Annotated in this window: 117 protein-coding genes and 2 pseudogenes (1 of these 119 only partly in view); 42 read left to right on the top strand and 77 right to left on the bottom strand. The window is 69.1% G+C overall.

Going from position 1 to position 111,381, the window contains the following annotated elements; all coding sequences use genetic code 11:
- Nucleotides 1–224, bottom strand: partial view of a 1-deoxy-D-xylulose-5-phosphate synthase gene (gene dxs / locus JF781_RS11185; RefSeq protein ID WP_225327699.1) — the beginning only. Its footprint begins 1,702 nt before the window's first position; 224 of the gene's 1,926 nt are visible here — the first part of the coding sequence; it begins with the start codon at nt 222–224; the stop codon falls past the left edge of the window.
- Between the two features lie 142 nt (nt 225–366).
- Between dxs and JF781_RS11180 the strand changes: the two genes are divergently transcribed.
- Together JF781_RS11180 and JF781_RS11175 are read left to right on the top strand one after the other, a co-directional pair.
- Nucleotides 367–810: a CBS domain-containing protein gene (locus JF781_RS11180; RefSeq protein WP_225327698.1), complete on the top strand. Its 444-nt coding sequence runs from the start codon at nt 367–369 to the stop codon at nt 808–810.
- A 16-nt stretch (nt 811–826) separates the two neighbouring features.
- Entirely contained in the window at nt 827–2,116 is a 1,290-nt protein-coding gene (locus JF781_RS11175) for an SLC13 family permease (protein WP_225327697.1), read from the top strand.
- Nucleotides 2,117–2,121: 5 nt separating this feature from the next.
- On the opposite strand, the gene JF781_RS11170 is transcribed toward JF781_RS11175, so the two are convergent.
- From JF781_RS11170 to JF781_RS11160, 3 genes are read right to left on the bottom strand one after another with little or no spacing between them, the layout of a single operon-like run.
- Entirely contained in the window at nt 2,122–2,874 is a 753-nt protein-coding gene (locus JF781_RS11170; protein WP_374109692.1) for an ABC transporter permease, read from the bottom strand.
- Complete coding sequence (locus JF781_RS11165; RefSeq protein ID WP_225327696.1) at nt 2,874–3,587, bottom strand: ABC transporter permease; 714 nt, start codon at nt 3,585–3,587, stop codon at nt 2,874–2,876. The genes JF781_RS11170 and JF781_RS11165 overlap by 1 nt, the downstream gene beginning before the upstream one ends.
- A complete protein-coding gene (locus JF781_RS11160) occupies nt 3,584–4,489 on the bottom strand; it encodes an ABC transporter ATP-binding protein (RefSeq protein ID WP_225327695.1) in 906 nt (301 codons plus the stop codon). Before JF781_RS11160 ends, JF781_RS11165 begins: the two co-directional genes overlap by 4 nt.
- 160 nt (nt 4,490–4,649) lie before the next feature.
- On the opposite strand from JF781_RS11160, the gene JF781_RS11155 reads away from it, so the two are divergent.
- Nucleotides 4,650–5,105, top strand: coding sequence for a MarR family transcriptional regulator (locus tag JF781_RS11155; protein ID WP_308011545.1), 456 nt, complete (start codon nt 4,650–4,652; stop codon nt 5,103–5,105).
- On the opposite strand, the gene JF781_RS11150 is transcribed toward JF781_RS11155, so the two are convergent.
- Complete coding sequence (locus tag JF781_RS11150; RefSeq protein ID WP_225327710.1) at nt 5,102–6,298, bottom strand: class I SAM-dependent RNA methyltransferase; 1,197 nt, start codon at nt 6,296–6,298, stop codon at nt 5,102–5,104. The two genes, JF781_RS11155 and JF781_RS11150, sit on opposite strands and share 4 nt — an antisense overlap.
- Before the next feature lie 29 nt (nt 6,299–6,327).
- Complete coding sequence (locus JF781_RS11145; protein ID WP_225327694.1) at nt 6,328–8,322, bottom strand: APC family permease; 1,995 nt, start codon at nt 8,320–8,322, stop codon at nt 6,328–6,330.
- Between the two features lie 127 nt (nt 8,323–8,449).
- Here JF781_RS11145 and JF781_RS11140 point away from each other — a divergent pair, with 127 nt between their 5' ends.
- On the top strand, nt 8,450–9,115 hold the full coding sequence (locus JF781_RS11140) for a TrkA family potassium uptake protein (RefSeq protein ID WP_008258523.1): 666 nt from the start codon (nt 8,450–8,452) through the stop codon (nt 9,113–9,115).
- Between the two features lie 36 nt (nt 9,116–9,151).
- On the top strand, nt 9,152–9,808 hold the full coding sequence (locus tag JF781_RS11135) for a TrkA family potassium uptake protein (RefSeq protein ID WP_225327693.1): 657 nt from the start codon (nt 9,152–9,154) through the stop codon (nt 9,806–9,808).
- Here JF781_RS11135 and JF781_RS11130 read toward each other — a convergent pair.
- Both JF781_RS11130 and JF781_RS11125 read right to left on the bottom strand, forming a co-directional pair.
- A complete protein-coding gene (locus JF781_RS11130) occupies nt 9,805–10,500 on the bottom strand; it encodes a DUF3159 domain-containing protein (RefSeq protein ID WP_225327709.1) in 696 nt (231 codons plus the stop codon). The two genes, JF781_RS11135 and JF781_RS11130, sit on opposite strands and share 4 nt — an antisense overlap.
- A 14-nt stretch (nt 10,501–10,514) precedes the next feature.
- Nucleotides 10,515–10,883: an OB-fold nucleic acid binding domain-containing protein gene (locus JF781_RS11125; protein ID WP_003875251.1), complete on the bottom strand. Its 369-nt coding sequence runs from the start codon at nt 10,881–10,883 to the stop codon at nt 10,515–10,517.
- Nucleotides 10,884–11,014: 131 nt separating this feature from the next.
- On the opposite strand from JF781_RS11125, the gene JF781_RS11120 reads away from it, so the two are divergent.
- Nucleotides 11,015–11,716: an alpha/beta hydrolase gene (locus tag JF781_RS11120; RefSeq protein ID WP_225327692.1), complete on the top strand. Its 702-nt coding sequence runs from the start codon at nt 11,015–11,017 to the stop codon at nt 11,714–11,716.
- A gap of 15 nt (nt 11,717–11,731) precedes the next feature.
- On the opposite strand, the gene JF781_RS11115 is transcribed toward JF781_RS11120, so the two are convergent.
- Both JF781_RS11115 and dut read right to left on the bottom strand, forming a co-directional pair.
- Nucleotides 11,732–12,487 carry a DUF3710 domain-containing protein gene (locus JF781_RS11115; RefSeq protein ID WP_225327691.1) on the bottom strand — a complete coding sequence of 252 codons (756 nt, stop codon included), beginning with the start codon at nt 12,485–12,487 and terminating at the stop codon, nt 11,732–11,734.
- Nucleotides 12,488–12,533: 46 nt separating this feature from the next.
- Nucleotides 12,534–12,998 carry a dUTP diphosphatase gene (gene dut, locus JF781_RS11110; RefSeq protein ID WP_008258542.1) on the bottom strand — a complete coding sequence of 155 codons (465 nt, stop codon included), beginning with the start codon at nt 12,996–12,998 and terminating at the stop codon, nt 12,534–12,536.
- Nucleotides 12,999–13,023: 25 nt separating this feature from the next.
- On the opposite strand from dut, the gene JF781_RS11105 reads away from it, so the two are divergent.
- Nucleotides 13,024–13,509 (top strand): DUF3093 domain-containing protein, encoded by a 486-nt coding sequence (locus JF781_RS11105; protein WP_225327690.1) that lies wholly within the window; start codon nt 13,024–13,026, stop codon nt 13,507–13,509.
- Nucleotides 13,510–13,518: 9 nt separating this feature from the next.
- Here the strand turns inward: JF781_RS11105 and JF781_RS11100 are convergent, their stop codons facing one another.
- Nucleotides 13,519–13,821, bottom strand: coding sequence for a DUF4193 domain-containing protein (locus JF781_RS11100; protein ID WP_008258544.1), 303 nt, complete (start codon nt 13,819–13,821; stop codon nt 13,519–13,521).
- Between the two features lie 194 nt (nt 13,822–14,015).
- On the opposite strand from JF781_RS11100, the gene cei reads away from it, so the two are divergent.
- Nucleotides 14,016–14,666 carry an envelope integrity protein Cei gene (gene cei, locus JF781_RS11095; protein ID WP_225327689.1) on the top strand — a complete coding sequence of 217 codons (651 nt, stop codon included), beginning with the start codon at nt 14,016–14,018 and terminating at the stop codon, nt 14,664–14,666.
- A 5-nt stretch (nt 14,667–14,671) separates the two neighbouring features.
- Here the strand turns inward: cei and JF781_RS11090 are convergent, their stop codons facing one another.
- The gene (locus JF781_RS11090) at nt 14,672–15,550 is read right to left on the bottom strand and encodes an inositol monophosphatase family protein (RefSeq protein ID WP_225327688.1); all 879 of its coding nucleotides are present in this window, start codon (nt 15,548–15,550) and stop codon (nt 14,672–14,674) included.
- A 101-nt stretch (nt 15,551–15,651) separates the two neighbouring features.
- Between JF781_RS11090 and ppgK the strand changes: the two genes are divergently transcribed.
- From ppgK to JF781_RS11075, 3 genes are all read left to right on the top strand, one after another.
- Nucleotides 15,652–16,461, top strand: a complete 810-nt coding sequence (ppgK, locus tag JF781_RS11085) for a polyphosphate--glucose phosphotransferase (RefSeq protein WP_225327687.1) — start codon at nt 15,652–15,654, stop codon at nt 16,459–16,461.
- A gap of 177 nt (nt 16,462–16,638) precedes the next feature.
- A complete protein-coding gene (locus JF781_RS11080) occupies nt 16,639–18,141 on the top strand; it encodes an RNA polymerase sigma factor (protein ID WP_225327686.1) in 1,503 nt (500 codons plus the stop codon).
- 132 nt (nt 18,142–18,273) lie between these two features.
- Nucleotides 18,274–18,690: a RidA family protein gene (locus JF781_RS11075; protein ID WP_225327685.1), complete on the top strand. Its 417-nt coding sequence runs from the start codon at nt 18,274–18,276 to the stop codon at nt 18,688–18,690.
- Here the strand turns inward: JF781_RS11075 and JF781_RS11070 are convergent.
- Nucleotides 18,636–18,998 (bottom strand): DUF952 domain-containing protein, encoded by a 363-nt coding sequence (locus tag JF781_RS11070; protein ID WP_225327684.1) that lies wholly within the window; start codon nt 18,996–18,998, stop codon nt 18,636–18,638. The two genes, JF781_RS11075 and JF781_RS11070, sit on opposite strands and share 55 nt — an antisense overlap.
- Nucleotides 18,999–19,128: 130 nt before the next feature.
- Here JF781_RS11070 and JF781_RS11065 point away from each other — a divergent pair, with 130 nt between their 5' ends.
- Nucleotides 19,129–19,314: a hypothetical protein gene (locus JF781_RS11065; protein WP_008258551.1), complete on the top strand. Its 186-nt coding sequence runs from the start codon at nt 19,129–19,131 to the stop codon at nt 19,312–19,314.
- A gap of 66 nt (nt 19,315–19,380) precedes the next feature.
- A complete protein-coding gene (locus JF781_RS11060) occupies nt 19,381–20,382 on the top strand; it encodes a YihY/virulence factor BrkB family protein (protein ID WP_225327683.1) in 1,002 nt (333 codons plus the stop codon).
- Here JF781_RS11060 and JF781_RS11055 read toward each other — a convergent pair whose 3' ends face one another.
- Nucleotides 20,383–20,622, bottom strand: coding sequence for a DUF3039 domain-containing protein (locus JF781_RS11055; RefSeq protein WP_225327682.1), 240 nt, complete (start codon nt 20,620–20,622; stop codon nt 20,383–20,385). It abuts the gene before it with no gap.
- Between the two features lie 69 nt (nt 20,623–20,691).
- On the opposite strand from JF781_RS11055, the gene JF781_RS11050 reads away from it, so the two are divergent.
- The 3 genes from JF781_RS11050 to JF781_RS11040 all read left to right on the top strand — a co-directional run bounded on the left by JF781_RS11050 (nt 20,692) and on the right by JF781_RS11040 (nt 23,082).
- On the top strand, nt 20,692–21,138 hold the full coding sequence (locus JF781_RS11050; protein WP_225327681.1) for a DUF3099 domain-containing protein: 447 nt from the start codon (nt 20,692–20,694) through the stop codon (nt 21,136–21,138).
- Between the two features lie 135 nt (nt 21,139–21,273).
- Nucleotides 21,274–22,263: a sigma-70 family RNA polymerase sigma factor SigB gene (gene sigB / locus JF781_RS11045; protein WP_225327680.1), complete on the top strand. Its 990-nt coding sequence runs from the start codon at nt 21,274–21,276 to the stop codon at nt 22,261–22,263.
- 129 nt (nt 22,264–22,392) lie between these two features.
- Nucleotides 22,393–23,082 (top strand): metal-dependent transcriptional regulator, encoded by a 690-nt coding sequence (locus tag JF781_RS11040; protein WP_225327679.1) that lies wholly within the window; start codon nt 22,393–22,395, stop codon nt 23,080–23,082.
- Nucleotides 23,083–23,102: 20 nt separating this feature from the next.
- On the opposite strand, the gene JF781_RS11035 is transcribed toward JF781_RS11040, so the two are convergent.
- Nucleotides 23,103–24,164: a DUF4192 domain-containing protein gene (locus JF781_RS11035; RefSeq protein WP_225327678.1), complete on the bottom strand. Its 1,062-nt coding sequence runs from the start codon at nt 24,162–24,164 to the stop codon at nt 23,103–23,105.
- A 113-nt stretch (nt 24,165–24,277) separates the two neighbouring features.
- On the opposite strand from JF781_RS11035, the gene sthA reads away from it, so the two are divergent.
- Nucleotides 24,278–25,693: a Si-specific NAD(P)(+) transhydrogenase gene (gene sthA, locus JF781_RS11030; RefSeq protein WP_225327677.1), complete on the top strand. Its 1,416-nt coding sequence runs from the start codon at nt 24,278–24,280 to the stop codon at nt 25,691–25,693.
- On the opposite strand, the gene JF781_RS11025 is transcribed toward sthA, so the two are convergent.
- Nucleotides 25,694–26,530, bottom strand: a complete 837-nt coding sequence (locus JF781_RS11025; RefSeq protein WP_225327676.1) for a serine protease — start codon at nt 26,528–26,530, stop codon at nt 25,694–25,696.
- Between the two features lie 229 nt (nt 26,531–26,759).
- On the opposite strand from JF781_RS11025, the gene JF781_RS11020 reads away from it, so the two are divergent.
- The 3 genes from JF781_RS11020 to JF781_RS11010 all read left to right on the top strand — a co-directional run bounded on the left by JF781_RS11020 (nt 26,760) and on the right by JF781_RS11010 (nt 29,558).
- A complete protein-coding gene (locus JF781_RS11020) occupies nt 26,760–27,731 on the top strand; it encodes a proteasome assembly chaperone family protein (protein ID WP_225327675.1) in 972 nt (323 codons plus the stop codon).
- Between the two features lie 61 nt (nt 27,732–27,792).
- On the top strand, nt 27,793–28,824 hold the full coding sequence (locus JF781_RS11015; RefSeq protein ID WP_225327674.1) for an alpha/beta fold hydrolase: 1,032 nt from the start codon (nt 27,793–27,795) through the stop codon (nt 28,822–28,824).
- A 47-nt stretch (nt 28,825–28,871) separates the two neighbouring features.
- A complete protein-coding gene (locus tag JF781_RS11010; RefSeq protein WP_225327673.1) occupies nt 28,872–29,558 on the top strand; it encodes a PhzF family phenazine biosynthesis protein in 687 nt (228 codons plus the stop codon).
- A gap of 24 nt (nt 29,559–29,582) precedes the next feature.
- Here the strand turns inward: JF781_RS11010 and JF781_RS11005 are convergent, their stop codons facing one another.
- The 3 genes from JF781_RS11005 to JF781_RS10995 form a co-directional block, all read right to left on the bottom strand.
- The gene (locus JF781_RS11005; protein WP_225327672.1) at nt 29,583–30,068 is read right to left on the bottom strand and encodes a peroxynitrite isomerase; all 486 of its coding nucleotides are present in this window, start codon (nt 30,066–30,068) and stop codon (nt 29,583–29,585) included.
- Nucleotides 30,069–30,112: 44 nt separating this feature from the next.
- On the bottom strand, nt 30,113–30,577 hold the full coding sequence (nrdR, locus tag JF781_RS11000; protein WP_008258565.1) for a transcriptional regulator NrdR: 465 nt from the start codon (nt 30,575–30,577) through the stop codon (nt 30,113–30,115).
- A 152-nt stretch (nt 30,578–30,729) separates the two neighbouring features.
- Entirely contained in the window at nt 30,730–31,224 is a 495-nt protein-coding gene (locus tag JF781_RS10995) for a LysM peptidoglycan-binding domain-containing protein (RefSeq protein ID WP_225327671.1), read from the bottom strand.
- 293 nt (nt 31,225–31,517) lie between these two features.
- Between JF781_RS10995 and lexA the strand changes: the two genes are divergently transcribed.
- A complete protein-coding gene (lexA, locus tag JF781_RS10990) occupies nt 31,518–32,231 on the top strand; it encodes a transcriptional repressor LexA (RefSeq protein ID WP_225327670.1) in 714 nt (237 codons plus the stop codon).
- A gap of 10 nt (nt 32,232–32,241) precedes the next feature.
- On the opposite strand, the gene JF781_RS10985 is transcribed toward lexA, so the two are convergent.
- From JF781_RS10985 to JF781_RS10945, 8 genes are all read right to left on the bottom strand, one after another.
- Complete coding sequence (locus JF781_RS10985) at nt 32,242–34,446, bottom strand: LGFP repeat-containing protein (protein ID WP_225327669.1); 2,205 nt, start codon at nt 34,444–34,446, stop codon at nt 32,242–32,244.
- Nucleotides 34,447–34,624: 178 nt separating this feature from the next.
- Nucleotides 34,625–34,771, bottom strand: a complete 147-nt coding sequence (locus JF781_RS10980) for a hypothetical protein (RefSeq protein WP_225327668.1) — start codon at nt 34,769–34,771, stop codon at nt 34,625–34,627.
- Between the two features lie 147 nt (nt 34,772–34,918).
- A complete protein-coding gene (locus JF781_RS10975) occupies nt 34,919–36,079 on the bottom strand; it encodes an acyl-CoA dehydrogenase family protein (RefSeq protein WP_225327667.1) in 1,161 nt (386 codons plus the stop codon).
- Between the two features lie 132 nt (nt 36,080–36,211).
- Nucleotides 36,212–37,651, bottom strand: a complete 1,440-nt coding sequence (hflX, locus tag JF781_RS10970; RefSeq protein ID WP_225327666.1) for a GTPase HflX — start codon at nt 37,649–37,651, stop codon at nt 36,212–36,214.
- Nucleotides 37,652–37,703: 52 nt separating this feature from the next.
- Nucleotides 37,704–38,582 carry a diaminopimelate epimerase gene (gene dapF / locus JF781_RS10965; RefSeq protein WP_225327665.1) on the bottom strand — a complete coding sequence of 293 codons (879 nt, stop codon included), beginning with the start codon at nt 38,580–38,582 and terminating at the stop codon, nt 37,704–37,706.
- Nucleotides 38,583–38,586: 4 nt separating this feature from the next.
- Complete coding sequence (gene miaA / locus JF781_RS10960; RefSeq protein ID WP_225327708.1) at nt 38,587–39,504, bottom strand: tRNA (adenosine(37)-N6)-dimethylallyltransferase MiaA; 918 nt, start codon at nt 39,502–39,504, stop codon at nt 38,587–38,589.
- Nucleotides 39,505–39,512: 8 nt separating this feature from the next.
- A complete protein-coding gene (locus JF781_RS10955; RefSeq protein WP_225327664.1) occupies nt 39,513–40,205 on the bottom strand; it encodes a hypothetical protein in 693 nt (230 codons plus the stop codon).
- A 219-nt stretch (nt 40,206–40,424) separates the two neighbouring features.
- The gene (locus JF781_RS10945; protein WP_225327663.1) at nt 40,425–41,399 is read right to left on the bottom strand and encodes a DMT family transporter; all 975 of its coding nucleotides are present in this window, start codon (nt 41,397–41,399) and stop codon (nt 40,425–40,427) included.
- Nucleotides 41,400–41,791: 392 nt separating this feature from the next.
- Here JF781_RS10945 and JF781_RS10940 point away from each other — a divergent pair, with 392 nt between their 5' ends.
- Complete coding sequence (locus tag JF781_RS10940) at nt 41,792–43,129, top strand: DUF349 domain-containing protein (RefSeq protein WP_225327662.1); 1,338 nt, start codon at nt 41,792–41,794, stop codon at nt 43,127–43,129.
- Here JF781_RS10940 and JF781_RS10935 read toward each other — a convergent pair.
- The 4 genes from JF781_RS10935 to recA all read right to left on the bottom strand — a co-directional run bounded on the left by JF781_RS10935 (nt 43,126) and on the right by recA (nt 46,885).
- Complete coding sequence (locus JF781_RS10935) at nt 43,126–43,758, bottom strand: hypothetical protein (protein ID WP_225327661.1); 633 nt, start codon at nt 43,756–43,758, stop codon at nt 43,126–43,128. The two genes, JF781_RS10940 and JF781_RS10935, sit on opposite strands and share 4 nt — an antisense overlap.
- Nucleotides 43,746–45,287, bottom strand: a complete 1,542-nt coding sequence (gene miaB / locus JF781_RS10930; protein ID WP_225327707.1) for a tRNA (N6-isopentenyl adenosine(37)-C2)-methylthiotransferase MiaB — start codon at nt 45,285–45,287, stop codon at nt 43,746–43,748. The genes JF781_RS10935 and miaB overlap by 13 nt, the downstream gene beginning before the upstream one ends.
- Before the next feature lie 61 nt (nt 45,288–45,348).
- Nucleotides 45,349–45,864: a recombination regulator RecX gene (gene recX / locus JF781_RS10925; RefSeq protein WP_225327706.1), complete on the bottom strand. Its 516-nt coding sequence runs from the start codon at nt 45,862–45,864 to the stop codon at nt 45,349–45,351.
- Nucleotides 45,836–46,885 carry a recombinase RecA gene (gene recA, locus JF781_RS10920; RefSeq protein WP_225327660.1) on the bottom strand — a complete coding sequence of 350 codons (1,050 nt, stop codon included), beginning with the start codon at nt 46,883–46,885 and terminating at the stop codon, nt 45,836–45,838. Before recA ends, recX begins: the two co-directional genes overlap by 29 nt.
- 217 nt (nt 46,886–47,102) lie before the next feature.
- Here recA and JF781_RS10915 point away from each other — a divergent pair, with 217 nt between their 5' ends.
- Together JF781_RS10915 and JF781_RS10910 are read left to right on the top strand one after the other, a co-directional pair.
- Nucleotides 47,103–47,768 (top strand): (2Fe-2S)-binding protein, encoded by a 666-nt coding sequence (locus tag JF781_RS10915; protein ID WP_225327659.1) that lies wholly within the window; start codon nt 47,103–47,105, stop codon nt 47,766–47,768.
- Between the two features lie 34 nt (nt 47,769–47,802).
- The gene (locus tag JF781_RS10910) at nt 47,803–48,441 is read left to right on the top strand and encodes a flavodoxin family protein (protein WP_374109691.1); all 639 of its coding nucleotides are present in this window, start codon (nt 47,803–47,805) and stop codon (nt 48,439–48,441) included.
- Nucleotides 48,442–48,451: 10 nt separating this feature from the next.
- Here JF781_RS10910 and JF781_RS10905 read toward each other — a convergent pair whose 3' ends face one another.
- Genes JF781_RS10905 through JF781_RS10895 form a run of 3 tightly spaced genes read right to left on the bottom strand, consistent with a single transcriptional unit; the run spans nt 48,452 to nt 50,187 of the window.
- Nucleotides 48,452–48,658 (bottom strand): DUF3046 domain-containing protein, encoded by a 207-nt coding sequence (locus tag JF781_RS10905; protein WP_163710178.1) that lies wholly within the window; start codon nt 48,656–48,658, stop codon nt 48,452–48,454.
- Nucleotides 48,659–48,698: 40 nt separating this feature from the next.
- The gene (locus JF781_RS10900) at nt 48,699–48,971 is read right to left on the bottom strand and encodes a hypothetical protein (protein ID WP_225327657.1); all 273 of its coding nucleotides are present in this window, start codon (nt 48,969–48,971) and stop codon (nt 48,699–48,701) included.
- A gap of 49 nt (nt 48,972–49,020) precedes the next feature.
- A complete protein-coding gene (locus JF781_RS10895) occupies nt 49,021–50,187 on the bottom strand; it encodes a glycosyltransferase (protein WP_225327656.1) in 1,167 nt (388 codons plus the stop codon).
- 52 nt (nt 50,188–50,239) lie between these two features.
- On the opposite strand from JF781_RS10895, the gene JF781_RS10890 reads away from it, so the two are divergent.
- On the top strand, nt 50,240–50,671 hold the full coding sequence (locus tag JF781_RS10890; RefSeq protein ID WP_225327655.1) for a limonene-1,2-epoxide hydrolase family protein: 432 nt from the start codon (nt 50,240–50,242) through the stop codon (nt 50,669–50,671).
- A 13-nt stretch (nt 50,672–50,684) separates the two neighbouring features.
- Nucleotides 50,685–51,086: a DUF5313 domain-containing protein gene (locus JF781_RS10885; protein WP_225327654.1), complete on the top strand. Its 402-nt coding sequence runs from the start codon at nt 50,685–50,687 to the stop codon at nt 51,084–51,086.
- A 106-nt stretch (nt 51,087–51,192) separates the two neighbouring features.
- Here JF781_RS10885 and JF781_RS10875 read toward each other — a convergent pair whose 3' ends face one another.
- From JF781_RS10875 to pgsA, 4 genes are all read right to left on the bottom strand, one after another.
- Entirely contained in the window at nt 51,193–52,002 is an 810-nt protein-coding gene (locus JF781_RS10875; RefSeq protein WP_225327653.1) for a hypothetical protein, read from the bottom strand.
- Between the two features lie 9 nt (nt 52,003–52,011).
- Entirely contained in the window at nt 52,012–52,839 is an 828-nt protein-coding gene (gene pspA / locus JF781_RS10870) for a phage shock protein PspA (RefSeq protein WP_225327652.1), read from the bottom strand.
- Nucleotides 52,840–52,973: 134 nt separating this feature from the next.
- A complete protein-coding gene (gene clgR, locus JF781_RS10865; RefSeq protein WP_225327705.1) occupies nt 52,974–53,324 on the bottom strand; it encodes a transcriptional regulator ClgR in 351 nt (116 codons plus the stop codon).
- Between the two features lie 116 nt (nt 53,325–53,440).
- On the bottom strand, nt 53,441–54,040 hold the full coding sequence (gene pgsA / locus JF781_RS10860) for a CDP-diacylglycerol--glycerol-3-phosphate 3-phosphatidyltransferase (protein ID WP_225327651.1): 600 nt from the start codon (nt 54,038–54,040) through the stop codon (nt 53,441–53,443).
- A gap of 38 nt (nt 54,041–54,078) precedes the next feature.
- Here pgsA and JF781_RS10855 point away from each other — a divergent pair, with 38 nt between their 5' ends.
- Nucleotides 54,079–54,612: an amino-acid N-acetyltransferase gene (locus JF781_RS10855; RefSeq protein WP_255641640.1), complete on the top strand. Its 534-nt coding sequence runs from the start codon at nt 54,079–54,081 to the stop codon at nt 54,610–54,612.
- Between the two features lie 65 nt (nt 54,613–54,677).
- Here JF781_RS10855 and JF781_RS10850 read toward each other — a convergent pair whose 3' ends face one another.
- Nucleotides 54,678–57,203 (bottom strand): DNA translocase FtsK, encoded by a 2,526-nt coding sequence (locus JF781_RS10850; RefSeq protein ID WP_225327649.1) that lies wholly within the window; start codon nt 57,201–57,203, stop codon nt 54,678–54,680.
- A 169-nt stretch (nt 57,204–57,372) separates the two neighbouring features.
- On the opposite strand from JF781_RS10850, the gene JF781_RS10845 reads away from it, so the two are divergent.
- The 3 genes from JF781_RS10845 to JF781_RS10835 are packed head-to-tail and all read left to right on the top strand — an operon-like array spanning nt 57,373 to nt 59,395.
- On the top strand, nt 57,373–57,687 hold the full coding sequence (locus JF781_RS10845; RefSeq protein ID WP_008258613.1) for a putative quinol monooxygenase: 315 nt from the start codon (nt 57,373–57,375) through the stop codon (nt 57,685–57,687).
- Nucleotides 57,687–58,517 (top strand): mycofactocin-coupled SDR family oxidoreductase, encoded by an 831-nt coding sequence (locus JF781_RS10840; RefSeq protein ID WP_225327648.1) that lies wholly within the window; start codon nt 57,687–57,689, stop codon nt 58,515–58,517. Before JF781_RS10845 ends, JF781_RS10840 begins: the two co-directional genes overlap by 1 nt.
- 5 nt (nt 58,518–58,522) lie before the next feature.
- Entirely contained in the window at nt 58,523–59,395 is an 873-nt protein-coding gene (locus tag JF781_RS10835) for an SAM-dependent methyltransferase (protein ID WP_225327647.1), read from the top strand.
- 4 nt (nt 59,396–59,399) lie between these two features.
- Here the strand turns inward: JF781_RS10835 and JF781_RS10830 are convergent, their stop codons facing one another.
- From JF781_RS10830 to JF781_RS10800, 7 genes are all read right to left on the bottom strand, one after another.
- Entirely contained in the window at nt 59,400–61,076 is a 1,677-nt protein-coding gene (locus JF781_RS10830) for a ribonuclease J (RefSeq protein WP_225327646.1), read from the bottom strand.
- A 19-nt stretch (nt 61,077–61,095) separates the two neighbouring features.
- Entirely contained in the window at nt 61,096–61,998 is a 903-nt protein-coding gene (gene dapA / locus JF781_RS10825) for a 4-hydroxy-tetrahydrodipicolinate synthase (protein ID WP_225327645.1), read from the bottom strand.
- A 172-nt stretch (nt 61,999–62,170) separates the two neighbouring features.
- Entirely contained in the window at nt 62,171–62,923 is a 753-nt protein-coding gene (gene thyX, locus JF781_RS10820; RefSeq protein ID WP_225327644.1) for an FAD-dependent thymidylate synthase, read from the bottom strand.
- A gap of 49 nt (nt 62,924–62,972) precedes the next feature.
- On the bottom strand, nt 62,973–64,184 hold the full coding sequence (locus JF781_RS10815) for a winged helix-turn-helix domain-containing protein (protein ID WP_225327643.1): 1,212 nt from the start codon (nt 64,182–64,184) through the stop codon (nt 62,973–62,975).
- A 46-nt stretch (nt 64,185–64,230) separates the two neighbouring features.
- Nucleotides 64,231–64,965 (bottom strand): cell division protein DivIVA, encoded by a 735-nt coding sequence (locus JF781_RS10810; RefSeq protein WP_225327642.1) that lies wholly within the window; start codon nt 64,963–64,965, stop codon nt 64,231–64,233.
- Between the two features lie 102 nt (nt 64,966–65,067).
- Complete coding sequence (locus tag JF781_RS10805; RefSeq protein ID WP_225327641.1) at nt 65,068–65,568, bottom strand: dihydrofolate reductase; 501 nt, start codon at nt 65,566–65,568, stop codon at nt 65,068–65,070.
- Complete coding sequence (locus JF781_RS10800) at nt 65,565–66,365, bottom strand: thymidylate synthase (RefSeq protein ID WP_225327640.1); 801 nt, start codon at nt 66,363–66,365, stop codon at nt 65,565–65,567. The genes JF781_RS10805 and JF781_RS10800 overlap by 4 nt, the downstream gene beginning before the upstream one ends.
- 154 nt (nt 66,366–66,519) lie before the next feature.
- Here JF781_RS10800 and JF781_RS10795 point away from each other — a divergent pair, with 154 nt between their 5' ends.
- On the top strand, nt 66,520–67,269 hold the full coding sequence (locus tag JF781_RS10795; protein WP_225327639.1) for an alpha/beta fold hydrolase: 750 nt from the start codon (nt 66,520–66,522) through the stop codon (nt 67,267–67,269).
- A 19-nt stretch (nt 67,270–67,288) separates the two neighbouring features.
- Here the strand turns inward: JF781_RS10795 and JF781_RS10790 are convergent, their stop codons facing one another.
- The 3 genes from JF781_RS10790 to JF781_RS10780 are packed head-to-tail and all read right to left on the bottom strand — an operon-like array spanning nt 67,289 to nt 70,367.
- A complete protein-coding gene (locus JF781_RS10790) occupies nt 67,289–68,386 on the bottom strand; it encodes an acyl-CoA dehydrogenase family protein (protein ID WP_225327704.1) in 1,098 nt (365 codons plus the stop codon).
- 11 nt (nt 68,387–68,397) lie between these two features.
- Nucleotides 68,398–69,588, bottom strand: coding sequence for an acyl-CoA dehydrogenase family protein (locus JF781_RS10785; RefSeq protein WP_225327638.1), 1,191 nt, complete (start codon nt 69,586–69,588; stop codon nt 68,398–68,400).
- Nucleotides 69,585–70,367, bottom strand: coding sequence for an SDR family oxidoreductase (locus JF781_RS10780; protein WP_225327637.1), 783 nt, complete (start codon nt 70,365–70,367; stop codon nt 69,585–69,587). Before JF781_RS10780 ends, JF781_RS10785 begins: the two co-directional genes overlap by 4 nt.
- Before the next feature lie 99 nt (nt 70,368–70,466).
- Here JF781_RS10780 and JF781_RS10775 point away from each other — a divergent pair, with 99 nt between their 5' ends.
- Nucleotides 70,467–70,796, top strand: coding sequence for a PE-PGRS family protein (locus JF781_RS10775; RefSeq protein WP_225327636.1), 330 nt, complete (start codon nt 70,467–70,469; stop codon nt 70,794–70,796).
- Between the two features lie 13 nt (nt 70,797–70,809).
- Here JF781_RS10775 and JF781_RS10770 read toward each other — a convergent pair whose 3' ends face one another.
- Both JF781_RS10770 and JF781_RS10765 read right to left on the bottom strand, forming a co-directional pair.
- Nucleotides 70,810–74,037 (bottom strand): carboxyl transferase domain-containing protein, encoded by a 3,228-nt coding sequence (locus tag JF781_RS10770; RefSeq protein WP_225327635.1) that lies wholly within the window; start codon nt 74,035–74,037, stop codon nt 70,810–70,812.
- Nucleotides 74,034–75,566, bottom strand: coding sequence for a class I adenylate-forming enzyme family protein (locus JF781_RS10765; protein WP_225327634.1), 1,533 nt, complete (start codon nt 75,564–75,566; stop codon nt 74,034–74,036). Before JF781_RS10765 ends, JF781_RS10770 begins: the two co-directional genes overlap by 4 nt.
- 59 nt (nt 75,567–75,625) lie before the next feature.
- Here JF781_RS10765 and JF781_RS28725 point away from each other — a divergent pair.
- Nucleotides 75,626–75,868 (top strand): annotated as a pseudogene (locus JF781_RS28725) (acyl-CoA thioesterase domain-containing protein); the annotation flags it as partial.
- Nucleotides 75,869–75,960: 92 nt separating this feature from the next.
- Nucleotides 75,961–76,434 (top strand): hypothetical protein, encoded by a 474-nt coding sequence (locus tag JF781_RS28720; RefSeq protein WP_374109690.1) that lies wholly within the window; start codon nt 75,961–75,963, stop codon nt 76,432–76,434.
- Here JF781_RS28720 and JF781_RS10755 read toward each other — a convergent pair.
- Genes JF781_RS10755 through dapB form a run of 3 tightly spaced genes read right to left on the bottom strand, consistent with a single transcriptional unit; the run spans nt 76,425 to nt 78,072 of the window.
- Complete coding sequence (locus tag JF781_RS10755; RefSeq protein WP_008258632.1) at nt 76,425–76,886, bottom strand: flavodoxin family protein; 462 nt, start codon at nt 76,884–76,886, stop codon at nt 76,425–76,427. The two genes, JF781_RS28720 and JF781_RS10755, sit on opposite strands and share 10 nt — an antisense overlap.
- Nucleotides 76,883–77,338, bottom strand: a complete 456-nt coding sequence (locus tag JF781_RS10750; RefSeq protein ID WP_225327633.1) for a hypothetical protein — start codon at nt 77,336–77,338, stop codon at nt 76,883–76,885. The genes JF781_RS10755 and JF781_RS10750 overlap by 4 nt, the downstream gene beginning before the upstream one ends.
- On the bottom strand, nt 77,335–78,072 hold the full coding sequence (gene dapB, locus JF781_RS10745; RefSeq protein ID WP_225327632.1) for a 4-hydroxy-tetrahydrodipicolinate reductase: 738 nt from the start codon (nt 78,070–78,072) through the stop codon (nt 77,335–77,337). The genes JF781_RS10750 and dapB overlap by 4 nt, the downstream gene beginning before the upstream one ends.
- 102 nt (nt 78,073–78,174) lie before the next feature.
- Here dapB and JF781_RS10740 point away from each other — a divergent pair.
- Nucleotides 78,175–79,534 (top strand): annotated as a pseudogene (locus JF781_RS10740) (HNH endonuclease signature motif containing protein).
- A gap of 6 nt (nt 79,535–79,540) precedes the next feature.
- Here JF781_RS10740 and JF781_RS10735 read toward each other — a convergent pair.
- Both JF781_RS10735 and JF781_RS10730 read right to left on the bottom strand, forming a co-directional pair.
- Nucleotides 79,541–80,623, bottom strand: a complete 1,083-nt coding sequence (locus tag JF781_RS10735; protein ID WP_225327631.1) for a dihydrodipicolinate reductase — start codon at nt 80,621–80,623, stop codon at nt 79,541–79,543.
- Nucleotides 80,620–81,627, bottom strand: coding sequence for a Rieske 2Fe-2S domain-containing protein (locus tag JF781_RS10730; protein ID WP_225327630.1), 1,008 nt, complete (start codon nt 81,625–81,627; stop codon nt 80,620–80,622). The genes JF781_RS10735 and JF781_RS10730 overlap by 4 nt, the downstream gene beginning before the upstream one ends.
- A gap of 195 nt (nt 81,628–81,822) precedes the next feature.
- Between JF781_RS10730 and JF781_RS10725 the strand changes: the two genes are divergently transcribed.
- A complete protein-coding gene (locus tag JF781_RS10725) occupies nt 81,823–82,398 on the top strand; it encodes a TetR/AcrR family transcriptional regulator (protein ID WP_374109693.1) in 576 nt (191 codons plus the stop codon).
- Nucleotides 82,399–82,403: 5 nt separating this feature from the next.
- Here the strand turns inward: JF781_RS10725 and JF781_RS10720 are convergent, their stop codons facing one another.
- The 5 genes from JF781_RS10720 to JF781_RS10700 form a co-directional block, all read right to left on the bottom strand.
- Nucleotides 82,404–83,480, bottom strand: coding sequence for a PDR/VanB family oxidoreductase (locus JF781_RS10720; protein ID WP_225327628.1), 1,077 nt, complete (start codon nt 83,478–83,480; stop codon nt 82,404–82,406).
- Between the two features lie 8 nt (nt 83,481–83,488).
- On the bottom strand, nt 83,489–85,240 hold the full coding sequence (locus tag JF781_RS10715; RefSeq protein WP_225327627.1) for an SDR family oxidoreductase: 1,752 nt from the start codon (nt 85,238–85,240) through the stop codon (nt 83,489–83,491).
- Nucleotides 85,241–85,243: 3 nt separating this feature from the next.
- Entirely contained in the window at nt 85,244–86,152 is a 909-nt protein-coding gene (locus JF781_RS10710; protein WP_225327626.1) for a metal-dependent hydrolase, read from the bottom strand.
- Nucleotides 86,153–86,264: 112 nt separating this feature from the next.
- Nucleotides 86,265–87,722: an NAD(P)/FAD-dependent oxidoreductase gene (locus tag JF781_RS10705; RefSeq protein ID WP_225327625.1), complete on the bottom strand. Its 1,458-nt coding sequence runs from the start codon at nt 87,720–87,722 to the stop codon at nt 86,265–86,267.
- 24 nt (nt 87,723–87,746) lie between these two features.
- Nucleotides 87,747–88,208, bottom strand: a complete 462-nt coding sequence (locus JF781_RS10700) for an SRPBCC family protein (protein WP_225327624.1) — start codon at nt 88,206–88,208, stop codon at nt 87,747–87,749.
- 98 nt (nt 88,209–88,306) lie between these two features.
- Between JF781_RS10700 and ald the strand changes: the two genes are divergently transcribed.
- Complete coding sequence (ald, locus tag JF781_RS10695) at nt 88,307–89,422, top strand: alanine dehydrogenase (protein ID WP_225327623.1); 1,116 nt, start codon at nt 88,307–88,309, stop codon at nt 89,420–89,422.
- Here ald and JF781_RS10690 read toward each other — a convergent pair.
- From JF781_RS10690 to JF781_RS10670, 5 genes are all read right to left on the bottom strand, one after another.
- Entirely contained in the window at nt 89,419–90,444 is a 1,026-nt protein-coding gene (locus tag JF781_RS10690; RefSeq protein WP_225327622.1) for a nitronate monooxygenase, read from the bottom strand. The two genes, ald and JF781_RS10690, sit on opposite strands and share 4 nt — an antisense overlap.
- Before the next feature lie 60 nt (nt 90,445–90,504).
- Entirely contained in the window at nt 90,505–91,872 is a 1,368-nt protein-coding gene (locus JF781_RS10685) for a pitrilysin family protein (RefSeq protein WP_225327621.1), read from the bottom strand.
- Nucleotides 91,859–94,105 (bottom strand): polyribonucleotide nucleotidyltransferase, encoded by a 2,247-nt coding sequence (locus tag JF781_RS10680; protein ID WP_225327620.1) that lies wholly within the window; start codon nt 94,103–94,105, stop codon nt 91,859–91,861. Before JF781_RS10680 ends, JF781_RS10685 begins: the two co-directional genes overlap by 14 nt.
- A gap of 388 nt (nt 94,106–94,493) precedes the next feature.
- Complete coding sequence (gene rpsO, locus JF781_RS10675; protein ID WP_066950523.1) at nt 94,494–94,763, bottom strand: 30S ribosomal protein S15; 270 nt, start codon at nt 94,761–94,763, stop codon at nt 94,494–94,496.
- 130 nt (nt 94,764–94,893) lie between these two features.
- Nucleotides 94,894–95,877: a bifunctional riboflavin kinase/FAD synthetase gene (locus JF781_RS10670; RefSeq protein ID WP_225327619.1), complete on the bottom strand. Its 984-nt coding sequence runs from the start codon at nt 95,875–95,877 to the stop codon at nt 94,894–94,896.
- A 112-nt stretch (nt 95,878–95,989) separates the two neighbouring features.
- On the opposite strand from JF781_RS10670, the gene mntR reads away from it, so the two are divergent.
- Nucleotides 95,990–96,682 (top strand): manganese-binding transcriptional regulator MntR, encoded by a 693-nt coding sequence (gene mntR / locus JF781_RS10665; RefSeq protein WP_225327618.1) that lies wholly within the window; start codon nt 95,990–95,992, stop codon nt 96,680–96,682.
- A gap of 76 nt (nt 96,683–96,758) precedes the next feature.
- Here mntR and JF781_RS10660 read toward each other — a convergent pair whose 3' ends face one another.
- The 5 genes from JF781_RS10660 to JF781_RS10640 form a co-directional block, all read right to left on the bottom strand.
- Nucleotides 96,759–98,033, bottom strand: coding sequence for an acyl-CoA dehydrogenase family protein (locus JF781_RS10660; protein WP_225327617.1), 1,275 nt, complete (start codon nt 98,031–98,033; stop codon nt 96,759–96,761).
- Nucleotides 98,034–98,040: 7 nt separating this feature from the next.
- Nucleotides 98,041–99,243, bottom strand: a complete 1,203-nt coding sequence (locus tag JF781_RS10655) for a lipid-transfer protein (RefSeq protein WP_225327616.1) — start codon at nt 99,241–99,243, stop codon at nt 98,041–98,043.
- Nucleotides 99,244–99,334: 91 nt separating this feature from the next.
- Complete coding sequence (gene truB, locus JF781_RS10650) at nt 99,335–100,225, bottom strand: tRNA pseudouridine(55) synthase TruB (RefSeq protein WP_225327615.1); 891 nt, start codon at nt 100,223–100,225, stop codon at nt 99,335–99,337.
- Entirely contained in the window at nt 100,222–100,905 is a 684-nt protein-coding gene (locus tag JF781_RS10645) for a 4'-phosphopantetheinyl transferase (RefSeq protein WP_225327614.1), read from the bottom strand. The genes truB and JF781_RS10645 overlap by 4 nt, the downstream gene beginning before the upstream one ends.
- Nucleotides 100,902–101,879, bottom strand: coding sequence for a metallophosphoesterase (locus tag JF781_RS10640; RefSeq protein ID WP_225327613.1), 978 nt, complete (start codon nt 101,877–101,879; stop codon nt 100,902–100,904). Before JF781_RS10640 ends, JF781_RS10645 begins: the two co-directional genes overlap by 4 nt.
- 148 nt (nt 101,880–102,027) lie before the next feature.
- Here JF781_RS10640 and JF781_RS10635 point away from each other — a divergent pair, with 148 nt between their 5' ends.
- Entirely contained in the window at nt 102,028–102,615 is a 588-nt protein-coding gene (locus JF781_RS10635) for a DUF3558 domain-containing protein (protein WP_225327612.1), read from the top strand.
- Nucleotide 102,616: 1 nt separating this feature from the next.
- Nucleotides 102,617–104,347 (top strand): CocE/NonD family hydrolase, encoded by a 1,731-nt coding sequence (locus tag JF781_RS10630; protein ID WP_225327611.1) that lies wholly within the window; start codon nt 102,617–102,619, stop codon nt 104,345–104,347.
- Here the strand turns inward: JF781_RS10630 and JF781_RS10625 are convergent.
- Both JF781_RS10625 and JF781_RS10620 read right to left on the bottom strand, forming a co-directional pair.
- On the bottom strand, nt 104,306–104,866 hold the full coding sequence (locus JF781_RS10625) for a DUF1802 family protein (protein ID WP_225327610.1): 561 nt from the start codon (nt 104,864–104,866) through the stop codon (nt 104,306–104,308). The genes JF781_RS10630 and JF781_RS10625 overlap by 42 nt on opposite strands.
- Nucleotides 104,863–105,132 carry a DUF2277 family protein gene (locus JF781_RS10620; protein WP_225327609.1) on the bottom strand — a complete coding sequence of 90 codons (270 nt, stop codon included), beginning with the start codon at nt 105,130–105,132 and terminating at the stop codon, nt 104,863–104,865. The genes JF781_RS10625 and JF781_RS10620 overlap by 4 nt, the downstream gene beginning before the upstream one ends.
- 71 nt (nt 105,133–105,203) lie before the next feature.
- Between JF781_RS10620 and JF781_RS10615 the strand changes: the two genes are divergently transcribed.
- Together JF781_RS10615 and JF781_RS10610 are read left to right on the top strand one after the other, a co-directional pair.
- Nucleotides 105,204–105,953 carry an enoyl-CoA hydratase gene (locus JF781_RS10615; protein ID WP_225327608.1) on the top strand — a complete coding sequence of 250 codons (750 nt, stop codon included), beginning with the start codon at nt 105,204–105,206 and terminating at the stop codon, nt 105,951–105,953.
- A 48-nt stretch (nt 105,954–106,001) separates the two neighbouring features.
- Entirely contained in the window at nt 106,002–106,577 is a 576-nt protein-coding gene (locus JF781_RS10610) for a hypothetical protein (protein WP_225327607.1), read from the top strand.
- Here the strand turns inward: JF781_RS10610 and JF781_RS10605 are convergent.
- From JF781_RS10605 to infB, 4 genes are all read right to left on the bottom strand, one after another.
- Nucleotides 106,574–107,902, bottom strand: a complete 1,329-nt coding sequence (locus tag JF781_RS10605) for an MATE family efflux transporter (RefSeq protein WP_225327703.1) — start codon at nt 107,900–107,902, stop codon at nt 106,574–106,576. The genes JF781_RS10610 and JF781_RS10605 overlap by 4 nt on opposite strands.
- A complete protein-coding gene (locus JF781_RS10600) occupies nt 107,902–108,903 on the bottom strand; it encodes a bifunctional oligoribonuclease/PAP phosphatase NrnA (protein ID WP_225327606.1) in 1,002 nt (333 codons plus the stop codon). The genes JF781_RS10605 and JF781_RS10600 overlap by 1 nt, the downstream gene beginning before the upstream one ends.
- On the bottom strand, nt 108,878–109,366 hold the full coding sequence (gene rbfA / locus JF781_RS10595; RefSeq protein ID WP_225327605.1) for a 30S ribosome-binding factor RbfA: 489 nt from the start codon (nt 109,364–109,366) through the stop codon (nt 108,878–108,880). Before rbfA ends, JF781_RS10600 begins: the two co-directional genes overlap by 26 nt.
- 6 nt (nt 109,367–109,372) lie before the next feature.
- Nucleotides 109,373–111,381: translation initiation factor IF-2 (infB, locus tag JF781_RS10590; protein WP_225341165.1), on the bottom strand; the 2,009-nt coding region annotated here is incomplete at its 5' end.

Here is a 111,381-nt window from a genome sequence, read left to right as displayed (position 1 = left end):
ACGTAGGCCTGATGGCCGGTGTCGAAGATGATCGGATCGTGGGGCGAGTCGAACACCCGGTGCAGCGCGAGCGTCAGTTCGACCACGCCCAGATTGGGCCCGAGGTGTCCCCCGGTGGCAGCGACCTTGTGAATCAGGAACTCGCGAATCTCGGCGGCCAATTCGCGGAGCTGATGCGTAGAAAGGTGCTGCAGATCAGCGGGCCCGCGGATCTGTTCCAGCATCCCGTCAGTCTACGCAGCCGACGACGCAGGTTTGGTAGCGTCAATGCGCGGTGAGCCGGGAAGCCTGGTCGGCACGTCTTCTTCCGACCCAGGAGTACGCCATGACCGCACCACACAATCCCAGCGGACGTATCGTCGCAGTGTGCGCGCGGAGCAGATCGCCGAGGACTTCCCCGTCGTCAGCATTGACGCGGACGCGCTGGACGCCGCCCGGATGCTGGCCGAGCACCGGCTGCCCGGGCTGTTGGTCACCGACGGCTCGGGGCGCCCCTACGCGGTGCTGCCCGCCTCCCAGGTCGTCCGCTTCATCGTGCCCCGTTATGTGCAGGACGATCCGTCGCTGGCCGGCGTGCTCAACGAATCGACCGCCGATCGCTGCGCGGAAAAGTTGAGCGGCAAGAAGGTGCGCGACGTGCTGCCCGACCATCTGGTCGACGTGCCCCCCGCCAACGCCGACGACACCATCATCGAAGTGGCCGCGCTCATGGCGCGGCTGCGCAGCCCGCTCGTCGCGGTGGTCAAAGAGGGCCGGCTGGTCGGGGTGATCACGGCGTCGCGGGTGCTCGCCGCCGCGCTGAAACCCTGATGCCACAGGCACATCGATGAGCTTCATCGCGATCCTGGTCTTCGTGGTCGCCTATGCCCTGATCGCCAGCGATCGCGTCAACAAGACGTTCGTGGCCCTGGCCGGCGCCGGGATCGTGGTCACCCTGCCGATCATTCACTCCGACGACATCTTCTACTCGCGCGGAACCGGAATCGATTGGGACGTCATCTTTTTGCTGCTGGGCATGATGATCATCGTCAGCGTGCTGCGGCAGACCGGCGTGTTCGAGTACGTGGCGATCTGGTCGGCCAAACGCGCCCGCGGTTCCCCGCTGCGCGTCATGATCCTGTTGGTCCTGGTGACCGCGATCGCGTCGGCCCTGCTCGACAACGTCACCACCGTGCTGCTCGTCGCCCCGGTCACGCTGCTGGTGTGCGAGCGTCTGGCGATCAACGCGGCACCCTTTCTGATGGCCGAGGTGTTCGCCTCGAACATCGGGGGCGCGGCGACCCTGGTCGGTGACCCGCCCAACATCATCATCGCCAGCAAGGCCGGCCTGACGTTCAACGACTTCCTCATCCATCTGGCGCCGATCGTGGTCATCGTCATCGCCGTCCTGATTGCGTTGTTACCGCGCCTATTTCCCGGGGAATTCGACGTGGATCCCGAGCGGGTCGCCGATGTGATGTCGCTGGAGGAAAAGGAGGCCATCCGCGACCCCCGGCTGCTCATCACGTGCGGCGTCGTTTTGCTGGCGGTGTTCACCGCGTTCATCGCCCACTCGCCGCTGCACATGGAGCCCTCGGTGGTGGCGTTGTTGGGCGCCGGGATACTGGTCGTGGCGTCCCGGCTCAAGCCGTCCGACTACCTGTCCAGCGTGGAATGGGACACGCTGCTGTTCTTCGCCGGCCTGTTCATCATGGTCGGCGCCCTGGTGAAGACGGGTGTCGTCAAACAGCTTGCCCACGTGGCGATCACGGCCACCGGCGGGAACACATTGACCGCGACGATGATCATCCTGGTCGCGTCGGTCGTCATCAGCGGGGTCGTCGACAACGTTCCGTACGCGGCGACGATGGCGCCGGTGGTGGCCGACCTGGTGCCCGCCCTGAGCGATCACGCCAACCCCGGCGTCTTGTGGTGGTCGCTGGCGCTGGGCACGGACTTCGGCGGCAACCTGACCGCCATCGGCGCCAGCGCCAACATCGTCCTACTCGGAATCGCCCGCCGCGCCGACAATCCCATCTCCTTTTGGGAATTCACCCGCAAGGGCGCGGTCGTCACCGCCGTCTCCGTCGCGATGTCCGCGCTGTACCTGTGGCTGCGGTATTTCGTGATGGGCTGACGGCCTTAGTGTTTGGCGCGGAAGCGGACGAACAACGGCCAGGCAAGCGCCAGGTTGTACACGACGCCGCCGACAAGGTAGGGCCACCAGGCGCCATAGTCGCTGGCGACCCAGAACGCCTTGGCGGCCCAATAGGCCGGCAGCACCCCGAAGGCGAGGTTCCAGTTGGAGTCGACGAACCATGGCAGGCAGGGCAGCCCGGCAATCAGCATGCCCAGCGCGCGAACCATGGCCAAACCCTGGATCTTGTTGTTCGCCAGGGCCAGTATCAGCAACAGGGTCACGACCGCCGACAGTCCCGCCAGTATTCCGATCGGGATCAGCGACGGCACCAGGCCCGGCATGAGTATCCCGCTGAGCGACATGGTCGCGACGACGTAGGTGGTGGTCACCACCATGACCGTGGCTGCGCGATAGGCAAAGAAGGCCGACAGCGGCACCGGCGTCACCCGTAGCGCGGTCAGCGTGCCGGCGTCGAGCTCGTCCAGAACCAGGAACGCGGCGATCGCGGCGGTGATGATGATGCTGGTCAGCAGCAGGAACGCGGTGAGGACCAGCGGGTAGTAGGGAACCAGATCGAACCCGTAGCGGTCGGCCAACATCTCGGTGATGCGCGGCGTGAGAATCGCAACGCCGGTGGTCCATATGACTGGGGCGACCACGATCATCCACAGCAGTGGATCGCGGTAGGTTCCGCGAATGTCGTTGCGGCCGAACGCGACCAACGCCCGCGCGCTGACGAGGCCTGACATCGCCATCAGAGCGCACCCGACCTTTCGATGACGTCGCGATCGAACATCGCGTTGGCCGCCCTGCCCAACCCCGCCAGGCACGCGACCGGATACAGGGCCGCGTACACGACTTGCCACGGCGCCAGACTCACCTGATCGAACGCGGCCCCCAACAGCAACAGGGGGCCCTGCGTGGGGATGAGGTAGAGCACCGGATTCGGCCAGAGGCCGGAGTAGTACACGACCGGCGGCACCAGCATGATCGCCAGTGGGACGGTCGCCGCCAGGAACCAGTCGGTCACGGAGGAAAACGGCAGCGAGGTCACGAAACCCACCAGCAGCATCAACAGCGTCCCGAGCACAACGCCGAGCACCAGCGGCGCGGGATTATAGTCGAACCCATGCACGATGCTTGCCACAGTCATCGCCACGAACAGTGAAATACCGAGCAGCACAGTCAGTTTGGCGGCCAGGTATTCGGAGAACCGCAGCGGCGTGGAAACGACCGCGCCGATCGTGCGTTCCTGCTTCTCGAAGAACACCGTGCCCCCGATGAAGAAGAACCCGATGATCGCAATGTCACCCACCAGCACATACGGCTCCGCGACCGGGCGCAGGCCCGGCGGCATCGGCAACAGCACGGCCAGCCAGATCAGACCCGAGAAGACACCCGCATGCAGGAACTTCTGCCGCACTTGCAGCGTCAGCTCGAGTCGCAGCGCGCTCGCCAACCTGGTCATCCCAGCCGCCTTCCGGTCGTCTCGACGAACACATCGTCGAGGCTGGCCTCCCTGCTGTGGATGGTCTCGACGTGGTGGTCGCGCAGCGCCGCATGAAACGCCGGATCGTCGGCCAGGCCGTCCATTCCGAACTCTGCGGTCACCAGACGCCCGTCGTCGCCCCGGTACTCCACGCGCACCAGCCGCCGGCTGCGGGCGATTTTGAGCTCGGCGGGCGTGTCCATCGCGACGATCGCCCCGTCGACGACAAAGGCCACGCGGTCGCACAGCTCGTCGGCGGTCGCCATGTCATGGGTGGTGAGAAAAACCGTGCGGCCGCGTGCCTTCAGGTCCAGGATCATGTTCTTGACCTTGCGGGCGTTCACCGGGTCCAGGCCGGAAGTGGGCTCATCGAGGAAGAGCAGTTCGGGGTCGTTGATCAGCGACCTGGCGAACGTCAGCCGCATCTGCATTCCCTTGGAGTACTTGCCGACTCGTGTGTGGGCGTCGTCGGCCAGGTCCACCGCGTCCAGCAGTTGCATTGGATCCAGCGTCGCGCCCGCGTACAACGATCCGAAGAATTGCAGATTCTCCAGCCCGGTCAGCTTCTGGTAGTGGTTGGGCAGTTCGAACGAGACACCGATGCGCTCGTAGTAATCGGAACCCCAGGCCAGTGGGTCCCTGCCCCAGATCGCGGCCTCCCCGCCGTGGCCGCGGAGCAGGCCGATGAGAAGTTTCTGCGTCGTCGACTTCCCGGCGCCGCTGGGGCCCAGAAAACCGAAGATCTCACCGCGGCTGACGGTGAAGTCCATGCCCCGCACGGCGGGTTCTGGCGCCTTTGGGTAGGTGAACGTAAGGCCACTGACGCGGATCACGTCGGCCGTGGTGCCTGGCAATGTGGTTGTCGCCCCGAGGTTTTGCATGACGCGCTTGTCCCCTTCCGGGTCAGCGCGGTGCGTCGGCCGGCTGCCGGCACCGCGTGCATACGGATACCTTGTTCCGACCAGACTTCCCGGAGCGCCGCAGCACACTATACTGAACTTTCAGAAATTACTGAATACCCAACGCACGAGAGGGGCGCGCGTGGCCGAACGTGCTGATCAACGCGATGCGGCCGAACAGCTCGCACTCGTCCTCGTCGATCACGGGCTGCAACGCATGACCGCCCGAGTGCTGGCCACGTTGCTGTTCACCGAGCGCGCCAGCATGACGATGGGCGAGTTGGCCGAGCGGCTACAGGCCAGCTCGGGCGCGATCTCGGGTGCACTCAAGATGCTCACCTCCGTGGGTCTGGCCGAGCGGGCGCCCGCCCCCGGCAGCAGACGGGATCACTACCGGCTGCGCGACGACGCGTGGGCGACCCTTTTCACCAACCAGAACGTCGTGATATCGGCGATGCAGGCCGCCGCTGAGGCCGGGATTGCGGCGACAGGCTCGGATAGCGTTGCCGGGCAACGGCTCACGCGGATGCGCGACTTCTACGCGTTCATGCTCGACGAGATCCCGGCGATGCTCGAGCGCTGGCAGCAGCGCGGCTAGCGCGTCAGCAGCGCGACGCATTCGGTGTGATGGGTCAACGGGAAGGCGTCGAACACCTTGATCTTCTCGACGGCATAGCCGTGGCCGAGGTAGATCCCGATATCGCGCGCGAAAGATGCTGCCTCACAACCGATGTGCACGACACGCGGGACACCGGCCGCGGCCAGCAGATCGATGATCTCGCGCCCGGCGCCCGCCCGCGGCGGATCCAGGACCGCCACATCTGCTGTTGAGGCGCTCCCCCGCTGCGCCGCCAGCGCGCGCCGCACCGAGTCGGTGACGACCTGCACCTGGGTGAGATCGGCCAGCGCGGCCCGGGCGGCCCGCGTCGACGCGCGCGAGGTGTCCACGCTGAGCACCCGACCCGAGGGCCCCACGGCCTCGCCCAGGACGGCGGCGAAAACGCCTGCGCCACCGTAGAGATCCCAGGCGCTCATGCCGGTACCGGCGGCCGCCCAGTCGGCGACCAGACCGCTGTAGGTCGCCGCGGCATCGCGGTGCGCCTGCCAAAAGGCGGTCACCGGCACGTGCCAGGTGCGCCCCGCCACCCGCTGCACCGCCTCATAGCGGCCCTGCGTCACCTTGGTCGCGGTGCGTCTGCCCTGCCGCAGGGTGCGCACCACATGGCGCGCCCCGTCGTCGTCGACGGCCACGTGCAGCTGGGCGCCCGCCGGCCACTCGGTCTCGGCGATCCCGTCGAGCATGGCGCCCGGCAGCTGCGCACAGCGCAGGTCGGTCACCAAATCGTCGCTGTGGTAACGGTGAAAGCCCGGCCGACGGTCGGCCCCCACATCGAGGCGGACGCGGGTGCGCCAGCCCGTGGGTCCCGACGGCAGCGGCTCGGCCTCGCCGCTCCAGCGATGCCCGCCGAGGCGCTCCAGCTGGTTGGCCACGACGTCGGCCTTGAGCGCGCGCGCCACCTCGGGGACGGCGAACGCCAGGTCGCAGCAGCCGGCACCGTCGACCCCGGCGATCGGGCACAGCGACGCCGTACGACCCTCGGCCGGCTCGAGGACCTCGATAACCTCTGCGTGCCAATACGATCGGCGATCCGCCGTCACCCGGGCGCGCACCCGCTCACCGGGCAGCGCGTACCGGACGAACACCACCCGGCCTTCGTGATGCGCCACGCAGCTGCCGCCGTTGGCCGGGGCACCCGTGGTCAACGTCAGCTCCCCCACCGGGGGCCGCACGCCGCGCGGTGCGCGGGTCGATTCGCGGGTCAATCGAAAATACCCCGACGCGCGTCGCCCGGCGCCACATGCGGCTGCAACGTCTTGCGCCGTTCCGACGAACTCAGTTGCCACGGAACCGAAGTCACCATGACGCCGGGCATGAACAGCAGCCGGCCCTTGAGCCGCAGCGCGCTCTGGTTGTGCAGCACCTGCTCCCACCAGTGCCCCACCACATACTCCGGGATGAACACCGTGACCACGGTGCGCGGCGACTCCTCCCTGGCCCGCTTGACGTATTCCAGTACGGGACGGGTGATTTCGCGATAGGGCGATGCGATGACCTTGAGCGGAACGCTGATATCGCTTTCCTCCCACTTGTGCACCAGCTCGCGGGTTTCGGCGTCGTCGACGCTGACCGTCACGGCCTCGAGAACGTCGGGCCGGGTGGCCCGCGCGTAGGCCAGCGCACGCATCGTCGGCAGGTGCAACTTCGACACCAGCACCACGGCGTGATTGCGGCTGGGCAACACCACGTCCTCCCCGCCTTCGGCCTGCTTGGCCAGTTCGCGGTTCACGGTGTTGTAGTGCCGGTGAATCATCTTCATCATTCCGAACAGCAGGCTCATCGCGAACAGGGCGATCCAGGCCCCGGCGACGAACTTGGTGACCAGGACCACCAGCAAAACCGCACCGGTGGAAAGCAATCCGACGGTATTGACCACCCGTGAGCGCATCATCCTGCGCCGCGCCGCCGGATCGGTCTCGGTGCGCAGCAACCGGGTCCAGTGCCGCACCATGCCGACCTGGCTCAGCGTGAACGAAATGAACACGCCGACGATGTAGAGCTGAATCAGCGCCGTGACCTCGCCGCGGAACGCCACGATCGCCAGCACCGCCACCCCGGACAGGAACAGGATCCCGTTGGAGAACGCCAACCGGTCTCCGCGGGTGTGCAATTGGCGCGGAAGGTAGCTGTGCTGCGCCAGGATCGAACCCAGCACCGGAAACCCGTTGAACGCGGTGTTGGCCGCCAGCACCAGGATGAGGGCGGTCACCGTGGCGATCAGCAGGAACCCGAGATGAAAGCCGCCGAACACCGCTTGCGCCAGTTGGGTGACCAGGGTCTTTTGGTAGTAGCCCTTCGGGGTCCCACTCAGTTGCGTCGCGGGATCCTCGACGAGCTGAACCCCGATCTTCTGAGCCAGCACGATGATGCCCATCAGCAGGGTCACCGCGATGACGCCCAACATCAGCAGGGTCGTGGCCGCGTTGCGCGACTTGGGTTTCTGAAACGCCGGCACCCCGTTGCTGATCGCCTCGACACCCGTGAGCGCCGCGCACCCCGAGGAAAACGACCGCGCCACCAAGAACGCCAACGCGAAACCGACGACCTGGCCGTGTTCGGCGTGCATCTGGAAACCGGCGGACTCCGCCCGCAACGGATCACCCAGCACGAAGATCCGGAACAGGCCCCAGCCGATCATGACGAGGACACCGATGATGAACGCGTAGGTCGGGATGGCGAACGCCACCCCGGATTCGCGCACCCCACGCAGGTTCAGCGCCATCACCAGCAAAATGGAGGCCACGCAGAAGAACACCTTGTGTTCGGCCACGATCGGGATGGCCGAGCCGATGTTCGCCATCGCCGATGCCGTCGAAACGGCCACGGTCAGAACGTAATCCACCATCAGGGCGCTGGCCACGACGAGGCCCGCGGTCTCGCCGAGGTTGGTGGTGACCACCTCGTAGTCGCCGCCACCGGACGGGTAGGCGTGGACGTTCTGCCGGTAGCTGGCGACCACCACCAACATGACCGCGGCCACCGCGAGCCCGATCCACGGCGTCAGCGCGTATGCCGACACCCCCGCCACCGAGAGCATGAGGAAGACCTCCTCGGGCGCATACGCCACCGAGGACAGCGCGTCGGAGGCGAACACCGGCAAGGCGATCCGCTTGGGCAGCAGCGTGTGGCTGAGCCGGTCGCTGCGAAACGGCCGGCCGATAAGCAACCGACGAGTGGCGGTTGAAAGTTTGGACACGAGAGCCAAGAGTAAGCCCAGACGGGTTTGACGGTAGCGTTCGTGGACGAGAATGTTCGCCGACCGAAACGGCTTGCCCACGTGCGTTGCCGACGAAGGGCGCAGGACGCGGCCGAGAGGACCACAAGTGCGAGTAGTAGTGATGGGTTGCGGCCGGGTCGGCTCTTCGGTCGCCGACGGGTTGTCCCGCATCGGTCACGACGTGGCGGTCATCGACCGCGACAGCACGGCCTTCAACCGGCTCAGCCCCGAATACGCCGGCGAGCGGGTGCTGGGGCAGGGATTCGACCGAGATGTACTGCTGAGGGCGGGTATCGAAGAGGCGGACGCGTTCGCCGCGGTGTCCTCCGGGGACAACTCCAACATCATCTCCGCGCGGCTGGCGCGCGAGACGTTCGGCGTCAAGCGGGTCGTGGCCCGTATCTATGACGCCAAGCGCGCGGAGGTCTACGAGCGCCTGGGCATTCCCACCATCGCGACCGTGCCCTGGACCACCGACCGCCTGCTCAATGCGCTGCTGCGGGAGACCGAGACGGCCAAGTGGCGCGATCCGACCGGCACGGTCGCCGTCTCCGAGGTGGTCCTGCACGAGGACTGGATCGGCCATCGGGTCACCGATCTCGAGCAGGCCACCGGCGCCCGGGTCGCCTTCCTGATCCGCTTCGGCGCCGGCGTGCTGCCCGAGCCGAAATCGGTGATCCAGGCCGGCGACCAGGTCTATGTCGCGGCGATATCCGGCCGCGCCGCCGAGGCGGTGGCCATCGCCGCGCTACCGCCGAGCGAGGACCTGTGATGATTTCGAGCGACTGGCTTTGAGGAGACGGCGCATATGAAGGTAGCGGTTGCCGGCGCCGGCGCGGTCGGCCGCTCGGTCACACGGGAACTCATCGGCAACGGCCACGATGTGACGCTGATCGAGCGGAACCCCGACCACGTCGACGTCGACGCCATTCCGGCCGCGCACTGGCGCCTGGGCGACGCGTGCGAGTTGAGCCTGCTGGAATCGGTGCGCATGCAGGAGTTCGACGTGGTGGTGGCCGCCACCGGCGATGACAAGGCCAACGTCGTGCTAAGCCTGTTGGCCAAAACCGAATTCGCGGTGCCCCGGGTGGTGGCCCGGGTCAACGACCCGCGCAACGAGTGGCTGTTCACCGACGCCTGGGGCGTCGACGTCGCGGTGTCGACGCCGCGCATGCTGGCGTCGCTCATCGAGGAGGCCGTCGCCGTCGGCGATCTGGTGCGGCTGATGGAATTCCGCAAGGGGCAGGCCAACCTCGTCGAGATCACCCTGCCCGATGACACGCCCTGGGGCGGCAAGCCGGTGCGCAAACTGCAGCTGCCGCGCGACACCTCGCTGGTGACGATCCTGCGCGGCCCGCGGGTGATCGTGCCCGAGGAGGACGAGCCGCTGGAAGGCGGCGACGAGCTGCTGTTCGTCGCCGTCGCCGAGGCCGAAGAGGACCTGCAGAAGCTGCTGTTGGGCTAATCGCCCACGGTGCGGGGTTCCAGCTCGACCCCGGCGCTCTCCGCGATGGCCCGCTGCGCCGCCTTGATCGCCGCGTAGGTCGCCAGCGCGGCCAGCACGGTCAGCGGCCAGCCCATCCCGATCCGCGCGGCCGCCAGCCACCCGGTCCGATCGGCGTCGTAGAGGAGCCCCTGGACCACGAAGCGGGCGGCGAACACCAGCACCCAGCCCAGCGAGGCGACGTCGAACGCCAGGACGGCCCGGGGAACGCTGCGCCAGCCGTCCCCGCGCCCGGCGGCCCAGCTCCATACGTAGCCCACCAGCGGCCGGCGGATCAGCACCGACGCCGCGACCACCACCGCCCACACCAGCGACATCCAGATGCCCAGCAGGAAATAACCCTTGGACTCCCCCAGCACGTAGGCGATCAGCGCGCACAGCGCCACGCCGAAGAACCCGGAGAACGCCGGTTGCGGGGAATCCCGCCGAATCAGCCGCCAGAGCAAGACCAGCGCGGCGACCCCCAGGGCGGCCGCGATGGCCGGGACCAGGCCCGACACGCTCGAGACGATGACGAAGACGATGACGGGAAGAGACGAGTAGATGACGCCGCTGACCCCACCCGCCTGCGCCAGCAGGCGCTCGGGGTTGATGCGGCTAGTGGTCTGTTCCGATGAGCCCGGTTCCCGGGGGGACGGGGTTGCCCCGCCCAAGCCTTCTGGGACGGTCACCGCTGAATTTCGTAGTGCGGGTTGTAGATCGCTTTGGTTCCGTTCTCGAGCTTGCCGAGTCGGCCCCGCACCCGCAGGGTGCGGCCCGAGTCGATGCCCGGGATGCGGCGCTGGCCCAGCCACACGAGCGTGACGGTGTCGCTGCCGTCGAACAATTCGGCGCGCACCCCGCCGGCGCAGGCCCTGCCGTTGCATTCCACGCTGCGCAGCGTGCCGACCATCGTGACCTCCTGGCCACGCTCGCAATCGATAGCCCGTTGCGCGCCGGTGCTGGCGACTTCGTCGGACAGTTCCTCAGAGTCGCGTTGCTCCGGATCCTCCGTCAGCCGACGGGTCAGCCGGCGCAGATACCCTTGGGCCCCCATGGCCACTCCTGACGATAAAAGCTTCGATGCTTCCTCTATGCCAACGGACACCGTAGACCTCTTGGTTCCCCAGCGCCAACCGACTCAAACGTGATGTTGGACCGCAGGTAAACGCCGTGCACTATCGAGGGGTGGTGGTCGATCTGGGCGGTGTCACGACGGTGTTATTGCCGGGAACCGGCTCCGACGACGACTACGTTCACCGGGCGTTTTCCCGCCCGCTAGCCCAGGTCGGCGCGGTGCTGGTGGCCCCGCCGCCGCGCCCCGACCGGCTGATCGACGGCTACCTGGCGGCGCTGGACGCCGCGGCGCGCGAAGGACCGATCGCCGTCGGCGGCGTGTCGATCGGCGCGGCCGTGGCGGCGGCCTGGGCGCTGGCCCATCCGGACCGGGCGGTCGCGGTGCTGGCCGCGCTGCCGGCGTGGGCGGGGGCGCCCGGCGAGGCGCCGGCCGCCCTCACGGCGCGGTATTCGGCCTCCCAGTTGCGAGCCGACGGCCTGGCGGCGACGACGACCCGGATGCGGGCCTCCAGCCCGCCGTGGCTGGCCGACGAGCTGGCCCGCTCGTGGGGCGCGCAGTGGCCGCACCTGCCGGACGCCATGGAGGAAGCCGCCGCCTACGTCGCGCCGAGTTGCGACGAGCTGGCCGGACTGGCCGCGCCGCTGGCGGTGGCGGCCGCGGTCGACGATCCGATTCACCCGTTGCAGGCCGGTGTCGACTGGGTCGCCGCGGCGCCGCGCGCGGCGCTGCGCACGGTGACGCTGGATCAGATCGGGTCGGATCCCGCCGCCCTGGGCGCGGCCTGCCTTCAGGCGCTGGACGAGCTGGGCTAGCCGCTCGCCTTCGCGTCAGCCGCCGGTGGTGGTGCGCAGCTGTTGCATGGCCGAGCCGTCGGCGCTGCGGCGCGCGGCCGGCTCGTCGGCAGGGGTCTGTTGCTCCTCGCCTTGCTGTGCGGCAGCCTGTTGCGCCGCGGCGGCTTCGCGCAGCTGTTGCGCCATCGGCTCGGGCAGCTGCACGGCCAGCGGCGTGCGCACCGGAAGCGGTGTGTCGCCGCGGCGAACCACGGTGTCCGCCAACGCCGCTCGCGCCTCCTGTTCGAGCGCCTCCATCGTCTCGTGGGCGCCGTTGATGACGCAGCGGATCATCCAGCGGTATCCGTCGACCCCGATGAAGCGCACCACGCCGGTGGCGGTTCCGACCACCTCGCGCCCCCACGGCCCGTCCTTGATGCTGACCTGGGCCGAGTCATTGCGCAGCGACTCGGCGAGCTCGCCGGCGACTTCACGCCACAGCCCGCCCGTCTTGGGCGCCGCGTAGGCGGCGATGGTGAAACGACCGTTGGGCGTGACGACCCAGACCGCGCTCGGGACACCGGTTTCGGTCAGCTCGACCTGCAGCTGCCCGGCCTCGGGCATGGGGATCAGCACCGAGCCCAGGTCGAGCCGGGCCAGCTCGGCGACGGCGGGGTCGTCGAAGTCCTCGATGTCGAACGGGCCCTCGAGTTCCTCGGCGGCGGGCTCGTCGGCGCCCGGCGTCACGGCCCCGTCCGCCTGCGCGGCCGGGGCGCTGTCGTCCTTGCGCGAGCGTTTACCGAATGCAGCCATCAGCGCCGCTCCTCCTCATCGCTTCGCCGTGCCCGTCGCCGGCCCATCACAAACTCGCATGTCCGCCGGAGGAACCGTGACCACCGTCGCCACGGGACGTCTCGGCCAGCCCGGCCTCGTCGAACGACGACACCTCGACCAGCTCCACCAACTCGACCCGCTGCACCAACAGTTGGGCGATGCGGTCGCCGCGATGGACCACGATCGGCTCGGCCGGATCGAGGTTGATCAACGCGACCTTGATCTCGCCGCGGTAGCCGGCGTCGATGGTACCGGGACTGTTGACGATCGAAAGCCCAACGCGCGCAGCCAATCCCGACCGAGGATGCACCAGGCCGACCATTCCGAACGGGATGGCGACCGCGACACCCGTGCGCACCAGGGCGCGCCGCCCGGGCTCGAGTTTGACGTCTTCGGCGCTGTAGAGATCGATCCCCGCGTCGCCCTCGTGGGCGCGGGCGGGCAGCGGAAGCTCCGGGTCAAGGCGGACGATGGCCAGACTGGTCGACACGGGGCCACAGACTACCCTTGACTGCGTGTCCGATACGCGCGTCGCGCCGCACAACGTGCGGTATCGCGAACGATTGTGGGTTCCGTGGTGGTGGTGGCCACCGGCCTTCGCGCTGGCCGGCATCATCGCGTTCGAGTTCAACATGGGCGTCACCCGCCACTCCTCCTGGTGGCCGTACGCCACGCTGTTCGCGGTCGCGGCCGGGGCGCTGTTATGGCTGGGCCGCATCGAGATCCGGGTCACCGCCAACCCGTCCGTGCCGGGGGAAGTGGAACTGTGGGCGGGCCATGCGCACCTGCCGGTCACCGCGATCGCCCGCTCCGCACAGGTAGCCCCCTCGGCCAAATCCGCCGCGTTGGGGCGCCAACTCGACCCGGCGGCCTACGTCCTGCACAGGGCGTGGGTGGCACCGATGATCCTGGTCGTCCTCGACGACCCGGACGACCCGACGCCGTACTGGCTGGTGAGTTGCCGTCACCCGGAGCGGGTGCTGTCGGCCCTGACAAGGTAGGCGCAGCTATCAGGCTGCGCAGTCGGTACAGATCATCACGCCGTTTTTCTCGCTGGCGAGCCGACTGCGGTGTTGCACCAGAAAGCAACTCGAGCAGGTGAACTCGTCAGCCTGCTTCGGAACGACACGGACCGAAAGCTCTTCACCGGACAGGTCGGCGCCGGGCAGTTCGAAATTCTCAGCGGATTCAGATTCGTCGACATCGACGACGGCCGAAGCCGCCTCGTTCCGACGCGCTTTGAGCTCCTCCAGCGAGTCCTCCGAAACGTCGTCCGTCTCGGTACGCCGTGGAGCGTCATAATCGGTAGGCATATCTATTCCCCTGCCCTATTGCCTCTGCTCGTCTCTGCATGCCCTCGAAAATCTCAAGCATCGCTTTGTACCAGCGTCGAACGCATCCACCAAATGATTCGTGCCCGTATCGCGGCCCATTAAGGTGTGATTTGCGTCACACACCTATTTTCACCCTTGCGCTCGCTTCTGAACAGTGGGTTTAGAGTGCAGCTGTGGTCACACAAATCACCGAGGGTACAGCCTTTGACAAGCATGGTCGGCCCTTCCGGCGCCGCAACCCCAAGCCCGCGATCGTCGTGGTGATTTTCCTCGCAGTGGCCACCGGCGTGATCTGGACCGTGGCGCTGACGCGGCCCGCCAAGGTGCACGAGGCGGTGGTGTGCAACCTCCCGCCGAAGTCGACCGGGTCGGCGTCGGCCCAGCTCGGCGAGCAGGTGTCGCGCAGCGCCATGATGGACGTCGCGCCCGCCAAACTCGCCGACACCAAGGTCCGCGTCCTCAACGCCAGCGGCCGGGGCGGGCAGGCCGGCGACGTCGCCGGGGCGATGAAAGACCTCGGCTTCGCGCAGCCGACCGCCGCCAACGACCCGCTCTACGCGGGCACCCGGCTCGACTGCCAAGGCCAAATCCGTTTCGGCACCGCCGGACAGGCCACCGCCGCGGCGGTGTGGCTGGTCGCGCCGTGCACCGAACTGTTCAACGACAGCCGCGCCGACGACTCCGTCGACCTCGCCTTGGGAACCGACTTCAGCGCGTTGGCCCACAACGACGACATCGACGCCGTGCTCGCCACCCTGCGGCCCGGCGCCAGCGAGCCGTCAGATCCCACGCTGCTGGCCAAGATTCACGCCAGCAGCTGCTGAGGCGGTCAATCCAGAATCGGATCCAGGCCGTTGAACCGCTCCAGCACGGCCAGCAGCTCGTCGGCGATCCCGGGAGCGGCCGCCAGCACCAGTCCCGCCCCGGTGGCGTCGTGCGCCGGCAGCACCACGCGGGCCCCCGCCTCGGCGGCGATCAGCGCGCCCGCGGCGCGGTCCCACACCTTCAGGCCGTGCTCGTAGTAGGCGTCCAGCCGGCCCGAGGCCACCATGCACAGATCCAGCGCCGCCGAGCCGATGCGACGAACATCGCGGACCACCGGCAGCATGCGCGCCAACAGCGCCGCCTGCGCCGCGCGGCGCTGCCGCGAATAGCCGAAACCGGTGCCCAGCAACGCCATCGACACGTCCTCGACCGCCGAGCACTGCAATGGCTGGGTCCCCTGGCCGTCGGTGACGTGCGCACCGAGGCCGATCGCCGCCGAGTACACCCGGTCGCCGACGACGTCGGCGACCGCCCCGGCCACCGACTCGCCGTTGACCTGCGCGCCGACCGACACCGCGTAGGCGGGAACGCCGTAAACGAAGTTCACCGTGCCGTCGATGGGATCGAGCACCCAGGTCACCGATCCGGCCGGCGCGCCCGCCGGGTCGGTCGGCCCGCCGCCCTCCTCGCCGAGAATGGGGTCCCCAGGCCGTAATTCGGCCAACCGGTCGCGTAACAGCCGCTCGGTCTCGGTGTCGACCACCGTCACCGGATCGGTCGGGGTGCTCTTGGCCCGCACCGCGCCGCTGTCCGGGGCCGTCACGCCGGCCGGCTCGGCGCCGAACACCTCGGCGCGCCGACGCCGCACGAACGCGGCGGCCTCCACGACCAGGGTTTCGGCCACGGAACGCAGCCGCACGAGCTCGTCATCGGATTGGATCACCGCTCTATCGCATCACAGTCGCCACGGCCGCGCAGACGCCGCAGGCCCCAGCGTCGCGGCGTTAAGGTGAGCGGACAGCCCAGTCACGCCGAGGAGATTCGATGACCACCACCGACTCGACCACGGACACGCCCGGCGCCGCAGCGGCCGACGGCACACATGAACGCCGCGGCTTCGGCATCGACGTCGGTGGCAGCGGCATCAAAGGCGGCATCGTCGACATGGACACCGGGTTGTTGATCGGCGAGCGGGTCAAACTGCTGACCCCGCAACCCGCCACGCCGGCGGCGGTCGCCAAGACCATCGCCGCGGTCGTCAACGAATTCGGATGGACCGGGCCCCTCGGCGTGACCTATCCCGGGGTCGTCACGCACGGCGTCGCGCAGACCGCGGCCAACGTGGACAAGTCCTGGATCGGCGCCAATGCCCGCGACATCATCAGCGCCGAGCTGGACGGCCAGGACGTCACGGTGCTCAACGACGCCGACGCGGCCGGGCTGGCCGAGGAGCACTACGGGGCGGGCAGAAACCAGACGGGCCTGGTGATTCTGCTGACCTTCGGCACCGGCATCGGCTCGGCGGTCATCCACAACGGCACGCTGATCCCCAACACCGAGTTCGGGCACCTCGAGGTCGGCGGCAAGGAAGCCGAGAAACGAGCCGCGTCCTCGGTGAAGGAAAAGAAGGGCTGGTCCTACGAAAAATGGACCAAACACGTGACCGAGGTGCTGGTGAGCATCGAGAACGCGATGTGGCCGGACCTGTTCATCGCCGGGGGCGGCATCAGCCGCAAGGCCGACAAGTGGCTGCCGCTGCTCGAGAACCGCACCCCGGTGGTGCCGGCGGCCCTGCTCAACACCGCCGGGATCGTCGGCGCGGCGATGGCCGCCACCTCGGACGTGACCCACTGAATTTCGCCCGGCAGAGCTGTAGTACCGCGCACTGTCGTTACAATGGTGCTCGGCGAACGCCCAACCGATAGCGTGCGACTACTCACGCTGATACCAACGCCGACATCGACATAGCAGACACTTTCGGTTAACCATGCCCAATACCCACCGAAGGTGAGCCCAAACGAAGGGGTGTAAGTGGCAGCGACCAAGGCAAGCCCGGCAACCGATGGGCCGGTGAAACGCACCGCCACGAAGTCTCCGCCGTCCCCCGCCAAGCGTCCGGCGGCCAAGGCCGCCAACGGCTCCGCGCCCGCCAAACGGGCCGCCAAGACAGCCTCTCGGTCCACCAAATCCGAAACCGCCGAGCCCGCCAAAAAGACCCGCGCCAAGGGAGCCGAGCCCAAGGGGCGCGGCACCAAAGCGGCCAAAGGCGGGCCGGCGGATCCCGACGCCCTCGATTCCGACGGCGCCGTCGAGGATCTCGACAACGAACCCGACCTCGAGGGTGAGCCCGGTGAGGAGCTCGACATCGACAGCGACCTATCCCTCGACGACCTCGAGGAGGACGTGGCGCCCGAAGCCGAAGTCGAATCCGCCGACTCCGATGAGAGCGACGACGAAGAGGCGCCCGCCCCCGTGGCGGCCGCCGAGCCCGCCGCCGACGAGGACGACGAGATCGCCGAGCCCACCGAAAAGGACAAGGCCTCCGGCGATTTCGTCTGGGACGAGGACGAATCCGAGGCGCTGCGCCAGGCCCGTAAGGACGCCGAGCTCACCGCCTCCGCCGACTCGGTTCGCGCGTACCTCAAGCAGATCGGTAAGGTCGCGCTGCTCAACGCCGAGGAAGAGGTCGAGCTGGCCAAGCGCATCGAGGCCGGCCTGTATGCCACGCAGCTGATGACCGAGATGACCGAGCGCGGCGACAAACTGCCCGCCGCCCAGCGCCGCGACATGCAGTGGATCTGCCGCGACGGCGACCGCGCCAAAAACCATCTGCTCGAGGCCAACCTGCGGCTGGTGGTGTCGCTGGCCAAGCGTTACACGGGCCGCGGCATGGCGTTCCTCGACCTCATCCAGGAAGGCAACCTGGGTCTGATCCGCGCGGTCGAGAAGTTCGACTACACCAAGGGCTACAAGTTCTCCACGTACGCCACGTGGTGGATCCGTCAGGCCATCACCCGGGCCATGGCCGACCAGGCCCGCACCATCCGCATCCCGGTGCACATGGTCGAGGTGATCAACAAGCTGGGCCGCATCCAGCGCGAGCTGCTGCAGGATCTGGGCCGCGAGCCCACGCCCGAAGAGCTCGCCAAAGAAATGGACATCACGCCCGAAAAGGTGCTCGAGATCCAGCAATACGCGCGCGAGCCGATCTCGCTGGATCAGACCATCGGCGACGAGGGCGACAGCCAGCTGGGCGATTTCATCGAGGACAGCGAGGCCGTGGTGGCCGTCGACGCCGTGTCGTTCACGCTGCTGCAAGACCAGTTGCAGTCGGTGCTCGAGACGCTCTCCGAGCGCGAGGCCGGCGTGGTACGCCTGCGCTTCGGGCTCACCGACGGCCAGCCCCGCACCCTCGACGAGATCGGGCAGGTGTACGGCGTGACCCGCGAGCGCATCCGCCAGATCGAGTCCAAGACCATGTCGAAGCTGCGCCACCCCAGCCGCTCGCAGGTGTTGCGCGACTACCTCGACTAGCCGGGTCGGCCGTTCGCGAGAACGGTTGGTGCACAAGCTGTTCGCGGCGCGCTGAACGCGTGCCGGCCAAAGACCCGCTGCGGCGGCGAAATTCGGCTGCGCCGACGGCGCCGCCGCCGTAGCGTGAGGCGCATGTCGTCACGCCGCAAAGTGGTCCTCTCCGAATCCGCCTTCGAATCGGTGGTCGGTTACTCGCGCGCGGTGCGGGTCGGCCCGCACGTGTCGGTGGCCGGAACCACCGGCGACGGGCCCGCCGGAGACATCGCCGCCCAGGCGCGAGATGCCTTGCGCCGCATCGAAATTGCGCTGCAGCAAGCGGGCGCGGCGCTCAGCGACGTGGTACGCACGCGGATCTACGTCACCGACATCTCGCGCTGGCGGGAGGTGGGGGCCGTGCACGAGCAGGTCTTCGGCGCGATACGCCCCGCGGCCACCATGGTCGAGGTCTCGGCGCTGATCGCGCCCGAGTTGCTGGTGGAAATCGAGGCCGACGCCTACGTCGACCCGCCGGCGACCGGCGGGAAGGTGCCGTCGGCCCCGGGAGGATAAGGGGTGACCCGGGTCACCGCGGCCACCGGCAGGATGCCGTACAGGTGCGGGAACAACATCGACTCCGGATCGGTTGCCACTCCCGGCTCCCAACGCACCGGCGCGTCGAGCCGGGCCGGATCGATGTGCAACAGCACCAGGTCGCGGCGTCCCCGGTAGAGCCGATTGGCGGGCAGGTGGACCTGACCGGGCGTCGACAGATGGATGAAGGCGGCCCCGCCGGCGGGGCTGATGGCGCCCTCACGGCGGGCCCGCGCCCACTGCTCGGTCCCGCACAGATGCACCAACAGGTCAGGAGCGAGGGTCACGACGTCACCCTAGAGAACCGTCGAAACCAAACTGACCAGGCCGTGAGAAACGACACACCCGATAACGATCGGGGAACAAGGCGAAAACGCCATACGTCTGAGAAAGTGAATGTACGAGAACGGAGAAGCCATGAATGCAACTCTGACGAGTCCCGAACTGACACGGGCCGACCGCTGCGACCGCTGCGGTGCCGCGGCTCGTGTACGCGCCAAGCTGCCTTCCGGCCTCGAGCTTCTCTTCTGCCAGCACCACGCCAACGAGCATGAGGCCAAGCTGACCGAGCTGGACGCCGTGCTGGAGGTCAGCGGAAGCTAGTCGCGCCCGAACTCGCCCGTCGCCAATGTGGGCAGCGCGCGCGATCTTCGGTAATGCTGGACGGGTATGAGCGATCAGGTCGCAAAACCATCGCGCCACCACATCTGGCGAATCACCCTGAGGGCTCTTTCCAAGAGTTGGGACGACTCGATCTTTTCCGAGTCGGCTCAGGCGGGTTTTTGGTCGGCGTTGTCCCTGCCGCCGCTGCTGCTTGGGATGCTGGGCACCATGGCCTACGTGGCGCCGCTGTTCGGGCCGGACATGCTGCCCAACATCCTGCGGCAGCTGATTTCGACCGCGCACAGCGTGTTCTCCCCCAGCGTGGTCAACGAGATCATCGAGCCGACCGTCCACGACATCGCCAACAACGCCCGCGGTGAGGTGGTGTCGTTGGGTTTCATCATCTCGCTGTGGGCGGGGTCGTCGGCCATCTCGGCGTTCGTCGACTCCGTCGTCGAGGCGCACGACCAGACGCCGTTGCGCCATCCGGTGCGGCAGCGCTTCTTCGCGCTGTTCCTCTACGTCGTGATGCTGGTGGTTGTGGTGGCGACGGCGCCGCTGGTGGTGGTGGGCCCGCGCAAGGTGGAAGAACACATCCCGCTCGGCCTGTCCAACGTGCTGCGCTACGGCTACTACCCGGCGCTGATCATCGGCCTGACGCTCGGGGTGATGATCCTCTACCGGGTCGCGCTGCCGGAGCCGCTGCCGTCACACCGGCTGATCCTCGGCGCGATGCTGGCGACCACGGTGTTCGTCACCGCCACGCTGGGCCTACGGTTCTACCTGAGATGGATCACCAGCACCGGCTACACGTACGGCGCGCTGTCCACCCCGATCGCTTTCCTGTTGTTCGCGTTCTTCGGTGGCTTCGCGATCATGCTCGGCGCGGAGCTCAATGCCGCCGTCCAGGAAGAATTCCCAGCGCCCACCACGCACGCCCACCGGGTGCGCACCTGGTTGTTCTCCCGTTCGCCCGCCCTGAAGCGGACGGTGGAGACGCTGGCCAGCCCGATCGCGAATCCCGCAACGCAACAACGCGATACCGCGCCGGCGAAGCCGCCGGGGTGATCAGCCCTTCTTGAGCCGGTCGTAAATCTGCTTGCACTCCGGGCAGACCGGCGAGCCCGGCTTGGCCGCCTTGGTGACGGGGAACACCTCGCCGCACAACGCCACCACGTGGTTGCCCATCACCGCGCTCTCGGCGATCTTGTCCTTCTTGACGTAGTGAAAATACTTGGGTGTGTCGCTGTCGGTCCCGTCGTCGACGCGTTCGTCGGTGTCGGTGCGCTCGATCGTCTGGGTCTGCATACCTGACATTCTTGCACTGCCCGGCGCGCTGCGAGCTGCCCCGAAACCGGCCAAGCCGGAATCCGCCAGTTGTGGGACAGTGGAGAAATGAAGCACGGCTCCGAATCGGGGTTCGACGGCAGCTTCGATGACTTCGACGGCAACAAGGGCCGCCCAGTGCTCATCACCGCCGCCGAGCCCTCCTATGAGGAGCAGCACCGCGCGCGGGTCCGTAAATACCTGACCCTGATGGCTTTCCGGATTCCGGCGCTCATCCTCGCCGCGCTCGCCTACGGCGCCTGGCACAACGGTTTGATCTCGCTGGCGATCGTGGCGGTGTCCATCCCCCTGCCGTGGATGGCCGTGCTGATCGCCAACGACCGGCCGCCGCGCCGCCCCGACGAGCCTCGCCGGTTCGACAATGCCCGCCGGCGCACCCCCCTGTTCCCCCGCGCCGAACGCCCCGCGCTGGAGGCTCCGCGGCACCCCCAACCGGGGTGGCCTCCCGACCCGCCAGGCGGAACCGACCGCGGCTAGCGGTCGTTGCGTGTCAGGTGCCGTCGTCGCGCACTTCTCAGGACATTCTCAGGTCTGCGGCACATTTGTGCACGTCAAGACGTGTGAGATGGGGAACCGCTGGGAACTCTGAAACCTGATCGGTCGTTGAACTCGATGACAGTACAAGCCGAACGGGAGGTCGCTATGGCGAACGCCAGCACGAGCAGATTTGACGGCGATCTGGATGCTCAGAGTCCCGCGGCGGATCTAGTGCGTGTGTATCTGAACGGAATCGGTAAGACGGCGTTGCTGAATGCGGCGGGGGAAGTCGAACTCGCGAAGCGCATCGAAGCCGGGCTCTATGCCGAGCACCTGCTCGAAACGCGTAAGCGCCTCGGGGAGAACCGTAAACGCGATCTAGAGGCCGTGGTGCGCGATGGTAAGGCGGCGCGCCGTCATCTGCTGGAAGCGAACCTGCGCCTGGTGGTGTCGCTGGCCAAGCGGTACACGGGCCGCGGCATGCCGCTGCTGGACCTGATCCAGGAGGGCAACCTCGGATTGATCCGCGCGATGGAAAAGTTCGACTACACAAAGGGATTCAAGTTCTCGACCTACGCCACGTGGTGGATCCGTCAGGCCATCACCCGCGGCATGGCCGACCAGAGCCGCACCATCCGGCTGCCCGTCCACCTGGTGGAGCAGGTCAACAAGCTGGCGCGCATCAAGCGCGAGATGCACCAGAACCTCGGCCGCGAGGCCACCGATGAGGAACTGGCCGCCGAATCCGGCATCCCGGTCGACAAGATCAACGACCTGCTCGAGCACAGCCGCGACCCGGTGAGCCTGGACATGCCGGTCGGCTCCGAGGAAGAAGCCCCGCTGGGCGACTTCATCGAGGACGCCGAGGCGATGTCGGCCGAGAACGCGGTGATCGCCGAGTTGCTGCACACCGACATCCGCAGCGTGCTGGCCACGCTCGACGAGCGCGAGCGCCAGGTGATCCGGTTGCGGTTCGGCCTCGACGACGGCCAGCCGCGCACGTTGGACCAGATCGGCAAGCTGTTCGGGCTGTCCCGCGAGCGGGTCCGCCAAATCGAGCGGGACGTAATGTCCAAACTCCGCAACGGGGAGCGCGCCGACAGGCTACGGTCATACGCGAGCTGACAACTCACTCAAGCTAGGTAGCAGCCGGTATGCCCGCCGCGTCAGCGGCGGGCATACTGCTTGCCTGGGAGGCGTTACACCCATTCACGCAGCTGGCCAAGTAGACTCAGCGTCGATGGAAGGTGCTGAATGAACGACCTGGTTGACACCACCGAGATGTACCTGCGGACCATCTACGACCTCGAAGAAGAGGGCGTGACGCCGCTACGTGCCCGAATCGCCGAACGCCTCGATCAGAGCGGGCCGACTGTCAGCCAAACCGTGTCCCGCATGGAGCGCGACGGGTTGCTCCACGTGGCCGGTGACCGCCACCTCGAGCTCACCGACAAGGGCCGGGCGCTGGCCGTGGCCGTCATGCGCAAGCACCGCCTCGCCGAGCGATTGCTGGTCGACGTCATTGGGGTGCCCTGGGAAGAAGTGCACGCCGAGGCGTGCCGCTGGGAGCACGTGATGAGCGAGGAGGTCGAGCGGCGATTGGTCAAGGTGCTCAACCACCCGACCACGTCGCCCTTCGGCAACCCGATCCCCGGGCTTCTGGACCTGGGTGTGGGCCCCGAGTCCGGCGCCGAGGAATCCATCCTCGTCCGGCTGACCGAGTTGCCCCCCGGCTCCCCGGTGGCCGTCGTGGTCCGGCAGCTCACCGAACACGTCCAGGGCGACACCGGCCTGATCACCCGCCTCAAGGACGCCGGCGTGGTCCCCAACGCGCGCGTGACCGTCGAGACCGGCCCCGCCGGCGTGACCATCGTCATCCCGGGCCACGAAAACGTCACCCTGCCCCACGAGATGGCCCACGCGGTCAAGGTCGAAAAGGTCTGACCCACCCCGTCGCCTCCCGGCTAACCCGCCCTGCGGCCGAACGGCCGCCGCGGCGGTAGCCGCACCCCGAACTGCTTGGCCAGCCGGTACCCCGTCAGCGCGAGATCCCGGATGTCCTCGGGCCGCAGACCCGACTGCAACGCGGTGTCCAGCATGCCCGCCATCCGATGCCCGGGCTCACAACGCAGCGCCTCCTGCAGCGACACCCCCGCCAATGGACCGTCGCCGCGCGCGTACGCGCTGAACGCGAGCAGGACCAGCGCCTCGACCCGCCACGGCGCCGGCAGGGTGCGCGAAAGCACCGCCCACAGCGACTCGACGTCGTCGGCGCCCTCGCCGACGGCCAGCGCGTACAGGATGTCGCGGACCTGCGGATCGCTCAGCGCGCAGCCCAGCGCCGCCAGTTCGGCGTCGGACAGCGATTCGCCCGAGGCGACCCGGGCGGCGGCCGCCATCGCGCTCTCCACATCGCCGCGGGTGCAGCGGACCGGGTGCGCGCGATGCGCGGCGCGGCGCCGGGCGGCCTGCCGGCCGACCGCGCCGGCCAACGCGGCGCTGCGCTGCGGATCGTCGGGCGCGATGACCGCCTGCAAATCGGCGCGCCGCGGGTAGAGCCGCCTGCCCTCCAACACCGCCGCGGCCGCCAGCGGCGATGCCGACGGGTCCTCGACGAGGCCGCTCGACCCACAGCCCTCGACACAATGCCAGCGCCCGCCCAGGGCGACCCGGTCGACCACGTGGGTGGCCCACAGCTCAATGCCGTGCTGCGACAAGGACTCTGCGAGCGCCTCACACAGCTGCCGGTACTCCTCGTTGCAGCTGGGGCAGTGCGCGCCGTCCGCGTCGACGATCACCGCGATGACGGCCTCGGGCCGGGCCGCGGCGGCGACCTCCGCGAGATGACCGACCCGGTCAACCAACTCCTCGGAGAGGTCGACCCGCATCACCGACCCGAGCTGCCGATCGTCCAAAGACACTAGAACCAATGAATTTTCGGGAATGAAGCCGAGAACGGCGGGCAGCGCGGCGATGAGCGCGCCGGGGCGGGAAAGCTCGAAGTCGGGTTGGGGATGCGTGGTCATGAGCACCAACGCTGACGGCCGCCACCGTCAGCCGGTGCTCGCGCGCCCCGGCGCGGCGGCGGAGCTGTGGATGAACCCGGCACTGTGAGTTGTGCTGCTCTACTGTTTAGCCCATGGGCTCGGCGCAAGAGTACGACATGGTGGTCATCGGTTCGGGGCCTGGCGGGCAGAAGGCCGCCATCGCCTCGGCCAAGTTGGGCAAGTCGGTCGCCGTCGTCGAACGCGGCCAGATGATCGGCGGCGTGTGCGTCCAGACCGGCACCATCCCGTCAAAGACGTTGCGCGAGGCGGTGCTTTACCTCACCGGGATGAGTCAACGCGAACTCTACGGCGCGAGCTACCGGGTGAAAGAGAAGATCACCCCGGCCGATCTGTTGGCCCGCACCCAGCACGTGATCGGCAAGGAAGTGGACGTGGTGCGCAACCAGCTGATGCGCAACCGCATCGACCTGCTGATCGGTCACGGGCGATTCGTCGACCCGCACACCATCGAGGTCGAAGACCCGTCACGGCGCGAAAAGGTAACCATCAGTGGCAAATACATCGTCATCGCCACCGGCACCAGGCCCGCGCGGCCGTCCGGCGTCGAGTTCGACGAAGAGCGCGTGCTCGACTCCGACGGGATCCTCGACCTCAAGGCGTTGCCCACCTCGATGGTGGTCGTCGGCGCCGGCGTCATCGGCATCGAGTACGCCTCGATGTTCGCCGCGCTGGGCACCAAGGTCACCGTGGTGGAAAAGCGCGACGACATGCTGGACTTCTGCGACCCAGAGGTGGTCGAGGCGCTGAAGTTCCACCTGCGCGACCTGGCGGTGACGTTCCGGTTCGGTGAGGAGGTGACCGCCGTCGACGTCGGCTCGGCGGGCACCGTCACCACCTTGGCCAGCGGCAAGCAGATTCCCGCTGAGACGGTGATGTACTCGGCCGGCCGGCAGGGGCAGACCGACCATCTCGACCTGCACAACGCCGAGCTCGAGGCCGACAACCGCGGCCGGATCTTCGTGGACGATTATTTTCAGACGAAGGTGCCGCACATCTACGCCGTCGGGGACGTGATCGGTTTCCCCGCGCTGGCCGCGACCTCGATGGAGCAGGGACGGCTCGCCGCCTACCACGCGTTCGGGGAAGCGTGCGACGGCATCACCGAGCTGCAGCCGATCGGCATCTATTCGATCCCCGAGGTCTCCTACGTCGGCGCCACCGAGGTGGAGCTGACCAAGGACGCCATCCCCTACGAGGTCGGGGTGGCCCGGTACCGGGAGCTGGCACGCGGCCAGATCGCCGGGGACTCCTACGGCATGCTCAAGCTGCTGGTGTCCACCGAGGACCTCAAGCTGCTCGGCGTGCACATCTTCGGCACCAGCGCCACCGAGATGGTGCACATCGGCCAGGCGGTGATGGGGTGCGGTGGCACGGTGGACTACCTGGTGGATGCCGTGTTCAACTACCCCACGTTTTCCGAGGCCTACAAGGTGGCCGCGCTCGACGTGATGAACAAGGTGCGCGCGCTCAACCAGTTCCGGCGCTAGCTAGCAGGCGTCCTGCAGGTCGCTGGGGACCGGGTCGCCCGGGCCACCGGCTTCGGCGCGGGCCAGCAGCTCGGCGGTCTGGCCGTCGAACGGCGCCGAGTACGAGATGTCCGCGGCGCACCCACCGCGCTCGAGACCGCCGATCAGGCCGGTGACCGTGGTGCCGCTGACCCAGGGCGCGCCGCTGGTGCCGTCCACCAGACCTTCGCACGCCAGCGCGGGGAACCCGCTGTCGCTGACCGAGGTGCTGCCCTGACATCCGATGGGCGCCCCGCCCACGCCGACCGGATACCCCAGCACGGTCACGCGACTGCCCGGCGGCGGCGTCACGCCCAGCGTCAGCGCCAAACCGGCGCGGGACTCGACGTCGGCGCCGGTGTCGTTGCTGACCCGCGCGATCGCGTAGTCGGCGTGCGGATCCTTGCTGGCGACCCACCGGGGATCGAGGTAGACCGCGTCGGCCTTCCACACGTCGGTGGGAGCGGGCGCGGCGTCGCCGGCGAAACCGGGAACGAAGGTGATCAGCGACGCTCCGGCCAGGCAATGCGCCGCGGTCATGATCAGGTCCCCGCCCTTCGAATGCACCACCGAACCGGTGCAAACGTGGAGCGGGCCGCCGTCGATGAAGATCGCACCGATGCGCCGGTCCGGCTCGACCGGGCCCGCAACCGCCTTCTGCTCGGGCTGGCTGAGCCGCTGCACCGGGCCACCGGTTCGCGGCGCCGACACCGGGGCGCCCGACACCTGCTCGACGGGCCGGTGACACGACGTCAGCGACGTCGCCACCCCCACCACCGAGCAGAGCACCAGGATCGGTATGCGCATCGCCTTCATCATGCCCGACGGTGTGGCGGCGAGCCGACTTCCGCGCACTGCGCTGCGCGAAGGCGTTTGCTGACGCACCGGCCGGGCCCCCCGATATGTTCTCACCGGATTACGGCTGAGAATTATCGCGTTCCAGGGTGCGGACGGGGAACCGAGTTCGCTGTTCGATGTGGGTGCCGCCTGATTCGGGGGACAATTGGTAGGGCACCCTGGAGAGACGCCCGAGAGGAGGCGATCGAAGATGGATCACCATCAAGACCCAGGTGATCAGTACCAGCCGGGGCAGCCAGGCATGTACGAACTGGAGCTGCCGGCGCCGCAGTTGTCGACGTCCGACGGCCGCGGCCCCGTACTCGTGCACGCCCTGGAGGGCTTTTCCGACGCCGGTCACGCCATCCGGCTGGCGGCCTCGCACCTCAAGGCGGTGCTGGATACCGAGCTGGTCGCGTCCTTCGCGATCGACGAATTGCTGGACTACCGCTCACGGCGGCCGCTGATGACCTTCAAGACCGATCACTTCACCAACTATGACGATCCGGAGCTGAGCCTCTACGCGTTGCGCGACACCGTCGGCACCCCGTTTCTGTTGCTGGCGGGCATGGAGCCGGATCTCAAGTGGGAGCGCTTCATCACCGCGGTACGCCTGCTGGCCGAGCGCCTCGGCGTGCGCCAGACCATCGGCCTGGGCACCGTCCCGATGGCGGTTCCGCACACCCGTCCGACCACCATGACCGCGCACTCCAACAACCCGGAGTTGATCGCCAATTTCCAGCCGTGGATCGCGGAGATCCAGGTCCCCGGCAGCGCGTCCAACCTGCTGGAATACCGGATGGGCCAGCATGGCCACGAAGTGGTCGGCTTCACCGTGCACGTCCCGCACTACCTCACGCAGACCGATTACCCGGCCGCCGCGCAGGCCTTGCTCGAGCAGGTCGCCAAGACCGCGTCCCTCGAGCTGCCGCTGACCGCGTTAACCGAAGCGGCGGAGGTGATTCGGGCCAAGATCGACGAGCAGGTCGAAGCGAGCGCAGAGGTCGCTCAGGTGGTGGCCGCGCTGGAGCGCCAGTACGATGCCTTCATCGACGCTCAGGAGAACAGGTCGTTACTATCACGCGACGAGGATCTGCCGAGCGGCGACGAGCTAGGCGCAGAATTCGAGCGATTTCTGGCCCAGCACGCGGAGAAGAAGTTCGACGACGACGACCAGGCCTGACCCCGGGCCCAAACCCCCAGCCACACCGCCCTTAGCCCGGCCCGACAGCAAGGTTGGCCCTATGACCGAGCGGAAGCGCAAGAACACGCTCCGCCCGGTGCGTGAAGTGACCGCACCCAGACTCGAGTTCCGCACCATCCACGGTTACCGCCGCGCATACCGCATCGCGGGCTCCGGGCCGGCGATCCTGCTGATCCACGGCATCGGCGACAACTCCACCACGTGGAATGCCGTGCAGGCCAAGCTCGCCCAGCGCTTCACGGTCATCGCCCCGGACCTGCTGGGCCACGGCCGATCCGACAAGCCGCGCGCGGACTACTCGATCGCCGCATACGCCAACGGGATGCGCGACCTGCTCAGCGTGCTCGACATCGAGCGCGTGACCATCGTCGGTCATTCGCTGGGCGGCGGTGTGGCCATGCAATTCGCCTACCAGTTCCCGCATTTGGTGGAGCGGCTGATCCTGGTGGGTGCCGGCGGCGTGACCAAGGACGTCAACTTCGTCTTGCGGTGGGCGTCGCTGCCGATGGGCAGCGAAGCCATCGCCCTGCTGCGATTGCCCCTGGTGCTGCCGGCGGTTCAGGTCGTGGGCCGCGTCCTGGGCGCCGCGTTCGGCAGCACCGGGCTGGGCCGCGACCTGCCCAACGTGCTGCGGATCCTCGATGACCTGCCGGAACCGACGGCGTCGGCGGCATTCAGCCGGACCCTGCGGGCGGTGGTGGACTGGCGCGGTCAGATCGTCACCATGCTCGACCGATGTTATTTGACCGAAGCCATCCCGGTGCAGATCGTCTGGGGCACCAAGGATGTGGTGGTTCCGGTGCGGCACGCGTGGATGGCCCACGCGGCGATGCCCGGTTCGCGGCTCGAAATCTTCGAGGGCTCCGGCCACTTTCCCTTTCACGACGATCCGGCCCGCTTCATCGATGTCGTCGAGCGCTTCATGGACTCCACCGCCCCCGCCGAATACGACCAGGCCGCCCTGCGCGGGTTGCTGCGCACCGGCGGCGGCGAGCAGGCCGTCACCGGCCCGGCCCGCGCCCGCGTCGCCGTCCTGAACGCCATGGGGTCCGACGAACGCAGCGCCACCTGATTCCACCGTGATCGAGACCGCCGGGTTCGGGGCCGTACAGTCGGGCCATGGGTATCGACGTCACGGTGTTGCGGGTGTTCACCGATGCGGACGGCAATTTCGGCAATCCGCTGGGCGTGGTGGATGCCGGCCAGGTGCGGGTCGCGGACCGGCAGCGGTTGGCCACCCAATTGGGCTACAGCGAAACGGTTTTCGTTGACCTTCCGGCCGCGGGCTCGGCAACCGCGCACGCCACGATCTACACGCCCCGGACGGAGCTCCCGTTCGCCGGGCATCCGACGGTCGGCGCCTCGTGGTGGCTGCGGGAACACGGTTCACCGATCAACACGCTGCAGATACCGGCGGGCATCGTGCAGGTGGGCTACGACGAACACCACACCCGCATCAGCGCCCGCGCGGAATGGGCACCCGAGTTCGCGCTGCACGAATTCGGTTCGGCCGACGATGTTCTCGCCGCCGACCCGACGGACTTTCCCGACGACACGGCGCACTACCTGTGGGCCTGGACCGACCGGGCCACCGGGTCGCTGCGGGTGCGCATGTTCGCCGCCAACCTCGGCGTGCCCGAAGACGAGGCCACCGGTTCGGCCGCGATGCGGATCACCGACTACCTGAGCCGAAACCTGCGGATCACCCAGGGCAACGGCTCCGTCATCGAAACCACCTGGAGCGCCGAAGGCTGGGTCGCGGTGGCCGGACGGGTGGTCAATGACGGTGTGCGACAGGTGGACTGACGACGGGCCGCGGGTGGCGAACGCTCAGCGCTGCCGGCGCAACACCGCGGCGAGGTGGTCCTGCAGCGGCTGGCCGACCGCGCCCATTTGCACGGAGTAGGACAGCTCGTCGCCGTCGATGCGGAAGGAACGGCCAAGTCCCGTCACCTCTTTGGCGGTGGGAGTCAGGCCGACGGCCGTGGTGGACATCTGCATTTCGAGGACGTCGCCGGTGACCGAATAGGTTCCGACCTCGATCTCGGTGATGCCACTGGGATGGGCCAACACCAGTTCGACGCGGCCCGGTTGCGGCACGCGAAAATATCCCGTCTCGGCGTGTAACGGCTTGCCGTCGGCCACCGCCTTGGTTTTCTGGGCGTAGGCCAGAAATGGTTTGCCCACATGGGCGAACGTGACCTCTTCGAGGTAGTCGAACGGCGGGATCGTCGGGTATTTGCCCGCACCCTGGCCGACCCAGGTGCCCAGGAGCGGGGCCAGGGCCGCGAGGTCGGGATGCAACTCAGGGGGCATGCACCGAGCCTAGCGGGCCGCCCGGTCCGAGCCCGGCGAGATCGTCAGCCCGGAGTGGCCACTCCGCGGTGCTCACGAAGCGCCTGGATCTCGCGCTCGAAGTCGTCCGCGGACTCGAACGAGCGATACACGGAGGCGAACCGCAAGTACGCCACCTCGTCGAGGTCGCGCAACGGCCCCAGGATGGCCAGGCCGACCTCGTGGCTGGGGACCTCCGGGGAGGCCACGGCGCGCACGGTGTCTTCGACCTGCTGGGCCAGCAGATTCAGCGCGTCGTCATCTACCTGACGGCCCTGGCAGGCCCGTCGGACTCCGCTGATGACCTTTTCCCTGCTGAAGGGCTCGGTGACACCGCTGCGCTTGACCACCGCCAGGACCGCGGTTTCCACGGTGGTGAAACGTTTTCCGCACTCGGGGCACGACCGGCGGCGCCGGATCGCCTGCCCCTCGTCGGTTTCGCGCGAGTCGATCACCCGGGAATCCGGGTGGCGGCAGAAGGGACAGTGCATGACCGCTCCTTCACCGTGCCGACAACGGGGTACCGCAGAACTTTGAGCGTACCTGTGCGCTGACCTGCGCGGCTAACGGAGCCGCCGTCCGCGGGGCCGCGCCACGCGCGCCGGCCGCGTGCCGGGCCGGACCCGTTGTCGCACAACGGCCGTCAGCCGATCGGAGCGATCAGCGTTTGGCCCGCAACCAGCGTCGGCGAGTTCAGGTCGTTGAGCTCACGGATGCGGTCGGCCACCTGGGCGGCCGGCGCGTCGGGCGCCACGCGGTGAGCGACATCCTGCAGCGACTCCCCCGCGTCGACCCGCACGACGGCGAGCCGGTTCGGTACGGGCGCGGCCGAATTCGTCGAGTCACCGTTGAGTACCTGCCCGACATTCGCGACGAGACCCAGCCACAAGGTGATCGCCCCGGCGGCCAATGCCAGACCGACCGTCGTCAGCCACGTGACGGAGCGCCTGCGGTGCGCGGCGACCGACATCGCGACCCCGGTGCCGTAGTAACGCGTCGGCGCGCCCGCCGGCCGTGCCGGCGCGGGACGCCGCGAGCGGGCCAGCCCGTCCCTGCCGTACCGAACGCCCTGCACCGGTCCGTTGATCGGGCGCCGAAGACTGCTGGTACGCGGCGCAAGCGTGTGGATGATTGTCATCTGCGTTCCTCCGGTCAACTAGCTCTCGCTCGTGTGTTCGACTCTAATCGCTCGTGTGTTCGAAACCCGAACATTTGAGCGAAGCGTGTCGCACGAGCAAAACGCTAGATCACGCCACCGACAACTCCGTCGGCCTCTACCACTGTCACGAGGCACAAATACCCGATCTCGGCAAGAGTTACACATTTGTGATTCGGCCGATGGCGGCGTCTTTCCGGCCACGGCGCGCCGGGGCGACACGCAAGTCGAACACATGTTTGATTCTTGTCGGCGGTGCCGTTACATTCAGTGTCATGGGCGACAGCAACGACACTTCCCCGAACGACACCGGCCCGGCCGGAGCGGGCGGCCGGCTGCACTCCGTGGATTCCGCGCTGACCGAACGGCAGCGGACCATTTTGAATGTCATTCGCGCCTCGGTGACCAGCCGCGGCTATCCCCCGAGCATCCGGGAGATCGGCGACGCCGTCGGGCTGACGTCGACGTCCTCGGTGGCCCACCAGCTGCGCACGCTGGAACGCAAGGGGTATTTGCGCCGCGACCCCAACCGCCCACGGGCGGTCGATGTCCGCGGCGCCGACGACGACGTGGCGGCGCCCGCCACCGAGGTGGCCGGGTCGGATGCGTTGCCAGAACCGACGTTCGTCCCGGTTCTGGGCCGTATCGCCGCCGGTGGACCGATCCTCGCCGAAGAGGCCGTCGAAGATGTGTTCCCGCTGCCGCGTGAGCTGGTCGGCGAGGGCACGCTGTTCCTGCTCAAGGTGGTGGGTGACTCGATGGTGGAGGCCGCGATCTGTGACGGCGACTGGGTGGTGGTGCGCCAGCAGAACGTCGCCGACAACGGCGACATCGTCGCGGCGTTGCTGGACGGCGAGGCGACCGTCAAGACGTTCAAACGCGCCGGCGGTCAGGTGTGGCTGATGCCGCACAACCCGGCGTTCGACCCCATCCCGGGCAACGACGCGTCCGTGCTGGGCAAGGTCGTCACGGTGATCCGCAAGGTCTAGCGACCGGCGGCTAGTCGGCCCTGGTGAAGCCGTTGGCCAAGGCGACCTCTTCGCTGGACAACCAGATCTCGGGGAGCGTGTCCTGGTACAGGTCGCTGCCCGGCGTGTAATACAGGCCGTAACGAGCGCTCGCCTTGATCGGGTAGCCGTCGGGCGCCTGGTACGGGTCGTCGAGCGGCAGATGGATGGTCGGACGCCCATCCGGGCCCGCCAGCCCGTTGTCCGCGCCGTCTTCCTCGTCCGCGGCGGCGTGCCGCCCGCCGGATCGCTGCGCCGCGCCGGCGGCGAAGGCCGCGGCCTCGGCGGCCCCGGACATGTCGGGCTCCGCCGTGACACCCTCTTCGGGTTCGACTTCCGCATCCAGCACGGCGACGTCGGGATACTCATCCTCGGGGCCGGCGGTTTCCAGGGCGCCGGTCACGGCCTCGGCGTCCGGCGGGGTGTGCGGAACGGCGACGTCGGGATACTCGTCCTTTGCGTACTCGTCCTCGACGTAGCCGGCGTCCGCGTAGTCGGCGTCGACGTAGGCGGCGTCATCCGCGGTCTCGGACTCGGCGACCTCGGGAACGGCGTCGGTGTAGTCGGTGTAATCGGCTTCGGCGTCGGGATAGTCGGCCTCCGACAGCATCTCCTCCGACACGACGGGGATGGAGTCGGTGTCGATCGCGTCGGGGTCCTCCTCCTCGAGCCCGTATTCGCTCTCCGTCGGAACCTGACGCTGCCAGCTGACCCGCGCGGTGGCCGCGGCCTCCGTCGGCCGCTCGGGTTCCTGCGACCCGCCGAGCGCGAAATGCTCGGTCGCGAGGTCGGGTTCCTCCGGCCCCCAGGGCGCGTCGGCCGCGTCATAGCCGTGATCGGGCGCATAGCCGGCGGCATCCTCGCTCCCGGAGCGACGCCGGCGCCAAGCGGACAGCACCCACACCAACACCACCAGCAGCACCAGGACCGGTATCGCGGCCAGCCACCACCACGAATGCCCGCCGAATTTGTTGGCGTGGGACGGCATGGCCGCATTGCTCGGCTGGTTCTGACCCGACACCTGCAGTCCGCTCAACAACGGCGCCAGGTTGGACGGATCCGTGCTGAACGTGTTCTTCGCCCGGTTCCACGAAATCTTGCCGCCGGTGAACTGCTGGGAGATCACGTCGCCGTCCACGGCTTGGTCGCCGACCGGCGCCCCCAGTTTGCCGGCCGGACCGCGAAGTTTGTCCCAGGCGGCCTTCATCGCCCCGCGCACGACGAACGCGCCGTGCTCGGCGGTCCGGAAGATCACCGGCTTGTCGGTGGCCGCGAAGGTGCAGATCCGGCTGGAAGGACCGATTCCGCCGTCGGTTTCGTTGGTGACGGGGAAGCCGAGGTCGCTGCCGACAGGCCCGCCGAGCGACTCGTATTTGGACAGTATGTCGGTCTCGAGGGCGTTCGCACCGGTAGCCGGGGTGAAGAACACCTTGCCGCCGGCGAAGTTCTGGACGATGCCGTCACCGCCGATGGGGGTCTGCCCGCCCTGCTTGGCGCCCAGCGGTCCGTTGGGCCCCCCGGCGGCGCGCCAGGCCATGTTGATGGCCGCGGTGGGATCGATCGCGACCTGCAGGCCCTTCAACTGGTCGGCCAGCCCCGGCGGTTCGGTGGTGAACTCCTTGGTCTGCCGGTTCCACGAAAGCTGTCCGCCGCTGAACTTCTGCGAGGACACCTCGCCGTTGTAGGTCTCGTCGCCGACCGGCACACCGAGCACGCCGCCCGAACTGCCGAGCTTGTCCCAGGCGGAGTTGATGGCGCCGCGCACCACGTACGGGCCGTGCTCGGGCGTCCAGAAAATGACCGGCTTGTCGGTGGCCGAGAAGGTGATCACCCGGCTGTCGGGGCCGGCCAGGCCCGGCACTTCGTTGATGGCCGGGAAACCCAGATCGCTGCCGGCCGGCCCGCCCAGCATCTCGTATTTCTCCAGGATGGGCCCGTAGGCGAATTTGGCTCCGGTGGCCGGGGTGAAGAACATCTTGCCGCCGTCGAAGTTCAGGGCGAACCCGTCTCCGGCGGGGTAGACATCGCCCTTGCGGGGGCCGAGCGGGGACGTGTCGCCGCCGGCCTTTTCCCACGCGGCCATCATCGCCGCTTCGGCGTCGCCTATCGGGCTCGCGGTGGCGGCGGGCGCCAGCAATACGGCGGCCAGTGCTGTGGTCGTCAAGCTGACCAGCGCGCTTCCGATCAGCTTGCGCATGTGACCTCTGTGCACCTTCACCAAGCCTTCCAGCCTCCGGATACGGCTCTATCTGCGGCTATGCCCTTACCTGCATAACCGGCGAGCGGGCCGTTCTTCCGCGGGGAATGGACCCGCGCACGATCCGCCTTATCGCCGGGCTCGCATAACTTTGCTCCTGCCAACAAGAAATGCGAAGTCAAATCACGAATTTTACAAAAAGGGATACCACACCGATGTCGAAATGATGCCGGGCCACGGCCAAACCGCGACAAACCATGCCACCACCCCAGCGCCGTTGCGAATAGCGCACCGAAAGCCGATCGCGACCGTGGTCGTCGTGCACGACTTCCAAACTGCGGACTCGCACAGCGGAATTGCGCGCACCGAGGTTGCTGCTGGCGCACGAAGCGACCTCGGCGGCGCAGATAAAGGCAATGCCGTTACCGGCGACGGTGTTCGCCGCCCGGATGACGGTCCACCAAACGAATGGCTATACCCCGAGGCCGCGGCCGATGATTTCCTTCATGATTTCGGTCGTGCCGCCGTAGATGGTTTGCACCCGCGCATCCAGATAGGCACGGGCGACCGGGTATTCGCGCATGTAACCGTAGCCGCCGTGCAATTGCAGACAGCGGTCGATCAGGTGCACCTGCTTTTCGGTGGAGTACCACTTGGCCATTGCCGCCTGTTCGGCCGTCAGCTTGTGGTCCAGGTGCAGGCGGACGAATTCGTCGACCATCATGCGCACCACGGTCGCCTCGGTCGCCAGCTCGGCGAGCACGAAGCGGCTGTTCTGGAAGCTGCCGATCGGCTTGCCAAAAGCCTTGCGCTCCTTGGTGTATTGCAGCGTCTGCTCGAGCACCTGCTCCATCGCCGCGGCCGCCATGATGGCGATCGAGATCCGTTCCTGAGGCAGGTTCTGCATGAGGTAGATGAACCCCATGCCCTCTTGGCCCAGGAGGTTTTCGGCCGGCACGTGCACGTCGGTGAATGACAGCTCGGCCGTGTCCTGCGCGTCCAGCCCGATCTTGTCCAGGTGCCGGCCGCGCTCGAAGCCTTCCATCCCGCGTTCGACGGCGAGCAGGGAAAAGCCCTGCGCGCCCTTGTCCGGATCGGTCTGCGCGACGACGATCACCAGGTCGGAGTTGATTCCGTTGGTGATGAACGTCTTTGAACCGTTGAGCACATAGTGGTCGCCCTGCTTGACCGCGCGGGTCTTGATGCCCTGCAGGTCACTGCCGGTGCCCGGCTCGGTCATCGCGATCGCCGTAATCAGTTCTCCGGTACAGAATTTCGGCAACCAGCGCTGCTTCTGCTCCTCGGTGGCCAGGGCCAACAGGTACGGCGCCACGATGTCGTTGTGCAGGCCGAAACCGATGCCGCTGTAGCGGCCCGCCGTGGTCTCCTCGGTGATGATCGTGTTGTACCGGAAGTCCGGGTTGCCGCCGCCGCCGTACTCCTCGGGCACCGCCATGCCGAGGAAGCCCTGCTTGCCGGCCTCGAGCCACACACCGCGGTCGACGATCTTGGCCTTCTCCCACTCGTCGTGGTACGGCGCGACGTGGCGCTCGAGGAAGCCCCGGTAGGACTCACGGAACAGGTCGTGCTCTGACTCGAAAAGAGTGCGCTGGTATTTGATGGCGCTGCTCATGGAAAGACCTCCGGCGACTGGGATTTCTGCAGCCCAACATATACCAACCGGACGGTTGGTCGGCAGCTGGCGGGTCGGCGGCGGCGCTGCGGCGGCGGTGGGCTGCGGGAATCGGCGGCTAGGCCGGGCCGCTCAGTGGGCGGCGAATTCGCGCAGCCGGCCGGCCAAGGCGACCGGAACCCGGGCCTTGATCCGGGTGCCCTCGGCGTTGTGCTCCTCCTGCTGAACGCGCCCGTCGGCGTGCAGGCGGGCCACCAGGTCCCCGCGGTGATACGGGATCACCACGTCCACGGCGGTGTCGGCGGGAACGGCCAGCTCGGCGATCCGCCGGCGCAGGGCGTCGATGCCCTCGCCGGTGCGCGCGGACACGAAGACCGCGCCCGGCAGCGCGTGGCGGAGCTTGGCCAACGCCACATCGCTTGCGGCGTCGACCTTGTTCACCACCAGCAGCTCGGGCGGCGGCGCGCCGTCATGGTCGGCGATAACGTCGGAGACCACCTGCCGCACCGCGTTGATCTGCGCCAGCGGGTGGGCGTCGGAGCCGTCGACGACGTGCACCAGCAGGTCGGCGTCGACGACCTCCTCCAGCGTGGAGCGGAAGGCCTCGACGAGCTGGGTGGGCAGATGCCGGACGAATCCGACGGTGTCGGTGATCGTGTAAGCGCCGGCCGCCTTGGAATCGGGGTCGAACTCGGCGCGGCGGGTGGTGGGCTCCAGGGTGGCGAACAACGCGTCCTGCACCAGCACGCCCGCCCCGGTCAGCGCGTTGAGCAGGCTGGACTTGCCCGCGTTGGTGTAGCCGACGATGGCGATCGACGGCACGTCGCTGTGTAGCCGCCGACTGCGCTGGGTGTCGCGGACCTGCTTCATGTCCTTGATCTCGCGGCGCAGCTTCGACATCCGCTCGCGGATGCGCCGCCGGTCGGTCTCGATCTTGGTCTCACCGGGGCCGCGCAGGCCCACGCCTCCCCCGCTGCCGCCGGCGCGGCCACCGGCCTGCCGCGACATCGACTCACCCCAACCGCGCAGCCGCGGCAGCATGTATTCCATCTGGGCCAGCGACACCTGAGCCTTGCCCTCCCGGCTGGTGGCGTGCTGGGCGAAGATGTCCAGGATCAGCGCGGTGCGGTCGATGACCTTGACCTTCACCGCCTTCTCCAGCGCCGTCAGCTGCGCCGGCGACAGCTCACCGTCGCAGATGACGGTGTCGGCGCCCGTCGCCAGCACCACTTCGCGCAGTTCGGCGGCCTTACCCGAACCGATGTAGGTCGACGGGTCGGGCTTGTCGCGGCGCTGGATGAGCCCTTCGAGCACCTGGGAGCCGGCGGTTTCGGCCAGCGCCGCCAGTTCGGCCATGCTGGCCTGGCTGTCGGCGGCGGTGCCGTCGGTCCACACGCCCACCAGGACGACCCGCTCGAGCCGAAGCTGGCGGTACTCGACCTCGGTGACGTCGGCGAGTTCGGTCGACAGGCCGGCGACGCGGCGCAGCGCCGACCGATCCTCGAGGGCGAGTTCGCCCGTACTGGGCTCCGTGACCGTGGGAGCGTGATCGCGAAATTCGGGATGTGTCATAGGCAATAAGAGATGATGCACGCAAAGTCGGTGTCGCGCATCTGAATTAACGCTACTGTTCGCGCCACCATTCCTCGCTGATTTCTCCTTGGGCCACCAGTACCGACGGCCCCCGCAGGTAGCTGGTGGCGGCGGTGATAGTGACGACGACCTCGCCGCCCAGCACCCGAACGGTCAGCGTGCCGGTGTCCGCGCCGGCGCCGGCCAGCGCGGCGACCGCGGCCGCGACCGTTCCGGTGCCACACGAGCGTGTTTCGCCCACTCCCCGCTCGTGGACGCGCATGTGCACCGCCCCGTCGGCCGGTGCGGTGAGGATCTCGACGTTCACCCCGTCGGGGAATTGGGTGGGATCGAAACTCACCGGAGCGGCCACGTCCAGTGCCGCCAACGCGTCGACGGCCAGGTCGGGGTCGACGCAGGCCAAGTGCGGATTGCCCACGTCGATCGCCACGCCGGAAAACCGGCGGCCGCCGACCATCGCTTCAAAGGCCTTTCCCCCGCTGCCCAGCGTGTTGGCCTTGCCCATGTCGACGCTGATGTCGGCGGTCGTCGCGCCGACGCGATGCACGGTGACCGGGCGTGGACCGGCCAGCGACCCGACCACGAAATCGTCGCGGCCCTCCAGGCCGCTGGCCCGCAGGTAGTGGGCGAAGACCCGCACGCCGTTGCCGCACATCTGGGCGATGGACCCGTCCGCGTTGCGGTAGTCCATGTACCAGTCGTCGGCGGCCACCCCGTCGGGCAACCGGTCGAGCACGCCGGCCCCGGCGGCGGCGCCGGCCGTGGTGACCCGCAGCACCCCGTCGGCGCCCAGCCCGCGTCGCCGGTCGCAGAGCGCGGCCACCCGCGACCCGGTCAGGCTCAGCTCGGCCTGCGGGTCGGGCAGCACCACAAAGTCGTTCTGGGTGCCGTGGCCCTTTGCGAATTTCACCTGTTCAGGATACGTGCCGCCACGCGTGCACCGCGCCGTCGACGAGCCGGGCGCGATCGGCGGCGTCCAGCCACTGCACGCGGTGGTCGCGGCGAAACCAGGACCGCTGCCGTCGCACGTAGCGTCGGGTGCCCACGAACGTCTGCTCCCGGGCCTCGCGGAGTCGATCCGGACCGCCGCCGGCATCGAGGGCCGCGATCACCTGCGCGTAGCCCAGGGCCCGCGAGGCGGTGACCCCGTCGCGCAGGCCGCGCTCGAGCAGCGCGGTCACCTCGCCGACCAGGCCGTGGTCGAACATCGCGTCGGTCCGCTTGGCCAGCTGATCATCGAGAATCGTTGTGTCACAATCCAACCCGATGATGGCCGTGTCCCACCTGGGTGCGCCGATCCGCGGCGCGGAGGCGGCGAACGGCTGTCCGGTCAGCTCCACCACTTCCAGGGCCCGCACCGTGCGCCGGGCGTCGGTGGGCAGGATCGATGCGGCCGCGGCGGGGTCGCGACGGGCCAGCTCGGCGTGCAGCTCGCCGACCCCGACCTCGGCCAGCCGCCGCTCCCAGCGGGCCCGCACCGCGGGATCGGTGGCGGGAAACGACCAGTCGTCGAGCAACGACTGGATGTAGAGCATCGAGCCGCCGACGATGATGGGCACCACGCCGCCGGCCGCGATCGCTTCGATGTCCGCGGCGGCGGCGCGCTGATAGCGGGCGACGGTCGCGGTCTCGGTGACGTCGAGGACGTCGAGCTGATGGTGCGGAATGCCGCGGCGCGCCTCGACGGGCAGCTTGGCGGTGCCGATGTCCATGCCGCGATAGAACTGCATCGCGTCGGCGTTCACGATCTCCGCGCCCAGCCGCTCGGCGATGTCGAGGGCCAGCTGCGACTTGCCGGTTCCGGTGGGGCCGATGATCGCCAGTGGTCGCACGGCCACCGTCACAGCTGCCAGGCGCCGGCGAAGTAGCCCACCCCGTAGGGCGCCCCCCGATAGAGCTCCTTGGCCGATCGCGGCCCCGGCTCGGACAGGCCGGCCAGCACCTGAAAGGCGACCCGCCCCAGGATCTGGTGCGGCAGGCGGATCAGCTCCGTGATGTCGCCGCCGGCCAGCGCGTCGTCCAGGGCGTCTTGCGCGGCGGCGTTGTCCGGGTCGTGTCCGCCGGGGGCGGCCGGGGTGAGGGTGTTGGCGCCGTCGGCGACGACCAGCACCCCGATCGGCTCGGGCAGCCGCTCGATCTCGGCCCGCAGTTCGCGGCCGCGGCTCAGCGCGGTATCGACGTCGTGGTCGTCGCGGTAGACGCGCACCTGGGCGCTGGCCTGCGGCTGCGCCTGGCCGCGCACCCAGCCACCCAGCAACGCGCACACCGGGAGCGCCACCGGCTCGGGCTCATCGCCGTTCTGCGGGGACAGCCGGACGCGCACGTCCACCCCGAAACCCGCGAACGTGCCCGCGGCGTCGGGACCGAATTCCTCGTTGGCGGGGCCCGTCCCGATGATCACCCAGCGTTCGGGCAGCATGGCGGCAGCGGCGATCGTCGCCGCGACCAGGTCGGCCATCTCGGCGGCGGCCGCCCCGGCGAGTTCGGGAACAAGCACCGGCGCCGACGGAACGATGGCAATGGCGCTCAGCACGCCACCAAACTAACGTGACCGAGCCGGCGGGCCAGAGTCAGTGGCGATCGCAAGCGCGGCGGAGCCGGGCGCAGCGGGTCGCCACCGTCAGGCCAGTGGCGATCGCAAGCGCGGCGGAGCCGGGCGCAGCGGGTCGCCACCGTCAGGCCAGTGGCGATCGCAAGCGCGGCGGAGCCGGGCGCAGCGGGTCGCCACCGTCAGGCCAGTGGCGATCGCCAGTCAGCAGCGTGAGCCGTCAGCGACAACCAGACACTCACCGTAGGGGCCGAGGCCATCCTCGGCGGATGCGTCCCGCGTTCGGACTTTTCGCGGCGCGCCCCCGCCGGGTTCGGTCCCGCCGACGGCGGCGGCCTCGCCGCGGGCCAACGCGATCGTCGCGATGATCACCACCGACACGGCGGCGATCAGCACGAACGCCTCGGGCCCGCTGGCGTTCAGCGTCTCACCCAACACGAGCACCCCGAGCAACCCCGCGACGACGGGCTTTGCCACCGTCATCGTCGGCAGCGACGCGGTCAGCGAGCCGGCGCGGAAAGCCGATTGCTGGAAGATCATCCCGGCCAGCGCCACCAACAGCCAGGGCACGAACTCCGGCGACGTCAGAACGCGCACGACGCCGCGCTCGGACATCTCGACGATGCCCTTGGTCAGCACCGCGAACAGCGCCAACGAGGAGCCGGCCACGACGGCGAGCAGCACGGGCGCGAACGGGCTACCGGACCAGATTCGTGCCGCCACCACGCAGGCCACCAGCAGCGGGACCATGATCAGGGCCACGATGACCCAGGTCTGCAGCGGGGCGCGCTGGTGACCGGACGCCGGGTCGCCGACGATGATGACCACCGCCAGCGCCGCGGCCAGGATCATCGCCCACATCCACTCCCGTGGCTTGACGCGATGGTGGGCGAGCCGCGCGTAGATGGGCAGCGCGAACAGCAGCGCGGTCACCTGCAGGGCGGTCACCAGGACCACCGAGCCCCATGCCAGGGCGGCGGCCTGCAGGCTGTAATTCGTGACCGCGGCCATGCCGCCGATCCACCATCGCGTGTCGCGCAGCGACATGCGGAACAGTTCGAGGTGCCCAACCTGCTTGTCGGTGATTTCGTGTGCGGAGCGCTGACGGATCACGTCGCCGATCGCCGATGCCAGCGCCGCGCACAGGGCAATCAACGCAGCGACATCAACTTTCGACATATTTCCCGACCCCCCAAGCGCACGACCGTCCGACCCAGCTTTCCCCGGGGCGCAAGCAAATACACGCACATTTCGCGTTCAGTTCAGATACAAATCTATGACGTTTCACACGTCCGGCCCGCGCCGCGGGCGACCTTTCGATTATTACTTCACCAATCTATGTGACCGCTTGGATAACTCTAAGAGAACGTCACAGGTAGTGCCGCGCGGGGCCGCCGCCCGGAATACCAAGGTGGCGGCGCGTGGCGGCGCAAGCTGCTTGAATACTGTTAGGCACCTGCTGGGAAAACCCGGATGGGTCGTCCGCAGATGCAGAAGACGGTGCCGCTACGCGCGGCAGGCGCGCGGCACACCAACCGCGCGGAAGGTTGCGAAAGGGTAGTGACGAGGGCATGACGGCTGACCAGCCTCGCGACGATTCAGCCCGGCCGGTGCCGCGTCCGGGGCCGCGCCCCGGTCCCCGGCCGGTGAGCTCGGGGTCGCGCCCGGCCGCTCACCCGGTGGTGGTGCCGCCCCCGCGCAGCGATCCGCACCAGTTCGGGCGCGTGGACGACGACGGCACGGTGTGGTTGATCAGCGCGGCCGGAGAGCGGGTCGTCGGCTCCTGGCAGGCCGGTGACCGCGAGGCCGCGTTCGCCCACTTCGGTCGGCGGTTCGACGACCTCGCCACCGAGGTCACGCTGATGGAGGAGCGGCTGGCCTCGGGGACCGGGGACGCGCGCAAGATCAAGGCGCACGCGTCCGAGCTGGCCGAGACGCTGCCGACGGCCGCGGTGCTGGGCGATATCGATGCCCTGGCCGCCCGGTTGACCGGCATCGCCGAACACGCCGAGGCGACCGTCGCCGCGGAACGCTCCCGACGCGAGGAGCATCGGGCCGCCCAGACCGCCCGCAAGGAGGCGCTGGCCGCCGAGGCCGAGGAGTTGTCCGCCACCTCGACGCAGTGGAAGGCCGCCGGCGATCGGCTGCGCGCGATCCTCGACGAGTGGAAGACGATCAGCGGCCTGGACCGCAAGGTGGACGACGCGTTGTGGAAGCGCTATTCCGCGGCCCGGGAGGCCTTCAACCGGCGGCGGGGAGCCCATTTCGCCGAGTTGGACCGGGAGCGTTCGGGAATTCGCCAGGCCAAGGAGCGGCTGTGCGAGCGTGCCGAGGAGCTGTCCGATTCGACCGACTGGACGGCGACCAGTGCGGAGTTCCGCAAGTTGCTCACCGAATGGAAAGCGGCCGGACGGGCGACCCGGGAGGTCGACGACGCCCTGTGGCGGCGCTTCAAGGCCGCCCAGGACGTGTTTTTCACCGCCCGCAACGCGGTGACCGCGGAAAAGGACGCGGAGTTCCGCGCCAACGCGGCGGCCAAGGAGGCGCTGCTGGCGGAGGCCGAGAAGCTGGACACCAGCAACCACGACGCCGCCCGGGCGGCGCTGCGCTCGATCGCCGAGAAGTGGGATGCGATCGGCAAGGTCCCGCGGGAGCGCTCCGCCGAGCTGGAGCGGCGGCTGCGCGCGGTCGAGAAGAAGGTGCGCGACGCCGGCGAGGCGGATTGGTCGGATCCCCAGGCGCAGGCCCGGGCCGAGCAATTCCAGGCCCGCGCCGAGCAATACGAGCAACAGGCGCAGAAGGCCGCGGCGGCGGGACGGACCAAAGAAGCCGAAGAGGCCAAGGCCAACGCCGAACAGTGGCGGCAGTGGGCGCAGGCGGCCGTCGAGGCCCTGAGCCGCAAGTCCTAACGGCCGCCGCCGGATCCCGTACTGCTTTCGGGATCGTCGGGCCGGCCCGTGGCGCCTGGGCGGTCGCGGTCATCCAGCAGCGAGGTCGACTGCTGCTGCGCGGCGAGGCGGCGGCGCTGCTCCTCGGCGGCGAGCTGCACGATGGTCCGCGACCACACCACGCGGGCCCAGTGGTAGATGAGCAGCAGCACGGTGATCCAGGCGACGATCAGGCCCCACCCCGGCCCCGGGTGCCCCGCGGCCACGGTCTGACGCGACCAGATCGCCAGCATGCCCGCCGCACCCGCGATCGCCGAGCCCGCCAGCGCAACCCAGGCCAGCGCCCAGCGCCGGGTCACCAGCGCCAGCATCGAAAAGCCCACGCCGAACACCAGCGCCAGCCACGCGAACACCCGCGACGGCAGCGCGACCGCGGCCGCCCCGGCGCCGTGGCTGCCGAACAGCACGTCCCAGCCGCGCACGTCGCCGGTGTGCGGCAGGATGAACGATCCCAGCAGCACGAACACCAGGATCGACACGAAGAAACCCCGTGGGCCGGGATCGAACCCGCGCGCCACCCGCCGTTCGGCGGCCTCGATCTCGGTCCGCAGCGCGCCGAGCTGTGGGTCTTCTTCTTTCATCGTGCACATCCCAGGGGTTCGGCCGGGCCGGCGGGCGGCCCGACGGCGGGCATGCCGAGACCGATGCCGCGCGGGCGCCGCCCGGTGGCGTGCGCGTCACCCGCCCGGGTGCGGCGATGGGTCAGGATGCCCGCATCGGCGATGAGGTGGTGGGGCGCGGCCCCGGTGATCACGGTGGTGACGATGTCGCCGGGCCGCGGCCGGGTGTCGACGGCTTGGTCGCCGGATTGGTCGACGGCTTGGTCGACGGCAAAGTGCACGAGCCGGCCGTCGCGGGCCCGCCCGCTCATCCGCGCGGTCGCGGTGTCCTTGCGCCCCTCGCCGGTGGCGACGAGCAGCTCGACCGTCTGCCCGACCAGGGCCTGGTTGCCCTGCAGCGAGATCTCCTCCTGCAGCGCGACCAGCCGCTCATAGCGTTCCTGCACAACGGCTTTCGGTATCTGCCCGTCGAGGTCGGCGGCGGGGGTGCCGGGTCGCTTGGAGTACTGGAAGGTGAACGCGGCCGAGAACCGGGCCGCGCGCACGACGTCCAGCGTGGCCGCGAAGTCCTCCTCGGTCTCACCGGGAAATCCGACGATCAGATCGGTGGTGATGGCGGCGTGCGGCATGGCCGCCCGGACGCGGTCGATGATGCCGAGGTAGCGCTCTGCGCGGTAGGAACGGCGCATCGCGCGCAGCACCCGGTCGGATCCGGATTGCAGCGGCATGTGCAGGGCGGGGCACACATTCGGCGTCTGCGCCATGGCCTCGATGACGTCGTCGGTGAATTCGGCCGGGTGCGGCGAGGTGAACCGCACCCGCTCCAGGCCGTCGATGTCGCCGCAGGCCCGCAGCAGGCGGGCGAAGGCGCCGCGGTCGCGGGGCAGCGCGGGATCGGCGAAGGACACCCCGTAGGCGTTGACGTTCTGGCCCAGCAGCGTGACCTCGAGCACGCCGTCGTCCACCAGCGAGGCGACCTCGGCCAGGATGTCGTCGGGGCTGCGGTCGACCTCTTTGCCCCGCAGCGACGGCACGATGCAGAACGTGCAGCTGTTGTTGCATCCGACCGAGATGGAAACCCAAGCGGCGTAAGCGGATTCGCGTGCGCTGGGCAGCGACGACGGGAACTCCTGCAGCGCCTCGGCGATTTCGACCTGGGCGACCTTGTTGTGCCGGGCCCGCTCCAGCAGGGTGGGTAGCGATCCGATGTTGTGGGTGCCGAAGATGACGTCGACCCACGGCGCCTTGCGCAGCAACGCGTCCCGGTCCTTTTGCGCCAGGCAGCCCCCGACCGCGATCTGCATCTCGGGATCTTCGCGCTTGCGCGGTGCCAGGTGGCTGAGGTTGCCGTACAACTTGTTGTCGGCGTTTTCGCGGACCGCGCAGGTGTTGAAAACCACCACGTCGGCGTCGGCGCCCTCGGCCGCCCGCTGATATCCGGCCGCTTCCAGTAGGCCCGCCAACCGCTCGGAATCGTGGACGTTCATCTGGCAGCCGTAGGTGCGGACCTGGTAGGTGCGCACCGTTGCGGCGTCTCGCGCCACGGCCTCTCGCACCATCGAAGTCACGGGGCCATGGTACGGCGGCCGGTCGGCACGCGAGAAACCGCACGTCACCGGGCTAGACGCGGCGGCGCTCCCGCTCGGCGGCCAGCTCGGCGAACACCACCTCGCACGCGAGGTTCTGGCTGTAGCCACGGCGCGCCAGCATCCCCACCAGCCGGCGCGTCACCCGCGCGTCATCGTCGGCCAGCGTCTCGCGACGCAGCTTGGCCCGGACCAGCTGCTCGGCCCGGTCCCGCTCGGCACCGGCGTCGATGCCGGCCAGCACGGTGGTGATCACGTCATTGTCGACGCCCTTGGTGTGCAACTCGGCGGCCAAGGCGCGCTTGCTTTTTCCGGCGTGCGCGCGACGGGACCGCACCCACTGCTGAGCGAAGTCGGTGTCATCGATCAGGCCGACGGAGGCCAACCGGTCGAGCACCCGCTCGCTGACGTCGTCGGGATAGCCGCGCTTGGCCAGCCGGCCGTGCAGCTCGGCCCGGGTGCGCGCTCTCGCGGTGAGCAGGCGCAGGCACAACACCCGCGCCTGCTCTTCGCGGGAGGGCTCAGAAGTCGACGGGTGCGGGGAGGACATCACCGGAGGGGTCATCGGTCATGACCGCGCCAATGCCAAGCTTTTCCTTGATCTTCTTCTCGATCTCGTTGGCCACGTCGTCGTTCTCCATCAAGAAGGTACGAGCGTTCTCCTTGCCCTGGCCGAGCTGCTCGCCCTCATAGGTGAACCAGGAGCCGGACTTACGGATGAAGCCGTGCTCCACACCCATATCGATCAGCGAGCCTTCCCGGCTGATCCCCTGGCCGTAGAGGATGTCGAACTCGGCCTGCTTGAAGGGCGGTGCCACCTTGTTCTTGACGATCTTGACCCGGGTGCGGTTACCGACCGCGTTGGTGCCGTCCTTGAGCGTCTCGATCCGGCGCACGTCCATGCGCACCGACGCGTAGAACTTCAACGCCTTTCCACCCGTGGTGGTTTCGGGGCTGCCGAACATCACCCCGATCTTCTCGCGGAGCTGGTTGATGAAGATCGCGGTGGTGCCCGAATTGTTCAGCGCGCCAGTCATTTTCCGCAGCGCCTGGCTCATCAGCCGGGCCTGCAGACCGACGTGGCTGTCCCCCATCTCGCCTTCGAGCTCGGCGCGCGGCACCAGCGCGGCCACCGAGTCGATGACCAGGATGTCCAGAGCGCCGGAGCGGATCAGCATGTCGGCGATCTCGAGGGCCTGCTCCCCCGTATCCGGCTGGCTGACCAGCAGGGAATCGGTGTCCACGCCGAGTTTCTTGGCGTACTCCGGGTCCAGGGCGTGCTCGGCGTCGATGAAGGCCGCGACGCCGCCGGCGGCCTGGGCGTTGGCCACGGCGTGCAGGGCGACGGTGGTCTTACCCGAGGATTCCGGGCCGTAGATCTCCACGACCCGCCCGCGGGGCAGGCCGCCGATGCCCAGGGCCACGTCCAGTGCGATGGATCCGGTCGGGATGGTCGAGATCGGCTGACGCGTCTCGTCGCCGAGACGCATCACCGAGCCTTTGCCGTAGCTCTTTTCGATCTGGGCCATCGCCAGTTCGAGAGCCTTTTCGCGATCGGGGGCTTGCGCCATGGTGCCTCTCCTATAGTCGGTGTTCGTCTGACCGGTATCGGTCGGTTGGCGGTGACACTAGAGAAGGCCACCGACAAGTTGACTGGCGAACGCTCACCACACTAGCCGAACAGGTGTTCGATTCAAGCCTGACACGCCGGTCGTGTGGCAACATCGGCTACCGAAAGGCGTCGACGGGGCTTCCGGGCGGACTTCCTCAAGAGGCGGGCGCGACGCGATGGACATCTCCACCGAGCTGGCCGAAACGGCTTCCTACGGAGGCTTTTTCGCCCTGACCGTCGGGGGCGACGCGGCGGGATGGCATCCGGTCAAGCAGTCCTATGCCGACGGCTGCGCCGACCTGGTCGACGCCACCGTCCGGCGCTACGGCTCCACCGACTCGCGGATCGGCGCCTCACTGGTTCATCTCGGCCACGCCACCCGGCTGTGGTCGCCGGTGCTCGCGTGCGCGATCGGCCACGGCGTCCTGCCCGACCTCGACGACCTGCAGCGCGCCGACGACGGCGCACAGCTGCGACTGCCCAAACCCCTCGGGAAACCCATCACCTCGCCCGCACCGGACGCGCTGTATCGCGTCGTGGTGAGCGAGCACATGCGCCCGCTCGCCGCCGGCCTGCGGGTCAAGCTGGCGCCCGCCCTGCTCGCGGGCAACATCGCCTCCGCGCTGGTGGGGGCCGCGCGGGCGCTGCTTTCGGCGCGGTCCGACATGCGCGGCGCGATCATCGAGACGACCCGCTCCCTGTTGGACACCGGCGTGCTGGCCGGATCCGGTGTCCTCGCCGGCCCGCAGCTGGGCTTCCGGCGCCGCAGCTGCTGCCTGTTCTATCGCCTGCCCGGGGGCTCCCTGTGCGGCGACTGCGCGCTTCAGCGGACGCCACGGTAGGACCGGGCGTCGTTTGGTGCCGCCGCGCCGGGGTATGCGGCCAGCCATGGCCTCACCCGCAGCGCAATCCCTGCGCGCCCTCGCGCTGATCTGCTCGTTGAAGAAGAGCCCCGCGCCGTCCAGCAGCGAGCTGCTCGCCGATCAGTTGCTCGATGCGCTGCGCGGCGCGGGCGTCGAGGGCGAGAAGGTGCGGTGCGTGGACCTGGCGCTGCTGCCCGGTGTCGAGGCGGACATGGGGCCGGGCGACGAGTGGCCGGCGCTGCTGACCAAGGTCAAGGCGGCGGACATCGTCATCGTGTCGACGCCCACCTGGGTCGGGCACATGTCCAGCGTCGCGCAGCGCGTCCTGGAGCGCCTCGATGCCGAGCTGTCCGACACCGACGACGCGGGACGGCCGGCGATGGTGGGCAAGGTGGCGCTGGCGGGGGTCGTCGGCAACGAGGACGGCGCGCACAAGATCGTGGCCGACCTCTTTCAGGCGCTCAACGACATCGGGTTCTCGATCCCCGCGCAGGGCTGCACCTACTGGAACGGCGAGGCCATGCAGGGCACGGACTACACCGACCTCGACGACGTCCCCGAGGCAGTCGCGTCCGCCACCGGCAACGCGGCCCGCAACGCCATCCACCTGGCCGCCGTGCTGCGCCAAAACCCTTATCCGGCATACGAATAACGCGCGCGGATCACCACTGCTCGTGGGGCACGTCGAAGTCGACGCACAATGCCCGCCAGACGTCGCGGGGCTCGATCCCCTCCTCGATGGCCTGGGCGGCCGTCCGCCCGTCGAAACCCGTCAGCACGTGATCGACCAAGACCGATGACCCGTAGGTGGTACCGAAGCGCAGCACCACCCGCTCGTGAAACTCCGTTAGCCGCACGCCAGTGAACATACCCAGCGGGCATGGATCGGACACCCGGGCGCGAACGCCGTCACCGCCAGCTCGCCGGCAGGTCGATGATGTGATTCGGGCAGTCCTCCTGGGCCGCGAGGGACATGGTGTCGCGGGCGCGCTGCGCCGACATCGTGGCGCGCAACTGCATGAAGGCGTATTCGGCGGGCCCGAGCCCCTGCTCGGCGGCGGCCGGATCGTCCATCAACCGGCAGGCCTGCTGCTCCTCGGGGCTGTCGGCGCGTGCGACACCCGCCCCGAATACCGAGCCGGCCATCAGGGCGCCGGCCGTGACTGCCGCGATCATCCTCATTGCATGCCTCCCGCCGAAGCATAAGGAGCATAAGGGGATGCGCGGCGGGTCATCCGGCCACCGCCAGCGCGTCGTGGCACACCCGGACCGGGTCGGCGACCTCGGCGATGCCGGCGGCGGCTCGTTGCGCCGCGGCCCGGTAGCGGGGCGACGCCAGCACCTCGTTGACCGCGGCCACCAGCGCGTCGGCGGTCAGCGGCCGAACCAGCCGCGCGCTGCCCTGGCGGACCATCCGGTTGGCGATCTCCCACTGGTCGCCGCCGCCGGGCACCGCGACCAGCGGCACGCCCGCCAGCAGCGTCTTGGCCACCATTCCGTGCCCGCCGCCGCAGATCACCACGTCGGCGTGCGTCAGCAATTCGGCCTGGCTGCCGAGCCCGACGACCGCCCACGGCGGCACCGTCAGCTCCGCTCCGCCGAGCCGCGAGACCACCACCCGCGCCCCCGCCGGCAGCGTGTCCCCCGGTATCAGGCGGGCCAGCGCCACCTCGGCCAGGCCTTCGGTGCCGGTCAGCGCGGTCGACGGCGCGACCACCACCACGGGCCCGGACCCCGCCGGGATTTCCAGCGCCCGGTCGGTCGGCTCGAAGTGCAACGGGCCCACCAGCACCGCCTCCGGCGGCCAATCCGGGCGGGGCACCTCGCAGGCGGGCAGCGTGGCGATCAGCCGTCGTAGCGGCCCGGGGTCGTCGGCCGGCAGCCCGATCTCGGTGCGCACCGCCGCGCGTTGCCGCAGACCGGCCCGCCAGGAACGCGCGGTGAGCGCGCGCATCGCCGCGTCGCGCAGCCGGCCCCGGATCCCGGTTCCCGGCGCCAGCCCGCTGCCGATCGGCGGCAGGCCCTTCGACGGCAGATACAGCGGATGCGGATTGAGTTCGATCCACGGGATACCCAACAGCTCGGCGGCCATACCGCCGCCCGCGGTGATGACGTCGGAGACCACCAGGTCGGGCGCCAGGTCGCGCAGCGCGGGCACATTGAGCACGGCCATCCGCGCGGCGCGCCGGTGGATCCTGGCCCCGGCGTCGACGTCGTCGTCGGTGGCCACCAGGCCGTCCAGCGCGACGGCGTCGATGCCGGCGCCGCGGGCGGTGTCGATCCATTCGGCGCCGGTGAACAGCGTGGGCTCGTCGCCCGCCTCGGCGAAGCGCCGGCACAGCGCGATCGCCGGGAACGAATGCCCGGGATCCGGCCCGGCGACCACGGCGACACGCATCGGCCTTACCCTGCCACAGCGCCCGGCCGCCGCACTCGCCTACGCTGGCAAGATGACCGAGCTGACTGGGACAACCGTGGCGAACACCCGCACGGTCGAGGGATTCCTGAACGCGCTGCAGGACGCCGATTACGAGGCCGCCGACGCGGCGCTGGCCGACGACCTCGTCTACGAAAACGTCGGCCTGCCCACCATCCATGGCCGCGCCAGGGCCATGAAGCTGTTTCGCCAGATGGAGGGCCGCGCCGCCTTCGAGGTGAAGATCCACCGCATCGCGGCCGACGGCGGCGCGGTGCTCACCGAACGCACCGACGCGCTGATCTTCGGACCCCTGCGGCTGCAGTTCTGGGTGTGCGGCGTGTTCGAGGTCCACAACGGGCGAATCACGTTGTGGCGGGACTACTTCGACTTCTTCGACATGCTCAAGGCCACCGCGCGCGGCCTGGCGGCGCTGGTGCTGCCGTCGCTGAGAGCGTCGTTCTGAGCGCGGGGACGCGATGACCAAAAGGGACGCCAACCGCACGCGGCCGAATTTCGTGCAGTTCGTCCGCTATTGCTGCGGTGGCCGGCTGCCGGACTCGATGCGCGACTGGGTGCGCAACGACCTGGCCGGCAAGGGTGCGAGCGCGCGGATGATGCGCCGCGTGGCGGTGCCGGCGGTGGTGGTGCTGGCCCCGTTCTGGTTGATCCCGACGACGCTCGACGTGCATCTAAGCATGACGCTGCCGATTCTCATTCCGTTCGTGTACTTTTCGCACGCGCTCAACAAGGTGTGGCGCCGGCACATGCTGGCTGTGCACGATCTGGATCCCGAATTGGTCGACGAGCTGGCCCGCAAGCGCGACGCCCGCATGCATCAGTCGTACATCGAGCGCTACGGCCCGCGCCCGGAAGACTAGCCCGACGGTGGCGACCCGCTTCGCCCGGCTCCGCCGCGCTCGCGATCGCCACTAGCCCCACGGTGGCGACCCGCTTCGCCCGGCTCCGCCGCGCTCGCGATCGCCACTAGCTCGCGCCGCGCAGTCCGCCGAGTTCGTCGAACGCCTGCGCCCAACCGACCAGGCGGTCCGTGGCCCCTGCCAGCTCGGCGCGGTACCGCTGCGACCCGGCGAGCCCGTCACCATTGGCCGAAGACACCAATTGCGCTGCGGCGGTGACCATTTCGTTGTATTGACGAACGCCGGCGCTCAGTTGCGCGGTGAACGCGTTGATGGTCGGCACCAGATACGACCGCGACTCTTCGCTGGCCTGCGCCGCCCGCTCCATCGACACCACCTGCGCGGCGGTGGACGCCATGGCCGCGGAGGTTTTGGTGGCGGCCGCGGTCAGGTCGCGGATCTCGGCCGTCGGCAACATCGCGCCCCGCTCCAGCACGGCCACCAGCGAGAAGAACCCGCGTTCGGAGGCGCCCAGCGCGTACATCGCGGGACGCGCCGCCGAACCCGGCGGCGGCAGCCGGCGCGCGTTCGTGGTCCGGGGCACCGGCAGCGGCTCGGACCGCAGCCAGCGGTAGCGCAGCAGCAACAGGGTGGCCGGGATGGCCATGACGACCGCGACGCCGCCGGTGATCTCCAGCAGCAACGCGAACCATCCCCAGGCGGCGAGCAGCATCGTCACCACCGCCCAGAACAGGCACCCCGCCCCGAATATCAGGCCCCACCGCAGTGCGCGGCGGCGGCGACGCAGCTGCCGCGCGCGTGGATCCGCGGCCGCGCTGATCTTGCGGGCCACCAGGTCGGAAAGGTCGGCGGCGGTGGCCAATCCGCGGTGCAGCAACGCGCGCAACAGGCCGGGGCGCGGCGCGTTCACCGCCATGACACCGGGCTACTGACCAAGTGGCTTCTCGCTGACCGCGCCGCCGGCGCTCTCCGCGGGCGCGGGGGTGGCGGGAGTGGACCCCGCCGCGGGCGTGCCCCCGGTCGGCAGCGCCTCGCCGCGCATGGACGCGCGGATCTGCTCGAGCCGGGAATGGCCGGCCATCTGCACGCCGGCCTGTTCGACCTCGAGCATCCGGCCCTGGACCGAGCCCTGCGCCAGCTCGGCGGCCCCGATCGCGTTGGCGTACCGGCGCTCGATCTTGTCGCGCACCTCGTCGAGGCTGGGGACGTTGCCCGGGGCGGCCAGATCGCTCATCGACTGCAGTGAGGCGCTGACCTGTTCCTGCATCTTGGCCTGCTCGAGCTGGCTGAGCAGTTTGGTGCGCTCGGCGATCTTCTGCTGCAGCACCATGGCGTTCTGTTCGACCGCCTTCTTGGCTTGCCCGGCCGCGTTCAGCGCCTGATCGTGCAGGGTCTTGAGGTCTTCGACGCTTTGCTCGGCGGTGACCAGCTGGGCGGCGAACGCCTCGGCGGCGTTGTTGTATTCGGTGGCCTTGGCGGCGTCCCCGGCGGCGGTGGCCTGGTCGGCCAGAGTGAGGGCCTGACGCACGTTGACCTGGAGTTTTTCCACGTCGGCCAGCTGACGGTTGAGCCGCATCTCGAGTTGGCGCTGGTTGCCGATGACCTGCGCGGCCTGCTGCGTCAGCGCCTGGTGCGTGCGTTGCGCTTCCTCGATGGCCTGCTGGATCTGGACCTTGGGGTCTGCGTGCTCGTCGATCTTCGCGTTGAATAGCGCCGTGAGGTACTTCCACGCCTTGACGAACGGATTGGCCATGAGTTAGCTCCACCTTCGCTTCTTGAGGGGCCGGATGGTTCCGGATCGACCCTGACGGGCCCTGCGCCTGACGCTCAATTTAATGGGTTGGTGCCGATCGCCCCACCCCTTGGGCGGGATCGGTCCACGGGCGCTCAGGCCAGCGCCAGCGATGCCACCGGCGGAATGACGACCTTGGTGCTGACGTCGATGCTGGTGCCCGTGGCCGCTTCGGCGGGCGCGCCGACGGCGGCGCGCTCGTGGGCCCTTTCCTGGCCGGCCATCCGTTCACCGGCGTCGGTGAGAACCGACGACAACGGGACGTCCAGCGCGTCGCAGATCGCGTTGAGCAACTCGCTCGACGGCTCCTTGCGGCCGCGTTCCACCTCGGACAAATAGCCGAGGCTCACCCGCGCCGAATCGGACACCTCACGCAGCGTCCGGCCCTGTGTCGTGCGGGTCTCGCGCAGCACGTCGCCGATGACCTCGCGCACCAATGGCGGCATCCCGCCCTCCTTCGTCCAGTCGGCCCTGCGCGGCACGTACTCAGCTTGCCTCCGGCAGGTGCTCATTAAGGTGAACGCCGCCGGCGGTGGTCTGGTTCCCGCTCGGCGCCCCGGAATCAACCGTTCGTGCGGCGCACTTCCCGGACGGTCGACACCACGTAGTCGATCCCGGTGATCACCGTCAGCACGATCGCCGCGCCCATCACCACGGCCGCGGCCACCCGGAACGGTCCCGGCGTTCCTGCCCAAGGCAGGACGAACAATCCGATGGCCAACACCTGCACGACGGTCTTGAGCTTGCCGCCCCAGCTGGCCGGGATGACTCCGCGGCGGATCACGGCCAGCCGCAGCACGGTGACCCCGAATTCGCGAACCAGGATCACCACGGTGACCCACCACGGCAGCTCGCCGAGCATCGACAGCCCGATCAGCGCCGATCCCACCAGCGTCTTGTCGGCGATCGGGTCGACGAACGCGCCGAATTCGGTTGCCATGCCGTAGTTGCGGGCGAGCAGCCCGTCCAGCCGATCGGTGATGCAGGCCACCGCGAAGATGAGGAAGGCCACCACCCGCAAGCCGGCCTGCTGGCCGTCGCCGGCGAACAGGGCGAGCAGGAAGACGGGGACCAGCACCAGCCGCAGCAGCGTCAGCGTATTGGCGAGATTGGCGATATTCGCGCGGCCTACCACCGGACCCGTCTGCGGCTGCCCCGACACCGCAACAGAATAACGGTTGACCAGCGCGGCCGTCCCGGATGCCGATACTGTTAGCCGTGAGCAGAAGTCCACAGGGCTACCGGCCGCTGGTTCGGCGAGCGCGAACGCCCGATGTTCCCGCCATCAAGCAACTGGTCGACACGTACGCGGGAAAGATCCTGCTCGAAAAGAACCTCGTGACGCTCTACGAGTCCGTTCAGGAGTTCTGGGTGGCCGAGCATGAGGGCCGCGTGGTCGGTTGCGGGGCGCTGCACGTGCTGTGGGCCGACCTCGGCGAGGTGCGGACCGTCGCGGTCAACCCGGCGATGACCGGCCACGGCATCGGCCACGCGATCGTCGACCGGCTGCTGGAAGTCGCCCGCGAGTTGGCGCTCAAGCGGCTGTTCGTGTTGACGTTCGAGACCGACTTCTTCGCGCGGCACGGGTTCACCGAGATCGAGGGCACGCCGGTCACCGCCGAGGTGTTCGAGGAGATGTGCCGCTCCTACGACATCGGTGTGGCCGAGTTCTTGGACCTGAGCTACGTCAAGCCGAACATCCTGGGCAACTCCCGGATGCTGCTGGTGCTGTAACACCGCGAGCAGACGAAGAATCGCACTGCGCGGGCCGCCCGCGTGCGATTCTGCGTCTGCTCGCGCTAGTCGGTGTCGGGGTCGCCGCCGTCGGCGTCGGCGCCGCCCCGGATCAACGCCAGCGTTCCGGCCAGCTCGTCGGGCTTGATCAGCACCTCACGCGCCTTGGACCCCTCGGAGGGCCCGACGATGCCGCGGGTCTCCATCAGGTCCATCAGCCGGCCGGCCTTGGCGAAGCCGACGCGCAGCTTGCGCTGCAGCATCGAGGTGGAGCCGAACTGGCTGGACACCACCAGCTCGACGGCCTGCAGGAAGACGTCCATGTCGTCGCCGATGTCCGGGTCGACGTCCGTGCGTTCCCCGGTGGGCTTGGCGTTGGTGACGCCCTCGGTGTACTCGGGTTCGGCCTGGTCCTTGCAGGCGGTGACGACGGCCTGGATCTCCTCGTCGGTGATGAACGCGCCCTGCAACCGGATCGGCTTGCCCGCCCCCATCGGCAGGAACAGGCCGTCGCCCATGCCGATCAGCTTCTCCGCGCCGGCCTGGTCCAGGATCACCCGTGAATCGGTGAGCGACGACGTGGCGAACGCCAGCCGCGACGGCACGTTGGTCTTGATCAGCCCGGTGACCACGTCCACCGACGGGCGTTGGGTGGCCAGCACCAGGTGAATGCCTGCGGCGCGGGCCTTTTGGGTGATCCGCACGATGGCGTCCTCGACGTCGCGGGGCGCGGTCATCATCAGGTCGGCCAGCTCGTCGACGATCGCCACCACGTACGGGTAGGGCCGGTACTCGCGCTGGCTGCCCAGCGGCGCGGTGATGGCCCCGGAGCGCACCTTCTCGTTGAAGTCGTCGATGTGGCGCACCCGGGAGGCCTGCATGTCCTGGTAGCGCTGCTCCATCTCCTCGACCAGCCACGCCAGCGCGGCCGCCGCCTTCTTGGGCTGCGTGATGATCGGGGTGATCAGATGCGGAATGCCCTCGTACGGCGTGAGTTCCACCATCTTCGGGTCGATCAGGATCATCCTGACCTCTTCCGGGGTGGCCCGGGCCAGCAGCGAGATCAGCATCGAGTTGACGAAGCTGGACTTACCGGATCCGGTGGAGCCGGCGACCAGCAGGTGCGGCATCTTGGCCAGGTTGGCCGAGATGAAGTCGCCCTCGATGTCCTTGCCCAGCCCGATCACCAGCGGGTGGTGGTCGCGCCGCGTCGACGGCGCGGTGAGCACGTCGGCCAGCCGCACCATTTCCCGATCGGTGTTGGGCACCTCGATGCCCACGGCGGACTTGCCGGGAATCGGGGCCAGCATGCGCACGCTCTCGGTGGCCACCGCGTAGGCGATGTTCTTCTGCAGCGCGGTGATCTTCTCGACCTTGACGCCCGGGCCCAGCTCGACCTCGTAGCGGGTGACGGTCGGCCCGCGGGTGCAGCCGGTCACCGCCGCGTCCACCTTGAACTGGGTCAGCACCTCGGTGATGGCGTCGGCCATGACGTTGTTGGCGGCGCTGCGCTTCTTGGGCGGGTCCCCGGCCACCAGCAGGCTCAGCGACGGCAGCGTGTAGGGCCCCTCAACGACGCGGTCCAGCTCGATGGTGTCCTGCTTGCCCGATCGTCCGCGCTTGCGGCCCCGCGTCGCGCGGGGTTCTGCGCCGGGTTGTACGGCCGGTTCGGGGACCGTGGGGATGTCGTCCTGCAGCGCGGCCTGGGCGTCGTCGTCCGGCGACCATGGCGCCGGCTGGTCGTCCGGCTCCGGGGATGCGTCCTCGTAGTAATCGTCGTGCGCGGGTTCGGCGTCGTCCTCGTCGAACTCGTCGGCGTAGTCGTACGGCTCGTCGCCGTAGACCTCGTCGACGAACCGGGTGTGGAACAGGTTGCGCATCACCACGGGCAGCTCCCGGATGGTGGTGCCCGTCAACAGCAACAGGCCGAACATGAAGCCGATGAACAGCAGCGGCGCGGCGATCCAGGGGGTGAGCCCGTCCGAGAGCGGCCCGCCGATGGCGAAGCCGATGAATCCCGCCGCGCGCCGGCGCGGTTCCGGATCGCCCGGCGAGCCCGACCACAGGTGACGCAGGCCCAGCACCGACAGGGTGATCAGGCTGGCGCCGAGGATCAGCCTGGGGCGCACGTCGGGGTTGGGCTCGGTCCGCATCAGGGTCACCCCCACCGCGGCGGTGACGACGGGCAGCGCCAGTACGCCGGCGCCGATGAAGGTCCGCAGGACGGTGTCGACCCACGCACCGACCGGCCCGGCGGCGTGGAACCACGAGCTCGCGGCGACCACCACGGAAAAGCCCAGTAAAAGCAGGGCGATGCCGTCGCGGCGGTGGCCGGGGTCGATGTCGCGGGCCCGCCCGATCGACCGGGCGGCGCCCCCCGTCCCGCGCGCGGCCATCAGCCAGGTGGCGCGCAGGGCGCGGCCGCAGGTCAGCCCGATTCCGACGAGTGGCGAGTGATTCCGGCGCCGGACGGGCCTGCTGGGCTTCCTGCGGGGCGCCGCTGGTCGCGCGCCGCGGGACCCGCCGGCGCGCGAAGGGGCCTTTGACCTGCTCGTTCGGCTTCCGGAGCGGGCGGCGGTCTTACTGGGCATGACGGCAAGGGTAGTCGCATCGACATCATCTACACCACCCGCCACACTGGTAACGGTTCGGCTTGTGCGGCATGTGGCGGATCGGGTCCCCGGGGGCGTGAGTAGGGTGACATTTCGGTGACAGAAGTCGTGCTCGTCACCCAAACTCGGAGCGCCCAGGAGGCCATCAATGCCCGTTGTCGTCGTCGCCACCATGACCGTCAAACCGGAATCGGTCGACACCGTTCGCGACATCCTCACCCGCGCGGTCGAAGAGGTGCACGACGAGCCGGGCTGTCAGCTGTATTCGCTGCATCATTCGGGCGAGACCTTCGTCTTCATCGAGCAATGGGCCGACGAGGAGGCGCTCAAGGCGCACAGCACCGCCCCGGCGATCGGCAAGATGTTCAGCGCGGCCGGGGAACACCTCGACGGCGCCCCCGACATCAAGATGTTGCAGACGATCTCGGCGGGCGATCCGGCCAAGGGACAGTTGCGTCCCTGATGGCCCCGTCGGCCGAAGGCCCGCTGAAAGGGAAGGTCGCCTTCATCACCGGCGCCGCGCGCGGCCAGGGGCGCGCGCACGCCGTGCGACTGGCCGCCGACGGCGCCGACATCATCGCCGTCGATCTGTGCGACCAGATCGCCAGCGTCCCCTACTCGCTGGCCACGCCGGAGGACCTGGCGGCCACCGTGAAGCTCGTGGAGGACACGGGCGCGCGCATCGTGGCCTCCCGTGGCGACGTCCGCGACCGCGAATCCCTGTCGGCGGCACTGCAAGCGGGTCTCGACGCGTTCGGCCGCCTCGACATCGTGGTGGCCAACGCGGGGATCGCTCCCATGCAATCCGGTGACGACGGCTGGCACGACGTCATCGACGTCAACCTCACCGGCGTGTACCACACGATCAAGGTCGCGATACCCACCATGGTCAAGCAGGGCACCGGCGGCTCGATCGTGTTGATCAGCTCCAGCGCCGGGCTGGCCGGCGTCGGCAGCCCGGACGCCGGTTCGGTGGGCTACGCCGCCGCCAAGCACGGGGTCGTCGGGTTGATGCGGGTCTACGCGAATCTGCTTGCCGGGCAGATGATTCGGGTCAACTCGATTCATCCCTCCGGTGTCGAGACGCCGATGATCAACAACGAGTTCACCCGGGAATGGCTGGCGAAGATGGCCGCCGCGACGGACACGCCGGGCGCCATGGGCAACGCCATGCCGGTGGAGGTGCTCGACGCCGAGGACATCGCCAACGCGGTGGCCTGGCTGGTGTCCGATCAGGCCCGCTACATCACGGGGGTCACCTTGCCGGTCGACGCGGGCTTTTTGAACAAGTAGGGGCCATGGCGCGAAATCCGGTAGCCCAGACGGCGTTCGGCCCCATGGTGTTGGCGGCCGTCGAGCAAAACGAGCCGCCCGGGCGCCGCCTGGTGGACGACGATTTCGCCGAGTTGTTCCTGCCCCGCCCGCTGCGGTGGCTGGTCGGCGCGACGCGGTACGCGCCGGTTCGCCGCCTGATGATCCGCGGCTCGGAGTTCACCGGCCCGGGGCTGTGGGCGAATCTGGCCTGCCGCAAGCGTTTTATCGCCGACAAGCTCGCCGAGTCGCTCGACGACATCGACGCCGTCGTCATCCTGGGGGCGGGGCTGGACACCCGCGCCTATCTGCTGACGCGGCGGGTCCGCATTCCGGTGTTCGAGGTCGACCTGCCGGTCAACATCGCCCGCAAGTTCAAGACGGTCCGCCGGGTGCTCGGTGAGCCGCCGCTGTCGGTGCGGTTGGTGGCGTTGAACCTCGAGCACGACGACCTGCTCACCGCGCTCGCCGAGCACGGCTATCGCACCGACTACCGGGTCTTCTTCATCTGCGAGGGCGTCACGCAATACCTGACCGAAGCGACCGTCCGCCGCACGCTGGAGGGGCTGCGCGCGGCGGCGCCCGGCAGCCGATTGGTGTTCACCTACGTCCGTAAGGATTTCATCGACGGCACGAACCTGTATGGCACCCGCACGCTGTACCGCAACGTCCGCCAGCGCCGGCAGCTGTGGCATTTCGGCTTGCAGCCCGACGACGTCGCCGCGTTCGTCGGCGAGTACGGCTGGCGGCTGGTGGAGCAGGCCGGGCCCGACGAACTCGCGCAGCGTTATGTCGCGCCCACCGGGCGCAAACTCAAGGCGTCGCAACTGGAGTGGTCGGCCTACGCGGAGAAGATCTAACTGGTCAGACCTCGATGACGGTCGGCACGATCATCGGCTGGCGGCGATAGGTTTCGCCCACCCACTTGCCGATGGTGCGCCGGACGCCCTGGGCGATGCGGCTCGGGTCGGTGATGTTCTCGGCCGCAAGCGCTTCCAGCTCCGCCTCGACCCTGCGCACGGCCGGCTCGAGCGCCTTGGGGTCTTCGGAAAATCCGCGCGAATGTAGGTGCGGTGGGGCCACCGGGCGCCCGGTGCCGCGCTGGACCACGACCGTCACCGCGACGAACCCCGACGACAGGATGAGGCGCTCACCCAGCGTGATGTCGCCGACGTCGCCGTTGATCAGGCCGTCGACGAACATCTTGCCGACCGGCACCGCCCCGGCTATCGCGGCCTTGCCCGCGACCAGGTCGACGCTGACCCCGTTCTCGGCGAGCAGGATTGCCTCCTCCGGCACCCCGGTGCGGGCCGCCAACTTGGAGTTGGCGCGCAGCATCCGCCACGTCCCGTGCACGGGCATGACGTGGCGGGGCCGAATCCCGTTGTACAGGAACAACAGTTCACCGGCGTATGCGTGGCCCGAAACGTGAACGCGCGCTTGGGCGTTGGTGACGACACGGGCCCCGATCTTGGCGAGTTCGTCGATGACGCCGTAGACGGCCTCCTCGTTGCCCGGGATCAGCGACGACGCCAGCACCACGAGGTCACCGGCGGTCAGCGTGATGCTGCGGTGCTCGCCGCGCGACATCCGCGACAGCGCCGACATCGGCTCGCCCTGGGTGCCGGTGGTGATCAGCACCACCCGCTCGGGGGGCATCATCTCGGCGGCGCCGATGTCGATCACGTCGGAATCGGCCACCCGCAGGAAGCCGAGCTCGCGGGCGATGCCCATGTTGCGCACCATGGAGCGGCCGACGAACGACACGCGCCGGCCCAAAGCCACTGCGGCATCGATGATTTGCTGGACGCGGTCGACGTTGGAGGCGAAGCACGCCACGATGACGCGGCCGTCGGCGCCGCGGATCAGGCGGTGCAGCGTCGGGCCCACTTCGCTTTCCGACGGCCCGACGCCGGGGTGCTCGGCATTCGTTGAATCGCACAGGAACAGGTCCACTCCCGCGTCACCGAGGCGCGACATCCCGGGCAGGTCGGTCGGCCGGCCGTCCAGCGGAAGCTGATCGAGTTTGATGTCGCCGGTGTGCAAAACCGTTCCCGCGCCGGTGCGCACGGCGATCGCCAGCGCGTCGGGAATGGAGTGGTTGACGGCGAAGTATTGGCATTCGAACGCGCCGTGGGTGCTTTTCTGGCCCTCGGCCACCTCGACGAACACCGGTTTGAGGCGGTGCTCGCGGCACTTCGCGGCGACCAGCGCGAGCGTGAATCTCGAACCGACGACCGGGATGTCGGGCCGCAGCTTGAGCAGGAACGGAATGCCGCCGATGTGGTCCTCGTGGGCGTGGGTGAGCACCAGCGCCTCGATGTCGTCGAGGCGGTCTTCGATATGGCGCAAATCCGGGAGGATCAGGTCGACCCCGGGCTCGTCGTGGGTGGGGAACATCACCCCGCAGTCGATGATCAGCAGCCGGCCCAGGTGTTCGAAAACCGTCATGTTGCGGCCGATTTCGCTGATACCGCCCAGGGCTGTGACCCGCAACCCTCCGTTGGCCAATGGGCCTGGCGGGGCGAGGTCTACATCCACTTCTCGGACGCTCCTTGGGTCACCTGAGCACCGAGGCCGCACGCATGTCGGCGGCCAATGCGTCGATTTGCTCTGGCGTGGCGGGCATTTGGGGCAGCCGGGGATCGCCGACCTCGATGCCCTGCAGGCGCAGACCCGCCTTGGACAACGTCACCCCACCCAGGCGCCCCATCGCGTCGCACAGCGGGGCGAGGTTGGAGTTGATCTTGCGAGCGGTGGCGATATCACCAGAATTGAAGGCGGACAACATTTCCCGAAGTTGATTGGCCGCCACGTGGGAGATCACGCTGATGAAGCCGGTGGCGCCCATGGCCAGCCACGGCAGGTTCAGCGCATCGTCGCCGGAGTAGTAGGCCAGGCCGGTCTCGGCGATGATCTGGCCGCCGCTGTGCAGGTCGGCCTTGGCGTCTTTGATGCCGACGATGTTCGGGTGCGCCGAGAGCGCGCGGATCGTCTCGGGCTGGATCGGGATCACCGAGCGGGGCGGGATGTCGTAGAGCACCACCGGCAATTCGGTCGCATCGGCGACGGTGGTGAAATGCGCGATCAGCCCGCTCTGGGGTGGCTTCGAGTAGTAGGGCGTGACCACCAGCAGCCCGTGCGCGCCTTCGGCCGCGCAGGCCTTGGCCAGCAGGACGCTGTGCGCGGTGTCGTAGGTGCCCGCGCCGGCGATGACGCGGGCCCGGTCGCCCACCGCCTCCAGCACGACGCGCAGCAGTTCTCGCTTCTCGTCGTCGGTGGTGGTCGGCGACTCGCCGGTGGTGCCGGAGACCACCAGTCCGTCGCAGCCGGCGTCGATCAGGTGGTTGGCCAATTGCGCGGCGGTGGCGGTGTCGAGGGAGCCGTCGGGGCGAAACGGTGTCACCATCGCGGTCAGCACGGTTCCCAACCGCGCTGGGGCGTCGAATCCGACCGTGCTCACGGTGTTCAGGTTACCTGGCGCCAGCAAGGTATTTCGCACCCGCACGAGCGCGCGTTGCGGCGACGGACGTCGGCTCAGCGGTCGCGGAAGTCACGGCCGGACGGATGGTAGACACGTGCCCGCCTAGCAGCTACAACGCCCCACGGCCGAGTGACGGCGGTGACAGCCGGGGTCAGGCTTCGGTCGCCAACGGGCTGGTCGCGACCTCGGTCCCGTCGGCGAGCGTGGAGATCTCGAAGTCGGCGAACACCGCGGGCGCCACGCTCGCCAGTTGACGCAGGCATTCGATGGCCAGCCGCCGGATTTCCACGTCGGCGTGCTCGCTGGCGCGCATGGCGATGAAGTGCCGCCAGGCCCGGTAGTTGCCGGTGACGACGATGCGGGTTTCGGTGGCGTTGGGGAGCACGGCGCGGGCGGCCTGGCGCGCCTGCTTGCGCCGCAGGATGGCGTTCGGCTGGTCGGCGAATTTTGCCTCCAGCCTGCTCAGCAACTCGGTGTAGGTGGCGCGGCTGGCGTCGGCGGCCGCGGCCAGGATCTGCTGCAGTTCGGGATCGTCTTCCAGGCCGGGCGGCACGACGACGTGCGACTCCGTCTCCGGGACGTAGCGCTGCGACAGCTGCGAGTAGGAGAAGTGCCGGTGCCGGATCAGCTCGTGCGTGCACGAGCGCGACAGGCCGGTGATGTAGAACGACACGCTCGCGTGCTCGAGCACCGAAAAGTGTCCGACGTCGATGATGTGCTTGATGTAGCCGGCGTTGGTCGCCGTCTTGGGGTTGGGCTTCGACCAGCTCTGATAGCAGGCCCGGCCGGCGAATTCCACCAGCGCGGGGCCACCATCGGCGTCGGTGCTCCACGGCACGTCCGGGGGCGCCAAGAACTCGGTCTTGGCGATCAGTTGCACGCGCAGCGGCGCGATCTCGGCCACGGCGCTCACCTTAAGGCGTGCCGGGCGCATCGGTGTCGGAGGCCGGGCATCAGCGGACCGCCCGCAGGTCGGCGGCCAGGTCTCCCCGGCCGGAGACGCTGAGCCCGCCCAGGCCCAGCCAGGACGCCATGGACTCGAGTTCGCCGGCCAGCGCCGCGGCGACGCGGGCTTTGGGGGCTTCGGGTTCGGCGAACGCGCCGACGACGCGCAGCGAGTCGGCGGTCCGGTCGGCCTTGAGGTCGACCCGCGCCACCAACCGCCCGTCCATCAGCAGCGGCCACACGTAGTACCCGTACTGTCGTTTGGCGGCCGGCGTGTAAATCTCTATGCGGTAATGGAATTCGAAGAGCCGCTCGACCCGCGGCCGGAAGAAGATCAGCGGGTCGAACGGGCAGAGCAGCGCGGTGCCGCGGTCGGCGCGGGGCACCGTCCGGCCCGCACGCAGGTAGGCCGGGGCGGACCAGCCGTCGACGTCGACCCGCTCGATGTCACCGGCGGCCAGCAGCTCCGCGATCGCCGGTTTGACCTGGGCGGCGGACAGCCGAAAATAGTCGCGGATGTCGGCCTCGGTGCCCACACCCAGCGCGGCGGCCGCCCGCAGCGTCAGTTCGCGGATCGCCTCGTCGTCGTCGACCTGGCGGGCCAGCACCGCGGCCGGCAGCACCCGCTCCACCAGGTCGTAATGGCGGGCGAAGCCCACCCGGGTGGCCGTGGTGAGCACCCCGGAGGAGAACAGCGCCTCGGCCACCCATTTGGTGTCGCTGCGGCTGCCCCACCAGCTTCCGCGTGGCCCGCGCGGCTCGGCGGCCAGATGCGCTTCGATTTGGCCGGCCGTGCTGGGGCCGAGTTCGGCGACGGCGGCCACCACCTCCTCGGCCAGCCGCGGATTGGCCTTGACGATATGGGTTCCCCACCGGCCATGGGTGTACTGGCGCATCCGCCAGCGCAGCAGCGGCCAGTCCTCGACGGCCATCAGCGCGGCCTCATGCGCCCAATATTCGGCCAGCAGCCGCGACGAACGCGGGCCCCAGGCCGCGCGGTCGAGCACGTCGCGGTCGTAGGGGCCGAGCCGGCTGAACACCGGGGCGTAGTGGGCGCGCACCGCCACCGACACCGAATCCAGTTGCAGCACTTGGATCCTGGAGATCAGCCGCTTCAGATGCGCCCGGGTGATCTCGCCGCCCGGCCGGGGCCCGCTAAATCCTTGGGCCGCAACGGCAATCCGCCGGGCTTGAGCGGCGGACAGCCTGCGGGTCGACACGGCGCCGAGAATACCGCCCCGCCCGCGCCCGTCGGCGCAGGCCAGCTCAGCCCGCGCGGACCTTGCCGTCCACCGGCGTCAGGGCGCCGTCCTGCGCCGGGTTCTTCTGTTCTTGATAGGCCGACTCGAGCGCGGCCGGAACCCCGTCGAGGTCGCGGTAGACGCCCATCAGCTGCTCGAGGATCTCGATTCGCCGCGCGGTCGCCTCGTCGACCGCACGCCGGGCGTTGTCACGGTAGTGGTCCGCCCCCTGCTTCGCGTCCCCGAGGAGCCGCTCGCACTCCCGCTCGGCTTTTTGACGCGCCTCGTCGATCGCCGCTTGGGTCTCGGCGCGCATGCCCGCCAGTTCGGCCTCGAGCTTTTCTTTGGTCTGTTCGTACTCGGTTTCGAGCGCCTTCTGCTGCGCGGCCATGTCCGCGAGCACCTCGTCGCGCTTGCGCTCGGCGGCTTCGGCTTCGGCCTCGGCCGCCGCGATCAGCGCGTCCGCCTCGGCGCGCGCCTCGGCCTGCATCTCGGCGACCTCGTCGACCGCGCGCTGCAGCATTTTCGCCATCCGCTTCTGCATGGCGTGCGGCGAGGGTGAGGTGTCGGTGAGGACGGCGACTTCCTTGCGCAGCGCGGCAGTTTGCTCGCCGGATTCCTGCAGCCGGGCCCGCAGGCTCTCGACATCGTCAAGCAGCAGCTGCTGTTTGGTGGCCAGCATCTCGATGTGGGCATCGACCGCGGCCGCGTCGTAGCCCATGAACTTTCGCGAGAACGTCTTCACGGGTTCGGTTATCACTGCCAATTCCCCCTTTTCACCAAGTGGCTGGTAGAACCTGTGCGACCGACCCCCGAGTCCGAGTATGTCAGGTCAGGGCCGAGCGCGAGCGGGTGCGCAGACTCAGCGACGGTAGCTGTGGAAGCGGTACCGCAGCCCGGAGCGGCTGGCCTGCCACTCCCCCGCCTCGCCCACCCAGGTTTCGTCAAGGGCGGGCGCCAGCGCGTCGTCGTCGTCGCGGCGCAGGTCGACCTCGATCTCGGTGACCTCGCAGCGAGTGGCGTACGGCAACGCGGCCAGATACACCTGCCCACCGCCGATTACCCACACCGCGGGCTCGCCCTCGGCCTGGGCGAAGGCCGCGTCCAGCGAGCCGACCACCAGCGCGCCGTGGGCAGCGAAGCCGTTCTCGCGGGACAGCACGACGTTGCGCCGGCCGGGCAGCGGCCGCACCTTGGCCGGTAACGAGACCCATGTCCGCCGGCCCATCACCACGGTGTGCCCAATGGTCACCTCTTTGAACCGGGCGAGGTCCTCGGGCACGTTCCACGGGATGCCGCCATCGCGCCCGATGACGCCGGAGGTCGACTGGGCCCACACCAGGCCCACGGTGGCACGCGTCATACCGCGACGGGGGCTTTGATGGCCGGGTGCGGATCGTAATTGCGCACGACGACGTCGTCGTAGGTGTAGTCGAAGATCGAATCACGTTTGCCCAGAACGAGTTCCGGGTAAGGCCGCGGCTCGCGGCTCAGTTGCAGCCGGACCTGCTCGACGTGGTTGTCGTAGATGTGGCAGTCCCCGCCCGTCCACACGAATTCGCCGACCGACAGGCCGGACTGCGCGGCCATCATGTGTGTCAGCAGCGCGTAGCTGGCGATGTTGAACGGCACGCCCAGAAACAGGTCGGCGCTGCGCTGGTAGAGCTGGCAGCTCAGCCGCCCGTCGGCCACGTAGAACTGGAAGAAGGCGTGACAGGGCGGCAACGCCATCTGCGGGATTTCGCCGACGTTCCAGGCGGACACGATGATGCGTCGCGAGTTAGGGTCGGTGCGCAGTAAATCCAGGGCCGCGCTGATCTGGTCGACGTGCTCGCCCGACGGTGTCGGCCAGGACCGCCATTGCACGCCGTAGATCGGTCCGAGATCGCCTTTGTCACTTGCCCATTCGTCCCAAATGGTGACACCGTGCTCGTGCAGCCAGGCGACGTTGGAATCGCCACGCAGGAACCACAGCAACTCATACACGACAGATTTGAGGTGCACCTTTTTGGTGGTGAGCAGCGGGAAGCCCGCCGACAGGTCATAGCGCAGCTGCTGACCGAACAGGCTTCGGGTTCCGGTGCCGGTGCGGTCGGATTTGGCCGTTCCCGCGTCGAGCACCAGGCGGAGCAGGTCCTCGTAGGGCGTCGGGATTGGCACGCGGTCAGCTTAGCGGCGATCGCAAGCGCGGCGAAGCCGGGCGCGGCGGGTCGGCGCCGATTTATCCAGCGGCGATCGCAAGCGCGGCGAAGCCGGACGCGGCGGGTCGACGCCGATGTTTGGGCGTCTAGGCGAGCGGAGTAGAACGGGTGCCATGCCGAATATCACCGACGTGGTCACCACCCCCGATGGCACCTGCACGGTGCACCTGTTCACCCCCGACGGGCCGGAATCCCAAGTCCCGTGGCCCGGTGTGGTCATGTATCCCGACGCCGGCGGCGTGCGAGACACGTTTGAGCAGATGGCCGCCAAGCTGGCCGGATTCGGCTATGCCGTGCTGCTCCCGGACGTCTACTACCGCACCCCGGGATGGGCGCCGTTCGACATGGCGACGGTCTTCAGCGACCAGTCGGAACGGGGACGCCTGTTTTCGATGATCGGCAGCGTCACCCCGGACCGGATGGCCGCCGACGCCACCGCGTTCTTCGACTACCTGTCCGCCCGCCCCGAGGTGTCCGGCGAGCGCTTCGGCGTGTGCGGCTATTGCATGGGCGGGCGGACGTCGCTCATGGTCGCCGGCCGGGCGCCCGACCGGGTGGCCGCGGCGGCGTCCTTCCACGGCGGCGGCCTGGTAACCGATTCCGACGACAGCCCGCACCTGCTGGCCGACCGGATGAGCGCGACGGTGTACGTGGGCGGCGCCCAGAACGACGCGTCGTTCACCGCCGATCACGCCGAACAGCTCGACAAGGCGCTGACGGCGGCCGCCGTCGAGCACACCATCGAGTGGTATTCGGCGGGCCACGGGTTCGCCGTCCCGGACAACGCGCCGTATGACCCCGCGGCCGCCGAGCGGCATTGGACCGCGATGACGGAGGTGTTCGCCGCGGCGTTCCCGCGCTGAGGGTTGCCCGGCGCGCCGTCTAGCTCGGCGGCAGGTTCACCAACTCGGCGAGCCGGGCACGGTGTCGGTAGCCGGTGCCGAACGCCAGCTGGTCGCTCTTGGCCCGCTTGAGGTAGAGGTGCGCGGGATACTCCCAGGTCATCCCGATGCCGCCGTGCAGCTGGATGCATTCCTCGGCGGCGTGCACGGCGACATCGCCGCAGTAGGCCTGCGCGATGGCGGCCGCCGCGGCCGCGTCGTCGTCGCCGCGGGCGCAGGTGTCGGCCGCATAGCGGGCCGCGGCCGCCGCCGCCCCGACGTCGAACCACAGGTCCGCCAGCCGGTGCTTGATCGCCTGGTAGGAGCCGATGGTGCGACCGAACTGCCGGCGTTGCCGGGCGTAGTCCAGCGTGGTGTCGAGACACCATTGGGCGACTCCGAGTTGCTCGGACGCCAGCAGGGCCGCCCCGGTGAGGACGGCGTCGGCGACCGGCCCGTCGCCCGCCCCGACCCGGGACGACGGTGTATTCGAAAACGACACGGCGGCAAGGGGTCTGGTCATATCCAGCGCGAGCAGCGGCGACACCCGCACGCCCGCCGCGGCGGGGTCGACGGTGTGCAGCTCGAGCCCGTCCGGCCCGGCGACGGGCACCACCAGCACGTCGGCCTCGCCGGCGCCGGCCACGGGCGTGACCGATCCGCTGAGGCCGTCGGGCCCGCCGCTCACCCCGGTGACCGCGTCGCCGGGCGTTGCGGTCAGCGGCACCACCAGCGCCGCCGTCAGCTCGCCCTGGGCGAGCGCCGAGACGGTCTGGGTGTCCCCGGCCCGCATGAGCGCGACCGTGGCGAGGACCGCGCTGGACAAGAACGGCACCGGGGCGACCGCGCGGCCGATCTCCTCCATGACCACCGCGGCCTCGCGGGCGCCGGCGCCGGCGCCGCCGAGCGATTCGGGAACCAGCAGGCCGGCCACGCCCAGCTCGGTGGCCAGCGTCCGCCACACGCCCGAGAAGTCTTGGGGTTGGCTGTCATACACGCCGGCCACCGACTCGGGCGGGCAACGCTCGGCGAACAGCTGACGGACGCCGGCCCGCAGCGCGTCTTCGGTGTCCGAGTAGAGCAGGTCCCCGGTCGGCACGCGCTGGGGGCTCATCGGGGCAGGTCCTTCCACGCGACGTCCTTGTCGACCCGATGTTCGCCCGGCAGCCCGAGAATCCGCTCGGAGATGGTGTTGCGCAGGATTTCTGAGGTGCCGCCCTCGATCGAATTGCCGCGCGCCCGCAGGTAGCGGTAGCCGGGCCCGCGGCCGACCAGGTCGACCGTCTCGGGCCTGCGCATGGTCCAGTCGTCGTAATGCAGGCCGGATTCGCCGTGCAGCTCGATCTCGAAGCCCGAAATCGCTTGCGCCAGCGTGGCGAACGCCACCTTCATGCCGGCCCCCTCCGGGCCCGGCTGACCGGTGGCGGCCTGCTGCCGCAGCCGTTCACCGGCGAGCCGAAAGACCTCCGCCTCCACCCACAACCGCATCAGCTGGTCGTGCATGGCGGGGTTACGCAGCGCCGGCTCGTCGCGCCAGGCGTCGGCGACCTTGCCGATGTGACCGCCCTCGCGCGACAGCCCGGCGCGGGAACCGATGGCGACGCGTTCGTTGTTCAGCGTGGTGGTCGCGACCCGCCAACCGCCGCCCTCCGGGCCCAGCCGGTTCGCGTCGGGCACCCGGACTTCGGTGAGGAAGACCTCGTTGAATTCGGCCTCTCCGGTGATCTGGCGCAACGGCCGGATCTCGACACCCGGCTGCGTCATGTCGCACAGAAAGTAGGTCAGGCCGGCGTGTTTGGGCACGGCCGGATCGGTGCGGGCAACCAGGATGGCCATCTGCGCGTGCTGCGCCTGCGACGTCCACACCTTCTGCCCGTTGACAATCCACTGATCACCGTCGCGGACCGCCCGGGTGGACACCCCGGCGAGGTCCGATCCGGCTCCCGGCTCGCTGAACAGCTGGCAGTAGATCTGCTCGCCGGTGAACAACGGGCGCAGGAACTTTCGCTTCTGCTCGTCGGTGCCGAACGCCGCGATGGTCGGCGCGGCCATGCCCATCCCGATGTAGTTCTTCGGGGTGCCGCCCACCGGCGCGCCGGCCGCGGCCAGCCGGGCATCGACGCGCTCCTGGGCGGTGCGCGGCAGATCCAGCCCGCCGAAACCCTGCGGCAGGTGCACCCAGGCCAGGCCCACATCGTATTGCGCGCCAAGGAATTCCCGCGGGTCGCCGGCCGTCGGATCGTGCTCGTCCAGCAGTGCCTGCACCCGCGCGTCCAGCTCGGCCGCGTCGATGGCGCTCATTGCCCGCCGCCGGGTGCGGACCGGAATCCCTGTGCGGCGCCCAGCAGCAGACCACCGTCGATGACCATGGTTTCGCCCGTGATCCAGCTCGCCGCGTCGGAAACCAGAAAGGCGACCGCCGCGGCCACGTCGATCGGTTCGCCGATGCGCCCGAGTGCGATCGACGACGCCAGCGGATCCTCGTGGTCCTTCCACAGCGCCTCGGCCAGCCTGGTGCGCACCACGCCGGGGCAGATCGCGTTGACCCGCACGCGCGGCGAAAGTTCCAGCGCCAATTGCTTGGTGACGTGGATCAGCGCGGCCTTGGTGGCGTTGTACATGCCCATCGCCGGCGACTGGTGCATGCCGCCGATGGAGGCGGTGTTGACGATCGCCCCGCCATGCTCGCCCATCCACGACTTGACGACGAGCGAGGTCCACAGCAGCGGGGCCCACAGGTTGACGTCGAAGATCTTGGTGAAACGGGCGTGGTCCTGGTCGATCAGCGGACCGTAGGCGGGGTTGGTTCCGGCGTTGTTGACCAGGATGTCGACGCTGCCGAAGCGCTCGAGCGTCATGTCCACGCAGCGCCGGGCCGCCTCCTCGTCGACCGCATGCGCCCCGACGCCGACGGCCTGGGCACCGACCTGCGCGGCGGCCTCGTCGGCGGCCTCCTGCTTGCGGGCGGTCAGCACCACGTTGGCGCCCGCGGCCGCCAGCTGCTGAGCGATCGACAGGCCGATTCCGCGTGACGCGCCGGTGACGATTGCGGTACGGCCGGTCAGATCTTGTGAGGTCATGTCGTGGGCCTTCCGTTGTTTGCCACCGAATTTTATTCGCGATGTTTTGGACACGTGTGGAGGTGGTATGCCAGGCGCATGCTATCGAAATTGACACTCATGAAACCGCTGGTTGTTGCCGGGGCTGTGGCTGCGGCTATCGCCGCCGCACCCGCGGCCGTCGCTGACGTTTCCGTCGCCGGACCAGCTGCCAATTCCCCCGCTCCGACCCACGTCACCTTCAAGCAGGACCCGGGCGGCGGCGGCTGCGACGCCAACGGAAACTGCGGCTCGGGAGGCCAGTTCGAGGGTCCCGGCGGCGGGCCTGGCGGCCAGGGCTGCGTTCCGGGTGTGGGCTGCGGCTCCGGTGGCCAGTTCGCCGGCCCGGGCGGCGTGCCCGGCGGCACCGGCTGCCTGCCCGGCGTCGGCTGCGGGTCCGGCCACGGATAATCGCTCGATCCGGTCAGCCTCCCGAGAGCCTGGTGATCCAGGCCCGGGAGGCTGACGGGTCTATCACGTCGTCCAGCTCGAACGTGGTGGCCGCGCGCAGCGCCTTGCCGTGCTCGTAAGCGGCGGCCACGAGGCGATCGAAGAGGTCCTGCCGTTCGGCGGGGTCGTCGACCGCCGCCAGCTCCTTGCTGTAGCCAAGCCGCGCGGCGCCTTCCAGGCCCATGCCGCCGATCTCGCCGGTCGGCCAGGCGACGGTGAACTGGGGCGCGCGGAAGGAACCGCCGGCCATCGCCATCGCGCCAAGCCCATACCCCTTGCGCAAGATGATCATGCCCAGCGGCACCGTCAGCCGCGCGCCGAGCACGAACATCCGGCCGAAGCGGCGAACCGCCGCCTGGGTCTCCGCGTCGGGTCCCACCATGAAGCCGGGGGTGTCGCAGAGCGAAATCACCGGCAGCCCAAACGATTCGCACAACGCGAGGAAGTCGCCGGTCTTGTCGGCCGCCTCGGCATCGATCGCGCCGCCCAGGTGATGCGTGCTGTTGGCGATCAGCCCGTACGGCACGCCTTCGACGCGCACCAGCGCGGTGACGATGCCCACACCGTAGTCGGGCCGCAGCTCCAGCACGGATCCGACGTCGACGATCGCCTCGATCGCCCGGTGGACGTCGTAGGCACGTAACCGGTTCTGCGGCACCACATGCCGGGCCAGCCGGGGATCGGGCGCTTCCCACTCGCCCAGCCTGCCCTGAAAGTAGGACAGGTACTGCTTGGCCAGCGACACCGCGTGGGCCTCGTCGCGGGCGACCAGGCTGACCACGCCGTTGCGGCGCTGCACTCCGATCGGCCCGATCGCCTCCGGCGGGTACACGCCCAGCCCGCCGCCCTCGATCATCGCCGGCCCGCCCATCCCGATGTTGGCGTCCGGTGTCGCGATGATCACATCACAGACCCCGGCCAGCGCGGCGTTGCCGGCAAAGCACCGGCCGGACACGATCGACACCAACGGCACTTCGCCGCGCAACCCGGCCAGCATCCGGAAGGTCGGCACGTCCAGCCCGGCGGCGCCGCCGACGTCGGTGTCGCCCGGCCGGCCCCCTCCGCCCTCGGCGAACAGCACCACGGGCAGTCGCTTTCGCGCCGCCAGATCGAAGGCGCGGTCGGTCTTGGCGTGGTTGCGCATGCCCTGCGTGCCGGCCAGCACGGTGTAGTCGTAGGACACCACGACGGCCTCGGCGGCGGCCCGCCCGAACCGGTCCGCGCCGATGGTCGCCAGGCCGGCCACCAGGCCGTCGGCCGGGGTGTTAGCGATCAAGTCGGATTCCGAGCGGCGGCTGCGCTGCGCCGCGATGGCCAACCCGCCGTATTCGACGAAGCTGCCGGGATCGACCAGATCGGCGATGTTCTCCCGCGCGGTGCGGCGCCCTTGCCGGTGCCGCTTGGCGACCGCGGCCGGACGGCCCTCGTCCAGCGTGAGCGCGTGACGCTGCGTCACCTCGTCGAGGTCGGCGCGCGATCGGTCAAGATCGGTTGCGGCCGTGGACGATTCGCCATCGGCGCCCGCCTCGGTGCGGGTGAACACGAGCATCGGGTCCCCGGTCCCGACGACCTGCCCGGGCGTCACCAGAATCCGAACGGTCCGCAGCGCGTCCGGCGCGGCGAGCACGTGCTGCATCTTCATCGCCTCGAGGACCACCAGTTGGCTTCCGGCGGCGTACTCGGCCCCTTCGGATGCCACCTCGACCACCGTGCCGGCCAGCTGCGCGCGCAGGGCGTCCTCGCCGGGATAGAGCTCGACCGCCGCCACCTCGGGACCGCGCTGGTGAGACGACGCGGCCGCCGCGAACTCGGGAAGCCTCTCGTCGAGGAAACCGGCGCTCACCCAACCGGATTGGATCCGGTCCGCGGTCAGCAGCTCGCGGAGAAATCCGATGTTGGTGTGGATGCCCTCGATGCCGAACTCGGACAGCGCGGCGCCGGCTTTGCGCACCGCCGCCGGCCACGACGCGCCGCGCACATGGACGACAACCTTGGCCAGCAGCGAGTCGTACTGGGGGCTCACGGCCAGCCCCGGCCGGCCATACGTGTCGACGCGCACCCCCGGGCCGCTCGGCGGGGTGAAGGCCGTCAGCGTGCCCGCCGACGGCACCACGGAAAAGTCGGGCCCGAACGTCTCCATGTTGACCCTGAGCTGAATCGCGATACCGCGCTGGGCGGCCGGCTCGCCGATGACTTCGAGCCCGTCGGAAGCGATCCCGGCCGGCAACCCCAGCCGGTAGAAGGACGCGTCGCCGGCGATCGCCAGCTGGATGGCCACCAGGTCGAGGCCGGTGGTTTCCTCGGTGACGGTGTGCTCCACCTGGATTCGCGGGTTGACTTCGAGGAAGACGAAATCCTCGCCGGTGACCAGGAATTCCACCGTGGCCAGCCCACGCATGCCCACCCGCGCGCACAGCCGCACCGCCGCGTGGTGCAACGCCCGGCGCAAGGCATCCGAAATCCCTTGGGCGGGAGCTATTTCGACTAGCTTCTGGTAGCGGCGCTGGATGCTGCAGTCGCGATCACCGACCGCCAGCGCATGCGTCTGGTGACCCGCCGGTGCGGCCACGACCTGCACCTCGATGTGGCGGGCATCGTCGAGTAGCGCCTCGGCGAACAGCGCCGGATCACCGAAACCCAGCTGCGCCTCGGCCGCACAACGCTGGTAGGCGTCGTCGATCTGATCGGCGCTGTGCACCTTGCGCATTCCCCGCCCGCCGCCGCCGGCGAGGGCCTTGAGCATGATGCCGCCCTTCTGCGCGGCGAAGAATGCCTTGACGTCCTCAACGCTGCTCGCCCCCTCGGTCGCGGGCAGCACCGGCACCCCGGCGGCCATCGCGGCGCCGCGGGCGGCGGTCTTGTTGCCGAGCAACCCGAGCACCCCGGGGTCGGGGCCCACGAAAGTGAAGCCGCCGGCCGCACACGCGTGGGCGAATTCGGCGTTCTCGCTGAGGAATCCGTAGCCGGGGTGGATGAGGTCCGCGCCGGAGCCCTTCGCCACCGTCAGCATGGCGGACTGGTCCAGGTAGGCCTGCGGGCCGCCGCCGGGCAGCCCGATCGCTTCGTCGGCGGCGTGCACGTGCGGGCTCTGCGCGTCGTCGCCGGCGTAGACCGCGATCGTTCGCATGCCCAGTTCGGTTGCGGTGCGGATGATTCGAAGTGCGATCTCGCCGCGGTTGGCGACCAGCAGGCTCGCGCTCATCGCAGCGGATCCCCCCACCGCACCTGTTCGCGGAGCCTGGTTTTGAGCAGCTTGCCACCGGCATTGCGCGGCAGCGCGGTATCGACCACCGTGACGTATTGCGGCACTTTGAAGTCGGCCAGCCGGCTGCGGCAGTGGTCGAGCACGGCCGGGACGTCGATCTCGTCGCCACCGCCGAACAGCACTGCCCCCACCTTCTCCCCCATCACGTCGTCGGCGACCCCGAGCACGCAGGCGTCCGCGACGCCGGGCGCCGCCAGCAGCACGGCCTCGACCTCGACGCTGGAGACGTTCTCGCCCCCGCGGTTGATGATGTCCTTGAGCCTGTCGATGAGGTGCACCCGTCCCGCGTCGTCGACGCGCACCACGTCGCCGGTGTGCAGCCAACCGTCGGCGAAGGTGGCCGAGGTTGCTTCCGGTCGATTCCAGTATCCGGCGGTGACGTTGGCGCCCCGGGTCACCAGCTCACCCACGCCGGGCTCGGCGCCGAACGGGATCACCCCGAGGTCCACCGATGGGACCGCATACCCGACCGAGTCGGCGTGCTCGATGGCGTCGCCGTCGGGCAGCACCGTCATCAGCGATGCCGTCTCCGTCATGCCGTAGCCGTTGAACACGGTGGCGTGGGGGAACGCGTTCTTCACCGACCGCACCAGCGACGGGGCGATCGGGGCCCCGCCGTAACCCACCCACCGGATCCCCGAAACGTCGGTTCCGGCAAACCCCATGTGCCGCAACAACAGTGAGTAGATCGCCGGCACCGTCACCAGCACCGACACGCGCTCGGCGCCCAGCGCGCCGACGAGGGTGTCGAGATTCAGCGCGGGCATGATCACCGACGCTCCCCCGAGCCGGGCGGCGGCCAAAAGCTGTGAATTGCAACCCGTCACGTGGAACAGCGGAACCGAGATGAGCGTCCGCATTCCCTCACCGAGGTCTCGCGGCTGTTGCAGACATCGGATCGCGTTCTCGGTGTTGGTCAAAAACGCCTCGTGCGTGGTCGGCACCCCTTTGGGGTGGCCGGTGGTGCCCGACGTGTAGAACAGGGCGGCCACGTCGGCGCGGCCGAGTTGCTCGGTGACGGACGGCGGCCCGTCGGGCAACGCGGAATCCGGCGCCAGGTCGCGCTGCGCACCCGAGTCGGCCAGGACGAAGTCGACCTCCGGTTGGGCGGAGCGCGTATTGACCGCCACCGCAACGCCGCCCGCCATCACGATGCCCCAGAACGCCAGCACCCAGTCGATCCCCGCGGGGTAGCGCACCGCGACCCGGTCGCCCCGCTTGATGCCTTCCGCCCGCAGCCCGCCGGCGACCCGCGCGGCGCGGTCCCAGAGTTGCCGGTACGTCAGCCGGCCACCGCCCAGCTCGACCAGGGCCTCGCTGTCCGGACGGGTGTCGACGTGTGCGGCGAGCATGTCCAGCAGGGTGGCGGGCAGCTCGTCGTAGCGCGGAATGCCGTCGCGGCCGCGGGACACGCCGACCGTCGGGAACGGATTGTGGTCGCGCGCGATTTCGATCACTGGAGGCATACCCGGTCCTTACTATCCGGTGTCCTATCGTGATAGCGGTGACGAACGATTCCGCCATCATGCCCGAGGCGTTTTTCACTGTAGACGGCGACTCCTATGTTCCGGGCACGATGACGCAGGGGCCGTGGGGCGCGGCCATGGGCGGCCAGATCGTCGGCGGCCTGTTGGGTTGGGGCATAGAGCAATCCGGCGTCGACCCCGACCTGCAGCCCGCCCGGTTCACGGTCGACCTGTTGCGCCCGGCCCTGATGCTGCCGGTGCAGATCCGGACGTCGGTGGCGCGGGAGGGGCGGCGCATCAAGCTGGTCGACGGCGAGCTGGTGCAGAACGGCACGGTCGTCGCGCGGGCCAGCGCGCTGTTTTTGCGTCGCGGCGATCATCCGGACGGCCGGGTGTGGTCCTTTCCGGTCGAGATGCCGCCGCTTCCGACGTCGTCGGACGGCTTCCCGGAGGGCATGCCGTTTCTCATCTGGGGGTATGGCGCCACCCGCGACGGCAGCCCCGGCATCGCCGCCGGCGAGTGGGAGCAGTCCGACTCCCAGAAGTTCGCGTGGGCCAGGGTCTTTCGACCGATGGTCCAGGGCCACCCACTGACGCCGTTCACCCGCTGGCGTTCGTCGGTGACATCACGAGTTCGCTGACCCATTGGGGCACCGGCGGATTGCGCTACATCAACGCCGACTACACCGTCACCGCGAGCCGGTTGCCCGACGGCGAATTCCTCGGCCTGGCCGCCCAGAGCCACTACGGCACGGCCGGGGTCGCGACCGGGGCGGCCACCCTGTTCGACCGGCACGGCCCGATCGGCACCAGCTCGGCGCTGGCCCTGGCGCAACCGGCCGACGCGTTCAAGCCGACCTACGCGTAATCCATCAACTGGGCCGCGACCGTCGCGCCGAGCTCCCAGCACGCCTGTAGCTGCTCCTTGCCAGGCTTGCCCGAAACCACCACCGTCTCAGCGGCTTTGGACCAGCCCAGCCCGGTCGTGATGGTGTCGACAGCGCGCTCGGCGCCCTCGGTGCCCTCGTTGCCGTGCAGGTACAGCCCGAACGGTCGCCCGCGGGTGGAGTCGAGCAGCTGGTAGTAGGAGCAGTCGAATGCGTGCTTGAGCGCGCCGGAGATGTAGCCGAGATTGGCCGGGGTGCCCAGCAGGTAGCCGTCGGCGGCCAGCATCTCGGCCGGCGAGACCGTCAGCGCCGGGCGGCGCAGCACCTCCACGCCCTCGATCTCGGGGTCGGTCGCGCCGGAGACGACCGCCTCGAACATCTCGTGCGTGTGCGGCGACGGGGTGTGGTGCACGATCAGCAGCGTCTTACTCATGGGTGGCCCTGCAGGTTCACCGCCGTCTTCATGGCTTCGCGGGCGCGGCGGCGATCCCCCGCATAGTCGTAGGCGCGGGCCAGCCGGTACCAGCGCCGCCAGTCGTCGGGGTGGTCTTCCACTTCGGTGCGCACGGTGGCGAACAGCGCGTCGGCCGCGTCTCGCTGGATGCGGCCCGAGGGCCGGCGCGGCAGGTCGCTGGTGTCCAGTTCCATTCCGTCGGCGGCGATCAGGCGCGCGAGCCGCTGGTGCGCGAACCCGGCCCGCAGGGTCGCGACCATCGCCCACAGGCCGATGACGGGCATGACCAACACCGCCAGCCCGAGGCCGACGGCGGCGGGCCGCCCGGAGGCGATCATCGCGACGGCCACCCGCCCCAGCAGCGCGAAGTACACCAACAGCGCGACGCACATGAAGGCGACGAGCAGTTGGATGCGCAGCGCTTTGGTCATTGCAGGTTGAGCAGGGGCTCCAGGCCCACCGTCAGTCCGGGGTGCTCGGTGATGCGCCGCACCGCCAGCAGCACGCCCGGCACGAACGAGGTCCGGTCCAAGCTGTCGTGGCGGATGCTCAGCGTCTCGCCCTCGGTGCCGAACAGGATCTCCTGGTGAGCGACCAGCCCGGCCAGGCGCACCGAGTGCACCGGGATTCCGTCCACGTCGGCGCCCCGTGCGCCCGGCAGGCTGGTGCTGGTGGCATCGGGGTTGGGCGGCAAGCCTTTTCGCGACTCGGCGATCAGTTTGGCGGTTCGCGTCGCGGTGCCCGACGGGGCGTCGGCCTTGTGCGGGTGATGCAGCTCGATCACCTCGGCCGAGTCGAAGAAGGGCGCCGCCTGCTTGGCGAAGTGCATCGAGAGCACCGCCCCGATGGCGAAGTTCGGCGCGATCAGCACCGACGTTTTCGGGTTCTCGGCAAGCCAGGCCCGCACCTGCTGCAGCCGCTCGGCGGTGAAGCCCGTGGTGCCGACGACGGCGTGAATCCCGTTGCCGATGAGGAACTCCAGGTTGCCCATCACCACGTCGGGATGGGTGAAGTCGATGACGGCCTCGGTGTTGCCGTCGGTCAGCAGGTTCAGCGGGTCACCGGCGTCCACCTCGGCGGACAGCGTCAGATCCTCGGCGGCCTGCACGGCGGCCACCATCGTCGATCCGACTTTTCCCTTGGCTCCCAGCACTCCCACTCGCATGGCTTCACCCTAGACCGGAGGGAGTTGTCCACAGTTCGGCGTCTATCCACAGATACGGCATTGTGCGTTTCGCCGGGCGGTGGCCGCCGATAAAATTCGAACATGTATTCGATCGAGGGGTCACCCGAGGTGTCCGCCGCCCTGGACGCGCTCGACGCCGCCGCCGCAGCGATCCGCGGGCTGAACTTCGACCGGTTGGACCCCGCCGTGCGGCTGCGCTTGCTCGAGCGGATGGAGGCCTCGCGCCGGCGGCAGATCGCGGTGAGCCACGACGTGATCGCCGGCCTGGCGAGGGAGGATCCCGCCGCCCTCGGTGGCCCGGTGCACAAGGTGATCGCCGACTGGTTGCGGATCAGCTGCGCCGAGGCGTCCCGTCGGCTTCACGACGCCACCCAGCTGTCGCCGCGGCTGACCCTCACCGGCCAGGAGTTGCCGCCCGAGTTGCCGGCCACCGCCGTGGCGTGGAGCGACGGCCTGCTCGACGGCCAGCACCTGCGGGTCATTCAGGCGTTTGTCCGCGATCTTCCGGCGTCCACGCCCGTAGCCAAGGTGGAAACCGCCGAACGATTCCTGGCGAATGAAGCCGCGAAAGTACGGCCCGATCAGCTGCAGAAGCTCGCACACCGGTACGCGCTGTCGATCAATCCCGACGGGAAATTCTCCGACGCCGACCGCGCGCGTCAGCGCGGCTTCACCTGGTGTGGTCAGAGCCCCGACGGGATGAGCGTCGGAAAACTGGTCGCATCCCCGGAGCTGCGTGCCAATCTCGATGCGTGGATGTCCCACTTCGCGGCGCCCGGAATGTGCAACCCGGACGATGAAACGCCTTGTGTCGGAGGCGAACCCGATGACGAGTGCGCGCGCCGAGATCCGCGCAGCCATGCCCAACGCCAGCACGACGCGCTCAACGCCCTGGTGCGCGGCCAGTTGGGCGATCCGAAACTCGGCCAGCACAACGGCTTGCCGGTGGCCGTGATCGTGGCGACTACGCTGCAGGAGCTGACGTCGGGCACCGGGCGCGCCGTGACCGGCGGCGGGACGCTGCTGCCGATGCGCGACGTGATCCGGATGGGCAGCCACGCGTACCACTATCTCGTCGTGTTCGACGAGCATTTCAAGCCGCCCACTGTATCTCGGCCGGTCGCGGCGCATCGCCTCGCCGGATCAGCGCGTCGTCCTCTACGCGCACGACCGCGGCTGCACGCATCCCGGCTGCGACGCGCCCGGCTATTGGTGCGAGGTGCATCACCTGAACGAATGGGCGGCCGGCGGCACGACCGATGCCGACAACCTCACCTTCGCCTGCGCGCCGCACCACAAGCTGGTCGAAAAGGGCTGGCGGACAAGGAAAGATGCCAGCGGGGACACCGAGTGGATACCGCCGCCGCGGTTGGACCGCGGGGTCCGCACCAACGACTATCACCACCCCGAGCGCGGCGTCGGCGACCGCGCCGGCCCCTGACTTCACCTACGTGACGAACCGCCCGGCGAAGCCGCGCAGCGGCAGGTCGGCGCTGGTGATCAGCCCCGGCGGCGCCGCGATCACCGACTTGATCGCGGCGAGGGCCGGCATGCCGGTGACGGTCATGCCAATCGAGGCGAAGCTGTCCGGGTTGGACAGGTCCACGCCGGGCTTGGGAAAGATCATGTGCTTGTTGTAGACGCACGGATCACCCTTGATCTGGGTGATGTAGCAGCCCTTGATGTTCCAGCTGGGGTCGGTGTGCGGGGTCATCTGCCATTCCAGGTGCGTCTCGACCCGCGGCACGCCGTCGACCATGCCCTGGTACTTGATGTAGTTACCACCCAGCGAACCCTTCGGCAGGGTGTACCAGCCCAGGTCGACGTCCTTGGTGCAGGCGCCCAGCTCGTAGCTGAACTTGACCTCGTCGAGCGGCAGGTCGAAGCAGTCGGCCATCATGTACACACTGTCGGCGAAGACGCGGGTGTACTTCTCGAGCTTCGCGGGGATTTCCGGATCGTCGACCGGCTGGCCGTAGCCCACCTCGATCCAGGTGTCCTTGGAGTGGTGGCACGACACGTCGACGGACTCGATGGTGGTGATGTTCTCGATGTCGGCGACGTCGGCCGAGCACACGACGCCCAGGATCTGATTGAGCCCGGGGTTCATTCCGGTGCCGTAGAACGTGGCACCGCCCTTCTCACACGCCTCGGCCAGCAGCCGGCTCACCGGTTTGCCCGACGGGTGCGGGTGATTGGTGTCGCGATGCCAGCCGGTGATCCAGTCCGCGGTGGTGACGATGTCGATGCCCGCCTCGAGCACTTGTAAGTAGAGGTCCTCGTCGGGGAACACGCCGTGGAAGGTCAGCACGTCAGGCTTGGCGGCGATGATTTCCTCGACGGTTCCGGTGAACTTCACCCCATTGGCCCCCACGCCGGCGAACTCCCCGGTGTCCTTGCCCACCTTCTCCGGCGAATAGGCATGCACGCCAATGAGTTCGAGATCGGGCCGGGCGGCGATCCTTTTGATCATCTCCGAGCCGACGTTTCCGCTTCCGACCTGAAAGACGCGGATCGGTGTTGCACTCATCGGGTTAAGCCTTCCTGCGATACGAACGCGTCGGGATAGAACTGCTTGGCCCACTGGCGAATTGCCGTGAATCCCTCGTACTCGTCGGTGGCCAGCGCGGGTGGATCCGAATACCGTTGGTGCTGCCAGATTTCGATGTCCTGGGTGAACTGGCGGATCACTTCCCGCCCGAATTCGGCCGCCTTGCGTTCGGCGCGGTCCGAGTCGTCGCCCACCGCGCGGCCGATGTACACCATGAACCGGACGTCGGAGGTGCGCTCGTCCACCGGGGTGATCGCGGAGATGGTGCGGTTGTCGATCATCCCCCAGCTCTTGGTCACCGCGATTCCCAAGCCGCCGTTGATGGCCTGCACGCCGCTGTTGACGTCCTCGATCTTCTGCCCGTCGTCACCCTCGAAGGTGATGGTGAAATCGACATACGACACCGGCTCGGCGAAGTCGTGGCGGGTGAACACCGGCACGATCGGGGTGTTGTGCACGTACTTGAAGTGCGCGAAGTCCACCCCGTTCTCCAGCACGTACTGCGGGTGCATCTCCAGCGTCTCGCGGTAGAGCCGCTGCTGCGGGTAATAGTCGTCGGCGCTGCTGCCGTCGTCGAAGCCGGCGAACACATCCGGCGGGTCGAAGTACGGTTCGCGGCGCTCGAGGTCGTGCCAGATGTAGACCGACGCGTTGCGCTCCACCACCGGATAGGTGCGCATGCGCCGGCCGCGGTTGGGGCGGTCCTGGTACGGGATGCAGACGTTGCGGCCCTCTTGGCTCCACTGCCAGCCGTGGAACGGGCACTGCAACACCTCGCCGACGACCTTGCCGCCGTACCCCAGGTGCGCGCCGAGGTGCTCGCAGTAGGCGTTCATCACCGTGAGCTGGCCCGATTCCGCGCGCCAGGCGACCATTTCCTGGTCGAAGTACTTCATCTTGTGCACGTCGCCGACGCCGATCTCGTCGGACCAGGCGACCTGGAACCAACCGGTCGGCTTCATCGACAACGGCGGCTTAGCCATCGCGTCCTGCCATATGACTGCCCTCCCTCGGGTTACGAATATAGGCCGCAACACCAAAATATCAAAGTACCCTCTATGAAACTACTCATCCCGCCCGGCCGGAGTGGATAAGATCGCCCAATGACACGCGCACGCAGCGGAGCCGGGATCGCGGGCCGCCGCCCGAACCGGCGTGGACATGCGACTCGCGAAAGCATGCTCGAGGCCGCGCTGCGCTGCCTGGCCTCCGGCGAGCCGGGCTCGGTGTCGGCCAACCGCATCGCCAAGGACATCGGCGCCACCTGGGGCGCGGTGCAGTACCAGTTCGGCGACACCGACGGGTTCTGGGCCGCGGTGCTGCACCGCACCGCCGAGCGGCGCGCCGTGACGTTCTCGACGCTGTCGGCCCCGATCTCGACGGAGGCGCCGCTGCGGGAACGCGTCGGCGCCATCATCGACACCCTCTACACCGGCCTGGCGTCGGCGGATTCGCGCGCCATCGAGAACCTGCGCGCCGCGCTGCCGCGCGATCCCGGCGAGCTCGAACGCCTCTACCCACGCACCGCCGCCGAGCTGTTTTCCTGGGGCAAGAGCTGGCTGGAGACCTGCCAGCAGGCGTTCGCCGGTCTGGCCGTCGACCCGGACCGGGTCCGCGAGGTGGCCGCCCTGATTCCCGGCGCGATGCGCGGCCTGGTGTCGGAACGCCAGCTAGGCTCCTACGCCGACCTCGACATGGCGCGCCGGGGCCTGACCAACGCGTTGGCCGCCTACCTGGAGCCGTCCCGGCCGTAACCGGCTCAGGCGTCGATGACGACGCGCCCGCCGGCGGTCCGCGAGACGCACACCAGCATGCCGTCGTCGCCGGGCGCGGCACGCCCGCGGTGATCCACCTGTCCGGCAAGCACTTTGACCCGGCACGTGCCGCAGAATCCCTGCCGGCACGAATAGGGGGTCGTCGGGTCGCGGTCGAGCATGACGTCCAGCGCCGTGCGATTGGCCGGCACCGCGAGCACCTGGCGTGATCGCGCGAGCTCGAGTTCGAACGGAGCTCCGTCGATGATCGGCGCCGGGCTGAACCGCTCGTAATGCAATGGCGCGCCGGCATGTTGGTCGCGGGCGACCCGGACGGCTTCGAGCATGGCGCTCGGCCCGCACACGTAGACGGCGGTGGCCGGGCCGGCGCCGGCCAGCAGCTCCGCCACGGCCGGGAAGCGGCCGTGCTCGTCGTCGGCCCACACCGTGACCCGTTCCGGGGCCACCGACACCACCTCGTCGAGCAAGGGCATGTATTCGCGGCTGTGCCCGGTATAGATTGCGCGCCAATCGATCCCGCGCTGTGCGGCGGCGCGGATCATCGGCAGGATGGGCGTCACCCCGATGCCGCCGATGACGAACAACACGTCGCGCTCGGCCGTGCCGAGATAGAACGCATTGCGCGGGCCTTCGAACTCACACGTGTCCCCCACGCCGAAAGCCTCGTGCATCTCGATGGATCCGCCGCCGCCGTCGGCGATCCGGCGCACCGCGATGCGGTAGTCGGTGCGCCGCCCGGGAGGACCGCACAGCGAGTACTGCCGGCGCCGGCCCGAGGGCAACAGGACGTCGATGTGCCCGCCGGGCGTCCAGGAGGGCAGCAGCCCGCCGTCGGGGTCGGCCAACGTCAGCACGACGACGTCGGGCGCGACGAGCTCGCGTTTGGTCACGACCGCGGTCAGCGTGCGCTGCACCGGCTTCACCCGCGACGGCTGCCACCGCGACACCGAGGCGAATCCCTCGAACACCGCACGGATGCCCCACAGCAGCGACCCGAAGCGGTCGTGGTCGCGCCGGCCGTACAGGTCGGCGGGCCGGCTGGCCCAGATGCTTTCCGGCACCGGTCCCCCTACGTCTGCCGAATGTCCAAGCGCGCGAACAGCCGAACCGCCCCCGGGCTGATCCGCCGCATCGCGTAGCCGATCCTGGATTCGGCGGCGATCGGCAGCACGGCCGGACCGGTCTTGATGGCCTTCACGATCGCCTTCGCGGTCGCCTCGGGGGTGAAGTTGCGGCGCCGGTAGGCGGCGTCGGCCTTGCCCCGCGCCCGCTCCTGCTGCTCGGCGCTCATCCCGGCGTAGATCGTGCTCTTGGCGATGTTCGTGTTGACGAAGCCCGGGCACACGGCGGTGACGGTGATGCCCTCGTCGGCGAAGTCGGCGCGCAGTGACTCGCTGAGCGCCAGCACGGCCGCCTTGGTGGTGCTGTAGGCGACCATCGATTTCGACGGCAGGTAGGCCGCCGCCGAGGCCACGTTGATGATCGTGCCGCCCTCGCCGCGCTCGACCATCTGCGCGCCGAACGCCCGGCTGCCGGAGATGACGCCGTGCACGTTGACGCCCATGATGTCTTCCCAATTCGCGGAGCTGGTCTCCAGGAACCGGCCCGCCATTCCGATGCCGGCGTTGTTCACCAGGATGTCAACCACCCCGTGCTCGTTGCGCACTTGTGCCGCAAGCTCATTCATCGCGTCCTCGTCGCTGACGTCGACCTGGTAGACCGCGGCTTCGGCGCACGCGGCGCGCACGGCGTCGGCGGTTTCCTTGGCGGCGCCCCGATCACGGTCGGCGAGGATGATCTTGCGGGCGCCGTGCCGGGCCAGCTCCAGCGCGGTGGCCCTGCCGATTCCGGCGCCGGCGCCGGTGACCAGGGCGAGTTTGCCGCGCACGTCGCGCCGTTCGCCGCGCGCCTCGGCCACGACGGGCCCACCGGCGACGGCCCGGTCGACCCATTCGGCGGTCAGCCGGGCGACGACGTCGGGGCGCGACGTCACGACCCAGTGCCCGCCCTCGATCGCGATCACCCTGGCGCCGTGGGGAATTGCCCCGGTGAAGCGCTGCAGCGCGGGTGTGACGAAGACGTCCCGTCGCGGAACCAGGGTCTGCACGGCGACCGTCGTCGTCGGGAGTTGCGGACCCGGCGCCAGCATGGGCGCGGGCATGTTTTGCCGGTACAGGTTGAGCCCGTGGACATGGTCGCTGACCGACCGCATGGTCTCGTGGCGCTGGCTGCGGGTGCTCGAGCGGCCGATGCGTTCAAGAGCCTCAATGACTTTCACGCCGATCCTCGAGCGAAACGACAGCTCGGGCACTCCCGGGCACAAGAAGAAACCGATGTAGCCCGACGAGATCAGCTGCCTGGCGACCTGGGCCACCGCCCGGGGCGTGCGCGCGGACCGCAGAAACGCCCCGGCGTACTGCAGGTGCGGGCCCGAGATCGACGTGAACGACGCCACCTTGCCCATCACCGAGTCGTCGGTGACCGCCGCCCACGCCTGGATCGAACCCCAGTCGTGGCCCAGCAGGTGCACCCGCCCGACGCCCAGGCTGTCGATCACCGCCTCGATGTCGGAGACGAGTTGTGCGAAGGAGTAGCCGGAACGTTGTGTGGGAGAAGAGGATTCACCGGCGCCGCGCACGTCGTAGGCGACGAAGTTGTAGGGCTTACCGGCCAACTCCCGGGCCACGCCGTCCCAGACGTGGTGGTTGTCCGGAAAACCGTGAATCGCCAGGATGGTTGGGCATGCCGGGTCGATGTCGGTGTAGCGGTGCACGGCCAGTGTAACGCCGTCGCTGGCGGTGACGCTCGACGTGGTGCCCATCGGTCAGTGCGACGCCCGCGCGGCGGGTGAGACGGCCAGGTAGTCGACGGCCTGCCCCAGCCCGCCGAGCTGCGAGGGGTGAAAGCCCGGCCGGTAGTAGTTCCCGATCGCTCGCACGAATCGCAGCGGCCCGGGCACCAATCCGCGGCGGGCCGCGGCAAAGTAGTCGCGCCAGCGGGGCTTGGTGCGCGGCGGCAGATAGGGATCCAGCGAGTACAGGAACCGCACCCCGCGAATCCACAACAGCAGCATGGCGGGCGACACGACCAGCTGGGCGCGGACCTGCCGCCAGTAGCCGGCCCGCAGATGCTTCATGGTGTCGAAGGCGACCGCCTTGTGCTCGACCTCCTCGGCGCCGTGCCAGCGCAGCATGTCCAGCATCACCGGATCGGTGCCGATCGCGTCGTGGGCCGGCGAGTTCAGGATCCACTCGCCGAGAATGGCGGTGTAGTGCTCGATGGCGGAGACCACAGACACCTGCTCGAGCAGCCAGCTCTGCCGGCGACGCTCGCTCCAGTGGGGCCGCGGCCCCAGCAGCGTGTCGAACAGCCACTTGATCTGGCCGGTGTAGGGGGTCAGGTCGATGCCTCGCGCGGCGAAGTGGGCGAGCACGTCGGCGTGCGCCTGGGAATGCACCGCCTCCTGCCCGATGAACCCCTGGACGTCCAGCCGCAGCTGATCGTCTTTGATCAGCGGCAGGGCCTTCTTGAACACGTCGACGAAGAACTCCTCGCCGGCGGGCAGCAGCAAATGCAGCACGTTGAGAACGTGGGTGGAGAACGGCTCACCGGGCACGTAGTGGAACGGCAACGTCGCCCAATCGAAGTGCACGTCGCGCGCCTCGAGGACCAGCCGTTCGTGGTCGAGCGACGCGTCGTGCGGACCTGCCGCCTGGTCGTCGATGGTCAGCATTATTGCCCCCTACCTCGGCGTTTCCGACGCCGCGAGCTGCCATTATAGTTGCGCGACCAAGTATGCGGAACCACCGGTACCGGGTTTTGTCCGGCAGGTGTCTGTGGCGTCCTCAGGGCGCGACCGGGCGCAGGTCGTAGGATCCCGGATCGGTGTTGACCAGCATCGCGCGATGTTCGGCCGGCGTGAAGGGCCACACCTCGGGCACGCCGTCTTTGTTGAGGTACCAGCTGTCACAGCCGGTGGTCCACACGGTGTTCGGCATCTCGGCGCGCAGCCCCGCGTTGTAGCGCTCGGTCGCCGAGGGCGTCGGCTCGACGGTGTCGAATTCCCCTCGGCGCCAACGCTGGATCCACCGCAGGATGTGCTCGGCCTGCGATTCGGCGACGGTCGTCAGCGCCAGGTTGCCCACCGGGCTGTGCGGCCCCAGCATCATGAAGAAGTTGGGAAAGCCCGGCATCGCGACGGTCTGGTACGCCCGCGGCCCGTCGCGCCAGACGTCGTCGGCGGCGATGCCGTCGCGGCCGACCAGCCGCATCGGCCGGAAGAAGGCGTGGGTGTCGAATCCGGTGGCGAGCACGATGATGTCCGCGTCGTGCAGGGCGCCGTCGTCGGTCACGATGCCGCGCCGCTCCACGTGGTCGATGCCGGCGGTGACCAGGTCGACGTCGTCGCGCTGCATCGCGCGGTAGAAGCCGCCCGACATCACCAGCCGTTTGCACATCGGCGTGTAATCGGGGGTCAGCGCCCGGCGCAGTTGGGGATCGCGGACTTCGCGGAGGCTGGCGCGGCACAGCGCCCCCATGATCTTTCGGCGCACGCCGGGCTTGGTCAGCCCCACCGCGAAGAGGTCGAACACCACGCTGTAGCCGCGGTACGCCAGCCGGTCCAGCCACGGAAATCGGTTGCGGGTGAGGCCGGTGAACCTGGTGTAGCGGGGGTTGGGCAGCTTGAGCACCCATTGGGCCGTGCGCTGGAACAGCATGACCCTGCCCGCCACGCCGGCCAGGCCGCAGACGAGTTGCACGCCCGTCGACCCGTTGCCGACGATCGCGATTCGGCGCCCGGCCAGCTCGACGGAATGGTCCCAGCGCGCCGAGTGAAAGACGTGGCCGCCGAAGTCGTCCAGGCCGGCGATCGACGGCATCCGGGGATGATGCAACACGCCGGTGGCCGTGATCAGGAAGTCCGCCGCGCACTGTTCGCCGGCGGCGGTGCGCAACGACCAGCGGCCGTTCTCGAAACGGGCATCGGTGATTTCGGTGCCGAACCGGATGCGGTCCCGCAGGCCGAACCGGTCCGCGATATTCCGGAAGTAGTCCTGGATTTCGCCGCCGGGCGAGAACAGGTGCGTCCAGTGCGGGTTGGTGGCGAACGTGTACTGATAGACCCGTGACGGTATGTCGCAGGTCAGGCCCGGATAGGTGTTGTCCCGCCAGGTGCCGCCCACCTCGTCGGCCTTCTCGAAGATGGTCACATCGGTAATACCGCTGCGCAGCAACGCAATTGCGACGCACAACCCGGACATGCCGGCCCCGACGACGGCTACGGCGGGATCGCGTCGCGTCATGGCAGAACTCCCGCGGCTCTTGGGCTACTCGGTTTCGGCGCGCTGTTTGAGGCGCTGCAGGGTGAGCCGGATGTGCTCGGTGTTGGCGGCCGTCCGATCGCTCACGCCGGTGGCCTTGCCGGCGACCTTGCGGAACCACCCGGGCCTGCGGTCCCAGGTGCTTTCGGTGACCGCGCATCCGCCGTCGGCCGCGACGATGTCGTACTGCCAGCGCGCGATCGGAAGGATGGTGTGGGTCACGTCGAAGGCGAAGCGGCGGCCCGGTTCCGCGTCGGTGACGGTGCATTTGGTGCTCCAGCGCCGGCCGCCGTTCTCGTTGTGGCCGGTGAAGACCGCGCCGGGCCGCACGGCGTCACCCTTGCGCCATTCCATCGCCACCGCCTCCTCGGCCAGCGAAGCCAGGGTGGGCAGATCGGTGATGAGCCGGTACACCGCGTCGGGGCGGGCATCGATCTGCACGGTGGCCGAAACGCACGGGTCGGTCATCCGCCGATCATAGCCAGCACGCGATGCGATGCACATCGATTGCGGCCCCTGTGAACTTTCTTCACACTTGAGAGGGAATGCGCGAACGAGGGGCGATCATGCGAGTCGGCGTACCGACCGAGACCAAGACGAACGAGTTTCGCGTGGCCATCACCCCCGCCGGTGTCGCCGAGTTGATCCGCCGCGGCCATGACGTGCTCGTCGAGTCCGGGGCAGGCGAGGGCTCCTCGATCACCGACTCCGAGTTCAAGGCGGCGGGCGCCCAACTCGCCGATACCGCCGAACAGGTTTGGGGCGACGCCGACCTGCTGCTCAAGGTGAAAGAACCCGTGCCGGCCGAGTATGAGCTGTTGCGGCGCAACCAGATTCTGTTCACCTATCTGCATCTGGCCGCGTCGCGTGCGTGCACCGACGCGTTGTTGGCGTCCGGAACGACGTCGATCGCCTACGAGACCGTCCAAACCGCCGACGGCACACTGCCGTTGCTGGCGCCGATGAGCGAGGTGGCCGGCCGGCTTTCCGCTCAGGTGGGGGCGTATCACCTGATGCGCACCCACGGCGGGCGCGGCGTGCTGATGGGCGGCGTGCCGGGCGTCAAGCCGGCCGACGTCGTGGTGATCGGGGCGGGCACGGCCGGCTACAACGCGGCCCGCGTCGCCGGCGGCATGGGGGCGATGGTCTCGGTGCTCGACGTCAACATCAACAAGCTCCGGTTGCTCGACGCCGAGTTCGGCGGACAGGTCCGCACCCGCTACTCGTCGGCCTACGACCTGGAGGGCACCGTCAAACGCGCCGACCTGGTGATCGGCGCCGTGCTGCGGCCCGGCGCGAAGGCCCCCAGCCTGGTCTCGAATTCCCTTGTCGCGCAGATGAAACCGGGCGCGGTACTGGTGGACATCTCCATCGACCAGGGTGGCTGCTTCGAGGACTCGCGGCCAACCACACACGACGACCCGACCTTCGTCGTGCACGACACGGTCTTCTACTGCGTGGCCAACATGCCCAGCGCGGTGCCCAAGACGTCGACGGTGGCGCTGACGAACGCGACGATGCCCTATGTGCTCGCGCTCGCCGACCGCGGCTGGCGCGCGGCGTGCCACTCGGATCACGCTCTGGGCAAAGGCCTTTCGACGCACGACGGCGCGTTGCTGTCCGAACAGGTGGCCACCGATCTCGGCCTGCCGTTCACCGACCCCGCCGAGGTGCTGGGTTAGCCCGTGGCCGCGAGGCCGGCGATGATGTCGGCCGCGGGGCCGGCGGTGGCGTGCTTGAATGCCGCCCCGGCCCACAGCGGTATCCCGTTCGGGTCCTCGATGGCGGCGGCGGCTTCCCGGATGGGCGATGTCATCTGGTTGACCTCGGGGTAGCCCAGCGGCGCCACGTGGTCGAGCATGCGGGTGAAGTCGTTTTCCAGGCCGCGCGCATACCGGCCCGAGAATGCCCGCGTCACAACGGTTGTCGCGAACAGCGGGTTTTTCAGGGCGGTGCGATGCGCGGGGTTGGTGCCGGCCTCGTCGGCGAGCAGCAGCGCGGTGCCGACCTGCGCGGCCACCGCCCCCCTGCGCAGGGCGGCCCCGACCTCGTCGGCGGTGCCCAGCCCGCCCGCGGCGATGATCGGGACGTCGTGGGCGTGGCGGATGCGATCGATGAGCTGGTGCAGCGACTCGTTGGCGGGTTCCATGTCGGGCGCGAACGTGCCGCGATGCCCGCCCGCGGCGGGGCCCTGGGCCACCAGGCTGTCCGCGCCGGCCGCGACGGCCACCCCGGCCTCGTAGGCCGAAGTCACCGTGACCATCACCAGCAGGCCCAGCGCGCCGAGGCGCCGGATCACGTCGGGCGGCGGGACACCGAACGTGAACGACACCAGCTCGGGACGGACGTCGGCCACCACCTCGAGCTTCTGCTCCCAGCCGTCGTCGTCGCCGTAATGCGGGTGACCGACCTCCACTTGGTAGTGGTCGGCGATCTCTTCGAGTTCCGCCGCGTAGTAGTCCAGGGCCACCCAGTCGGCCACACTGGGCTGGGGCACAAACAGATTCACCCCCAGCGGGCCGGTGGTGGCCTTGCGCGCGGCGGCGATGTCGTCGGCGAACTGCTCGGCGCTGAGGTACCCGCCGGCGACGAAGCCGAGCCCGCCGGCGTTGGACACCGCCGCGGCCAACGCGGGAGTCCCGGGCCCGCCGGCCATCGGGGCACCCACGATGGGCACCACGATGTCCCAGAAGCCCAGTACCATTCGGCTAGTCCGCCGACGGCGAGCGCCGAGGGGGCGCGAGTGAGGAGGCGGACATTCGAGCTAGCCTACCATCGCCCGAAGTTGTTGGGGCAGTGACCGTTTGGCCGCATAGGGGCCGAGAACCGCGGCGCCGTAGCGCTGCCCGAGCAGCTTGCGGGCGACGGCGTTGACCTCCTCGACGGTCACCTGGTCGATTTGGCGCAGGGTGTGCTCGATGCTGCGGTGTTTGCCGTAGTTGAGCTCGCTGCGGCCCAGGCGGCTCATCCGCGAGCCGGAGTCTTCCAGGCCGAGGACCAGGCCGCCGCGCAGCGAGCCCTTGGCGATCCGGCATTCCGACTCGGTGATGCCGTCGCGGGCCACGGAGTCGAGGACCGTGCTGGTGACGGCCATGACTTCGGCGAAGCGTTCGGGCTGGCAGGCCGCGTACACGGACAGCGCGCCGCTGTCGGCGAAGATGTCCACCGTCGAGTACACCGAGTAGGCCAGCCCGCGCAGCTCACGGACCTCTTGGAACAGCCGAGAGCTCAGGCCGCCGCCCAGCGCGGTGTTGAGCACCGACAGCGCCCAGCGGTGCTGCCAGCCGCGGCCGGGCGTGCGCACACCCAGCGACACGTGCGTCTGCTCGGCGTCCCGATTGCCCAGCGTCAGCCCGGGGCGGCCGGTGACCCGCCCCGCGCCCTTGCGCGGCGCGATGGGTCCCCGGCCACGGACCAGGCGCGGGCCGAAGTGCTTGCGCACCAGCGCGACCACCTCGCCGTGGTCGACGTTGCCGGCCACCGCCACCACCATGCGTTCGGGCGTGTAGCGCCGGACGTGAAACGAGTGCAGCTGGCTGCGCGTCATCGACGTCACCGACGGCGCGGTGCCGATGACGGGCCGGCCCACCGGGTGGTCGCCGAACAGCGCGCCCAGGAACATGTCCCCGAGCGCGTCCTCGGGGTCGTCGTCGCGCATCGCGATCTCCTCGAGGACCACGTCGCGTTCCAGCTCGACATCCTCGGCGGCGCAGCGGCCGTTGAGCACCACGTCGGCGACCAGGTCGACGGCCAGCGCCAGGTCGGTGTCGAGCACATGCGCGTAGTAGCAGGTGTGCTCCTTGGCGGTGAACGCGTTCAGCTCCCCCCCGACGGCGTCCATCGCCTGGGCGATGTCCACCGCGGTACGGCTGGGGGTCGACTTGAACAGCAGGTGCTCGAGGAAGTGGGCCGCGCCGGCGACGGTGGCACCCTCGTCGCGCGAGCCGACGCCGACCCAGACCCCGACCGAGGCGGATCGCACCGCGGGCAGGTACTCGGTGACCACCCGCAAGCCGCCGGGCAGCGTGGTGCGGCGCAGTGCGGCTTGCGGTTCGGTGTCCGCCGCGGCCGTGTGGTTGCCCCGCCGCAGCGCGGGGTCAGCTGCTCGCTTTGCCGAATCAGCTCGTGGCATCGGCAGGGGCGGCCGCCGGGGCATCGGCGGGGGCCGAGGCGTCGTCCTCCACCAGCACCAGCGAAATCTTGCCGCGCTTGTCGATGTCGGCGATTTCGACGCGCAGCTTGTCGCCGACGTTCACCACGTCCTCGACCTTCGCGATGCGCTTGCCCTTGCCGAGCTTGGAGATGTGCACCAGGCCGTCGCGACCGGGCAGCAGCGACACGAACGCACCGAAATCCGTTGTCTTGACCACGGTTCCGAGGAAACGTTCGCCGACCGTCGGCAGCTGCGGGTTCGCGATGGCGTTGATCCGGTCGATCGCGGCCTGCGCCGAGGGCCCGTCGGTGGCGCCGACGAACACGGTGCCGTCGTCCTCGATGGAGATCTGCGCGCCGGTCTCCTCGGTGATGCCGTTGATGACCTTGCCCTTGGGGCCGATGACCTCACCGATCTTGTCCACCGGAACCTTGATGGTGGTGACCCGCGGGGCATACGGGCTCATCTCGTCGGGCGCGTCGATGGCCTCGGCCATGACCTCGAGGATCGTCACGCGCGCATCCTTGGCCTGGCCCAGCGCGCCCGCCAGGACCTGCGACGGGATGCCGTCGAGCTTGGTGTCCAGCTGCAGCGCGGTGACGAAGTCCTTGGTGCCGGCACACTTGAAGTCCATGTCGCCGAACGCGTCCTCGGCGCCGAGGATGTCGGTCAGCGTGACGAACCGGCGCTCGGTGCGCCCGTCGATCTCGACGTCGTCGGAAACCAGGCCCATCGCGATGCCGGCCACCGGCGCCTTCAGCGGCACACCGGCGTTCAGCAGCGACAGGGTGGACGCACAGACCGACCCCATCGACGTGGAGCCGTTGGAACCCAGCGCCTCGGAGACCTGGCGGATGGCGTACGGGAACTCCTCGACGCCCGGCAGCACCGGGATCAGGGCCCGCTCGGCGAGCGCGCCATGCCCGATCTCACGCCGCTTGGGCGAACCCACGCGGCCGGTCTCGCCGGTGGAGAACGGCGGGAAGTTGTAGTGGTGCATGTAGCGTTTCGAGGTTTCCGGCCCCAACGAGTCGATCTGCTGGGCCATCTTGACCATGTCGAGCGTGGTGACCCCCAGGATCTGGGTCTCACCGCGCTGGAACAGCGCGCTGCCGTGCGCGCGGGGCACCACGGCGACCTCGGCAGACAGGGCGCGGATGTCGGTGATGCCGCGGCCGTCGATGCGGAAGTGGTCGGTGAGGATGCGCTGGCGCACCAGTTTCTTGGTCAGCGAGCGGAACGCGGCGCTGACCTCTTTCTCGCGGCCCTCGTACGTCTCGGCTAGGCGCGCGAGCACCTCGGCCTTGAGCTCGTCGGTGCGCGCGTCGCGCTCGGCCTTACCGCCGATGGTCAGCGCCTTGGCCAGCTCGTCGGTGGCCACCGAGGCGACCGAGTAGTAGACGTCTTCCTGGTAGTCCGGGAACGTCGGGAACTCGCCGACCGGCTTGGCGGCCGACCCGGCCAGCTCCTCCTGCGCGGTGCACAGGGCGGCGATGAACGGCTTGGCGGCCTCGAGTCCTTCGGCCACAACGGTTTCCGTCGGCGCCTGGGCGCCGCCCTCGACGAGCTCGATGACGTTCTCGGTGGCCTCGGCCTCGACCATCATGATCGCGACGTCACCATCCACCTTGCGGCCCGCCACCACCATGTCGAACACGGCCCGCTCGAGTTGCTCGACGGTCGGGAACGCCACCCACTGGCCGTCGATCAGCGCGACCCGCACGCCCCCGATCGGACCCGAGAACGGCAGCCCGCTCAGCTGGGTGGAGGCCGACGCGGCGTTGATCGCCAGCACGTCGTACAGGTCGTTGGGGTCCAGGCTCATGACCGTGACCACGACCTGGATCTCGTTGCGCAACCCGGAGACGAACGACGGGCGCAGCGGCCGGTCGATGAGCCGGCAGGTCAGGATCGCGTCCGTGGAGGGACGGCCCTCGCGACGGAAGAACGAACCGGGGATGCGACCGGCGGCATACATCCGCTCCTCGACGTCGACGGTCAGCGGGAAGAAGTCGAAGTGCTCCTTGGGGCTCTTGCTGGCGGTGGTCGCCGACAAGAGCATGTTTTCGTCATCCAGGTACGCGACCACGGACCCGGCGGCCTGTTGGGCCAGCCGGCCGGTCTCGAAACGGATGGTGCGGGTGCCGAAGCTCCCGTTGTCGATGGTGGCGGTCGCCTCGAACACGCCCTCTTCAATTTCAGCGACAGACATGGACGTCCGTACGGCCTCTCTTATTCGGCTGTTTCGCGTAGTCACGCGCAACCTGGAGAGGGTCCGCAGGACCCGTGCGGGCCTGCGAGTCACCCTGGGAGCTAATCCCGAAGAGCCAGTCTGAATGCGGCTACGGCCATCGATCGAAGCGGCCGAGAAGCCCCAGATCCGGAGAGCCCGGCAGCCACTACCGAAGACCGCCCGATGCAGACTGGGCTGCTCCCTCGAAGGTGCGTAGTGACACGCTGGAACGGCGCACGCGGATCTGCGTGACCGCACCGTTGCTCGGGCCGAACCGGCCCAGAACGTCCTTACTCTACACGGGCGACCCCGCCCCGCCAGCATCGCGCGGGATCAGGCGGGCGTCATCGGCCCGTCGTTGAGGGCGTCAGCGACGCAGGCCGAGGCGCTCGACCAGCGAGCGGTACCGCGCCACGTCGATCTGGGCGACGTACTTGAGCAGCCGGCGCCGGCGCCCGACCAGCAGCAGCAGCCCGCGCCGCGAGTGGTGGTCGTGCTTGTGCACCTTCAGGTGCTCGGTCAGGTCGGCGATCCGCTTGGTCAGCAGCGCGACCTGGGCCTCCGGGGACCCGGTGTCGGTGTCATGCAGGCCGTAGGTGCCCAGGATTTCTTTTTTCTGCTCGGCAGTCAGCGCCACGAACTATCTCCATCAATCGGTCCGCGAAAGGTAAATGGTGCAGGCGCGGCCACCGCGAACCGCAGCACGCGCCGATGTCGTCCGGCAGTTTAGCAGCGCTGGGACCGCCGGGCACAAACGCGGCGGCTCATCAACCCGAGGACAGCAGCGCCCGCGCCCGGTCGGTGTCCTTGCCCATCGCGACGACGAGTTCGTCGATGGAGTCGAACTTGTGCTGTCCGCGGATGCGGGCGACGAAATCGAGGGCGACGTACTGTCCGTACAGGTCGGCGTCGGTGTCCAGGACGAACGCCTCGACGGTGCGGGTGCGTCCGGAGAAGGTGGGGTTGGTGCCGACGGACACCGCCGCCTGATAGCGCTCGCCGGGGACGATCTCCCCGGGGGCCCCCGCCCCGCGACCGTGGCCGAGCAGGGTGAACCACGCCGCGTACACGCCGTCGGCCGGGATGGCCGAATACATCGGCGGCGCCACGTTCGCGGTCGGGAAGCCCAGTTCGGCGCCGCGGCCGTGACCGCGCACCACCACGCCCTCGACCCGGTGCGGGCGGCCCAACGCTTCGGTGGCCGCGACCACGTCGCCGGCGTCCACGCAGGACCGGATGTAGGTGGACGAGAACGTGACGGTCTCGTTGCTGTGGTGTTCGGACAGCAGCGACATCGACTCGACGGCGAACCCGAAGCGATCGCCGGCGCGCCGCAGGGTCTCGACGTTCCCGGTCGCCTTCTTGCCGAAGGTGAAGTTCTCCCCCACGACGACCTCGACCACGTGCAGGTTCTCCACCAGCAGCTCGTGCACGTAGCGGTCCGGCGTGAGCTTCATGAAGTCGGTGGTGAACGGCATCACCAGGAAGACGTCGATGCCCAGCTCCTCGACCAGCTCGGCGCGCCGCGTCAGCGTCGTCAACTGCGCCGGATGGCTGCCGGGATAGACCACTTCCATCGGGTGCGGGTCGAACGTCATCAACACCGTCGGCACGCTGCGCGCCCGCCCCGCCTTCACCGCGTGCGCGATCAGCTCCGCGTGGCCGCGATGCACGCCATCGAACACACCGATGGTGAGCACACACCTGCCCCAGTCCGTGGGAATCTCGTCTTGGCCGCGCCACCGCTGCACGACCGCAAGCCTACGGCGCCGAGTGCCCGGCCGGGAGATCGGAGGGCGCAACACCCGCCGGGGTGGCGGGGAACACGCCGGATCCGGACGGGGTTGCCTAAACTTTGTCGTTGTGAGTGCTGACGAAGAGCGTGGCGGTCTCACCGCGGTCGGCCAGGACTACCTCAAGGCGATCTGGAATGCCCAGGAGTGGTCCCCCGACAAGGTCAGCACCAAGATGCTGGCCGAGAAGATCGGGGTGTCGGCCAGCACGGCCTCGGAGTCGATCCGCAAACTCGCCGAGCAGGGCCTGGTCGACCACGAGAAGTACGGCGCGGTGACCTTGACCGCGGCCGGGCGGCGGGCGGCGCTCGAGATGGTGCGCCGGCACCGGCTGCTGGAGACGTTCCTGGTCAACGAGCTCGGCTACGCCTGGGACGAGGTGCACGACGAGGCGGAGGTGCTCGAGCACGCGGTGTCTGATCGCCTCGTGGCCCGCATCGACGCCAAGCTGGGATTCCCGCAGCGCGACCCGCACGGCGACCCCATCCCGGCGTCCGACGGGCAGGTGCCCACCCCGCCGGCGCGCCAGCTGTGGGCGTGCGGCGACGGGGACGCCGGGACGGTGGCCCGCATCTCCGACGCCGACCCCGAGATGCTGCGCTACTTCACCGACGTCGGCATCAACCTCGACTCCCGGCTGCGGGTCCTGACCCGCCGCGAATTCGCCGGCATGATCTCGGTGGCGATCGAATCCGGCGACGGCGCCGAGACGACCGTCGACCTGGGCAGCCCGGCGGCGCGGGCGATCTGGGTGACGGCCTGAGGGTTTCGGGTTCGCGAACGTAACGTGGCTGCGATGATCGGCGACGATTTTCGCAGTGCGGTTACGCTCGCGAAGCTCAGTCGGCCAGTAATCCCTTGGCGATGTGGGTGACCTGCACCTCGTTGCTGCCGGCGTAGATCATCAGCGACTTGGCGTCGCGGGCCAGCTGCTCCACCCGGTACTCGGCCATATAGCCGTTGCCGCCGAACAGTTGCACGGCCTCCATCGCCACCTCGGTCGCCGCCTCCGACGAGTACAGCTTGATCGCCGATGCCTCGGCCAGCGTCAGCGGTTTACCGGACTGCTGGCGCTCGATGGTGTGAAAGACCATGTTCTGCACGTTCATTCGCGCGATTTCCATCTTGGCCAGCTTGAGCTGGATCAGCTGGAACTGCCCGATGTTCTTGCCCCACAGCGTGCGGCTCTTGGCGTAATCGACGCACAGCCGGTGGCATTCGTCGATGATGCCCAAGGCCATCATCGCGATCCCGATCCGCTCGGCGGCGAAGTTGGCGCGGGCGCTGTCGCGGCCGTCGCCGTCGATGTGCTGTTCGCTCTCGCCGAGCAGCCGGTCCGGGCTCAGCCGCACGTTGTCGAAGAACAGCTCACCGGTCGGCGAGGACATCATGCCCATCTTCTTGAACGGCTTGCCCTGCGTCAGGCCCGGCATGCCCGCATCGAGCACGAAAACCAGCACCGGCCGGTTGCGCTTGTCGACCTTCTTGTCCGGGGAGCCGTCGCCGTCGTCGAGCTTCGCGTACACGACCAGGACGTCGGCGTAGGGCCCGTTGGTGATGAACGTCTTCTGCCCGTTGAGGATGTAATCCGCGCCGTCGCGTTTGACGTAGGTCTTCATGCCGCCGAACGCGTCCGAGCCCGAGTCCGGCTCGGTGATCGCCCACGCCGCAATCTTTTCCAGCGTCATCAGCTCGGGCAGCCAGCGCTCCTTCTGGGCCAGCGTGCCGCGGCTCATGATGGTCGCCGCACCCAGACCGAGGCTCACCGAGGCCGTGCTCAGCAACCCGATGCTGACCCGGGCGATCTCGGAGACCAGCACCGCGATCATCGATCCCTGGGCGCCACCGCCGAAACCGCCTGCGTCGTCCGGCTTTTCGTCGGGCTCCTCAGCCGCGGGCGTGCCGTCGAGCTTGGAACGTTCGGAGTCCAGCATCTTCTTGACCGACTCGGCGGCCATCGCGTCGAGGCCGAACTGGCTGAACAGCTTGCGCGCGATCGGATAGGGCGACATTGCGCCGCTTTCCAATTCATCGAGGTGCGGCCGGATCTCCTTGTCGACGAACTGCCGAACGGCATCCCGGACCATCAGGTCGGTGTCGGACCACTCGATCATGATGTCCTTAGCGTTCGGCGCGCTGATAGGCGGTGACGACGGCGGCGCCGCCCAGCCCGATGTTGTGTTGCAGTGCGGCACTGACGCCCTCGACCTGACGTTTGTCGGCCGCGCCCCGCAGCTGCCAGGTCAGTTCCGCGCACTGCGCCAGCCCGGTCGCGCCCAGCGGGTGGCCCTTGGAGATCAGGCCGCCCGAGGGGTTGACCACCCAGCGACCGCCGTAGGTGGTGTCGCCGTTGTCGATCAGCTTGGGCGCCTCACCCGGCCCGCACAGGCCCAGGGCTTCGTAGAGCAGCAGCTCGTTGGCCGAGAAGCAGTCGTGCAGTTCGATCACCTGGAAGTCTTGCGGCCCCAGCCCGGACTGGTCGTAGACCTGTTGTGCGGCTTGCACATTCATGTCATAGCCGATGAGGTTCTTGGCGCTTCCGTCGAACGTCGAGGCGAAGTCGGTGGTCATGGCCTGTCCGACGATCTCGACGGCCTGGCCCGCCAGCCCGTGGCTGTCGACGAAGCTTTCCGAGGCCAGGATCGCCGCGCCCGACCCGTCGGAGGTCGGCGAACACTGCAGCTTGGTCAGCGGGTCGGAGATCATCCGCGCCGCCAGGACGTCTTCCAGCGTGTAGGACTCCTGGAACTGGGCGAACGGGTTGTTCACGGAGTGCTTGTGATTCTTGTAGCCGATCTTGGCGAAATGCTCTGCGGTGGAGCCGTATTGCTTCATGTGCTCGCGGCCGGCGGCGCCGAACATCCACGGCGCGACGGGCATCGCGAACTCGTCGATCTCGGCCATCGCCTTGACGTGTTTGGCCATCGGCGATTCGCGGTCCTGGGCCCCGCCGCCCAGCGAACCGGGCTGCATCTTCTCGAAACCCAGCGCGATCGCGCAGTCGACGATGCCACCGCGGATCGCCTGCGCGGCCAGGAAAAGCGCCGTCGAGCCGGTGGAGCAGTTGTTGTTGACGTTGACGACCGGGATGCCGGTCATGCCGAGCTCATAGAGAGCGCGCTGCCCGGACGTCGAATCACCGGCGACGTAGCCGACGTAGCCCTGCTGCACCTCGTGGTAGGCGATGCCGGCGTCCGCCAAGGCGTTGGTTCCCGATTCGCGCGCCATGTCCGGGTAGTCCCAGCCCTCGCGGCGACCCGGCTTCTCGAATTTCGTCATGCCGACGCCGACGACATAAACCTTGTTAGAGATCTTGTTAGACATCATCGTCCCTTCCGCAGCGTGGGCCGCCTAGACCATCAGTGTGCAACGTGGCCCAACCAACCGCTCGGCCGGGACCCGCTAGAGCGTCGCCTCAGAGCGTCGCCGGGCGGATCACCACCACCGACTTGGTCCGCGCACCCTCGTCGCGCAGCAGCGCCATCACCCGGCCATCGGGGTCACACGCGGCATAGACGCCGTCGAGGCCGGCCGACGGCAGGGACCGGCCGTTGGCGGCGGCGTCGGCCTCATCGGCGGAAAGGTCGCGGCGCGGGAAGATCAGCAGGCAGGCCTCGTCCAGGCTGTAGCTCAGCCGCGGGCGTTCCGCCAGCTCGTCGAGCGCATGCGCCTGGTCCAGCCCGAAGCGCCCGACGCGGGTGCGCCGCAACGCCGTCAGGTGCCCGCCCACCCCCAGCGCGGCGCCCAGATCGCGCGCCAGCGCTCGAATGTAGGTTCCCGACGAGCAGTCGACCTCGACGTCGACATCGGTGACGTCCAGGCCCTGCGGTCCGGGGCGAACGCCGCACACCTCGAACCGGTCGATGCGCACCGGGCGGGCCTCGAGCTCGACGGCCTGGCCCTCGCGGGCCAACCGGTAGGCGCGCTTGCCGCCCACCTTGATCGCGCTGACGGTCGACGGCACCTGCGCGATGTCACCGCGCAGGCCACCGACGGCGGCCTCGATCGCCTCGCCGGCCAGGTCCCCCGCCGCGACGCTGTGCAGGAATTCGCCCTCGGCGTCGTCGGTCGACGTGCTCTGGCCCAGGCGGATGGTGGCCGCGTACGACTTCGACGAGGCCGTCAGCAGGCCGAGGATCTTGGTGGCGCGCTCGACGCCGATCACCAGCACGCCGGTGGCCATCGGGTCCAGCGTGCCGGCGTGCCCCACCCGGCGGGTGGAAAAGATCCGGCGGCAGCGGCCCACCACGTCGTGGCTGGTCATTCCGGCCGGCTTGTCGACGACGACGATGCCCGCACCGCTCATAACACGATGGCGGTCAACACCAGCCCGCGCTCGACCGACCAACGGCCCGCCAGCTCCGTCAGCGGTGGACCGGACAGCGCCGTCGGATCGATCAGGATCCGCGAGACGAACCCGCCCGTCGCCGCGCCCGGGCCGTCGGACTCGAACGTGATGTGGGCGTCCTCGAAGCCCAGCCACCTCTTGGTCAGCGGGAACCACGCCTTGTACGTCGCCTCCTTGGCGCAGAACAGGATTCGGTCCCAATGTAGTTCGCCCGACAGGTTGGCGGGGATCTCGGTGCGTTCGGCCGGCAGGCTGATCGCGTTGAGCACCCCGTCGGGCAGCACGTCGTGCGGCTCGGCGTCGATGCCCACCGAGCGCAGCGCGCCGGTGCGGCCCACCACCGCGCCGCGGTAGCCGGCGCAATGGGTGAGGCTGCCGACCACGCCGTCGGGCCAGCAGGGTTCTCCCTTCTCGCCCTTGAGGATCGGCACCGGCGGCAGGCCGAGCTCGCCCAGCGCGATCCGGGCGCAGTGCCGGACGGTGATGAACTCGTTGCGCCGCTTGACCACCGATTTCGCGATCAACGGCTCCTCTTCGGGCAGCGGGACGAGATCGGGCGGATCGGAATACGTCTCCGAGTAGGCCAGGCCATCCGTGGCCGGCAAGACGGAGGACACCAGCGTGTGCTCCCCCGTCATCGTGATTGCCGCTGCCGCAACCGTTCCCGGAACTGCGTGGCCTGCTGCCGCATCTCGGGGGTGATCTCGAAATGGCCGCCGAAGTCGTTGAGGTCGCCCGGCGCGTACTGGGGATCCGGCAGCACCTGGCGCAGCCAGCTGGGCGGCTTGCGGCGCCGCCATTCCCGCGGATAGCCCACGGAAACCTCCTCGAAGCGCACGTCGTCGTACCAGGTGGTGCGCGGGATGTGCAGGTGACCGTAGACCGAACAGACCGCGTTGTAGCGGGTGTGCCAGTCGGCGGTCTTGGTGGTTCCGCACCACAGCGAGAACTCCGGGTAGAACAGCGCGTCGCAGGGATCGCGGACCAACGGGAAATGGTTGACCAGGACGGTCGGTGTCATCCAGTCCAGCTGTTCGAGGCGGGCGCGGGTGATCTCCAGGCGCTCGCGGCACCAGGCCTCGCGGGTGGGGTACGGCTCCGAGGAGAGCAGGAACTCGTCGGTGGCCACGACGTTGCGGTCGCGCGCGATGGTCAGGCCCTCGGCTTTGCTCGTGGCCCCCTCGGGCAAGAAGCTGTAGTCGTAGAGCAGGAACATCGGCACGATCGTGGCCGGGCCGCCGCGCTCGGTCCAGACCGGGAACGGGTGCTCGGGCGTGATCACGCCCATCTCGTCGCACATGTTGACCAGGTAGTCGTAGCGGGCCTTGCCGAAGATCTGCACGGGGTCGCGGGTGGTGGTCCACAGCTCGTGGTTGCCCGGAACCCAGATCACCTTGGCGAACCGCCGTCGTAGCAGGTCGAGGGCCCAACGGATCTCGTCGGTGCGCTCGGCGACGTCGCCGGCGACGATCAGCCAGTCGTCCGGCGACGAGGGATGCAGCGATTCGGTGACCGGCTTGTTGCCGAGGTGACCGGTGTGCAGGTCGGACACCGCCCACAGCGTCGGTTGCCCACCGTTGGTCGAGTCCTGCCCCGATCTATGCCCAGCCACGAATAACCACCCTAACGACCCGAGCCGGGCGAGCCGCTTTCGCGCCCGGCGGCCGGGCGAACTAGAACAAGTTCACCTTTGCCTGTGACGTCACGCGCGCGACTTGTACACTCCCCCGAAAGGACCGCTGCGGCGTCAAGGGGGTGTCGTGTTCGCCAATGTTCGTCTGATGGGCGCGCTGGGTGCGCTGCTCACAGCGGCCATCGGGGGCACGGTGGGCCTGCTGACCGCCCCGCAGACTCCGGGCGGCGGCGATCGCCCCGTCGAACTGCGCTCGACCGCGCAGCCGATGGAAACCACCATGAAGAGCCCCATCGTGGCGACGACCGACCCGCGCCCGTTCGACGCGTGCGAGGACATCCCGTTCGATGTGATCCAGCGGCTCGGGCTGGGATTCACACCGCCCGAACACGAGGACGGCCTGCGCTGCCATTTCGACGCGGGCAACTACCAGGTCGCCGTCGAGCCGATCATCTGGCGCACCTACGAGGCATCGCTGCCCGCCGACGCCGTCGAGACGACGATCGCGGGTCACCGCGCCGCCCAGTACTGGGTGCTCAAGCCGACCTATCACAACAGCTACTGGTTCTACTCCTGCATGGTCGCGTTCAAGACCAGCTACGGGGTGCTGCAGCAGGCGCTGTACTACTCCACCGTCTACTCCGACCCCGAGGTCGATTGCATGCAGACCAACCTGCAGCGCGCCAACGACCTCGCGCCGTACTACAAGTTCTAGGGTGAGCACCACCTCGATCGGACCCGCGCAGCCGGCCCTGCGCACCCTGAACCACCTGGGCGCCAAGGCCCTCGGCCGTGTGCTCGGTCTGCCGCCGGCGACCACCGACTACACCGTGGAGCGCGTGCGCGTGCCGATGCGCGACGGGATCGAACTGGTGGCCGACCATTACACGCCCACCACCACCGCGGCCGTCGGCACCCTGCTGGTCCGCGGCCCCTACGGACGCGGGTTTCCGTTCACCCTGATATTCGGCGCCCTGTATGCCGCGCGCGGCTATCACGTGGTGCTGCAGAGCGTGCGCGGGACGTTCGGCTCGGGTGGGGTTTTCGAGCCGATGGCCAACGAGGTGGCCGACGGCGCCGACACCGTCGCGTGGCTGCGCGAGCAGCCGTGGTTCACCGGCCGCTTCGCCACCATAGGCATGTCGTACCTGGGATTCACCCAGTGGGCGTTGCTGCAAGATCCCCCGCCGGAACTGGCCACCGCCGTGATCGTGGTGGGCCCGCACGACTTCCACGAATCAACTTGGGGTACAGGCGCTTTCGCGGTCAACGACTTCCTGGGCTGGAGCGACATGGTGGCGCACCAGGAGGACCCGGTGCGCGCCCGCACCGCGCTGCGCCAGTTGCAGAGCCGCCGCAAAGTGTCGCGGGCCGCGGCCGCGGCCCCACTGGGCGACGCCGCGCGTGCCCTGCTCGGCACGGGCGCCCCGTGGTTCGAATCCTGGGTCGAACACCGCGATCCCGGCGATCCGTTCTGGGATGCGTTGCGGTGCAACGAGGCGCTGGACCGCGTGCAGGTGCCCGTGCTGCTGGTCGGCGGCTGGCAAGACATCTTCATCAGGCAGACGCTGCGGCAGTACGCGCATCTGCACGGCCGGGGAGCCGACGTCGCGCTCACCGTCGGCCCGTGGACGCACACCCAGCTGCTCACCAGCGGGCTGGCCACCGTCACGCAGGAGTCACTGGATTGGCTGGGCACCCACCTGGGCGACGCCCCCGCCGCGCGCCGGCCCAGCCCGGTCCGGGTCTACGTCACCGGCGTGGACCGGGGCCAAGCCTGGCGCAGCCTGTCCGAGTGGCCGCCCGCCACCAACGAGCGCGCGCTGTACCTGCGGCCCGGCGGCTACCTGGGCGAGACCGCGCCGGCGCTGAAAGGTCTGTCGCCGGCCACATTTCGCTACGACCCGGCAGATCCGACGCCCACCACCGGCGGCCCGCTGCTGTCCCCGAGCGGTGGTTACCGCGACGACAGCCGGCTCGCGTCGCGTGCCGATGTGCTGGCGTTCACCAGCGCAGCCCTCACCGAGGACCTGTACGCCTACGGGACCCCGGTCATCGAGCTCGCGCACGGCGCCGACAATCCACACGTCGACCTGTTCGTGCGGGTGAGCGAGGTCGATCCCAAGGGCCGGTCGCGCAACGTCAGCGAGGCCTACCGCCGGTTGCGCACCGCGGCGAAGACGAAGTCGGAGAAGATCGTTCGCCTCGAGCTCGACGGCACGGCCCACCGCTTCCGCGCGGGCTCACGCATCCGGGTGCTGATCGCCGGCAGTTGGTCCCCGCGCTACGCGCACAACCTCGGCGGCGACGAACCGGTGCTGACCGCGCGGCACGCCACGCCGGTCACCCACAGCGTGCGCTACGGACGCTCCCGGCTGGTGTTGCCCGTCGGCCCGGCCGAATTGTCAGCCAACGGCGTCGCGGACGCGGGTGGCGACCGCGCCTAGCGCGCGATCGTCGTGCACCGGCGCCGCCAGCGGTGCGTGCACCGGCAGCTCCACCCAGCTCTTGCAGCCGGCGTAGTCCGGGGTCCGCGCGATGCGCACCGGCTGGGCCAACGGAATCACCGACACCACCAGCACGGCCAGTTTGTGCTTGGGGCGAAAATCGAGCCGGTCGGCGCGCACCGACTCGGGCGTCCAGATGTGCAGGTCCTCGATGGAGGAAAGACCGTCCGGCCGGTTAACCGGCACCGCCGCAACCACTTTCGCGGCGGCGCGGATCACCAGCTCGTCGTCGGTGCTGTCGGCGGCGGCGGGGGCCAGGAGGTCTTGATGCTCGGCGCGCACCCGCTCGGCGTGGCTGTGCGCGACCGTCGGGAACAACAGGAATTCGCGGGCGGCCAGTTCGAATCGCTTCTCCCCGATGCCGCCCTTGCGCAGCAGCACCCGCTGGCGCCCGTCGAGCAGAGCGTGGACGGCGGCGCTCCACTCTTTGAGCGCGGGCATCGTGGTGGTCACCGTCATGTCGCGCCGGCCAGCCGGGCCACCACCTCGGGCCGGCGCAGCGGCGGAACCGTCTTGGGCGGCTGGCGCCGCGGCGCCAGCCTCCCGAGCAGCCGCGTCGTCGTCTCGGTGACCTCGGCGACCGCCTCCTCGAACGCCTCGGCATTGACCGCCGAGGGGTGGGTGATGCCGCTGACTTTGCGCACGTACTGGCGGGCCGCCGCCGCGATTTCCTCGGCGGTGGCCGCCGGCTGTAGGCCGCGCAGTTCGGTGATGTTCCGGCACATGACCCCAACGATAAGCGCCGCCCCGCGGTACCGCCTCTGGTCGCCGCCGACGACTGGCTACGGTGGCACTCATGACCGACGAGATCCTGCTGATCGACACCGAGGAACGGGTGCGCACCCTGACCCTGAACCGACCGCAATCGCGCAACGCGCTGTCCTCGGCGTTGCGGGACCGCTTTTTCGGTGCGCTGGCCGACGCCGAAACCGACGACGACGTGGACGTCGTCATCGTCACCGGCGCCGACCCGGTGTTCTGCGCGGGACTGGATCTCAAGGAGCTGGGCGGTTCCTCGGCGCTTCCGGACATCTCGCCGCGGTGGCCGGCGATGAGCAAGCCGGTGATCGGCGCGATCAACGGCGCCGCGGTGACCGGCGGGCTGGAGCTGGCCCTGTACTGCGACATCCTGATCGCCTCGGAGAACGCCCGCTTCGCCGACACGCACGCCCGGGTGGGCCTGCTGCCCACGTGGGGGCTGAGCGTGCGGCTACCGCAGAAGGTGGGCGTCGGCCTGGCCCGGCGAATGAGCATGACCGGCGACTACCTGTCCGCCGCCGACGCGCTGCGCGCCGGCCTGGTGACCGAGGTGGTGCCCCACGAGCAACTGCTGGGTGCCGCCCGCCAGGTCGCGGCGTCGATCGTCGGGAACAACCAGGACGCGGTGCGGGCGCTGCTGGCGTCCTATCACCGCATCGACGACGCGCAGACCGGCGCCGGGCTCTGGCAGGAGGCGATGGCGGCCCGGCAATTCCGGACCAGCGGCGACGACATCGCCGCCAACCGCGAGGCCGTGCTGCAACGCGGCCGGGCCCAGGTCCGCTGACCGGGCGGTCCGTTCCGGCCGGTTGCGGCCACGCAATACGATCGGATGATGCACGCGGTCGTCGGAATCAGCAGGGCGCTCGCCGGACTGACGGTGGCGGCATCGGCGATCGTGGTCGGTGCGCCGCCCGCGGCCGCGCAGCCACCACCGAATTTCCCCAATCTCGACGGCTTCACCGCCGTCCCGGCCGACGGCTACCAAAGCACCGGGCCCGCGGGCACCTCGCCGCGGATCAGCTTTTCGACCCCGTTCGCGGTGGTCTGTGACTTCTACGGCGGGCCGGCGCCCGCGCCGCCACCCTCGCAGGGCATCAAGTGCAAGGGCGACATGTCCGGCATGGACGACGTCCCCATCCCGGGCGGCCGCCCGCGGCCGGGCGATTGCGTGGTGGGTTCGGTCGACTTCAAGGGCCCCGGCTACCAATTGAGCCGCATGTCCTACAGCGGATGCGACGGCAACCCACCCGCGCTGCCCACGGGCGCCAAACTGTTGGCCGCGGGCCAGAAGTTGACCTACCTCAACGTCACCTGCGCGGTGGGCGCCGACAACATGGTCGCCTGCCTCGACACCACCAGCGGCGATCACGGATTCGTCGTGCAGCGCTCGGGCAGCTGGGCGTTCTAGCGACCGGCCGTCGCCCAGCGACCCGAGATCGCCCGGGCGCCAACGAAGATCAGGCGCAGCAGCACGAACGTGGTCAGTCCCGACCAGATGCCCGCGAGACCCCAGTCGAACACCAGCGACAGCCAGATCAACGGCAGGAAGCCGACCAGCGCGCTGATCACGGTGGCGGTGCGCATGAACGCGGCATCCCCCGCACCCAGCAGCACGCCGTCCAGCGCGAAAACTATTCCGGCAAAGGGTAATTGAGCCACCAGGAACCACCACGGCACCCGGATCGCGGCCAGCACCGAATGGTCATCGGTGAACAGCTCGGGCAGCGCGGAAAACCCGACCGTGAACACCGCGGCCAGCAGCGCGGCGGCCGCCGTCGACCACAGCGTGACCCGCCACGCCACCGATTTGGCGTGCGCGGGGTGACCGGCGCCCAGCGCGGCGCCCACCAGCGCCTGCGCCGCTATCGCCAACGAATCCAGAACCAGCGCAAGGAATTCCCACAGCTGCAGCACCACTTGATGCGCGGCCAGCGCCGACGCGCCGAATCGGGCGGCGACCGCGCCGGCCGAGACGAAGCAGGCCTGGAAAGCCAGCGTTCGCACCACCAGGTCGCGACCCATCACGAGTTGGGCTCGCAGCACGGCGCGGTCCAGCCGCACCGGTGCCCGCTCGGCGAGCAGCGCGCGTACGAACAGCACCGCGGCCAGCCACTGGCCCGCCAGATTGGCGACGGCCGATCCGGCCAGCCCCAGGCGCGGCAACCCCAGCCAGCCGTAGACCAACAGCGGGCACAGCAGCGCCGAAAGCCCAAAGCCGGCAACCACATAACGTAGCGGGCGGACGGTGTCCTGCACACCGCGCAGCCATCCGTTCCCGGCCAGCGACACCAGAATGGCCGGGGCGCCGAAGATCGCGATCCGCAGCCAAGGCAGCGCCGCGCCGGCGATCGCCTCGCCCCCCACTTTGCCGCCGGCGATGGCCGATACCAGCGGTTGCGCCGCGGCCTGCACCACGATCACGACGAGCGCGCCCAGCCCCAGCGCCAACCACGTGGCCTGCACGCCCTCGGCCACCGCCGAGGCCCGGTGCCCGGCGCCGAAGTGCCGGGCCGAGCGTGCCGTCGTGCCGTAGGACAAAAAGGTCAGGTCCGAACCCACCAGGCTGAGCAGCAGCCCGCCGATGGCCAGCCCGGCCAGGCTCAGGGCGCCGAGCCGCCCGACGACCGCCGTGTCGAACAGCAGATAGAGCGGTTCGGCCGCCAGCACGCCCAGCGCGGGCAGCGCCAAACCGGCGATCTGACGGCCCCCGGCCCCGGGTCGATCCCCGTCAATCACCCCAGCGCGGTGCGCAACGCCACGACGGCGTCGTCGATCGAGCCGGTGGTCGAGTAGCCGGCCGCCAGCCGGTGCCCGCCGCCGCCGAACGCGGACGCGACCGTCGCCAGGTCCACCTCGGCCTTGGCCCGCATCGACACCGACCACTGCCCCGGCGCGATCTCCTTGAAGACGGCGGCCACCTCGGCCTGCTGCGTGGTCCGCACGATGTCGACGATGCTTTCGACTTCCTCCGGGCGCGAACCGCTCCAATCCTGGTGGCAGACAACCGCGTACACCAGTCCCCGGCCGCCGGCCGCGCCCGGCAGCAACTTGGCCGACCCCAGCACACGCGACAGCAGCGGCAGCCAGCCGAACGGATGGGTGTCCATCAGGGTCCGGCTGATCGCGGCGTTGTCCACGCCGGCGTCGACCAGCCGGGCGGCCAGGCGAAGGGCGCGCGCGCTGGCCCAGCGGAACGATCCGGTGTCGGTCGTCAGGCCGGCGTAAATGCAGTGCGCGACGTCGGGATCGATGGGCTTGCCCCACGCGTCGAGGATGTCGGCGATCATCATCGTGGTCGAATCCGCGGCCACGTCAACGAAATTGGCGGTGCCGAACACGTCGTTGGAGGCGTGGTGGTCGATCACCAACACCTCGGCGCCCGACACGGCCAGGTCGCCCAACGCGCCCAGCCGCTTGACGCTCGGAACGTCAACGGTGACAACGAGATCGACGTCGCGACGCATCTCGTCCGGGCTGACCAGCAGCTGGCGGCCCGGCAGCGACGCCAGCGATTCCGGCAGACCGGCCGGCTCGGCGAAGCTGACCTCGACCCGCTTGCCGCACTTGTCGAGCACCAAACCCAGCGCCAGCCCGGCGCCGATGGTGTCGGCGTCGGGATGCACGTGGGCGATCACCGCGACGGTGTCGGCGTCCGACAGGAGTTCGACGGCGGCCGGCGCGTCGACGCGTGCTCCCACCCCGGCCAGTTCAGTATTCGCGTTGGTCGCCGTCACCGATGCTCCCGTCGAGGCCGGGCTCGACGCCCGATCCGCTATCCCGGTATGGATCGGCCTCCCCAGCCGGCTTGGCGCCCGAACGAACCCGCGCCAGATCAGCGTCCGCGGCGCGGGCCCGCGCCAGCAACTCGTCCATCCGCTGCACGTTGTCCGACGTGGTGTCGCGGGTGAACGTGAGGGTGGGTGTGAAGCGCACGCCGGTGCCCGCCCCGACCATCGTGCGCAGCGCGCCCTTGGCCCGCTCCAGCGCCGCCGCGGCGGCGGCGTAGTCCGGCTCGTCGTCCAGCGTGCGTCCCATCACCGTGTAGAACACCGTCGCGTCATGCAGGTCGGCGGTCACCTTCGCGTCCACGATGGTGACCCCGTCGAGCCCGGGGTCCTTGATCTCGAACTCGATCGCCGAGGCGACGATCGTGTTGATCCGCTTGGCCAGGCGGCGGGCCCGGGCCGGGTCAGCCATGCCGGGTCACGACCGTTCCTTTTCCACCAGCTCGTAGGACTCGATGATGTCGCCTTCCTTGATGTCGGAATAGCCCAGCGTCATACCGCATTCGAAGCCCTCGCGGACCTCGGTCACATCATCCTTTTCGCGCCGCAGCGAGTTGATCGTGAGGTTCTCGGTGACCACCACGTTGTCGCGCAGCAACCGGGCCTTGGCGTTGCGGCGCACGATGCCGCTGCTGATCATGCAGCCCGCGATGATGCCGACCTTGGAGGACCGGAAGATCGCCCGGATCTCCGCGCGACCCAGCGTGTTCTCCTCGTAGATCGGCTTGAGCATGCCGCGCAGGGCCTTCTCGATCTCGTCGATCGCCTGGTAGATCACCGAGTAGTAGCGGATCTCCACGCCCTCGCGGTTGGCCAGCTCGGTGGCCTTGCCCTCCGCACGCACGTTGAAGCCGATGATCACCGCATCCGAGGCCGACGCCAGGTTGACGTTGGTCTCGGTGATGCCACCGACACCGCGGTCGATGACGCGCAGCGCCACCTCGTCGTCGATCTGGATGCCCATCAGGGCCTCTTCGAGCGCCTCGACCGTACCGGCGTTGTCGCCCTTGAGGATCAGGTTCAGCTGGCTGGTTTCCTTCAGCGCCGAGTCCAGGTCCTCCAGGCTGATCCGCTTGCGCGAGCGCGCCGCCAGCGCGTTGCGCTTGCGGGCGCTGCGCTTGTCGGCGATCTGGCGGGCGATGCGGTCTTCGTCGACGACCAGCAGGTTGTCACCGGCGCCGGGCACCGACGTGAAGCCGATGACCTGCACGGGCCGCGACGGCAGCGCCTCTTCGACGTCGTCGCCGTGCTCGTCGACCATGCGCCGCACCCGGCCGTATGCGTCGCCGGCGACGACCGAGTCGCCCACGCGCAGCGTGCCGCGCTGCACCAGGACGGTCGCGACCGGCCCGCGGCCGCGGTCCAGGTGCGCCTCGATCGCCACACCCTGGGCCTCCATGTCGGGGTTGGCCCGCAGGTCCAGGGCGGCGTCCGCGGTCAGCAGAACCGCCTCGAGCAGCGCATCGATGTTGGTGCCCTGCTTGGCGGAGATGTCGACGAACATCGTCTCGCCACCGAAATCCTCTGCCACCAAACCGTATTCGGTGAGCTGGCCGCGGATCTTGGCCGGGTCAGCGCCCTCCACGTCGATCTTGTTGACCGCCACCACAATGGGCACGTCGGCCGCCTGCGCGTGGTTGATGGCCTCCACCGTCTGCGGCATGACGCCGTCGTCGGCGGCGACCACCAGGATCGCGATGTCGGTGGCCTTGGCACCGCGCGCACGCATGGCGGTGAACGCCTCGTGACCCGGGGTGTCGATGAAGGTGATCGGCCGCTCGGCGCCGTCGTGCTCGACGGACACCTGGTAGGCACCGATGTGCTGGGTGATGCCACCCGCCTCGGCCTCACGCACGTTGGCCTTGCGGATGGTGTCCAACAGCCGGGTTTTACCGTGGTCGACGTGACCCATCACGGTCACCACCGGCGGGCGGGTCTGCAGGTCTTCCTCGCCGCCCTCGTCCTCGCCGTAGGTCAGGTCGAAGGACTCGAGCAGTTCGCGGTCCTCGTCCTCCGGGCTGACGACCTGGACGACGTAGTTCATCTCGCTGCCCAGCAACTCGAGCGTCTCGTCGCCCACCGATTGGGTGGCCGTCACCATCTCGCCGAGGTTGAACAGCGCCTGCACCAGTGAGGCCGGGTTGGCGTTGATCTTGTCGGCGAAGTCGGAGAGCGATGCGCCGCGCGCCAGCCGGATCGTCTCGCCGTTGCCGTGCGGCAACCGCACGCCGCCGACGACCGGCGCCTGCATGTTCTCGTACTCGGCGCGCTTCGCCCGCTTCGACTTGCGGCCACGCCGGGGCGCGCCACCGGGACGGCCGAACGCGCCGGCCGCACCGCCGCGCTGTCCGGGGCGGCCACCGCCACCACCGGGGCGACCGCGGAAACCGCCGCCACCGCCGGGCGGGGCGCCGACTCCACCGCCGC

This window comes from Mycobacterium sp. WUMAC-067, from assembly GCF_020217485.1.
Lineage (GTDB): Bacteria > Actinomycetota > Actinomycetes > Mycobacteriales > Mycobacteriaceae > Mycobacterium.
The sequence above is the reverse complement of the archived record's forward strand: the minus strand, read 5'-3'. Positions and strand labels throughout refer to the sequence as shown.

Excerpts from the sequence above, each read along its gene's own strand:
- JF781_RS10935 (WP_225327661.1), bottom strand. The coding sequence starts at position 43,758 with ATGTGCACGATGAAAGAAGAAGACCCACAGCTCGGCGCGCTGCGGACC.
- JF781_RS11175 (WP_225327697.1), top strand. The coding sequence starts at position 827 with ATGAGCTTCATCGCGATCCTGGTCTTCGTGGTCGCCTATGCCCTGATC.
- truB (WP_225327615.1), bottom strand. The coding sequence starts at position 100,225 with ATGAGCGGTGCGGGCATCGTCGTCGTCGACAAGCCGGCCGGAATGACC.
- JF781_RS11025 (WP_225327676.1), bottom strand. The coding sequence starts at position 26,530 with ATGATGAAGGCGATGCGCATACCGATCCTGGTGCTCTGCTCGGTGGTG.
- JF781_RS10780 (WP_225327637.1), bottom strand. The coding sequence starts at position 70,367 with ATGACCTCACAAGATCTGACCGGCCGTACCGCAATCGTCACCGGCGCG.
- JF781_RS10885 (WP_225327654.1), top strand. The coding sequence starts at position 50,685 with ATGACCAAAAGGGACGCCAACCGCACGCGGCCGAATTTCGTGCAGTTC.
- JF781_RS11015 (WP_225327674.1), top strand. The coding sequence starts at position 27,793 with ATGACCGAGCGGAAGCGCAAGAACACGCTCCGCCCGGTGCGTGAAGTG.
- JF781_RS10795 (WP_225327639.1), top strand. The coding sequence starts at position 66,520 with ATGCCGAATATCACCGACGTGGTCACCACCCCCGATGGCACCTGCACG.
- JF781_RS10620 (WP_225327609.1), bottom strand. The coding sequence starts at position 105,132 with ATGTGCCGGAACATCACCGAACTGCGCGGCCTACAGCCGGCGGCCACC.
- JF781_RS10655 (WP_225327616.1), bottom strand. The coding sequence starts at position 99,243 with ATGTCTAACAAGATCTCTAACAAGGTTTATGTCGTCGGCGTCGGCATG.
- JF781_RS10610 (WP_225327607.1), top strand. The coding sequence starts at position 106,002 with ATGCACGCGGTCGTCGGAATCAGCAGGGCGCTCGCCGGACTGACGGTG.
- JF781_RS10735 (WP_225327631.1), bottom strand. The coding sequence starts at position 80,623 with ATGAGTGCAACACCGATCCGCGTCTTTCAGGTCGGAAGCGGAAACGTC.
- JF781_RS10700 (WP_225327624.1), bottom strand. The coding sequence starts at position 88,208 with ATGACCGACCCGTGCGTTTCGGCCACCGTGCAGATCGATGCCCGCCCC.
- JF781_RS10685 (WP_225327621.1), bottom strand. The coding sequence starts at position 91,872 with ATGCCACGAGCTGATTCGGCAAAGCGAGCAGCTGACCCCGCGCTGCGG.
- JF781_RS10765 (WP_225327634.1), bottom strand. The coding sequence starts at position 75,566 with ATGCCTCCAGTGATCGAAATCGCGCGCGACCACAATCCGTTCCCGACG.
- JF781_RS10755 (WP_008258632.1), bottom strand. The coding sequence starts at position 76,886 with ATGAGTAAGACGCTGCTGATCGTGCACCACACCCCGTCGCCGCACACG.
- JF781_RS10645 (WP_225327614.1), bottom strand. The coding sequence starts at position 100,905 with ATGACGGGGGAGCACACGCTGGTGTCCTCCGTCTTGCCGGCCACGGAT.
- JF781_RS11100 (WP_008258544.1), bottom strand. The coding sequence starts at position 13,821 with ATGCCTACCGATTATGACGCTCCACGGCGTACCGAGACGGACGACGTT.
- dapB (WP_225327632.1), bottom strand. The coding sequence starts at position 78,072 with ATGCGAGTGGGAGTGCTGGGAGCCAAGGGAAAAGTCGGATCGACGATG.
- JF781_RS11115 (WP_225327691.1), bottom strand. The coding sequence starts at position 12,487 with ATGGCTGCATTCGGTAAACGCTCGCGCAAGGACGACAGCGCCCCGGCC.
- JF781_RS11135 (WP_225327693.1), top strand. The coding sequence starts at position 9,152 with ATGAAGGTAGCGGTTGCCGGCGCCGGCGCGGTCGGCCGCTCGGTCACA.
- hflX (WP_225327666.1), bottom strand. The coding sequence starts at position 37,651 with ATGACACATCCCGAATTTCGCGATCACGCTCCCACGGTCACGGAGCCC.
- JF781_RS10975 (WP_225327667.1), bottom strand. The coding sequence starts at position 36,079 with ATGAGCAGCGCCATCAAATACCAGCGCACTCTTTTCGAGTCAGAGCAC.
- JF781_RS11040 (WP_225327679.1), top strand. The coding sequence starts at position 22,393 with ATGAACGACCTGGTTGACACCACCGAGATGTACCTGCGGACCATCTAC.
- JF781_RS10940 (WP_225327662.1), top strand. The coding sequence starts at position 41,792 with ATGACGGCTGACCAGCCTCGCGACGATTCAGCCCGGCCGGTGCCGCGT.
- JF781_RS10910 (WP_374109691.1), top strand. The coding sequence starts at position 47,803 with ATGCGGCCAGCCATGGCCTCACCCGCAGCGCAATCCCTGCGCGCCCTC.
- recX (WP_225327706.1), bottom strand. The coding sequence starts at position 45,864 with ATGTCCTCCCCGCACCCGTCGACTTCTGAGCCCTCCCGCGAAGAGCAG.
- JF781_RS10730 (WP_225327630.1), bottom strand. The coding sequence starts at position 81,627 with ATGGCTAAGCCGCCGTTGTCGATGAAGCCGACCGGTTGGTTCCAGGTC.
- JF781_RS11010 (WP_225327673.1), top strand. The coding sequence starts at position 28,872 with ATGGGTATCGACGTCACGGTGTTGCGGGTGTTCACCGATGCGGACGGC.
- JF781_RS11065 (WP_008258551.1), top strand. The coding sequence starts at position 19,129 with ATGAATGCAACTCTGACGAGTCCCGAACTGACACGGGCCGACCGCTGC.
- JF781_RS11035 (WP_225327678.1), bottom strand. The coding sequence starts at position 24,164 with ATGACCACGCATCCCCAACCCGACTTCGAGCTTTCCCGCCCCGGCGCG.
- JF781_RS10850 (WP_225327649.1), bottom strand. The coding sequence starts at position 57,203 with ATGCCCAGTAAGACCGCCGCCCGCTCCGGAAGCCGAACGAGCAGGTCA.
- JF781_RS11160 (WP_225327695.1), bottom strand. The coding sequence starts at position 4,489 with ATGCAAAACCTCGGGGCGACAACCACATTGCCAGGCACCACGGCCGAC.
- JF781_RS10715 (WP_225327627.1), bottom strand. The coding sequence starts at position 85,240 with ATGGGCACCACGTCGAGCGTCACCGCCAGCGACGGCGTTACACTGGCC.
- JF781_RS10750 (WP_225327633.1), bottom strand. The coding sequence starts at position 77,338 with ATGACCAAAGCGCTGCGCATCCAACTGCTCGTCGCCTTCATGTGCGTC.
- JF781_RS10890 (WP_225327655.1), top strand. The coding sequence starts at position 50,240 with ATGACCGAGCTGACTGGGACAACCGTGGCGAACACCCGCACGGTCGAG.
- sigB (WP_225327680.1), top strand. The coding sequence starts at position 21,274 with ATGACAGTACAAGCCGAACGGGAGGTCGCTATGGCGAACGCCAGCACG.
- JF781_RS10775 (WP_225327636.1), top strand. The coding sequence starts at position 70,467 with ATGAAACCGCTGGTTGTTGCCGGGGCTGTGGCTGCGGCTATCGCCGCC.
- JF781_RS10995 (WP_225327671.1), bottom strand. The coding sequence starts at position 31,224 with ATGACAATCATCCACACGCTTGCGCCGCGTACCAGCAGTCTTCGGCGC.
- JF781_RS10875 (WP_225327653.1), bottom strand. The coding sequence starts at position 52,002 with ATGGCGGTGAACGCGCCGCGCCCCGGCCTGTTGCGCGCGTTGCTGCAC.
- ppgK (WP_225327687.1), top strand. The coding sequence starts at position 15,652 with ATGACCACCACCGACTCGACCACGGACACGCCCGGCGCCGCAGCGGCC.
- JF781_RS10915 (WP_225327659.1), top strand. The coding sequence starts at position 47,103 with ATGGACATCTCCACCGAGCTGGCCGAAACGGCTTCCTACGGAGGCTTT.
- JF781_RS11165 (WP_225327696.1), bottom strand. The coding sequence starts at position 3,587 with ATGACCAGGTTGGCGAGCGCGCTGCGACTCGAGCTGACGCTGCAAGTG.
- clgR (WP_225327705.1), bottom strand. The coding sequence starts at position 53,324 with ATGCCGCCATTGGTGCGCGAGGTCATCGGCGACGTGCTGCGCGAGACC.
- JF781_RS10680 (WP_225327620.1), bottom strand. The coding sequence starts at position 94,105 with ATGTCTGTCGCTGAAATTGAAGAGGGCGTGTTCGAGGCGACCGCCACC.
- recA (WP_225327660.1), bottom strand. The coding sequence starts at position 46,885 with ATGGCGCAAGCCCCCGATCGCGAAAAGGCTCTCGAACTGGCGATGGCC.
- sthA (WP_225327677.1), top strand. The coding sequence starts at position 24,278 with ATGGGCTCGGCGCAAGAGTACGACATGGTGGTCATCGGTTCGGGGCCT.
- JF781_RS10845 (WP_008258613.1), top strand. The coding sequence starts at position 57,373 with ATGCCCGTTGTCGTCGTCGCCACCATGACCGTCAAACCGGAATCGGTC.
- JF781_RS10625 (WP_225327610.1), bottom strand. The coding sequence starts at position 104,866 with ATGACGGTGACCACCACGATGCCCGCGCTCAAAGAGTGGAGCGCCGCC.
- JF781_RS11125 (WP_003875251.1), bottom strand. The coding sequence starts at position 10,883 with ATGGGGGCCCAAGGGTATCTGCGCCGGCTGACCCGTCGGCTGACGGAG.
- rbfA (WP_225327605.1), bottom strand. The coding sequence starts at position 109,366 with ATGGCTGACCCGGCCCGGGCCCGCCGCCTGGCCAAGCGGATCAACACG.
- JF781_RS10770 (WP_225327635.1), bottom strand. The coding sequence starts at position 74,037 with ATGAGCGCGAGCCTGCTGGTCGCCAACCGCGGCGAGATCGCACTTCGA.
- JF781_RS11060 (WP_225327683.1), top strand. The coding sequence starts at position 19,381 with ATGAGCGATCAGGTCGCAAAACCATCGCGCCACCACATCTGGCGAATC.
- JF781_RS10615 (WP_225327608.1), top strand. The coding sequence starts at position 105,204 with ATGACCGACGAGATCCTGCTGATCGACACCGAGGAACGGGTGCGCACC.
- JF781_RS10945 (WP_225327663.1), bottom strand. The coding sequence starts at position 41,399 with ATGTCGAAAGTTGATGTCGCTGCGTTGATTGCCCTGTGCGCGGCGCTG.
- JF781_RS10785 (WP_225327638.1), bottom strand. The coding sequence starts at position 69,588 with ATGAGCGCCATCGACGCGGCCGAGCTGGACGCGCGGGTGCAGGCACTG.
- miaB (WP_225327707.1), bottom strand. The coding sequence starts at position 45,287 with ATGGTGCGAGAGGCCGTGGCGCGAGACGCCGCAACGGTGCGCACCTAC.
- JF781_RS10725 (WP_374109693.1), top strand. The coding sequence starts at position 81,823 with ATGCTCGAGGCCGCGCTGCGCTGCCTGGCCTCCGGCGAGCCGGGCTCG.
- JF781_RS11005 (WP_225327672.1), bottom strand. The coding sequence starts at position 30,068 with ATGCCCCCTGAGTTGCATCCCGACCTCGCGGCCCTGGCCCCGCTCCTG.
- JF781_RS10895 (WP_225327656.1), bottom strand. The coding sequence starts at position 50,187 with ATGCGTGTCGCCGTGGTCGCCGGGCCGGATCCCGGGCATTCGTTCCCG.
- JF781_RS11055 (WP_225327682.1), bottom strand. The coding sequence starts at position 20,622 with ATGCAGACCCAGACGATCGAGCGCACCGACACCGACGAACGCGTCGAC.
- JF781_RS10985 (WP_225327669.1), bottom strand. The coding sequence starts at position 34,446 with ATGCGCAAGCTGATCGGAAGCGCGCTGGTCAGCTTGACGACCACAGCA.
- nrdR (WP_008258565.1), bottom strand. The coding sequence starts at position 30,577 with ATGCACTGTCCCTTCTGCCGCCACCCGGATTCCCGGGTGATCGACTCG.
- JF781_RS10900 (WP_225327657.1), bottom strand. The coding sequence starts at position 48,971 with ATGAGGATGATCGCGGCAGTCACGGCCGGCGCCCTGATGGCCGGCTCG.
- lexA (WP_225327670.1), top strand. The coding sequence starts at position 31,518 with ATGGGCGACAGCAACGACACTTCCCCGAACGACACCGGCCCGGCCGGA.
- JF781_RS10690 (WP_225327622.1), bottom strand. The coding sequence starts at position 90,444 with ATGGTACTGGGCTTCTGGGACATCGTGGTGCCCATCGTGGGTGCCCCG.
- ald (WP_225327623.1), top strand. The coding sequence starts at position 88,307 with ATGCGAGTCGGCGTACCGACCGAGACCAAGACGAACGAGTTTCGCGTG.
- JF781_RS11170 (WP_374109692.1), bottom strand. The coding sequence starts at position 2,874 with ATGGCGATGTCAGGCCTCGTCAGCGCGCGGGCGTTGGTCGCGTTCGGC.
- JF781_RS10835 (WP_225327647.1), top strand. The coding sequence starts at position 58,523 with ATGGCGCGAAATCCGGTAGCCCAGACGGCGTTCGGCCCCATGGTGTTG.
- JF781_RS10710 (WP_225327626.1), bottom strand. The coding sequence starts at position 86,152 with ATGCTGACCATCGACGACCAGGCGGCAGGTCCGCACGACGCGTCGCTC.
- JF781_RS11020 (WP_225327675.1), top strand. The coding sequence starts at position 26,760 with ATGGATCACCATCAAGACCCAGGTGATCAGTACCAGCCGGGGCAGCCA.
- JF781_RS10905 (WP_163710178.1), bottom strand. The coding sequence starts at position 48,658 with ATGTTCACTGGCGTGCGGCTAACGGAGTTTCACGAGCGGGTGGTGCTG.
- pspA (WP_225327652.1), bottom strand. The coding sequence starts at position 52,839 with ATGGCCAATCCGTTCGTCAAGGCGTGGAAGTACCTCACGGCGCTATTC.
- JF781_RS10855 (WP_255641640.1), top strand. The coding sequence starts at position 54,079 with ATGCCGATACTGTTAGCCGTGAGCAGAAGTCCACAGGGCTACCGGCCG.
- JF781_RS10660 (WP_225327617.1), bottom strand. The coding sequence starts at position 98,033 with ATGATCGAGTGGTCCGACACCGACCTGATGGTCCGGGATGCCGTTCGG.
- JF781_RS11075 (WP_225327685.1), top strand. The coding sequence starts at position 18,274 with ATGTCGTCACGCCGCAAAGTGGTCCTCTCCGAATCCGCCTTCGAATCG.
- JF781_RS10705 (WP_225327625.1), bottom strand. The coding sequence starts at position 87,722 with ATGACGCGACGCGATCCCGCCGTAGCCGTCGTCGGGGCCGGCATGTCC.
- JF781_RS10805 (WP_225327641.1), bottom strand. The coding sequence starts at position 65,568 with ATGACGCGTGCCACCGTGGGCCTGGTGTGGGCCCAGTCGACCTCCGGC.
- JF781_RS10840 (WP_225327648.1), top strand. The coding sequence starts at position 57,687 with ATGGCCCCGTCGGCCGAAGGCCCGCTGAAAGGGAAGGTCGCCTTCATC.